The sequence below is a fragment of the Pseudomonas sp. FW507-12TSA genome, assembly GCF_058781435.1.
On sequence record NZ_JBYSWT010000002.1, the window covers coordinates 164,659 to 275,914 of the forward strand.

Sequence of the window (111,256 nt, forward strand, 5' to 3'; positions counted from 1 at the left end):
CTTGCGCTCCATGGCGATGTCCGAGGGCTCGAAGCCCATCGAGCGGAAGAACTGCGCCGCTCCAGGACGACCGGCGCGCAGGACCCAGGTGATCTGCGGGTTGTCGCCCATCACCCAGTGCACCAGGGCCCGGCCTGTACCTTGCCGCCGATGTTGCTGGGCAACCACCACCATGGACAGGTAGCCGTTGGAGAGCCCATCGCTGAGGCCGCGGGCAAAACCGATGATGCTGTTGTCGTGCAGGGCCACTGCCGTGCGCTGGGAGTTGGCCAGCAACTGGCTGAAGTACTCGCGGGTGCCAATGCGATGGCCCCAGCCGTTGTCGCCGAGAAATTGCCGCAGGGCTTCGCAGTCCTCGGCCCGGGCGTCGCGGATCAGCATGGGCATGTCTCCAATGGGTAGCGATCGCGGATTGCATCCCGCCGGCGGGTTATTCGTCAAGCGCGGCTGAACGCTTCGGTCAAGCCGGGCGAGCATTGCGAACATTGTTGCCGGCTGGCGCCAGGCGTAGCGTGGTGCCTGGACTTGGATCTGCCTGGAGGGACGCAAGCATGACCGTGAAACTGGGAGCCATCGATGCCTGGGCGCAGCCGGCCAATGGCCGCGCGCGGGCGCTGTTGCCGGAAGTCGCCCGGCTGTTCGAGAAGTCCGGCTCGGCGCACCTGCTCGACCAGCCGGTGAGCATCGAGCAGACCGTGGCGCTGATGGATCAGGCCGGAGTGGAAAAGCTCATGCTCAGCGCCTGGTGCCGGCCCGAGGGCTGGGTGTTCAGCAACGATGAAGTGGCGGCCTATACCCGGGCCTTTCCCGAGCGTTTCGTCGGCGTGGCCACGGTGGACCTGAGCCGGCCCATGGCCGCCCTGGCCGAACTCGATCGGGCGGTGGGCGAGCTGGGTTGCAAGGCCCTGCGCATCGTGCCCTGGCTATGGAAGCTGCCGCCCAACCACCGCTTGTACTACCCGCTGTACGCCAAGTGCATCGAGCTGGGGATTCCCTTCTGTACCCAGGTCGGTCATACCGGCCCGCTGATGCCCTCGGAGACCGGGCGGCCGGTGCCCTACCTGGACGAGGTGGCCCTGGACTTTCCCGAGCTGGTGATCGTCGGCGGGCACATCGGCCATCCCTGGACCGACGAGATGATCGGCCTGGCCTGGAAGCACGACAATATCCACATCGATACCTCGGCCTACCTGCCGGCCTACTACCCGCCGCAGCTACTGCATTTCATCCGCACCTACGGCCAGGACAAGGTCTTGTTCGGCAGCAACTTCCCCCAGCTGTCGCTGAAAAAATGCCTGGAGCAGGTCCAGGCCCTGGAACTTCCGCCGCCAATCGCGGACAAATTCCTCCAGGGCAATGCCCGCCGGGTTTTCGGTTTGTAGTCGCCTCCCGCAGGCGCACATGGCCCTGACCCTGGGCGGCCCGGGTCCGCTGGCGAACGGTGCGCGCACCTTGGCAGCGGTTTTTCTGGCTCGAGGTTTCTTGTAATCTTGGCCTCCCCATTCACGGACGAATATCGAGACAGCCCATGGCTAACTCCACCCCGTCACGCCTCGGCAAGATCCTCCAGGGTCTGCTGTTCGCCCTGATCGGCATCGGCCTGCTGGTCATCGCCGGCAACCTTGCCCTCGACCGCCGCGAATTCCTCGCCAGCGCCCAGACCGCCGACGGCATCGTCAGCGACCTGAATGCCGGCGGCTCGCACCCCGAGATCGCCTTCACCACGGCCAGTGGGGAGAAGATCTCCTATCCCCAGGGCGGCTTCATCTTCGGCTACCAGAAAGACCAGCCGGTCCGGGTCTACTACCAGCCCGACCGCGCGGCCAACAGCGCGGTCATCGACGATCCGGCCGCTCTCTGGGCCACCCCGGGCGTGCTGGGCCTGATCGGCCTGGTGTTCGTCATTGCCGGCCTCATCGGCATCGCCAGCCAGCGCGGGCGTCGCGCCGCACAACCATTAAAAGGACTTTGAACCCATGAGCTATGACATCCCGATCCCGGTCAACGAGAGTCGCTGGCAGTACCAGACCGCCAGTGGCGGCGGCCTGACCGTGGCCCTGCTGGCTGGCAGCGGCGCTTCCCTGGTACTGCGCTCGCCCCAGGGCGAGGATGTGCACTACCACTATGGCGGCCTTGGGGTGGGGGTAGGGTTCGGCGCCCGCCTGCCGCGCTTCGGCAAGGTCAATATCCGGATCAAGGGCAAGACCGTCGGTGGCGCCGGTGCTGCCGAAGCCTTTCCCAGCACCGGCAAGGTGTTCGTTTCCGACGCCCTGGCCAGCCGCGACCTGACCAGCGACGACATCACCGGCCCTTGCCTGTACACCGAAGTCGGTGCCGGGCTGGGGGTGGGTGGTTCGGCCACGGCCTTGCTGTTCGGCCTGGACCCCAAGCTGCTGGCCCTGGCGGTAGCGGTGAATTCCACTGCGGCCTCGATTTTCGCGGCTACCACGGTCAACCGCCAACTGCTGCAGTCGGCCAAGGGTGCGGTAGTCATGGCCGGGATGAACGCCGGCCTGCAAGCCGGCGGCGGTGCGGCGATCTACATGGGCTACCTGTTCTAGCCCTTTCTGTCCGGGGCGCCTGGAGTCACAGGCGCGCCAGGCATTGCTGGAGAATATCCAGCCCCTCTTCGAAGACTTCCGCTTCCGTGGTCAGGGGCGCCAACAGGCGCACGATATGCCGTGACTTGCCGCTGGGCATCAGCAGCAGGCCGGCTTCCCGGGCGCTGGCCAGCAGATTGTTCAACGGCTCCGACGCTGGCGCGCCCTGCTCATCCAGCAGCTCGATTCCGCGCATGGCGCCGACCCCGGTCAAGCGCCCCAGGTAGCGGCACAGGCCGCTGGACTTCCAGTGCCGGTAACGCTCGACAATCGCTCGTTCCTGGACCTCGCCCCAGGCTTGCAGATGCTCGTCGGTCATTTCCTCCAGGGTCGCCAGGGCCGCGGCGCAAGCGATCGGGTTGCCCGAATAGGTGCCCCCCAGGCCGCCTCGGGGCAGGCTGTCCAGCAGCTCCTGGCGACCCACCACCGCGCCCAGGGGCAGCCCGCCGCCGATGCTCTTGCCCAAGAGGATCAGGTCCGGTTCGATACCCAGCCGGGAAAAGCCGAAACGCTGGCCGGTGCGGCCAAAGCCGGACTGGATCTCGTCGGCCACCAGGAGGATCCGCTGCTCGTCGCACAAGCGACGCAGGGCCTGGGCGAACCCCGGGTCCAGAGCCAGGAAGCCGCCTTCGCCCTGTACTGGCTCGAAGATGAAGCAGGCCACCTCGCCGACATCGATCTCCACGCTGAACAACCGTTGCATGGCCTTCAAGGCTTCTTCGGCACTCACGCCGTTGTCGGCGCTGGGGTAGGGCAGGTGGTACACGGGCCCCGGTAGCACGCCGACCTTCTGCTTGTAGGGGGCGACCTTGCCGTTGAGGTTGAGGGTGGCCAGGGTACGGCCATGGAAGCCACCATCGAAGGCGATCACGGCGCTGCGCCCGGTCGCGGCGCGGACGATCTTCAAGGCGTTTTCCGCTGCTTCGGCGCCACTGTTGGTGAGCATGCCGCTGACTGGATAGTTCACCGGGATGAAGCTGGCCAGGCGCTCCATGAACTCAAGGTAGGGCGCGTGGGCAGCGGCGTTGAAGGCGTAGTGGGTGAGGCGGCTGGCCTGGGCCTGGATGGCCGCGACGATACGCGGATGGCAGTGCCCGAGGTTGAGTACGCCAATGCCGCCGACGAAGTCGATGTAGCGCTTGCCCTGGGTGTCCCAGACTTCGGCGTTGCGCCCGTGGCTGAGCTGGATCGGATGGACGGTGGCGATCGAACGGCTGATGTTCTGGTGGCTCATGGGATGGGCTCTGGATGCCGGGAACGAGCCGTTATCTAAGCCGGCCTCGGCCGCCTGGGACAAACGAAATAAAGTCGCCGGGTCAGTATGAAATTTCCCGATCTGGTCTTTGCCTCCTGCTCAGGACCTTTGCGCCTTGTGGCGGTTGCGCAGGTGGCGCACCAGGGCGGCGAGCGCCAGCAGGGCCACCACGCCGAGGAAGATCGGCAGGCGATAGGGCTTCAGGTCGCCGAAAAAATGCTGCAAGGCCTCGCCGGCCCAATAGCCAGCCCCGACGAACAACATGGCCCAGACCGCGGCCCCGAGCACATTGAGCAAAGCAAAGCGCCAGGGTGCCAGGCCGCTGGCGCCGATGACCATCGGTCCTACCAGGCGCATGCCATAAAGAAAGCGCACGGCGAACACCGAGGTCAGGGGATAGCGCTCGATCAGGCCCTTGACCCGCTCGATGGCGGCCTGGTGGCGCTTGAGCCTGGGCAGTATCCGGGCACCGGAGTAGCGACCGGTCCAGAACAGCAGTTGGTCGCCGAGGATGCCGCCGAGGGTGGCCAGGCCGAGCACCTGGGGCCACTCCAGGTTGCCCTGGTGCGCCGCCATGCCACCGAGGATCAACACAGTCTCGCCCTCCAGCAGGCAACCGACGAAGATCACCCAGTAGCCGTAGGTGGCGATCAAGGCGTTGAGGTCCAGGTGTTCGAGCATGGCTATCCCTTGTGTACGTTCGAGGTGGGTCATGGCTTCGATCCGCCATCCTGCTTCGAGTGCTACCGGATTGAAGCGTTCGGTCGGCGATGGCTGAGCGTAAGGGATATACCTTTGACATATCCCTTTGCTTCACTAGACTTGAGGGCACCTTTGGCTCATGCAGCAGGTGATTCGATGGAAACCGGTTCCGTATTCAAAAGCAATCGCAGCCAGGCTATTCGCATGCCCAAGGCCGTGGCGTTGCCGGACGATGTCACACGGGTGGACATCGTCGCGATCGGCCGCACCCGCATCATCACTCCGGCGGGCGAGTCCTGGGAAAGCTGGTTTGATGAGCAGGACAGCGTGAGCGCTGACTTCATGACTGAACGGGAGCAGCCAGCCGAGCAGATACGTGAGGAGTTCTGATGTTCAAGTACATGCTCGATACCAATATCTGCATCTTTACCATCAAGAACAAACCCCAGCAGGTTCGCGAAGCGTTCAGCCGTAATCAGGGACGTTTGTGCATCAGTTCCATCACGTTGATGGAATTGATCTATGGTGCGGAAAAATCTGCCGTGCCGGAGAAAAACCTGGGGCGTGTCGAAAGCTTCGTGGCACGCCTGCAAGTGCTGGATTATGACGATAACGCTGCGATCCATAGTGGCCAGCTACAGGCCGAACTCGCCCAGAAGGGCAAACGGATAGGTCCCTACGATCAACTGATAGCGGGACATGCCAGGTCATTGGGGCTGACCCTGGTTACCAACAATCTTCGTGAGTTCGAGCGTGTGCCCGGGTTGCGCGTCGAGGATTGGGTCTAGGGTCTGTTGCCGTTTCGGCGCAAACCGCGTTGCCGCGTCAAATGGTGCCAGGCTAGGCGTAGGACGCAGGCAATGGTCGTTCCCTTGTCAAGTCCTGCAACGACGCATGGCGCCATTTGTGGACGGGCCGGTTTTAGCGCGGCGCGTCGTTACTCGACGGCTCATTTGGACGGCCAAACTTCGCGTCTCGTGCCTAGCTCCGCGCTAAAACTGGCTCCGGCGCGGTCGCGGCGAAATGGCAACAGACCCTAGATAAGTCCGACACCCCTTACTGTCCCATCACCCAGGCCCAGGCCATGGCCGAACCATACAGGCCCAGGCCGAACACCGAGTGGCCGACCAGGCTGCGCAGCCGGGCCACGTTCGGCTTGGGCGTCTTGCTGGCCGCGACTCCGGCACCCATGCACGGCTGCATCAGGAAGAACGGCGCGGCCACCGTCAGCACGCCGACGATCAGCGCCGGGGCCAGGGTCGGCTGCAACGGCCATTGCGGGTCCTGGGTCAGCAGCAACAGTACCGCGAAAGCGATCCCGATCAGGTAGTGGGCCAGCCAGCCCAGCGCTTGTTCTGCGGCTATTGGCGCCGCCTGGGCGATGTTCTGGTGCACGAACCGGCCCTTGGGGAAGTGGCCGACCCAGCGCCCGACCATGGCCCAGTTGGGGCCGGGCATGTTCAGGAACCGGGCCAGGAACAGGTTCCAGAGATCCAGGACCACGGTTGCGCCGACACCGATCGCCAGTGCCGGTAAGATCAACGCCATGAGTGCATGCATAAGGACTCCTTCGGATGCGGAAGCCTGGCAGTACAGTGCCAGGTATTCCCATGATAAGATTTCATTCAATTTAATGATTGAATGATCAATAAAGCAGCAGGAACTGTCAATGACCGATTCGTTTTCCCCACAGCAGCCCCTGGCCGACATGGCCGAGCTGGCGCGCATCCTCGGGCATCACCATCGCTTGATCCTGCTGGAGCACATCGCTCGCGGCGAGCAACCGGTGGAGCGCCTGGTGGAGGCCTCGGGCCTTTCGGTAGCCAACACTTCCCAGCATCTGCAGCAGTTGCGTCGCGGCGGTTTCGTGCAGTCCCGGCGCGATGGCAAGCGCGTGCTCTACAGCCTGGCCCAGGGGCCGGTGGTGAACCTGCTCGATGCCCTGCGCCAGTACGTCGACTACAACCATGGGCAGATTCGCGACCTGCTCAGCGACAGCGTGCAACAGCCGGCGCGGCTTGAGGGCATCTCCCGGGGCGAGTTGCAGCAGCGCTTGCAGGAAGGCGGCATGACCTTGCTGGATGTGCGTTCGCCGGAGGAATTTGCCCAGGGGCACCTGCCGGGGGCGATCAACATCCCGCTGGATGAGCTGGAACTGCGCCTGGCGGAGCTACCGTCGGAGCAGGAGTTGGTGGCCTACTGCCGCGGCCCTTACTGTGTGCTTTCGCACAACGCTGCGGCGTTGTTGCGGGCCAAGGGCTTCAAGGTGCGGCGCCTGGACGAGGGGTTCACCGACTGGCAGGCCGCAGGGCTGGGTGTCGAAGCTAGCGAGTGAAAACGCCGAGAAACAGGGCGAATAAGCCATTGCCTACAGGTGCATGATCCATATCAACAGGGTTTTCAGAGAAATCCGCTACAAGGGACCCAGGCTCGGACCCACAAGGTACCGGGCCCCGGGCCTACCTCCCAAGGGCCCGAGATAACCAATAAAAACCTTTGCGGATATCGGCCGAGGGGATCACCCCAGGCGGGTTTTAAAGGAATAACCTGATGGCTTTTTCTCTGTCACGTTTGTGCCTCCTGGGCGCTGCGTTGCTCTGCGTACATTCTGCCCACGGTAGCGAGCCTGCTCCGGCAGCTACCCCCACCCCCGATGCCGAAACGATCCAGCGTGGCCAGTATGTGGCCCAGCTTGGCGACTGCATCGCCTGCCATACCGCTCGTGGCGGCGCGGTCATGGCCGGCGGCCTGGAGCTGAAGACGCCCATGGGCACCATCTACTCCAGCAACATCACCCCGGACAAGACCACCGGCATCGGCAACTACAGCTTTGAAGAGTTCGACCGCGTGATGCGCGAAGGCGTGACCCCTGATGGCAGCCATTTGTACCCGGCCATGCCGTACCCGTCCTACGCGAAGATGACCGAAGAGGACATGCGAGCGCTCTTTGCCTACCTGATCAATGGCGTGGAGCCGGTGGCCCAGGGCAACCTGGAGGCCGACATGGGCTTCCCCTTCAACCAGCGCTGGGGCCTGTGGTTCTGGAACTTCGCCTTCGTCGACAAACAGCCCTTCAAGCCCGATCCCCAGCGTGACGAACAGCTCAACCGTGGCGCCTACCTGGTCCAGGGCCTGGGCCATTGCGGTTCCTGCCACACCCCACGGGGCATCGCCTTCCAGGAGAAGGCCATGAGCGACACCGAATCCGGTGGCCAGCATTACCTGGCCGGGGAGACGGTAGAAGAGTGGCGTGCCCTGAGCCTGCGCAACCTGTGGACCGTGGAAGACACCGTGCAACTGCTCAAGACCGGGCAGAACCGCTTCGCCACGGTCTCGGGCAACATGGCCGATGTGATCCACCACAGTACCCAGCACTTCACCGATGCCGACCTGACCGCCATCGCGGCCTATCTCAAGTCGTTGCCGGCAGGCAAGGACGACCTGCCGATGCCGTCCGAGGTCCAGGCCCCGGCAGCACCGCCGAGCAACCTGTTCACCTCTCGTGGTGGCCTGGGTTATGCGCAGTTCTGCTCCGACTGCCACCGCCAGGATGGTGCCGGCGTACCGCAGATGTTCCCGTCCCTGGCGGGCAACCCCAGCGTGGCGTCGAGCAACCCTACTTCCCTGCTGCACATCACCCTGACCGGCTGGAAGACCGCCCAGACCGCGGCCCATCCACGGGTCTACACCATGCCGGGTTTCGCCCAGCTGGCCGATGAGGAAATCGCCGAGATCCTGACCTTCGTCCGCAGCAGCTGGGGCAACCAGGGCTCGGCCATCGACGCCAACCAGGTCAAGAAAATGCGTGCCCAACTGAGCCCGCAAGTGGAGAGTACGCCGTTCGAAACCCCACGCCTGGCCAACTTGCTGGCCGCGCCGAACGCCGAGCAACTGGTGCGCGGCATGCGCCTGCACCTGGAGACCAAGGCCCTGCTGCCGGACAACGTCGGCAACTCGCTGAATTGCACCAGCTGCCACCTCAACGCCGGCACCGTGGCCGATGGTTCGCCTTTTGTCGGTGTCTCGGCATTCTTCCCCGGCTACGCGCCACGGGCAGGCAAGACCATTACCCTGGAAGAGCGCATCAACGGTTGCTTCCGCCGCTCCATGCACGGCAAGCCGCTGCCGGTGGCTGGCCCGGACATGCAAGCCATGGTGGCCTACTTCGAGTGGATGAAGATGAATACCCGTCCCGAGGACAAGGTGGCCGGGCGTGGCGTGGGCAAGATCGATCCCGCCCTCAAGCCCAACGCCGAGAACGGCAAGCAGGTATACGCCAAGCAGTGCGCGGTGTGCCATGGCGCTGATGGCGAAGGCCTGAAGCGTGCCGACGGCAGCCTGATCTTCCCGCCGCTGTGGGGCGACGAGTCGTTCAACATCGGCGCCGGCATGGCCCGTACCTACACCGCCGCGGCCTTCGTCAAGCGCAACATGCCGATCGGCTTCCACGAGAAATTCCCCCTGGGCCAGGGTGGCCTCTCGGATCAGGAAGCCCTGGACGTGGCCGAGTACTTCTCCCATCAACCGCGTCCGGACTTCCCGGACAAGGTCAAGGATTGGCCCAATGGTGGCCGGCCGGCGGACGCTCGCTACTGACCCTGACCATGGCGGCTGCTTCGGTAGCCGCCATGCTCGGTTTGAGCAGCCCGTAGCCGCTGTTTTCGAGCGGCGAAAAACCTGTGGCAGGCCAATCGCGCCGAGTTAAGATCGCCATCCTTTCGCGGCCACCGTTGGCTGCTCCTGCCAAGGATGAAGCATGCGGTTTCCTTCTGTGGTGTTGCTCGGCCTGACCCTGGGCCTGGGCGGTTGCACCTTCGTCTCGACCCTCAAGGCCACTACCGTCAGTTATCGCGTTCCGGCGGATGCCGGTGACACTGCATTGATCCGCATCGTTTCCCAGGGCTCGGTCCGTGGCGTGCCATACAGCGATTGCATCGACTGGCGCAAACCGGGCTCGGGCGTGATGGTCAAGCCGCATCGGGGCATTGCCCATCCCAAGTTCCGCAGCCTGGGCATTCCCATGAGCGCCGAGACCGACCGTATGCGGCGCCAGGAAGGGTTTGGCGCCAACGAGCTCAAGCTCCCGGCCAATCGTCCCTTCGCCCTGATGTTCTACAACAGCGAACCCGGGCAGCTGGAGAATTTCCGCGCCGTCTGTGAGCAGAGCGTGAGCTTCGTGCCTGAGGCTGGCGCGACCTACCAGCTGGTGTTCCTCCAGGACCAGCAATGCACCGCGCTGCTGCGCAAGATCGATGAGCACGGGCAGATGCAAGCCGAGCCTGTGGGGCTGCACTCCAGCGACTACTGCAGCCCCGATGCTCGGATCAGAGATCGCTGACAGGGGGGTTAGCCAGGGTAGTGCTGGCAGATTTCCTTCCAGATATAGCCACCGCTGTAGCGGATCCAGCGGATATACAGGTGGTCGACAAAGGCTTGCCAGCGGCTGTTGCGGCGTCGCTGCAGGCTTTCTTCGATATCCGCCAGCAGCGAGGTGCGCTCGAAACCCGTCCAGATTTCCGGGATCACCGCCATCAGGTTGACGTAGCACACCGGCGCCACCTCGCAGTAGAGGATGCGCTCGATCTCGGCCCGCTCGTAGGCCTGGGTCTGCCGGGCGATGTAGGCATAGTCCACCTGGTTGTCGACGAAGGCATCCGACAGCACATAGCGGATCTCGTCCAACTGTTCCTGGGTGATGGGGTTGCTAGGCATGGTCGAATGAACTCAGGAGCGCTGGTAGGGCAAGCCGAACGGTACCCCGTTCAGGGTGTGGGTACAGCAGGGGCAGTCGGGGCTCATGTGCGCTGCGCGCAGTTGCGGATCGACCATTTGCAACAACCCCTGGGCATCGACGTACAAGCCGCTGAAGAAACTGAAGTGGCCGATGCGCACGTAGTCCTCGCGTTCATGCTCATGCCGGGCTACCAGCCAGAACACCGGCTCCTCACGATCCAGGCGGCTCTTGGCCTCACTGAACACCGAATCCCAGGGTTCGCCCACCCGGCTGAGCAGGAAGCGGAACAGCGGCGTGTAGTCCAGTCCCAGGCGCAGCCCGGAATGCATGCTGCCGCGCTGCTGCTCTTCGTTGGCGGCCAGGGCCTTGCTGTGGCGCTGCCGGGCATAGGCCGGATGGATCTTGTGGTGCACGCCGTGGGTCCGCGTGTTGACCTTGCGATACAGCGGTTGTTTTTCCATCGGGCGGGTCCTTCCTGGTTGCCGGCGAATGGCGATTCTATCTTGGTGCGATCATCCGCGTCGGCTCGCGGCCGTTGGCATTGTGCTGGTAGATGGCCGCTGGCTGGCCCTGGTCGTCGAAGAACACCTGGCCCAGCCCGGAAGAGTTCCACAGCCGTTCACCGGCCTTGGCATGCTCGGGCACATGGGGGATGACCTTCATGCGCCGGCGCCTGGTGAACCAGTTCAACGGCGAGCGGGGCGAGTAGAGCCAGCGGTTGAGGCGGTCGAACCAGTCCAGCAGGGTTGCGGGAAATTCATTCTTGATGCCGCTGCTGGTGACCTGCCAGATTCGCGGGCCGCCCTGGCGGTGGCGGATCAGCACTTCGTAGACGAAGGAGTAGTGCACGTCCCCGGAGAGGATCACGTAGCTGCCCGGGGTGCGTGAGTGGCGGAAGATATTGAGGATCACCTGCGCCGAACCGCGATGGGCCATCCAGTTTTCCGCGTCCACCAGCAGCGGGTAGCCACACCAGCTGAAGACCTTCTGCACGGTTTCGATCAGCTTGACGCCGAAGATCGGCGCCGGCGAGACGATGATCGCCGAAGGGTGGTCCAGCAGTTCGTGCTGCAGTTCGCTCAAGGCTTCCCAGTCCAGCAGGCCCGAAGGCTGGCCCAGGCTGAACTCGCTGCGCCAGCGCCGGGTGCGCGTGTCCAGCACCACCAGGGCCGGGGTGCTGGGCAGTACGTATTGCCACTGGGCAAAGCGCAGCAGTTGCTCGAGCAACGAGTCGTGCAGTCGTCGGTCCAGTCGCCGGTTGCCTCGCGCGCTGGCGCTCAGGGCCTGGGTCTGCTCCAGCAATGCCGGGAAGGCGTCGGGGTCGTTGCCCCAGCCCTGGCACAGCATGTAGGCCAGCAGGGCATTGCCGATGATGCGTTTGGAGAAGGGATGGCCGTAGGCGGTTTCTTCCCATTGGGCGCTGAGGTTCCAGTCGTCGGTGATGTCGTGGTCGTCGAAGATCATCAGGCACGACAGGTGGGCGAAGACCCGCGCCGCGCCGTCCAGGCCAGCGACGAAGGCCTCGATATGCCGTTGCTCCCTGGCATAGCGCGCCTGGTGCTGCGGGCTCAGTTGCGGCATCTGGGGCGCGATCAGGCTCCAGGGCACCGGCGACCAGGCCAGCAGGTACATGGCCAGCACCTCGGCGAAGGTCACCAGGTGATTGTCGGCGCTGCTGCTGGTGAAGATCGGCTTCTTCACTCCGCCGAAGAACCGCTCGCGCAGGGTCTCGTTGCTCTTGAGCGCGGGGAGCAACTCGGCTCGCTGGTAGTAGCTGGCGTGGTGGCAGTAGAGCGCCTGGCTGTCGTCCACCACGGCGCCTTCGAGCTGTTCGTCGAACAGGCCCAGGCGCTCGATCAGGGCATGGATGGCCCGCAACATGGGGCCAGCCACATCGTCGGCGTAGATCTGGTCGCCGCTCATCAGCAGCAATGCGGGGCGGTCTTGGGTCGCCGGTTTTTGCGCCAGCAGGCGGTCGGCGCATAGCAGGCCGTCGGGGGCCGGGTGATGGGGTTTGCGGCAGGAACCGTGGAGCAGGTTGTCGATGCGGCTATGCAGTACGAATTCGGCCCGCTGCGCATCGCCATAGAGCAAGTGGGGCGCCCAAGCGGCCATGCCCTGGAGGCCGTGCTGTGCATCGCTGATCAGCAGGTCATAGGCGATCGGCAGATCCTCGGGCAGGGTCGCGTCCAGGCTTACGTCGATCAGGTGGATGTAGGCATCGCGGCCCACGGCGATGACCTGGCACTGGTGTTCATCCAGGGCCAGTTCCTGCATGGCCGCACCTTCGGCCTGCAGTTGCAGGGTCAGAGACAAAGGCTGAGAGCCCACCAGCCACAACACCAGCCGGCTCGGTTCCAGGCGGCGCAACAGCGGACCGGCGAGTACGGGAGGCAGGGTGTCGTGGGCGTGGGACAAGGGCATGCGCGCGGGTGCTCGGGGCCAGAAAAGGGGCGCCATGGTAGCGTAGCCAATGTCACAGAAACGTTGCCTGGCGGCGCCGTCCCCAGGCATTTGTATCCAGTTATTTACTGGCCGTGGCCATCATCACCCCGAAGCCCAGGAAGGTGATCCCCGACAGTCTGCCGGCGATCCGTGCCCCGCGCCGGCTGGACAGCCAGCCCCGGGCACTGTTGGCCAGCCCGGCGTAGGCGCTGTGCACCGCCACCACCAGCAGGCCGTAGCTGGTCACCAGCAACAGGAACTGGCCCAGATAGCTGCCCTCGGAGTGGATGAACTGTGGGAACACCGCGAGGAAGAAGAACCCGGCCTTGGGGTTGAGCAACTGGATCGACAGAGCCTCGACGAAGCGCCGCCACGGGCGCGAGGCGCTGGCCTGGAGTTGCGCAACGAAGCGCTGGGTGCGCCACATCTTGATACCCAGGTACAGCAAGTACAGGGCGCCTAGGTACTTGAACAGGGTGAACGCGGTAGTCGAGGCAGCCAGTACCAGGCCCAGGCTGCTGGCGCAGAGCCCGGCCACCACGAAGGCGCCCAGGGCAATGCCGAGGACGCCCGGCAAGGCGCCCGTCCAGCCATGGCGCAGGGCGTTGGACAGGGTCAGCACCACCCCGGGCCCGGGGCTGAGGATGGTCAGGGTAGCTAGCAGGAGGAACAGTCCGTAGCTCGCCATGGGCACTCCGGGTTTGGATGATGGAAGAGCGCCGTGGCAATGGCCGGCGCCGTGGTGCAGGGTGAGCGCGAAGGCAAGCGCTGACAAACGCTTTAATTGCACCGCTGCTGTGCCTGAATCAGACACATGGGCGATTTGCAGGGCCGGTTCACTGGTCGCCGTGGCGCGCCGGCAGCTGCGGCAGGTTGAGCATGGCGTCTTGCTGGATCTGGGCCTGCATCCAGTCGATGAACACCTGGGCCTCGGGTGCGGCGTCGCAGGCCAAGGCGTAGTAATAGTGGGTCAGGGGCTGGCGTAATTGTGGCAGCGGGCAGACCAGCCGGCCGCTGGCCAGGTCCTTGGCCAGCAGCGAGGCGGGGCACAGGCTCAAGCCGAGGCCGTCGACGCAGGCCTGGAGCACGAAGTGCATATGGTCAAAATGCAGGGTTGGCGGGTTGCGCAGCGGCTTGAGCCGGCAGTGCTCGAGCCATTTCGACCAATCGCTGAGCCGGGTGCGGCTGACCAGCAGGGTATGGCGTGCCAGGTCCTTGGGGCTGTGCAAGGGGGTGTCGTGCAAGAGCGCGGGGGCGGCCACCACCAGGATTTCGTCGTCCAGCAGGGGTTGCGGTTGCAGCGCTGCCGCCCACCCCGAGCGCCCACGGCGGATTACCAGGTCGAAGGTTTCCCGGGCCGGGTCGGGGGGCAGGGTGCTGGTCACCACTTCCGGATGGATCTGCGGGTACTGCGCCATGAACTGCGGCAGGCGCGGAATCAGCCAACGCACGGCGAAGGACGGTCGCACGTTGATGGTCACCTTGCGCAGCGCCGCACCCTGGCGCAGGGCGGTGGCGGCCTGGGCGATCTGGGTCAGGGCCACGCTGACCTGCTCATAGAAAGCCTGTCCGGCCGGGGTGAGGACCGACTGGCGGATGCGACGCTCGAACAGCAGCACGCCCAGGTGTTCCTCCAGCAATTTGATATGCCGGCTGATGGCGCTGTGGCTCACGTGCAACTCATCCGCCGCGCGGCTGAAGCTTTCGTGGCGGGCGGCCGCGGCAAAGGCGCGGACCGCGTTCAGAGGGGGCAGGTCGCTGATCATGTGTCTAATTTAGTTACCTATACGACGCAAATAAAGCGTTTGTCAGCGCGGGCCACGGGCGGCACGCTGCATCGGGTTCACGATCTGCCGGTTTGCCTGACATGCCCGATACTTCGCTTCGCCGTACCGATCAAGACTCTGCCCGTTGCGCCAGCATCCTCGGCCTGTGCTTGCCTGGTGATGTCCTGCTGTACCTGTTGCTGCCCATGCAGCACGAAGCCTTCGGCGTGACCCTGGCCGAGGCCGGCTTGCTGCTGGCTGCCAACCGCCTGGTGCGGATCTTCGGCTACGGCCAAGTGATGCGTTTCTATGCTCGGCACGGCGACCGCCCGGTGTGCGTGCTGGCCGCTGCGACCGCCGCGTTGTGCGCTCTGGGCTACGCCACGCTGTCGGGCTTCTGGTGGTTGTTGCTGCTGCGCCTGGGCTGGGGCCTGAGTTACGCCGCCCTCAACCTCTCGACCCAGGTCATGGCCACCGCCGAGCCCACGGGCGCCGCCCGCCGCACCGGCCGCTCCCGCGCGCTGATCGCCACCGGGCCGATGCTGGCCTTGCCCATCGGTGCACTGGTCAGCGTCGAATACGGCCCGCGGGTGATCTTCGGGCTCATGGTCCTGACCTCGCTGCTCGCCATGCTGCTGGCCTTCGGCCTGCCTGGCAGGCCTCACCCACTGGCGAATTCCGGCCGGCGCTTGCAACGTCCCGACAGCGTGGCGCTGTGGTCCTTCATCGAAGGCCTGGTGCTGGACGGGCTGTTCATCATTGGCTTGTCGTTGCAGGCTGAACAACTAATGGCCGGCAACGCGCTGCTGGTGGCGGGTGCGCTGTTGGCCCTGCGCTATGTCTCGGAAATGCTCCTCAGCCCGTTGGGCGGCATCGCCGCGCAACGCTTTGGCGCGACGCGGATGCTGATCGTCTTCTCGTTGCTGACCTGCGCGGCCCTGGTGGGGTTCGGTTGCCACTGGCTGATTGTCGGCGGCGCCCTGGTATTGATACTGCGGGCTCTGCAACTGCCGCTGGTAGTAACGGTGGTGGCCCAGCGGCATCCGGGCGCGGGACGAGTGCGAGCCCTGGCGGCCAATGCGGTATGGCGGGATATCGGCGCCGGGCTCGGACCGCTGATCGCCGGCATGCTGCTGCCGGTGGCCTCCACGGTGTGGGTGTATTCGCTGGCGGCAGTGTGCCTGGCGCTGAGTGCGTTGGCGTGCCGGAAGTCCGATGCAAACCTCTGAATCTAAGCCGCAAGCTGCAAGCTGCAAGCGACAAGCTTTAATCTTGAAGCTTGTCGCTTGCAGCTGTCTTTACGCCTGTTTGTCGTCGCCGCGTTCGACGCTCTGGGGCTGGCCCTGTTCGATGACCCAGCGCAGCAGGTCGGTGACCGAGACTCGATGCTTGCGCTCCACCCATTCCATGCCTTGTGGGCTGTAGTGTTCGCTGTAGCGGGTCAGTACCAGGTGGTTCTGATCCTCGGACAGGCGCAGGCTGACCTCGCGACAATGCAAGCTGGCGTCGTCGAGCTTGGTCACCCGCTGCAGCAACGTCAGGGCCGGTTGGGTGAGGCAGGGTTCGGGGAGTTCTTCGCGGATGGCTGGGGCGGGCGCCGAGGTGTTCTTGATCAGGTGCATGGTCGGCTGTTCTCCAGTAGGGGGAGGCCGATGCTGGCAGCCGAACCTTGCGCAAAGATGTCTGCTTTATTGCAGCGTTGCAGGTTTGTTACCGGGTTGAAATATATGACGCGATGCGGCGAATGGTTTTAGATAACGCTCCTTTCCACTTGAAGTGATCCCCGCCGGTGAGCCGTCTCTTGATCGTGGACGACGACGTCGAAGTCCTCGCCCTGCTGAAGAAATTCTTTGTCCAACAGGGCTACGAGGTCGGCGTGGCCACCGATGGCGCCGGGTTGTGGGCGGCCATGGAGCGGGACGTGCCGGATTTGATCATCCTCGACCTGATGCTCCCCGGCGACAACGGCCTGACCCTGTGCCAGCGCCTGCGGCTGCAACATGCCACGCCGGTGATCATGCTCACGGCCATGGGCGAGCTGAGCGACCGGGTAGTGGGCCTGGAGATGGGCGCCGACGATTACCTGGGCAAACCCTTCGATGCCCGCGAGCTGCTGGCGCGGGTGCGCGCGGTGTTGCGCCGCTCCGGCGAGAGCCGGCCGCTGGCCGGTGAGGTGCCACGGCCGTTGATCCGCTTCGCCGACTGGCAACTGGACCTGACCCGGCGCGAACTGCGTTCGCCGGACCAGGTGATGATCCCGCTGTCGGCGGGGGAGTTCGACTTGCTGCTGGTGTTCGTCGAGCATCCGCAGCGCATCCTCACCCGTGAGCAGTTGCTCGACCTGGCCCGGGGTCACGCCCATGATGCCTTCGACCGCAGCATCGATGTCCAGGTCAGCCGCCTGCGGCGCAAGCTGGAGTTCGATACCAAGCGCCCGGCGATGATCCGCACGGTGCGCAACGGCGGCTACCTGTTCACCCCCAGCGTGACCCGCCAGTGAAGGCGCTCAAGCCGCTATGGCGCTATCGGCTGCGCGATACGGTGGCGCGCTGGATCGCCCTGACCATCATCATGGCCATGCTCACGGCCCTGGCCTTCAATGCGTTGTTCGTGCAGTTGGCCGGCGTCTGGGCCTATCCGTCCCTGGAAGAGTCGGGAATCCTGGAGAGCTCTGCGTCTATCGTGCGCATGATCGAGGCCTCGGAACCGGGCCAGCGTGCGCGGCTGGCGGCAGCGGTCAGCCATGAGTATTCCAGCGTGGTCTGGCAGCCGACTCGCGAGGCTTTCAATCTGCCGGTCGTCGAGGACTCTGAGTACGTTGGAGAGGGCATTCGCCAGGCGCTGGAACCGCCTACGCGGCGCATGGAGGCCTACATGCCCAGCGACTGGCCGGGGCCCAATGGCCGCTACGCGTTACTGGTACAACTGACCGATCAATCCTGGCTGATGTTCTCCTCGACATCCCGCAGTTGGGGGCTGGATGAGAGCACCCGCAACTTGATCGTCATCGCCCTGGTGTTGGTGTCCACCGGCCTGGTGGCATGGATCGCCACCCGCCGCCTGGCCAGGCCGTTGCAGCAATTCGCCCAGGGCGCACGACGCTTTGCCCTGGATTTTCACGCGCCACCCATCGAGCCGGTGGGCCCCCACGAGATCCGCCAGGCGATCCTGGCGTTCAACGCCATGCAGGCGCAGTTGCAGCACTTCATCAAGGACCGTACGCAGATGCTCGCAGCCATTTCCCACGATCTGCGCACGCCCCTGACCCGCATGCGCCTGCGCGGCGAGTTCATCGAGGATGCCGACCAGCAGCAACGGCTGTTCCGCGACGTGGACGAGATGCAGGCCATGATCAACTCGGCGCTGGAATTCTTTCGCGACGATGCACGCCTGGAGCAGGCGACCCAGTTCGACCTGGCCGAGCTGCTGCAGACCCTGGTGGACGATTATCGCGACCAGGGCCTGGAGATCACCTTCAGCGGCCCATCGCGCCTGGTGTATGGCGGCAGGCCCCTGGGGCTCAAGCGGGTGATGACCAATCTGCTGGACAACGCCCTCAAGTACGGCGTCGAGCCGGCCATCGTGCTGGAGCAGGGGGTTGAGCAGGTGCGGGTGCGAGTTTTGGATCGTGGCCCGGGCATTGCGCCCGAGGCGTTGGAGCAGGTGTTCGAACCGTTCTTCCGCCTGGAGACGTCACGCAACAAGAGCACCGGCGGCGTTGGCCTGGGCCTGTCGGCGGCCCGGGCCATCGTGCGTGAGCATGGCGGCAGCTTGCGCCTGTTCAACCGCGATGGCGGCGGGCTCGAAGCTCGGGTGGAACTGCCGCTGTAACCCTTGTACCTGGGCGGTTCTTGTAGCCGCTGCCGAACCTGCGAGGCTGCTTACGGGCGCGTAGCGGCCGTTGTGGTTGAAGGCCCTGCGGGCCTTTTCGCAATCTCGCGTCGCTCGACAGCGGCGACAGGTGTCGCCGGTCAGGACCAGTCGAAGCAGAACAGCACCAGGCCTTCAACCGGCTCGTAGAACATCACGATCAGGTCGGCGCCGCGGATGCCGTAGTTGTAGGCCGGTACCCCCAGGACGTGCTGGAAGCGGCGGCCCGCGGGGCTCAGGGGCCAGACGTCGATGTCGCCGCTGTCATCCTCGGCTTCGACCACGTCCATGGGAAACTCCACGGTTTCCACCCAGTTGCCATAACCTTCGGCCACGCCACCGACTTCCTCGATGAAGTTGAGCTTCTGCCCGTTGTCCCGCGGCCAAGTCAGGTGCCCGAGTTCCTGGTAGCGCTGGCGGGCGGCCTGGTAGGCGGCGCGTTGCTCGGTGTAGTGCTGTTCCAGGTCGGCGCGGGCGTTGCGCTCGGGATCGGCCAGGTGGGCGTTGTCCGGGTGCAGGAAGAAGTAGCGCGGATCACCGCACAGGCGATAGCGGCCGTCCTCGATCTTGAAACCGATCCAGTTGGTCTTCAGCAAGTCGCTGCCAAAGCCTTGGCCTTCGGTGAACATGCCGACCAGGCCGCCACTGGGTTCGATGGGGTTGAGCAGGTGCAGGCGAGCGGACCATTCGGGGTTGATCAGGCTGGCATCGAAGGACAGCAGCGGCAGCAGGTGTTCAGCCAGCTCTTGCTGGTCGGCGACGAACAGGTCACGGGCTTCGGGGTAGGCCACGGCGCCAGCCGGCAGCTGGTTGAATTCCGGGGTCGGGATAGTGGGCATGGAACATCCTTGGTATCGGGCGATTAACGTGCGCAAGCCACTGCGCGATTCAGGAAGAACACATGGCAAGCGCTCGAGCAGGGCTGACGCTTGCCGGGTGAGCGGGTGCGACGCAGGTTCCGGGCGCTGGTGGCCGGAAACAGTCGGGTTGTCGCGAGTAGCCTGCCGCACACAAGGTTTGCGGGGCGGGCGAAACAGCGGGCGCCAGGGAGCGCGGGTATCGGAGGGCGTTGCTGGGCATCCATGTCCAAGTCCGGTCTGTGCAATACGCGGTCATTGCCGGGGCCGGCAATTTAACACCTGGCAAGGGCCCGGGCCAGGCGCACCGCGACACGGGTCCCGAGGCCCGTGTGCAGCGCGCGAGGATGACCTTAGAACGACAGTGCGGGGCCGGTGGTGTCGATGTCCGCCGCCAGCTGGCCGGGGCGCTCATCTTCTTCCAGCCCCCGCGAGGCGCGACCCACCAGCAGCGGATCGGGAGCGTGGGCGACCTTGGGGTCCTTGCCCGGGTAGTCCAGCTCGTGCAGGAAGTGGCGGATGCAGTTGATCCGGGCGCGTTTCTTGTCGTCGGACTTGATCACCGTCCACGGTGCGTCGGCGGTGTCGGTGTGGAAGAACATCGCCTGCTTGGCGCCGGTGTATTCGTCCCATTTGTCCAGGGACTTGATATCGATGGGCGAGAGTTTCCAGTGCTTGAGCGGGTCGTCGCGGCGCGAGATGAAGCGTCGCAGTTGCTCTTCGCGATTGACCGAGAACCAGAACTTGAACAGCAGGATGCCGCTGTTGCACAGCATGCGTTCCAGTTCTGGAGTCTGGCGCATGAACTCCAGGTATTGCAGGGGCGAGCAGAATTCCATGACCCGCTCGACGCCGGCGCGGTTGTACCAGGAGCGGTCGAAGAAGACCATTTCCCCTGCCGTCGGCAGGTGCTGGATGTAGCGCTGGAAGTACCACTGGCCCTTTTCCTGCTCGGAGGGTTTTTCCAGGGCGACGATCCGCGCGCCGCGAGGGTTCAGGTGCTCCATGAAGCGCTTGATGGTGCCGCCCTTGCCCGCGGCGTCGCGGCCTTCGAACAGCACCACGATGCGTTGCCCGGTTTCCTTGACCCAGTTTTGCACCTTGAGCAATTCGATCTGCAACTCGTGCTTGGCCTTCTCGTACTCGGCGCGGCGCATGCGGTTGCGATAGGGATAGTTGCCTGGCAGCTTGGCCGAGACGCTGTCTTCGTTGGAGCCACGAGGTGCGCTGGCGATCTGCAGGGTCATGGGGTTCTGTTCGAGATCGACCTCGATGGCCTTCACTGCCGCGGCCTTGGCGGGTGTGCTGCGCGGGCGGCGGGCGCGGGGTGTGGCGCTCTTGCGGGCCGGGGGCTTGGCGGGGCTGGTTGCGCTGGTCTTGGGCAGCACTTCAGGAAGGGGAAGTGCGCGGGAATCTTCACTCATGGCGGGGCCTGCGGATCTTGTTCAAAGGGGTAGCGACCAGTGTAGGGAGCGCAAAGCACCGCTCGTTGACTTCCATCAAGGTTGTGCTCGGGAGATGGCGCTAGGCGCTGGCGCAGCTGCGAAAGCAGTTCCTGCTGATACAGCGTTCGGGCGGGGAATCCAATGCAAGTACCGCCCCGTTCGGGGTGGTCTCTGGAATGTGCAAAAGATGCAGAATCATGGAGATCCGATCCCTTGTCTATTCATCCCGCCCCCGGCTGGCGTACCGGCTGTGGAGACTATTGCTGTTGTTGGGGCTGAGTACGGCGGCGCAATCGGCGCTGGCGTTCAACGTGGCCTTCGATGCCTGGTGTTCGACCCAGGCCGATCGCACCGCGGTGAGCAACGCGGTGGCGGTGGCCACTACCTGGTCCAATCATGCCTACAACCGGATCAACAACAACGAAGCGGTCTTTGGTCGTAACGGCGACCCGGTCTATCAGACATGGTCCGGCGTCTTCAGCCAGGATCGTTATCAGCGAGTGCGTGCGGTACTCGACGGAGTGCGCTTCAAGTTCAACAGTGGCAATACCCTGACGGCCCGTTGCCGGACCAACCCCGTCGATGCCTGCGACAGCGCAGATGTTATCGCGGCGACCTACGTCAATGCCCCGCGGGGACATCGAAGCCTGGTTCTGCACGGCGTTCTTCGCCTTGCCGCCACGGGGGGGCTTCGATACCCAGGCCGGTAGCGTGGTGCATGAGCTGACCCACTCGATCGGCCACACCGCCGATATCCCGGGTGGCTATGGACCGGTGGGCGCGCGTGATCTGGCGACCCATCACCCGGGCCGGGCAGTGGAAAACGCCGATAACTACGAATATTACGAGGAACAGATGCACGACTGACCTGGGCTGGTCGGGGAACGCGTCCACGCCTCGGGGCAAGCCCCGGGGCGTTTGGCGTTGGGAGGGGGTACAGCGAAGGTGTGCCTTGCCCGGGTGGGCAAGGCAGTTTGCAGCGTCAGACCTTGGCTGGGTTCTTCTTCTCCGGATCGATGCCGTACAGGGCGATGGCCTCGGCGACCTTTTCCCGTGGCAGGCTGCCTTCGTCGGCCAGGGCCTTGAGGGCGGCCACGGCGATGAAGTGACGGTCGACCTCGAAGAACCGACGCAGGGACTCACGGGTGTCCGACTGGCCGAAGCCGTCGGTGCCCAGGGCGACGAAACGGCGCTTGGGTACGAAGGGACGGATCTGGTCGGCGAAGATCTTCATGTAGTCGGTAGCGACCACCACCGGGCCTTCCTTGTCTTGCAGGCAGCTTTCCACATAGCTCACGCGAGGCTCTTGCTCGGGATGCAGCAGGTTCCAGCGCTCGGCTTCCTGGCCGTCGCGACGCAGCTCGGTCAGGCTGGTGACGCTCCAGACCTCGCTGCTGACGCCGAAGTCGGCTTCCAGCAGCTTCGCGGCGGCGTTGACTTCCTGCAGGATCGAGCCACAACCCATCAGCTGCACGTGCTTGCCCTTGTTCTGCTTGGCCGGGGCCGAGAAGCGGTACATGCCCTTGAGGATGCCTTGCTCGACGCCTTCGGGCATGTCCGGGTGGGCGTAGTTCTCGTTGAGCAGGGTGATGTAGTAGTAGATGTCCTCGTTCTCGACATACATGCGGCGCATGCCGTCCTGGATGATCACCGCCAGCTCGTAGGCATAGGTCGGATCATAGGATACGCAGCACGGGATGGTGGACGACATCACGTGGCTATGGCCGTCATCGTGCTGCAGGCCTTCGCCCATCAGCGTGGTGCGCCCGGAGGTGGCGCCGAGCAGGAAGCCACGGGCCCGGGCATCGCCGGCGGCCCAGGCCAGGTCGCCGACCCGCTGGAAGCCGAACATCGAGTAGAAGATGTAGAACGGGACGGTCATCACCCCGTGGTTGCTGTAGGAGGTACTGGCGGCGATCCACGACGAGATGGCCCCGGACTCGTTGAGTCCCTCCTGCATGATCTGGCCGTCCTTGCTCTCCTTGTAGTAGCTGAGCTGGCCGGCGTCCTGCGGGGTATACAACTGGCCCACGTGGGAGTGGATGCCGATCTGGCGGAACAGGCTTTCCATGCCGAAGGTACGGGACTCGTCCGGCACGATCGGTACTACCAGCTTGCCGATGTTCGGATCCTTGAGCAGGGTGCCGAGGATGCGCACGAAGGCCATGGTGGTGGAGATCGCCCGATCGCCGGTGCCCTTGAGCTGGGTCTCCAGGGCCGACAGCGGCGGGATCTGCAGGGACTGGGCATCGCTGAAGCGCGCCGGGATATGGCCGCCGAGCTTGCCGCGCACGGCCTTCAGGTAGTTGGCCTCGACGCTGTCCGGCGCCGGCTTGAGGTATGGCATGTCGCCCAGTTGCTCATCGCTGAGCTCCAGGCCGAAACGGTCGCGGAAGGCCTTGACCGCCTGGTCGCCCATCTTCTTGAGCTGGTGGTTGATGTTCTGGCCTTCGCCGGCCTCACCCATGCCGAAGCCCTTGACGGTCTTGGCCAGGATCACGGTCGGCCCGCCGGTGTGGCGCATGGCCGCGGCGTAGGCGTTGTAGACCTTCTCCGGATCGTGGCCGCCACGGGAGAGTTTCCAGATCTGCTCGTCGGTCATGTCGCTGACCAGTTCCAGCAGTTCGGGATACTTGCCGAAGAAGTGCTCGCGCACGTACGCGCCGTTCTGCGACTTGTAGTTCTGGTAGTCGCCGTCCACGCATTCCATCATGCGCCGGCGCAGCAGGCCACTCTTGTCCTTGTCCAGCAGGGCATCCCAGCCGCTGCCCCAGATCACCTTGATCACGTTCCAGCCAGCGGCGCGATACAGGCTTTCGAATTCCTGGACCACCTTGCTGTTGCCGCGTACCGGACCGTCTAGGCGCTGCAGGTTGCAGTTGACCACGAAGATGATGTTGTCGAGTTTTTCCCGACCGGCCAGGGAGATCGCCGCCAGGGATTCGGGCTGGTCCATCTCGCCATCGCCCAGGAACGCCCAGACCTTGCGGCCCTGGTGTTCCTTGAGGCCACGGTTCTCCAGGTAACGCATGAAGCGTGCCTGGTAGGCGGCGGTGATCGGACCCAGGCCCATGGAAACGGTGGGGAACTGCCAGAAGTCGGGCATCAGCCGTGGATGAGGGTAGGAGGACACGCCATCGCGGTCGGTTTCGCGGCGGAAGTTGTCCAGTTGCTCTTCGCTCAGGCGGCCCTCGAGGAAGGCGCGGCCGTAGATGCCTGGCGAGGAGTGGCCCTGGATGTAGACCATGTCACCGGCGAACTGCTCGGTGCGGCCACGGAAGAAGTGGTCGAAACCTACGTCGTAGAGCACTGCCGCCGAGGCATAGGAGGCAATGTGCCCGCCGACGTTGGAGTGCTTGCCGGCGCGTAGCACCATGGCCAGGGCGTTCCAGCGGATGTAGGCGTTGATCCGCTTCTCTACGGCGAGGTCGCCTGGGTAGGGCTGTTGGCGGCTGACCGGGATGGTGTTGACGTAGGGCGTGGTCACGCGCCCGTAGAAGTCGCCATGTTGGGCAACGTCGAAATCCAGCAGTTGGTCGATCAGGTAATGCGCCCGAGGGCGGCCTTCGACATTAAGAACCGATTCAATGGATTCGAGCCATTCACGAGTCTCTTGTGGATCCTCGTCGAGAAACACTGATTGTTGTGCCATCGTCGTCTCCTGGGCAGTACAGCGGGGAACACCGAGTCGTTCGGTGCCATAGCGAGGGGCATCGGCGGTTGCCGATATTGTTCAGAATCCAGATGATTGCAATTGCAATTATTCTCGGGAATTTATCGTGCACCGCGTTACAATTGCAACTAAATCGATTCTTGAAAAAAGGTGATGCATGTCTTCCAGCGAGCCGGATACCTGGTTCAGATTCGTCAGGGCCCACCGCTGCCTGATTCGCGAAATCGAACGCCGCCTGGCTGCCGCCGGGCTTCCGGCCTATGCCTGGTACGACGCCTTGTGGGGGCTGGAAAGCGGCCCTGGTGGTACCCGGCGAATGAACGAGCTGGCCGATGTCATGGCGATCGAACGCTACAACCTGACACGCTTGATCGACCGCCTGGAGGCCGAAGGCCTGGTCGAGCGCAGCCGGGCCAGCGAGGACGGCCGTGGTGCCTGCGCCTCGATCACCGAGGCCGGCAAGGTGTTGCGCAAAAAGATGTGGCGAATCTACGAAGATGCGGTCGCCGAGTTGTTCCTGGCGCAGTTCGATGAACAGCAACAGCGCTTTTTCAGTGATGCCCTGGAGCGTGCGGCCAGCGCCGCGCGCAGGAGTGGGCGAGAGGCCTAGGCCTTCATTGCAGCAGGTAGCGGCGCATGGCCTGCTTGACGTATTCCTGAGGAACCTTGCCGTCCTGGGCCAGTGCACGCAGGGCCAGGGTTGCGATCCAGCGTTTGTCCACGGTCTTGCTGGAGATCGGACGGGTCGGCAGTGAGCCGATGGAGTCGGCACCCAGGGCGACGAAGCGCGAATTCAGATGGGCACCGATCTGCTCGGCCACATGTTGGGCGTAACCGGTCACGGCGACCACCGGCGCATCCTCGACGTTCAGGCTGTCGCGCAGATGCGATGAACGCCGCGGCAGGTCCGGGTGCATGCGGTTCCAGCGCAGGGCGCTGTCGGCATCCCGGGCCAGTCGGGTATAGCTGGGGCAACTCCACAGTTCGCAACCCACGCCCCAATCCTCGTGCAGGATCTGCGCCGCAGCGATCACCGCGCGCAGGCTCAGGCCGGCTCCCAGCAGGCGGACCTTGGGGCGATCGGGCCCGGCCTCCAACTCGGCGATCTTGTACATGCCTTGCAGGGCCTGGCTGACGCTGTGCTTGTCCATCGGACCGACGAAGTCATTGGGCTCGTCGTGCAGGGCCATGTAGTAGAAGCCGTTGCTTCCATCCACATACAGGCTTTTCAGCGCCGCCAACGCAATGGCCCGGGCCTCGGCACCGCTGGCCGGGTCGAAGGGCAGGCAGCGAGGATTGGCCGCCAGCCACAACGGCACCCATGGATGTGCACCCTTGGGCCAGATCGAGGAAATGGTCTCGATGTCGTTGCACAGGATCCCGCGCTGGGAGGACTCGCTCGACAGGGCGCATAACTGGGCCGATGTGGAGGAACTGGTCAGGTACAGCAGCGGTTTTTCGCTGGCGCGGGCCTGGGAACTGAAGTGCAGGGGCCAGGCGCTGATACGGGTGTGCTCGGGCGCGGCACCGGGACGCGTGTTGGAACGCACCACCCAGATGTTCTTCGCCGTTCTCGGATCCCTCTCCAGACGATTGGCGATGTCGATCATGGTGTAGAGCGGTGAAGAGCATCCTTCGCTGGCCTGGACGGCCAACGTCTGGATCTTGTCGATGCAGGCTTGCGCGGCCTCGCCGGTCTCGCGCGTGGTCCTGAAACTGGAAAAACCCATCATAACTTCGAAGCTCTCCGTGCGTTCCGTCATTCTTGCACCATACTGTACGCCTCAATATGATTGCAAATGCAATAAGATTCAAACGCAGTGACATTCGCAGCAGTCAACGGAGGACTCATGAACACGCCAAAATCCCTCACTTTCTATACCGCAGACACCCCAAACGGACAGAAAATCAGCATTTTCCTCAAGGAAGCCGGCATCGATTGTGAACGGGTGAAATTCAATCTGTCCGAAGGGCGCCAGCACTCCCCGGAGTTCCTGCAGATCAACCCCAACGGCAAGATCCCGGCGATCGTCGATCATGAGGCCGGAGTCTCGGTATTCGAGTCGGCAGCGATCCTTGGCTATCTGTCGGAAAAATACGACTGCCTTCGAGCCCAGTCGCCGACCGAACAATTGGCGGTCCAGCAATGGCTGTTCTTCCAGGTCGGCGCCATCGGTCCGATGCTCGGCCAGCTCTGGTGGTTCCTCCATGGCAGCAAGACCGCCAACCAGGAAGCCATCATGCGCTACCGCAAGGAGTCGCTGCGTATCTATGGCGTAGTCGACAGCCAGCTGGCCAAGCATGCCTACCTGGCTTCGAACAACTATTCCATCGCCGACGTCGCGGCGTTTCCCTGGTTGCGCACCCATGAGGAACTGAACCTGGATATCACTCCGTTCCGCCATGTTCGCCGTTGGCTGGATGTGATCGAAGCGCGGCCGGCGGTAAAGGCTGGCTTGGCCGACTCCCGGGAAGCCTAGGCGAACCCGGGAATGTCAGCTGGTTCGAGGAACCGCTCTGGCCCTGTCGGGAAAGAGCGGTTTTCTGCATTCATAGTGGGTACGAGGTTGGATTTACTGCCGGTTCGGTCATTGAGTCACGGGCTTCGAGAAGGTCGATAACCCCTGTTGAACTCACGTTGTAGTTAATTTGTGTAGTGATTATTTGTCTTTACTACCTAAAAGCTTTTGAGTTGAGTGTCAGGGGTGGCGAAGTCAGAGCAACAAGATTCACGGACTGAACACTATAAAGAACATGGAGTTCTTATGAACACTCAATTAGTTAGTGGCAGACAAGTAACCGATGATGAAGCTGAACTGGATTATCTGCTGAAAAATTCCTTCGAGAAGCGTCTGCCGCCCCTCGATGGCTGTCAATATGCCTATTTCACCATGCATAAAGGGCGGCAAGTAAAGCCGCTGATCTTCTCCAGTTACCCAAGACGTTGGCTGGATATCTACAAGGCTTCCAATTACCACTTGATCGATCCGGTAATCAATCATGGATTGAAGTCCATTGCCCCGTTTTCCTGGCGCGAAGCGCTTGAATCCGGGAAGCCGGGGCAGGGCGATAAATTGTTCGCTCTATCCGAGAAATACCGGATATCCACTGGTTTCACCTTCAATCTCCATGACTCCAATGGCCTGTTCGCCGCGCTCAGCATTTGTAACACCGAATTGCGGGCCGACTTCGACCAGGTCATGACCCGGCATACCGCCGAGATCCAGATGGCGCTGATCCAGTTTCACAACAGCCTGATGGACAGGTTCACACCCAATGAGCTGTTTCCCGAGAAGGACGATGCCAGCTTGTCGAATCGGGAAATGGGAGTCCTCCAATGGGTGGTCAAGGGCAAGACCTATGGGGAAATCGCCGCGATCCATGCGATTTCCGTACGCACGGTGAAATTCCACATGTCCAACATCGTGCACAAGCTGCAGGTCTGCAATGCCAAGCAGGCGGTCTACAAGGCTGTGAGCATGGGCATGGTCTGAGGCGCTCGCCTGGCGCTGGCGGAGTGTTGGCGTGGGCCTGCAGTGTGTAGTTCGTACAGGTGGTTGCCGCCCTTGGTGGCGATCATCGCCTGCAGGCGCAGGGCATTGTCTGGCGATATCGGCATCTTGAGCAGCAATACCCGCTCTCCGGGTGAGGCCTGTCCGCTGTCGAGGATCTCGTAGTGCCATCCGGCCCGGTGCACGATGCGTGACATGGCTTGGCTCACCACGGTGACGATCGCCTCCAGGCCTGTGTGGGCTCCATGGCTGTGCATGGCCAGCAGGAGCATTTCGGTCAGTGGCAGGCGCTCCAGGCCGAGGGCGCGAGAACGGGTCTTGTCGACGAAGAAGCGACTGGATTCGGCGATCAGGCGGTGCTTGGGCGCGGGCTGGCTGAAAAAACTGCGGAATGGCCCTTCCACCATGTAGGGGTGCAGCGTGTTGATCAGGCGCAGGCTGGCCAGGGGGATTCCGGTGTGGACTCCAACCAGGTAAGTGGCGTGGGGATTGTCATATTCATCGACTTCCTGGTCACCGCAGACATTGACCTTCCAATTGAGCCGGTCGGCGAAGACTTCCTTGCGCAGCCCATACAAGTTTCCCAACAAGTCCTGGGACGCATTTGTGTAGTCGATATTATAAAAACTGACTTTATCCATACTTATTGTTATTTCCATCCGAGGAATAAAGACAGGCCACCTTCATCCATCGCGCCGGGTCGCGGAAAGGATGAATTGCCTGTTTCGAGAAAGCAACTGTACCTAAGGTCAGTCTTCGCGGAAAGAATTAAACGCTCGTTTTTATAAGTGTCGATCTGCACTTAGGTACAGTTGTCGGCCTGTCGCGGAGCGATAAACATGGAGAGGATTTACCCGTGGTTTGATAACTACACCTATCCCGCAGGCGATTATTTAGCTCTTACAGGAATAATAATATGAGTGTCGTAATTACGCGTCAGGAAGTTAAGCAGGATATCACTCAGCATGAAATCTCTGCCCTGAAGACCCGTTTCAATCTTGCAGATGCCCATACTCACCAGGATCAGAGCGTAACCCAGCGCCAGATCGTCGAACGACTTCCGGAGCTGTGGTACCGCGCCCAGGGCCAGACCCAGTACCAGAGCGAACAGGAGTTCATCAAGGCGTTCTTCACCTTCCACGGCCAGGAGCACGCCCTCAAGCGCCACGACGAGATCTACCTGGTCTACGCCGCGTCGATTGCCATGCATATCACCGCGACCTACCTGCGCAAGCGTGACATGAGCGTTGGTTTGATCGAGCCGTGCTTCGACAACCTGCATGACCTGCTCAAGCACATGGAAGTACCGCTGTCGCCGCTCAACGAGTCGCTGTTCCATTCCCCGGAGCATGTCTACGCCAACCTCGAGACCGCGGCGGCCAAGGTCGACGCGATCTTCCTGGTGGACCCGAACAACCCTACCGGTTCGAGCCTGTTCGCCGAGGGCCCGGAAACCTTCATCGAGGTCGCGCGCTACTGCAAGGATCACGGCAAGCTGCTGATCCTCGACTTCTGCTTCGCCGCATTCATCAAGGCCTCCGGCGGTAGCCGCTATGACGCCTACGCGATCCTCGACGAGATCGGCACCCAGTACATCATCATGGAAGACACTGGCAAGACCTGGCCGCTGCAGGACGCCAAGTGCGCCACCATCATGTCGAGCAAGGGTATCAATGCCGATATCTACAGCATCGTCACCAGCGTGCTGCTGAACGTCTCGCCGTTCATCCTCAACGTGGTCACCCAGTACATCCTCGACAGCAGCGAAGATGGCTTCGAGTCGGTGCGCTCGGTGCTGGACATCAACCGCCAAGTGGCGCGCAAGCGTCTGGACGGAAGCTTCCTCAACTATCTGACGCCGATGGTCGACACCAGCGTGGCCTGGTTCGAAATCACTCGTGAGGGGGTGAGCGCCGATGACCTGCAGGCCTACCTGATGGACTACGACGTCTACGTGCTGCCGGGCAAGTACTTCTACTGGAGCCAGCCTGAAGCCGGGCAGAAGTACATCCGCCTGGCGCTGGCGCGCAAGCCGGAAGAGTTCCAGCAGGCGGTCGAGACCATCGCCCGGGCACTGGAGAAGTACAATGGCTGAGGCACTCTTGCCGGTGATCGATGCCACCGTCTTCATGGGCATGCATCACGCCGATCCGCAGTTGCGGGCCAAGTCGCTGGGGTTCTTCAGCCACTTCTATCAGCAGCAGGTGCAGATGAACTACGGCCAGATCGGCATCTGCGATGCCATCATCTGGAAGAAGAGCCGGCACCTGCAGGATGTCTACTACCCGTTCATGGACGTGCTGCACACCGACATGGACATCCAGCGCCAGGGCTACTGCAACGCTGTGTTGCAACGCGCCACCCGGGAGCCGGCATGGTCGCACCTGAGCGTCGAGAAGAAGTTGCTCGCCGCCCAGGTGGTGGAGTACGGCCAGCCGCTGTACACCCACGACCCGGAGCTGCGTGACCTGGCAGCCTTGCAACCCTATCTGCAGCCATTCCCCCAGCCGGCCTCCGGGCCGGCTTTTCCGGAATTCCTGCAAGGGTTGTTCGAACAGTCGAAGGAAATGCTGATCGAGCAGGAGGATTTCCATGATGTCGGCTAAGAGCATTTTCGTGCCCCTGATCTCGCCACTGGACGAGCGGTCGCAGATCTGTGAAACCAGCGTGCGCCAGTTGCTGCATGGCTCGCAGCCCTATGTCGATGGCTACATCCCTTGCCTGACTTCAGGCGAGGGCTGGCGCCTGGGCCGGCGGGACTGGCAGCGCATGCTGGAACTGACCCTGGCCTACGCCCAGGACCGTACGGTGATCGCCGGCATCGAGCGTGGCACCACCGCCGAAGTCCTGGAATATGCCCGGCTGGCCCAGGAACTGGGGGCACACGGGGTGATGTTCACCTCGCCGTTCGCCAAGGGCACTACCCAGGAGGAGATCATCGAGCATTATCGTGCCGTCCATGACGCCACGTCGCTGGATATCTTCATCTACAACGAGTCCGCGCTGTCGGGGAACGAGAAGAGCTTCGAGACCCTGATGACCATCGCTCGCCTGCCGCGGGTGATCGGCATCAAGGATTCGCCGTCGCAGCCGCGAACCCAGCAGCAGATCCAGCAGTTGCGGGCCGAAGGCCTGGACTACTTCATCGGCTGGGAGATGTCCCTGGCGCGCGACCTGGAGTCCGATGGCAACGTGGTGTCCCTGGCCAACCTGGAACCGGCGTTGTGCCGCCTGGCCATAGGCGCGCGCCAGCAAGTAGTGGCGCAGTGGGTGGAGACACTCAATGGCTACTTCGATCTGGGTGCCGACGATTGGTACGCCCAGGTGAAAAAGGAACTCAAGGCCCGGGGTGTCATCACCACTGACCGGGTGCTGGCAGAAGAGGGAGCAGCGTGATGAACGATCTTCAGAAGGAACTGTTTCTGGCCAATCGTTCCTGCATCAAGCATCTCAAGCCGCTTGACCGCCGGATCGCCGAATTCGAGCACGATTGGATTTTCTCCACCATCGACAAGACCCTCACCGCCGAGGTGCCGCGCGACCTGGCCAGCCTGCGCCAGAAGCTGGCTGACCTGGTGGAGCAGGATCGCAGCGAAGTACCGCCCAGCGCGGTGTATGTTGCCGAGCAGATGACCCTCGATGAGTTCCGGATCCTGGTCCAGGAGTTCGCCCTCGATGGCCTGACCGAGGCCCAGGTGTTCTACCACCTGATGCCGCGATTGAGCCTGGAGGCGCAGATGCCGATGCTGCGGATGATGATCGACGAGTTCGGCTCGGGGAACATCAAGCGCTCCCATACCACCTTGTACATGGATTTGCTCAAGGAACTGGAGATGCCCACCGACCTGCCGTTCTACATCGAGGCCAACTCCTCGGCAGGTTACTCATTCCCCAACATGTTCTGCTGGCTGACCATGCGCGCCGACGATCCTTCGTATTTCGCCGGGGTGATCACCTACTTCGAGACCGTGGTGCCGTTTTTCTTCGAGTGCTACACCGCGATCTGCGATCGCCTGAAGATCAAGGCCCACACCTATTACTCGGAGCATGTGCACATCGACGTGTACCACGCCATCGAAGGCCAGCGCCTGCTCAAGGCCATGGACGTGGCGGGGGACCTGGATCCGGTCAAGGCCTGGCAGGGCATCTGCATGGGCCGCGACATCACCAACGCGGCGTTCGACGCCGCCGTGGAAAAGGCCCAGCGTCTCAAGCATTTCAATCGGGAGAAGGCCGTTGAGCGAGCTATCTGAGTTCCATCGCCCCGGCACCTTCACCGTTGAGATCGACAACCAGCAGTACGAGGTGCCCCATACCTGTCCACACCGCCAGGGTTGGCTGGTTCATGGCAACATCAATGAGCAGCGCAAAAGCATCACCTGCCCCTTGCACTTCTCGGTGTTCAGCCTGGAAACCGGTGAACAGCTCAGCGGTCCACCCTGCGGACGCCTGGAGGTCAAGCGCGTGACTTCCTGACGGAAGGCCGTTTCGCATCCGCTCATCCTGCCGCACGACTTTTGGGTCGTGCGGCATTTGCGTTTGTGGAGCCCGCAGTGGCGAGGACTTTTTTACAGGCGAAAAAAAAGACCTTGGAATCCAAGGTCTTTTTTGATTTTGGTGCCCCGAGGGAGACTCGAACTCCCACTCCTTTCGAAAACGGATTTTGAATCCGCCGCGTCTACCAATTCCGCCATCAGGGCTCAATGGCGGCGAAGTATAGAGAGGCGGATACCGTTGGTCAATCGGCTTTCATGGTCAATTTTTGCTGATTCCGCTAAACTTTCCGGCCCTGCTAGACGAACCCCATCATGCGCGTTGCTGACTTTACTTTCGAGCTTCCCGATTCGCTGATCGCCCGCCACCCATTGGCCGAGCGTCGCGGTAGTCGCCTGTTGACCCTGGATGGGCCAACCGGCGCCCTGGCCCACCGTCAATTCACCGATTTGCTCGAGCATCTGCGCCCGGGCGATCTGATGGTGTTCAACAATACCCGGGTGATCCCGGCACGCCTGTTTGGCCAGAAGGCTTCCGGCGGCAAGCTGGAGATCCTCGTCGAGCGGGTGCTGGACAGCCACCGTGTGCTGGCCCATGTGCGCTCCAGCAAGTCGCCCAAGCCGGGATCGACGATCCTGGTCGATGGTGGTGGCGAGGCGCGTATGCTGGCTCGCCACGACACTTTGTTCGAGCTGGAATTCACCGAGGAGGTGTTGCCGCTGCTGGACCGGGTCGGACATATGCCGCTGCCTCCTTATATAGACCGTCCGGATGAAGGCGCAGACCGCGAGCGTTATCAGACGGTCTATGCCCAGCGCCTGGGCGCGGTGGCGGCGCCGACCGCGGGGCTGCACTTCGACCAGCCGCTGCTGCAAGCCATTGCCGCCAAGGGCGTGGAGACCGCCTTCGTGACCCTGCATGTGGGGGCTGGGACCTTCCAGCCGGTGCGGGTGGAGCGCATCGAAGATCACCATATGCATCACGAATGGCTGGAAGTCGGCCAGGACGTGGTGGATGCCGTGGCCGCATGCCGGGCCCGTGGCGGTCGGGTGGTCGCGGTAGGCACCACCAGCGTGCGTTCCCTGGAAAGCGCTGCCCGTGATGGCGTGCTCAAGCCGTTCAGCGGCGACACCGATATCTTCATCTACCCGGGCCGGCCGTTCCATGTGGTCGATGCCCTGGTGACCAATTTCCACCTGCCGGAATCCACGCTGTTGATGCTGGTTTCGGCCTTCGCCGGTTATCCCGAGACCATGGCTGCCTATCGTGCGGCGGTCGAGCATGGATACCGCTTCTTCAGCTACGGTGATGCGATGTTCATCACCCGTAATCCTGCGCCAACCGCTCCCAAGGACCTGGCCCCCGAGGAAACTGTATGAGTCGCACCTGTCGTATGTCCTTCGAGCTCCTGGCCACTGATGGCAAGGCGCGTCGCGGTCGCCTGACCTTCCCCCGCGGTACGGTGGAAACCCCGGCCTTCATGCCGGTGGGCACCTATGGCACGGTCAAGGGCATGCTGCCGCGGGATATCGAGGCCATCGGCGCCGAGATCATCCTGGGCAACACCTTCCACCTGTGGCTGCGTCCGGGCACCGAAGTGATCAAGGCCCACGGCGACCTGCATGACTTCATGCAGTGGAAAGGGCCGATCCTTACCGACTCCGGTGGCTTCCAGGTGTTCAGCCTGGGTGCCATGCGCAAGATCAAGGAAGAGGGCGTGACCTTCGCCTCGCCGGTGGACGGCGCCAAGGTGTTCATGGGGCCGGAAGAGTCGATGCAGGTGCAGCGTGACCTGGGTTCGGACATCGTGATGATCTTCGACGAATGCACGCCGTACCCGGCTGACGAGGACGTGGCGCGGATCTCCATGGAGCTGTCCCTGCGTTGGGCGCAGCGCTCAAAGAACGCCCACGGCGACAACACTGCGGCGCTGTTCGGCATCGTCCAGGGCGGCATGCACCAGGACCTGCGCATGCGCTCCCTGGAAGGCCTGGACAAGATCGGCTTCGACGGCCTGGCCATCGGCGGCCTGTCGGTGGGCGAGCCCAAGCATGAAATGATCAAGGTTCTGGACTACCTGCCAGGCCAGATGCCAGCCGACAAACCTCGTTACCTTATGGGAGTTGGCAAGCCGGAAGATCTGGTTGAGGGTGTGCGCCGCGGTGTGGACATGTTCGATTGCGTGATGCCAACCCGCAATGCCCGCAATGGGCATCTGTTCATCGACACCGGCGTGCTGAAGATCCGTAACGCGTTCCATCGCCATGATGATTCGCCCCTGGATCCAACCTGTGATTGCTATACCTGCCAGAACTTCTCCCGTGCCTATCTGCACCACTTGGACAAGTGCGGGGAAATGCTCGGAAGTATGCTCAATACCATCCATAATTTGCGCCATTACCAGCGCCTTATGGCTGGTTTGCGCGAGGCTATTCAACAAGGTACATTGGCCGCCTTTGTCGATTCCTTCTATGCCAAGCGCGGATTGTCCGTGCCGCCTTTGGATTGATTTCCAGAAGCGTCAGATACTAATTTTGCAACTATCGGAGTGCTAAATGAGCTTTTTGATCCCTGCCGCGTATGCGGATGCCGCCGCACCTGCTGCTGCCGGCCCTGCTGGCACTGGTTTCGAGTGGATTTTTCTGGTGGGTTTCCTGGTCATCTTCTATCTGATGATCTGGCGTCCACAGGCCAAGCGCGCCAAAGAGCAGAAGAACCTGCTGGGCAGCTTGCAGAAAGGCGATGAAGTTGTGACCACCGGTGGTATCGCCGGCAAGATCAACAAAGTGACCGACGATTTCGTGGTTCTGGAAGTGTCGGACTCGGTTGAGCTGAAGTTCCAGAAGGGCGCGATCGCGGCCACGCTGCCAAAAGGCACGCTGAAAGCGATCTAAGTTTCATCTTTTACCAATCGACGGGGCGCGCAAGGCGCCCCGCGTCATAACGGGCGGCGTGATGCTGAACAAATATCCTCTATGGAAGTACCTACTGATCCTGGCGGTGCTGGCGATCGGTTTTATTTATTCCGCTCCCAATCTATACCCTGATGACCCGGCCATTCAGGTCAGCGGTGCGAGCACTGCGCTGCAGGTCACTCAGGCGGATCTGGATCGTGCGAGCAAGGCGCTCACCGACGCCGGCATCAACGTCAAGGCTTCTTCCGTTGCCGCCAACGGCAAGGGCGGCCTGCTGCGCTTGATCAACAAGGAAGACCAGCTCCCGGCCAAGGATGTAGTGCGCAAGGCGCTGGGCGATGATTTCGTGGTGGCGTTGAACCTGGCGCAAACCACTCCGCAGTGGCTGCGCAATCTGGGCGCGCACCCGATGAAACTGGGTCTGGACCTTTCTGGTGGTGTGCACTTCCTGTTGGAAGTGGATATGGAGAAAGCCCTCGACGCGCGCCTGAAAGTCTATGAAGGCGACGTCAAGAGCCTGCTGCGCAAAGAGCGCCTGCGCTATCGCAGCCTGCCGCAGCTCAATGGCGCCATCCAGCTGGGCTTCAGCGACGAAGACAGCCGTGAACAGGCTCGTGCGCTGATCCGCAAGAATTTCAATGATTTCGACATCGTGCCAGCCGACCTCAACGGTCAGGCGGTGCTGCGTCTGGCGATGACCCCGGCCAAGCTGGCGGAAATCCGCGAATACTCCATCAAGCAGAACTTGACCACTGTACGTAACCGGGTCAACGAACTGGGCGTGGCCGAGCCTCTGGTCCAGCGCCAGGGCGCGAACCGGATCGTGGTCGAGCTTCCAGGCGTGCAAGACACCGCCGAAGCCAAGCGGATCCTGGGCAAGACGGCCAACCTCGAGTTCCGCCTGGCCGCCGAGCCGGGTGCCACCAAGGCTACCTCCGAGTCCTTCGAGTTCCGTGAGGGCAACCGTCCTCCTGCACTGATCGAGCGGGGCCTGATCATCACTGGTGACCAGGTGACCGATGCCCAGGCCAGCTACGACGAACACGGTCGTCCGCAGGTGAACATCAAGCTCGATGGCCATGGCGGCGAGCTGATGAACCGTTCGACCCGCAACAACGTCGGTCGTGGCATGGCGGTGATCTTCATCGAGCAGAAGCCGATCACCACCTACACCAAGCAAGTGGTGGATGGCATCGAGAAAGACGTGCCGGTGCAGTCGTTCAAGGAAGAGAAGAAGATCATCAGCCTGGCGACCATCCAGTCGCCACTGGGCAGCCAGTTCCGCATCACTGGCCTGAACGGCCAGGGCGAGTCCTCGGAACTGGCGCTGTTGCTGCGTGCCGGTGGTCTGGCTGCGCCGATGTACTTCGCCGAAGAGCGCACAATCGGTCCTAGCCTGGGTGCCGACAACATCACCAAGGGTATCGATGCCTCGTTGTGGGGCATGCTGTTCGTGTCGCTGTTCATCATCGCCATCTATCGCTTCTTCGGCTTGATCGCCACTGTGGCGCTGGCGTTGAACATGGTGCTGCTGCTGGCCCTGATGTCCCTGCTGGGGGCGACGCTGACCCTGCCGGGTATCGCCGGTATCGTACTGACCATGGGTATGGCGGTGGACGCCAACGTGCTGATCTTCTCGCGGATACGTGAGGAAATCGCTGCTGGCATGACCGTGCAACGGGCGATCAACGAAGGCTTCGGCCGGGCATTCACGGCGATCCTGGACTCCAACCTGACCACATTGCTGGTGGGTGGCATCCTTTTCGCCATGGGTACCGGTCCGGTCAAGGGCTTTGCGGTGACCATGTCCCTCGGGATCTTTACCTCGATGTTCACGGCCATCTGGCTGACCCGTGCGATGGTCAACCTGATCTTCGGCGGTCGTGACTTCAAGAAGTTGTGGATTTAAGGGGCTGCCATGTTACGTACTATCAACTTCATGGGCGTGCGCAACGTTGCGTTCGGCCTGACCGTGCTCCTGACCGTTCTGGCGTTGTTCAGCTGGTTCCACAAGGGCTTGAACTATGGCCTGGACTTCACCGGCGGTACGCTCATCGAGCTGACCTACGAGCGTCCGGCAGATGTGATGAAGGTGCGTTCGCAGTTGAACGACGCCGGCTATCACGAGGCGATCGTGCAGAGCTTCGGTGCGACCACCGACCTGCTGGTGCGGATGCCGGGCGAAGACCCGCAACTGGGCCACCAGGTGGCAGCTGCGCTGCAGAAGGTTGGCGGTGATAACCCGGCGCAGGTCAAGCGCGTCGAGTTCGTCGGTCCCCAGGTGGGTGAAGAGCTGCGTGACCAGGGCGGCCTCGGCATGCTCATGGCTCTGGGTGGCATCCTCATCTACCTGGCTTTCCGCTTCCAGTGGAAGTTCGCGGTCGGTGCGATTGTCTCGCTGATCCACGATGTAGTGGTGACCGTGGGTATCCTGTCGTTCTTCCAGATCACCTTCGACCTGACGGTGCTGGCGGCGGTACTGGCGATCATCGGCTACTCGCTCAATGACACCATCGTGGTATTCGACCGGGTGCGCGAGAACTTCCGTGTGCTGCGCAAGGCCAGCCTGATCGAGAACATCAACATCTCGACCACCCAGACCCTGTTGCGGACCATGGCGACCTCGATCTCCACCTTGCTGGCGATCATTGCCCTGTTGTTCTTCGGCGGCGATAACCTGCACGGCTTCTCCATTGCCCTGTTCGTCGGCGTATTGGCGGGTACCTACTCCTCGATCTACATCGCCAACGTGGTGCTGATCTGGCTGAAACTGAGCAGCGAGGACCTGATTCCCGCAGCCAATACCGACAAGGAAGTGGACGACCGTCCGTGAGGGCCTGACCCCTTCCAATCGTCAGCTAAAAAGGCGCGAGTGTTGAACTCGCGCCTTTTTTTTTGCTCCAAGGCTGGGAGAAGCGCGGGTTATGACCCGTATGTATGGTCAGGAGGTTCACGTGAACAAGTCGTTGCTGGTTGGTGCGGTATTGGGTGCTGTCGGTGTCACTGCCGGGGGTGCTGTGGCCACCTACAGCTTGGTTAAAAGCGGCCCTGAGTATGCGCAAGTATTGGCGGTGCAGCCGGTCAAGCAACAGATCAAGACCCCTCGTGAAGTCTGCAAGGACGTTGCCGTGACCCGGCAGCGTCCGGTCAAGGACGAGCATCAGATCCTGGGTACCGTGGCCGGTGCGGTGGGTGGCGGCTTGCTGGGCAGCATGATTGGCGGCGGTAATGGTCGCAAGATCGCCACTGTAGCTGGTGCCGTGGGCGGTGGTTATGCGGGTAACAAGGTGCAGGAGGGCATGCAGGAGCGTGACACCTACACCACGACGCAAACTCGCTGCAATACGGTCAATGACATCAGCGAGAAGGTCGTGGGTTATGACGTAAAGTACGATCTGGGTGGCAAGCAGGGCCAGGTACGGATGGATCGCGATCCGGGCAACCAGATCCCTGTGGATAAAGACGGTCGGCTGATCCTGGGGCAGAATCAGCCCGGCCAATAATGCTTTGCGCATGAGTCGGCGGCTGCCGATGGCGCGAATCGCAGGTATAAAAAAGCACCCCGCGGGGTGCTTTTTCATGCCTGTTGCTTAGCGTTTCAACGAAGCTGGCAGGTGTGGTTGGATAGCGGTCAGCACGGCCTTGAAGCACTTGGTGTTACCAGCTACCACGTGGCCTTTTTCCAGGAAGTCATGGCCGCCGGTGAAGTCGCTCACCAAGCCACCGGCTTCCTGGATCAGCAGGGCGCCTGCCGCCATGTCCCATTCGGACAGGCCCGACTCCCAGAAGGCGTCGAAGCGACCGGCGGCAACATAGGCCAGGTCCAGGCTGGCGGAGCCGGCGCGGCGAATGCCGGCGGTTTGGCCGACCAGTGCGCGGAACATGCCCAGATAGTTGTCCAGGTTGTCCATCTGGTCGTCGCGAAATGGGAAGCCGGTGCCCAGCAGTGCGCCGTCGAGGCTGGTGCGGCCGCTGACCCGCAGGCGCCGACCGTTGAGCTGGGCGCCACGACCGCGGCTGGCGGTGAATTCTTCCTGGCGAACCGGATCCAGGACCACGGCATGTTCCAGGCGACCACGGTATTTGCAGGCGATGCTTACAGCGAAGTGGGGGATGCCACGCAGGAAGTTGGTGGTGCCATCCAGTGGATCGATGATCCACAGGTACTCTTCACCTTCGATCCCGGTGCCGGCATGCAGGCCGGTTTCTTCGCCCATGATCGAGTGATTCGGATAGGCCTTGCGCAGCGCGTCGATGATCTTCTGTTCAGCGGCGCGATCGACCTCGGACACGTAGTCCTTGGCGTCTTTTTCATCGACCTTGATGGTATCCAGGCGCTCGATGGAGCGGAAAATCAGTTCACTGGCGCTGCGGGCGGCGCGCAGCGCGATATTCAGCATTGGCTGCATGGATAGGTCACCTAAGGTTGTTAAAGAAAGCCGAGCATTCTAGCAGAAAACTTTTGCAGATGAAGTTCGGAGTTCGCTTTGATTGCATCTGCCCGCCGTATGGCGCTTATGGGGGGGGCTGGATTGCCGGTGAGTTGCCGGGAGTGACGGATGGTTATTTTTAAGGCAACAGCGCGGCCCGTTCTGTAAGATTTGTTCCCCTTTCCCGTCCGAGGGCGCTTCCCTTGCTGCAGAACATTCGTGTCGTCCTGGTCAATACCAGTCATCCCGGCAATATCGGTGGGGCTGCGCGCGCCATGAAGAACATGGGGTTGTCGCGCCTGGTGCTGGTGGAGCCCCGGGTATTTCCTTCTCCTGAGGCGGATGCGCGGGCATCCGGCGCCACCGACATCCTGGAGGGTGCCCAGGTGGTCGCCACGCTCGAAGAGGCCCTGATCGGTTGTACCCTGGTGTTCGGTACCAGCGCCCGTGAGCGGAGCATTCCCTGGCCATTGCTCGATCCTCGCGAGTCGGGGGTAAAAGTCGTGGAGCAGGCGGGGCAGGGGGCACAGATCGCCCTGGTGTTCGGTCGTGAAGATTCCGGCCTGACCAACGACGAGCTGCAGCGATGTCATTTTCACGTGCATATCCCGTCGGATCCGGCGTTCAGTTCGCTGAACCTGGCAACGGCGGTGCAGGTGCTGGCCTATGAAGTGCGCGTGTCCTGGTTGGCGGTGCAAGGACAGTCGGGCGCGGCGCGCAAGGATGAAGCGGTGTCGTCCAGTGATGAGCTGGCGACCATGGATGAGCTGGAGCGATTCTACGAGCACCTGCAGCAGGCGTTGGTGGAAATCGACTTCCTCGATCCGCAAAAGCCCCGGCACTTGATGGCGCGCCTGCGCCGGCTATACGGTCGTAGCTCGGTCACTCGAGCGGAAATGAACATATTGCGCGGCATCCTCACGGAAACCCAGAAAGCGGCCCGTGGGGAGCTGCAAAAGCGGAAGGATCAGTGATGTTCGAGCGTCTGCGTGAAGATATCCAGAGCGTATTCCATCGTGACCCGGCGGCGCGCAACGCCTTCGAGGTGCTGACCTGCTATCCGGGCATGCATGCGATCTGGATCCATCGTTTGTCCGGTGCCTTGTGGGGTATGGGCTGGAAGTGGTTGGCGCGCCTGGTGTCGAACTTCGGGCGTTGGCTGACCGGGATCGAGATTCATCCTGGGGCCAAGGTGGGTCGTCGTTTCTTCATCGATCACGGCATGGGTATCGTCATCGGCGAAACGGCCGAGATTGGCGATGATGTGACGCTCTATCAGGGGGTGACCCTGGGTGGCACTAGCTGGAACAAGGGCAAGCGCCATCCGACCCTGGAAGATGGCGTGGTGGTAGGGGCGGGCGCCAAGGTGCTCGGGCCGTTCACGGTCGGTGCGGGCGCCAAGGTCGGCTCCAATGCGGTGGTGACCAAGGAAGTGCCGGCAGGGGCGACGGTGGTGGGAATCCCGGGGCGGATCATCATGAAGTCCAGCGACGAGCAGCAAGCCAAGCGCAAGGCCATGGCGGAAAAGCTCGGGTTCGATGCTTATGGCGTCAGTGAGGACATGCCCGACCCGGTGGCGCGTGCCATTGGCCAGTTGCTCGATCACCTGCAGGCGGTCGATGGTCGTCTGGAAGGGATTTGCGGTGCGCTGAAGGACCTGGGTAGCGACTATTGCGCCAAGGACTTGCCTGCGCTGCGCGAGGAAGACTTCGCCGGCGTCAAGGACAAGAGCGACAGCCGGGTCGGCTGAATGCCGGCGTCTCGGTTCCTCAGGGGCCGAGGCGCTCGCAAATAAAGGGCGAGTTGGCCGGAAACGGACCCGTAGGTCGGTTGTTGCCATCCGCTGTGCCATTACGTCGCAGACTTTGCTATGATTCGCGCGCTCTTTTGCGGGTAAACCCGACTAAAGTAGTTGGTCTTATAGTTGACTCGATTACTCGGGTATTGCATACTCGCCTCCATTCCGAAACTCCGTGGTACTTGTCCATGCGACTGACTACTAAAGGCCGATATGCGGTGACCGCCATGCTTGACCTGGCGTTGCACGCGCAACATGGCCCGGTCTCCCTGGCCGATATCTCTGAGCGCCAAGGCATCTCCCTGTCCTATCTCGAACAGCTTTTCGCCAAGCTGCGCCGTAGCAACCTGGTATCCAGCGTCCGGGGTCCCGGTGGCGGCTATCAGCTGTCGCGCGATATGCAGGGGATCCAGGTAGCCCAGGTGATCGATGCGGTGAACGAATCGGTCGATGCGACCAAATGCCAGGGATTGGGTGATTGCCATGCCGGTGACACCTGTTTGACCCATCACCTGTGGTGCGATCTGAGCCTGCAGATTCACGAATTTCTGAGCGGTATCAGCTTGGCCGACCTTGTAACCCGCCGTGAGGTGCAAGAAGTGGCCCAGCGTCAGGATCAGCGCCGTTGTAATGGCAAGGCGCCGCGCCTGGACAAGATTGAAGCGTCCGCCGTCGAATGACAGCCGAAGAGCTAGCGGCACGCCAGCCAGCCTGATTTAGGAGAGAGTCCATGAAATTGCCGATTTACCTTGATTACTCAGCGACCACGCCGGTCGATCCGCGCGTCGCGCAAAAGATGAGTGAATGCCTGCTGGTCGACGGGAACTTCGGTAACCCGGCGTCCCGCTCCCACGTGTTCGGCTGGAAAGCCGAGGAATCGGTGGAAAACGCCCGTCGCCAAGTGGCTGACCTGGTCAACGCCGACCCGCGTGAAATCGTCTGGACTTCCGGTGCCACCGAGTCCGACAACCTGGCTATCAAGGGTGTCGCGCATTTCTACCACACCAAGGGCAAGCACCTGATCACCTCGAAGATCGAGCACAAGGCTGTCCTGGACACCATGCGCCAACTCGAGCGCGAAGGTTTCGAAGTGACCTACATCGAGCCGGGTGAAGACGGCCTGATCACTCCGGCCATGGTGGAAGCAGCTCTGCGTGACGACACCATCCTGGTTTCGATCATGCATGTGAACAACGAGATCGGCACCATCAATGACATCGCCGCCATCGGCGAGCTGACCCGTTCCAAGGGCATTCTGTTCCACGTCGACGGTGCCCAGTCCACCGGCAAGGTCGAGATCGACCTGCAGGCACTGAAGGTCGACCTGATGTCGTTCTCTGCCCACAAGACCTACGGCCCCAAGGGGATCGGCGCGCTGTACGTGAGCCGCAAGCCGCGTGTTCGCCTGGAAGCCACCATGCACGGTGGCGGTCATGAGCGCGGCATGCGTTCCGGGACCCTGGCTACCCACCAGATCGTCGGCATGGGTGAAGCCTTCCGCGTCGCGAAGGAAGACATGGCGGCCGAGAACGCTCGCATCCAGGCCCTGAGCGACCGTTTCTACAAGCAGGTCGAGCACCTGGAAGAGCTTTACGTCAACGGCAGCATGACTGCCCGTGTGCCGCACAACCTGAACCTGAGCTTCAACTACGTCGAAGGCGAGTCGCTGATCATGGCGCTCAAGGACCTGGCGGTGTCGTCCGGTTCGGCCTGTACTTCGGCTTCCCTGGAGCCTTCGTACGTGCTGCGTGCCCTGGGCCGTAACGACGAGCTGGCGCACAGCTCGATCCGCTTCACCTTCGGCCGCTTCACCACCGAAGAAGAGATCGACTACGCCGCACAGAAAGTCTGCGAGGCCGTTACCAAGCTGCGCGCCCTGTCGCCGCTGTGGGACATGTACAAAGATGGCGTCGATATCTCGAAGATCGAGTGGGCGGCACACTGAATTTAAGTCGCCGCACAGGGTTCTGCAGGACGTATCGACAAGGCGGTTTGTGGAACCCCAGAGCGACTCTCTGATGAGTGAGGATTAAGAATCATGGCTTACAGCGAAAAGGTCATCGACCACTACGAGAACCCGCGTAACGTCGGCAAGATGAACGCGGAAGATCCGGATGTCGGCACCGGCATGGTCGGTGCTCCTGCCTGTGGCGACGTGATGCGCCTGCAGATCAAGGTCAATGAGCAGGGCATCATCGAAGATGCCAAGTTCAAGACCTACGGCTGCGGTTCGGCTATCGCTTCCAGCTCCCTGGCCACTGAGTGGATGAAGGGCAAGACCCTGGACGAAGCCGAGACCATCAAGAACACCCAGCTGGCTGAAGAGCTGGCCCTGCCTCCAGTGAAGATCCACTGCTCGGTACTCGCCGAGGACGCCATCAAGGCTGCCGTTCGCGACTACAAGCAGAAGAAAGGCCTGATCTGACCGATCGGCTTTCACAGATTTGGCGACAAGTAAGGAGTCACGATGGCTATCAGCATGACAGAAGCGGCTGCTCAACACGTGCGACGCTCCCTCAATGGGCGCGGCAAGGGTGATGGGATTCGCCTGGGTGTTCGCACCACGGGCTGTTCCGGCCTTGCCTATGTGCTGGAGTTCGTCGACGAGATCGGCGAGGACGACCAGGTGTTCGAAAGTCACGGCGAGAAAGTGATCATTGACCCCAAGAGCCTGTCCTACCTGGATGGCACCGAACTTGATTTCGTCAAGGAAGGGTTGAACGAAGGCTTCAAGTTCAACAACCCCAACGTGCGCGGTGAGTGTGGCTGCGGCGAAAGCTTCAACGTCTGAGGCTGCTTGTGGGTACTCCTTGTCATTTCGCCTTATTTGAGTTGCAGCCGAGTTTTCGCCTGGATCTCGATCAGTTGGCCGCGCGCTATCGTGAGTTGGCGCGCGGAGTCCATCCCGATCGCTTTGCCGACGCCCCCGAGCGTGAGCAGCGCCTGGCCCTGGAACGATCCGCCAGCCTCAACGAGGCCTACCAGACCCTCAAGAGCCCTCCCAAGCGTGCCCGTTATCTCCTGGCTCTCAAGGGCGGCGAGCTGCCGCTTGAGGTTACGGTGCACGATCCCGAGTTTCTTCTACAGCAGATGCAGTGGCGTGAAGAGCTCGAGGACTTGCAGGACAGTGCCGATCTATCGGGGGTGGCGGCGTTCAAGCGCCGGCTCAAGACCGCCCAGGAACAGCTGAACGAAAGCTTCGCAGCTTGTTGGGACGATGCCGCGCAGCGCGAGCAGGCCGAACGCCTGATGCGGCGCATGCAGTTCCTCGACAAGCTCACCTACGAAGTGCGCCAGTTAGAAGAGCGCCTCGACGATTAACCTAGTGCCGCTCCGGTCGCACGCCTGATATACAGATAAGTCCAGATAGACATGGCCCTACTGCAGATCGCTGAACCCGGCCAAAGTCCTCAACCGCACCAGCGTCGCCTGGCTGTGGGGATCGACTTGGGTACTACCAATTCGCTGGTCGCTGCGTTGCGCAGCGGCCTTTCCGAGCCGCTGGCCGATGCGCAGGGCCAGGTCATCCTGCCCTCCGCCGTGCGCTACCACGCCGATCGCGTCGAGGTGGGTGAGTCCGCCCGGTTGGCGGCTCCCGCCGATCCCCTGAACACCGTGCTGTCGGTCAAGCGCCTGATGGGGCGTGGCCTGGCTGACGTCAAGCAACTGGGTGAGCAGCTTCCGTATCGTTTTGTCGGTGGTGAATCGCACATGCCGTTCATCGAGACGGTGCAGGGGCCGAAGAGCCCGGTGGAAGTCTCCGCCGAGGTGCTCAAGGTGCTGCGCCAGCGGGCCGAGGCGACTCTGGGCGGCGAGCTGGTCGGCGCGGTGATCACCGTTCCTGCCTATTTTGACGATGCCCAGCGGCAAGCGACCAAGGATGCGGCCAAGCTGGCCGGCCTGAATGTGCTGCGCCTGCTCAACGAACCAACGGCCGCCGCCGTGGCCTATGGCCTGGACCAGCAGGCCGAAGGGGTCGTGGCTATCTACGACCTGGGTGGCGGGACCTTCGATATCTCCATCCTGCGCCTGACCGGCGGTGTCTTCGAGGTGCTGGCCACGGGTGGTGATACCGCCCTGGGTGGCGACGATTTCGATCATGCCATCGCCAGCTGGATCATCCGGGGCGCCGGTTTGTCCTCCGACTTGGATCCGGGCGCGCAGCGTAACCTGTTGCAGATTGCCCGTGGGGCCAAGGAAGCCTTGACCGACGCCGCTTCTGTGGACGTCGAGTATGGCGCCTGGCGCGCCGCGCTCACCCGCGAGGCATTCGATGAATTGATCGAGCCGATGGTCGCTCGCAGCCTCAAGGCTTGTCGTCGCGCGGTGCGGGACTCCGGTGTCGAGCTCGACGAAGTGCGGGCCGTGGTCATGGTCGGCGGTTCGACCCGTGTTCCGCGGGTGCGTGAGGCGGTTGCCGAGATGTTCGGTCGCCAGCCGCTGACCGAGATCGATCCGGACCAGGTGGTGGCCATAGGTGCCGCGATCCAGGCCGATACCCTGGCGGGTAACAAGCGTGACGGCGGCGAATTGCTGCTGCTGGACGTGATTCCGCTGTCCCTGGGGCTGGAAACCATGGGGGGGCTGATGGAGAAGGTGATTCCGCGCAACACCACCATCCCGGTCGCACGAGCCCAGGATTTCACTACCTACAAGGATGGCCAGACGGCCATGATGATCCATGTGCTGCAGGGTGAGCGCGAGCTGATCAGCGACTGCCGCTCCCTGGCACGTTTCGAACTGCGCGGCATCCCGCCGATGGTGGCTGGCGCGGCGAAGATCCGGGTGACCTTCCAGGTGGACGCCGATGGCCTGCTCGGCGTTGCCGCGCGGGAGCTGGGGTCGGGAGTCGAAGCCAGTATCCAGGTCAAGCCGTCCTACGGGCTGACCGACGGCGAGATCGCCCGGATGCTCAAGGATTCCTTCCAGTACGCCGGCGATGACAAGGTCGCCCGCGTGCTGCGTGAGCAGCAGGTAGATGCCCAGCGGTTGATCGAGGCGGTGCAGGGGGCCCTGGAGGCCGACGGCGACCGCTTGCTGGACGCCGAGGAGCGCATGGTCATCGAGCTGCAGATGCAGGAACTGAGTGAATTGATGCGTGGCACCGATGGCTATGCCATCGAGCAGCAGACCAAGCGTCTGTCGCAAGTGACCGACGCCTTTGCTGCCCGTCGCCTGGATTCGACGGTGAAAGCCGCCCTGGCGGGGCGCAACCTGAATGAGATCGAGGAATAACTGATGCCGCAGATCATTTTTCTGCCCCACGCCGTGTTCTGCCCGGATGGCCTGGTCGTCGAAGTCGAGCCCGGCGTTTCGCTGCTCGAGGTTGCCCATGACAACCACATCGAGATCGAGAGCGCCTGCGGCGGTGTCTGCGCCTGCACTACCTGCCATTGCATCGTGCGCGAGGGTTTCGACTCGCTGAACGAGGCCGACGAGCTGGAAGAAGACTTGCTGGACAAGGCCTGGGGCCTGGAAGCCCAGTCGCGCTTGTCGTGCCAGGCTATTGTTGGCGATGAAGACCTGACTGTCGAAATTCCCAAGTACTCGCTCAACCACGCGGCCGAAGCGCCGCACTGATTCAAGGGGTCATCATGAGTCTGAAGTGGGTTGATGTACTGGAAATCGCGATCCAGCTGGCTGATTCCAAGCCGGATGTGGACCCGCGTTATGTGAACTTTGTCGATCTGCACAAGTGGGTTCTGGCATTGCCGGAGTTCAGTGACGATCCGGCTCGCGGAGGCGAGAAGGTTCTTGAAGCAATTCAGGCCGCCTGGATCGACGAAACTGACTGAATCCGCGGGCTACGCAGTTAGGCAATCCCTTTAAACCCGCGTATAATTCGCGGGTTTAATTTTTCGCTTTAATCACCGTTTCTGGAGTTACACCATGGCTGTTCAACGTACTTTCTCCATCATCAAGCCTGACGCTGTTGCAAAAAACGTCATCGGCAAGATCGTTTCCCGTTTTGAAGAAGCCGGTCTGCGCGTTGTAGCTTCGAAAATGAAGCAACTGTCCAAGGCCGAAGCCGAAGGTTTCTACGCTGAGCACAGCGAGCGTGGCTTCTTCGGCGAACTGGTTGCCTTCATGACTTCCGGTCCGGTTGTGGTTCAGGTTCTGGAAGGCGAGAACGCCATCGCTCGCAACCGTGAGCTGATGGGCGCTACCAACCCTAAAGAAGCTGCTGCCGGCACCATCCGCGCTGACTTCGCCGAGTCCATCGACGCCAACGCCGTTCACGGTTCGGACTCCGAAGCCGCCGCTGCTCGCGAAATCGCTTACTTCTTCGCAGCTACCGAGGTGACCACTCGCTAAGCCGCCAGGCCTGTGAGTGAAGGGTGAAACCATGACTACATCGATCGGCAAAACTAACCTGTTGGGGCTTACTCAACCGGAAATGGAGAAATTCTTCGACTCGATCGGGGAGAAGCGTTTCCGTGCCGGTCAGGTAATGAAATGGATTCACCACTTTGGCGTCGATGATTTCGACGCCATGACGAATGTCGGCAAGGCCTTGCGTGAAAAGCTCAAGGCCGTTGCCGAGATTCGCGGTCCGGAAGTGGTCAGCGAGGACATCTCCAGCGACGGCACCCGCAAGTGGGTGGTGCGCGTGGCGTCCGGCAGCTGCGTCGAGACCGTATACATTCCCCAGGGCAAGCGCGGCACCTTGTGCGTTTCGTCCCAGGCCGGCTGTGCCCTGGACTGCAGTTTCTGCTCCACCGGCAAGCAAGGCTTCAATAGCAACCTCACCGCCGCTGAAGTCATCGGCCAGGTGTGGATTGCCAACAAATCCTTCGGCAGCGTCCCGGCAACCATCGACCGAGCCATCACCAACGTGGTGATGATGGGCATGGGCGAGCCGCTGCTGAACTTCGACAACGTCATCGCGGCCATGCACCTGATGATGGACGACCTGGGCTACGGCATCTCCAAGCGCCGGGTGACCCTGTCGACCTCCGGCGTGGTACCGATGATCGATGAGCTGGCCAAGCACATCGACGTCTCACTGGCGTTGTCCCTGCACGCTCCCAACGATGCGCTGCGCAACCAGCTGGTACCGATCAACAAGAAGTACCCGCTGAAGATGCTGCTCGACTCGTGCCAGCGCTACATGTCGGCCCTGGGCGAGAAGCGTGTGCTGACCATCGAGTACACCCTGCTCAAGGACGTCAACGACCAGCCTGAGCACGCGGTGCAGATGATCGAGTTGCTCAAGGACATTCCTTGCAAGATCAACCTGATCCCGTTCAACCCGTTCCCCCACTCCGGCTACGAGCGTCCGAGCAACAACGCCATCCGGCGTTTCCAGGACCAGTTGCACCATGCCGGCTTCAACGTCACCGTACGCACCACCCGCGGGGAAGACATCGATGCCGCTTGCGGCCAGTTGGTAGGCCAGGTGCTGGACCGCACCCGGCGCAGTGAACGCTATATCGCCGTGCGTGAATTGAGCGCCGATGCCGATATGCCGCAAAGCGTCGCGGCCCGTACCTGAGAGAGGATCTCCATGGTCTTGCGCCTAGCGCTGCTCCTGCTTGTTGCCAGTCTTTGCGCTGGCTGTGTCATGTCGGGCAATTCCAGCCCGCTGGACACTGGCAAGGGGCGTGACGAGGCGCGCCAGGCCTATGTGCAGCTGGGGCTGGGCTATTTGCAGCAGGGCTTGGGTGAACAAGCCAAGGCCCCGCTGAAAAAGGCCCTGGAGCTGGCTCCCGACGATGCCGACGCCAATGCCGCCCTGGCGCTGGTGTTCCAGGCCGAGATGGAGCCGGCGCTGGCTGAAGCGCAGTTTCGCAAGGCCCTGGCGGCACGCCCGGACGATTCCCGGATTCTCAATAACTACGGCAGTTTCCTGTTCCAGGAAAAGCGCTACGACGACGCATACTCGCGTTTCGAGCAGGCCGCAGCTGATACCCTGTATCCCGGCCGTTCCCGGGTTCTCGAGAACCTTGGGATGACCGCCTCGAAGCTCGGCCAGCGCAAGCTGGCCCAGTCGCATCTGGAGAAGGCCCTGCGGCTGAATCACCAACAGCCTCGCGCATTGCTGGAAATGGCTGAGTTGTCTTACGAAGACAGGCATTATGTGCCCGCGCGTGATTATTACGATCGTTTTAACCTGCTTGGCGAGCAAAATGCACGTAGTCTATTGCTCGGCGTGCGCCTGGCAACGGTGTTCGAAGATCACGAGAAGGCCTCCAGTTACGGTCTGCAACTAAAACGACTCTATCCCGGTACGCCGGAATATCAGCAATACCTGTCGGAGCAATGATGAAAGTGGCGCAACCCGAAGTTCAAGCAGCGACTAGCGTCAATCCCGGTGAGACCTTGCGCCAGGCTCGCGAAAGCAATGGTTGGGCGCTGGCGGACGTGGCCCACAAGCTCAACCTCACTGTGAGCTCCCTGAGCAACCTGGAAGCCGGCGCATTCGACAAGCTCCCGGGGCATACCTTCGCCCGTGGCTATATCCGTGCCTACGCCAAGTTGCTGGATATGGACCAGGCGACCCTGGTCCAGGCTTTCGACCAATACACCGGCACCGACTCCCAAGGCAGCAGCGTGCATGCCTTGGGCCGTATCGAAGAGCCGGTGCGGGTCTCCCATACCATCCTGAGGATCGTCAGCCTGTTGTTGCTGGTGGCCGTGGTCGGCGGTGGTTTCATCTGGTGGCAAGACCAGACCTCGCAGCGCAGCAAGGAACTGGTGGGCCTGAGCCCGGAACATGTGGAAGTCGAGGGCGCCGACGGCAAGACCCAGATCCACCCGATCGACGAGCCGGAAGACCAGGCCGTTGCCGAAGGCCAGAGCGAAGCCGAGGCCAATGCTGCGCAATTGGCCGGCGAGGCACCTGCCGAGACCCCAGCCCCGGTTGTGGCTCCGGCTGCCCCTGCGCAGGCGCCGGCAGTTGCTCCAGCCGCTGTGTCCCATCCTGTGACCGCCCCGGCTACGGCCCCGGTGATCGCGGCCCCGGCCGCTCCGGTGCCAGCCCCGGCAACCACGGCGACCGCTCAGGCCAACGTGCCAGCCACGGTTGTCGCAGCCGCCGGCTCCGCGCAGGTGCAGATCCAGTTCAGCGCCGACTGCTGGACCCAGGTCACCGACGGCAATGGCAAGATCCTGCTCAGCGCCTTGAAGCGCAAGGGCGAGAGCGTCGATGTCAGCGGCAAGCCGCCTTTTGCCGTACGGCTGGGCTACGCCCGTGGAGCACAAATCAGCTACAACGGTCAGGCGGTGGATATCGCCCCGTTCACCACCGGCGAGACTGCTCGCCTGAAGTTAGGTCAATAAGTCATGCACGGCGAATCTCCAATCAAACGTCGCGAGTCCCGCAAGATCTGGGTCGGCTCGGTACCGGTGGGCGGCGATGCCCCGATCGCGGTACAGAGCATGACCAACAGCGACACCAACGATGTGGCCGCAACCGTGGCCCAGATCAACCGCCTGGAAGCCGCCGGTGTCGATATCGTGCGGGTTTCGGTGCCCGATATGGACGCCGCCGAAGCGTTCGGCCGGATCAAGCAGCAGGTCAAGGTACCGCTGGTGGCCGACATCCACTTCGACTACCGGATCGCCCTGCGGGTGGCCGAGCTGGGCGTCGATTGCCTGCGGATCAACCCGGGTAACATCGGTCGCGAGGATCGGGTGCGCGCGGTAGTGGACGCGGCCCGTGACCGCGGCATCCCGATCCGCATCGGGGTCAATGCCGGCTCGCTGGAAAAGGACCTGCAGAAGAAGTATGGCGAACCGACCCCGGCAGCGCTGGTGGAGTCGGCATTACGCCATGTGGAACACCTGGAACGGCTGAACTTCAAGGATTTCAAGGTCAGCGTCAAAGCCTCCGATGTGTTCATGGCCGTCGAGGCCTACCGTCTGCTGGCCAAGGAAATCATCCAGCCCCTGCACCTGGGGATCACTGAAGCCGGCGGTTTGCGTTCAGGCACGGTGAAATCCGCCGTCGGCCTCGGTATGCTGCTGGCCGAAGGGATTGGCGATACCATTCGCATCTCGTTGGCGGCCGATCCGGTCGAGGAAGTGAAGGTCGGCTACGACATCCTCAAGTCCCTGCACCTGCGTTCCCGTGGCATCAACTTCATCGCCTGCCCGAGCTGCTCGCGGCAGAATTTCGATGTGGTGAAAACCATGAACGAGCTGGAAGGGCGTCTGGAGGACCTGCTGGTACCCATGGATGTCGCGGTGATCGGTTGTGTGGTCAACGGTCCGGGCGAAGCCAAGGAAGCCCATGTGGGGTTGACCGGCGGTACACCGAACCTGATCTACATCGATGGCAAGCCGTCGCAGAAACTGACCAATGACAATCTGGTGGACGAGCTGGAAAAGCTGATCCGGCAGAAGGCGGCCGAAAAGGTCGAGGCCGACGCAGCGCTGATCGCTCGTGGCTAACCGAACGTATTAAGGATTCTTTGTGAGCAAGTCCCTGCAAGCCATTCGTGGCATGAACGACATCCTGCCCGAGCAGACGCCGCTGTGGCGCTACTTCGAAGGCACCGTGGCACGGCTGCTGGATAACTACGGTTACAAGCAGATCCGCATGCCGATCGTCGAGTTCACCGAGCTGTTCAAGCGCTCCATCGGTGAAGTGACCGACATCGTCGAAAAAGAGATGTACACCTTCGAGGACCGCAACGGCGATTCCCTGACCCTGCGTCCGGAAGGCACCGCCGCCTGTGTGCGCGCAGCCCTGGAACATGGCCTGACTGGTGCCGGCCAGGTGCAGAAGCTCTGGTACATCGGCCCGATGTTCCGCCATGAGCGTCCACAGAAAGGCCGTTATCGCCAGTTTCACCAGATCGGCCTGGAAGTGTTCAACCTGGACGGTCCGGACATCGATGCCGAACTGATCGTGCTGACCTGGCGCCTGTGGGGCGAGCTGGGGATCCGCGATGCGGTGAAGCTTGAGCTCAACAGCCTGGGGACCGCCGAGGCCCGTGCGCGTTACCGCGATGCCCTGGTGGAGTTCCTCTCGGCCCGCCACGAACAGTTGGACGAAGACAGCCAGCGTCGCCTCAAGACCAACCCACTGCGGGTGCTGGACACCAAGGACCCAGGCACCCAGGCGGTGCTGGTGGACGCGCCGAAGCTGGCCGACTACCTGGACGAAGAGTCCCGGGTGCATTTCGAAGGCCTCAAGGCCCGCCTGGAAGCCGCTGGCATCCCCTATGTGATCAATCCGAAGCTGGTGCGTGGCCTGGACTACTACAGCAAGACCGTCTTCGAGTGGGTGACCGACAAGCTCGGTGCCCAGGGCACTGTCTGCGCCGGCGGCCGCTACGACGGCCTGGTGGAGCAGATGGGCGGCAAGCCGACCCCGGGCGTGGGTTTCGCCATGGGTATCGAGCGCCTGGTGCTGATGCTGGAGACCCTGGAGCGGGTGCCGGAAGAGATCTCCCGCCAGGTGGATGTCTACCTGTGCGCCTTTGGCGAGGCCGCCGAACTGGCAGGCCTGGCCCTGATCGAGCGGGTACGCGATCAACTGCCGAACCTGCGCCTGCAGGTCAACGCCGGTGGTGGCAGCTTCAAGAGCCAATTCAAGAAGGCCGACAAGAGCGGTGCGCTGTATGCGCTAATCCTCGGTGACGACGAAATGGCCCAGCAAGTGGTAGGTTTCAAGCCCCTGCGTGGCCAGGGCGAACAACAAAGCATTGCCTGGGATGCACTCGCTGCGCACCTGGCCACCTGCGTCGTGCAGGGTTGAAGCTGTCAAACAGCCGATTTAGCGAATAAGGAGTATTGGGGTGTCGAGTACCGAAGATGAACAGCTGGCGGAATTGAAAGACTGGTGGCAGCGTAACGGCAAACCCCTGGTGAACGGCGGCCTGCTGGCCCTGGTCATCGTGTTCGGCTGGCAGGCCTGGCACAAATATCAGAACAACCAGTCGCAAGGCGCTTCGGTGCTCTATCAGCAACTGCTTGAAACCACCCTGACGCCTGATGGCAAGCCGGATGCAGCCCGTGTCACCGACCTGGCCGGCAAGCTCAACAGCGAGTTCGGCGGCAGCGCCTATGCGCAGTACGGCAGCCTGTTCGTCGCCAAGGTAGCAGTGGACAGCGGCAAGCTGGATGACGCTGTAGCCCAGCTCAAGGCCGTGGCCGACAAGCCGGCGAACGCGACCCTGGGCGAAGTGGCGCGTCAGCGCCTGGCCCAGGTGCTGGCCGCGCAGAACAAGGCCGACGAGGCCCTGAAGCTGCTCGACGGCGATGCCGACAAGGCCTTCCTGGCCACCCGTGAAGAACTCAAGGGCGATCTGCTGGTCCAGTTGGGCCGCATTGACGAAGCCCATGCTGCATATCAGAAAGCCAAGGCGGCGCTGTCGGATGAAGCAGCGGTCGGTGGCCTACAAATCAAGCTCGACGACCTGGCCAAAGGGGATGCGTGACGTGATCCGTTGGAAACATGCAGCATTGCTGGCCCTGGCCTTGTTGGCCGCGGGTTGCAGCAGCAACAGCAAGAAAGAACTGCCACCGGCCGAACTGGTCGACTTCAAGGAAGAGGTGGTCCTGCAGAAACAGTGGAGCCGCTCCATCGGTGATGGCCAGGGCGAAACCTACAACATGCTGGTTCCAGCTATCGACGGCAGCACCATCTACGCCGCCGATGTCACCGGTGTAGTGGTGGCCATGGACCGCATGAACGGCGACGTCAAGTGGAAGCAGGACCTGGAACTGCCGGTTTCCGGCGCCGTGGGCGTGGGTTACGGCCTGGTGATGATCGGCACCCTCAAGGGTGAAGTCATTGCCCTGGACACTTCCAACGGTGAAGAGAAATGGCGTGCCCGTGTCACCAGTGAAGTGCTGGCTCCGCCGGCTACCAACGGTGATGTAGTGGTGGTCCAGACCCAGGATGACCGGGTGATCGGCCTCGATGCCAGCACCGGCAACCAGCTCTGGCTCTACGACAGCACCCCGGCGGTCCTGACCCTGCGTGGCACCAGTGCTCCGCTGGCGACCAACCGCCTGGCCCTGGCCGGCCTTTCCACCGGCAAGGTAGTGGCGCTGGATATCCGCAACGGCGTGCCGGTGTGGGAGCAGCGTGTCGCCATCCCGCAAGGTCGTTCCGAGCTGGATCGCGTGGTGGACATCGACGGCGGCCTGCTGCTGTCCGGTGGCACCCTGTACGTGGCCAGCTACCAGGGGCGTGTCACGGCCCTGGATCTGGAGAGCGGTCGCCCGCTGTGGCAGCGTGATGCTTCCAGCTACGCAGGTGTCGCCCAGGGCTTCGGCAGCGTCTACGTGAGCCTGTCCTCGGGTACCGTGGAAGGCATCGACGAGCGTTCGACCTCCGCCCTGTGGAGCAACGATTCCCTGGCTCGCCGCCAGCTGTCGGCACCGGAAGTGTTCTCCAGCTATGTGGCCGTGGGTGACCTGGAAGGCTACCTGCACCTGCTGAGCCAGGTGGATGGTCGTTTCGTCGCTCGTGAGCGCATCGACAGTGACGGCCTGCGCGCTCGTCCGCTGGTGGTGGGCGACATGATCTACGTGTTTGGCAACAGCGGCAAACTGGAAGCCCTGACCATCAAGTAATGGTTTGACTATGCTTGGGGTTGATTCCCCAAGCGGCCTTGTCTGGACAAGGCTTGCAGCACTTTAAGGTGCTGCCCCGAGCACCAGCCGCTGCCTCGCAGCGGCTTTTGTATTTTCTGAAATAATGCAGTGGAGAGCCGCATGGTTCCCGTAATCGCCCTGGTGGGCCGACCCAACGTCGGCAAGTCCACCTTGTTCAACCGCCTGACTCGGACTCGCGACGCCATCGTCGGCGACCTGTCCGGTCTGACCCGTGATCGCCAATACGGTGAGGCCAAGTGGCAAGGGCGTACCTATATTCTCATCGACACCGGTGGTATCTCCGGTGACGAACATGGCATGGATGAAAAGATGGCCGAGCAGTCGCTGCTGGCCATCGAAGAAGCCGATGTGGTGCTGTTCCTGGTGGACGCCAAGGCCGGGTTCACCGCGGCCGACCAGATGATCGGCGAGCACCTGCGCAAACGTAACAAGACCTCCTACGTGATCGCCAACAAGGTCGACAACATCGACCCGGACATGGCTCGCGCCGAGTTTGCCCCGCTGGGCATGGGGGACGCGATCCCGATCGCCGGCGCCCACGGCCGTGGCATCAGCCAGATGCTGGAAATCACCCTGCGCGAATTCCCCAAGGATGACGCCGACGAGCTCGAAGAGGGCGAGGAAGAGATCGTTGCCGAAGGCGAGGAAGCCAAGCGTATTCCTGGTCCGAGCGAGAAGGATGGGATCAAGATCGCCATCATCGGTCGTCCCAACGTAGGCAAGTCGACCCTGGTCAACCGCATGCTCGGTGAAGACCGGGTCATCGTCTACGATCAGCCCGGCACCACCCGCGACAGTATCTACATCCCGTTCGAGCGCAACGAGGAGAAGTACACGCTGATCGACACCGCGGGTGTGCGCAAGCGCGGCAAGATCCACGAGGAAGTCGAGAAGTTCTCGGTGGTCAAGACGCTGCAGGCGATCAAGGATGCCAACGTGGTGATCTTCGTCATGGACGCCCGCGAAGGTGTGGTGGACCACGACCTGAACCTGCTGGGCTTCGCCCTGGAAGCCGGTCGGGCATTGGTGATCGCCCTGAACAAGTGGGACGGCATGCAGCCTAGCGAGCGCGACTACGTGAAGACCGAGCTGGAGCGCCGGCTGTTCTTCGTCGACTTCGCCGATATCCACTTCATCTCGGCATTGCACGGCACTGGCGTGGGCAACCTGTACCAATCGGTGCAGAACTCCTTCAAGTCGGCGGTGACCCGCTGGCCTACCAGCCGCCTGACCCAGATCCTGGAAGACGCCGTGAGCGAGCATGCCCCGCCCATGGTCAACAGCCGCCGGATCAAACTGCGCTACGCCCACCTGGGTGGTGCCAACCCGCCGTTGATCGTGATCCACGGCAACCAGGTGGAGAAGGTGCCCAAGTCCTATGTGCGCTACCTGGAGAACACCTACCGGCGCGTGCTGAAGCTGGTGGGTACGCCGATTCGTATCGAGTTCAAGGGCAGCGACAACCCGTACGAGGGCAACAAGAACACGCTCACCGACCGTCAGGTCAACAAGAAGCGCCGCTTGATGTCGCACCACAAGAAAGCCGACAAGAAGCGCCGCGACAAGCGTTGAGACAGCGCTTGGAGTTGCAAGCTACAAGCCAGTAAAAAGCGGCAAGGGCTTGCAGCTTATGGCTTGCAGCTTGTAGCGGCGATTAAAAAGGGTCCTTGAGGGACCCTTTTTTAATCGCCGTCCTTTGGGCTATCCTCGGGACCTCCCGCGCCGTCGTAGAGCCGGGTGTTCAGCAGGGAACCCGCATGATCACCAGCAAACTGCCGAATGTCGGCACCACCATCTTTACGCAAATGTCCCAGCTCGCGGCCCAGACCGGAGCGCTCAACCTGTCCCAGGGATTCCCGGATTTCGACGGCCCGCAAGCACTGCGCGATGCAGTCGGCCGGCATGTCGCCAGTGGTCATAACCAGTACGCACCGATGACCGGCCTGCCGGCGCTACGCCAGCAGGTGGCGGCCAAGATCGCTCGCAGCTATGGCGCCAAGGTCGACCCTGACGCTGAAGTGACCATCACGCCGGGGGCGACCCAGGCGATCTTCTGCGCAATCCATGCAGTGATCCGCCCGGGAGATGAAGTCATCGTCTTCGACCCCAGCTACGACAGCTACGAGCCATCGGTAGAACTGGCCGGCGGTCGCTGCGTGCACGTACAACTGGGCCAGGGCGACTTCGCCATCGACTGGCAGCAGCTCGAGGCAGCGCTGGGGCCGCGTACGCGGATGATCATCATCAATACCCCGCACAACCCCAGTGGCGCCCTGCTCAGTCGCGCCGAGCTGGACCGGTTGGCCGAGCTGATCCGCGCTCGCGACATCTACCTGGTCAGCGACGAGGTGTATGAGCATCTGGTGTTCGATGGCGTGCCCCATGCCAGCGTCCTGGCCCATGAGGAGTTGTACCAGCGGGCATTCGTGGTCAGCTCCTTCGGCAAGACCTACCACGTCACCGGCTGGAAGACTGGCTACGTGGTGGCGCCACCGGCCTTGAGCGCCGAGCTGCGCAAGGTGCATCAATATGTCAGCTTCTGCGGGGTGACCCCTTTGCAGTACGCTCTCGCCGATTTCATGGCCGAGCATCCGGAACACGTCGAGCAGTTGCCTGCTTTCTACCAGGCCAAGCGTGATCTGTTCTGTGATCTGTTGAGCGCTTCACGCTTCAGTTTCACCCGGGTGACCGGCACCTACTTTCAACTGGTGGATTATTCGCAGATTCGTCCAGACCTGAACGATGTCGAGATGGCGACCTGGATGACCCGTGAACATGGGGTCGCGGCCATTCCGGTGTCGGTGTTCTATCAGCAGCCGCCCCAGGGGCAGCGTCTGGTGCGTCTGTGTTTTGCCAAGCGCGAGGAGACGCTGCGTCAGGCAGCGGAGAAACTATGCGTGATCTGAGTGCACTACCCGATCTGGACCTGGCTTTGGTCCAGACGACCCTGGCCTGGCACGATCGCCAGGCCAACCTGGAACATTTCGAACCGTTGCTGGAGCAGGCCCGTGGCGCCGACCTGGTGATTCTTCCGGAGATGTTCACTACCGGCTTCTCCATGGAGTCCCAGACCCTGGCGGAAGCGGAGAATGGTCCGACCAGCAAGTGGTTGCGTTGCCAGGCGAAGAAGCTCGATGCGGTGATCACTGGCAGCGTGATCATCCAGGCGGCCGATGGCAGCCACCGCAATCGCCTGCTGTGGGCGCGCCCCGACGGTGAAGTCTGGCACTACGACAAGCGTCACCTGTTCCGCATGGCTGGCGAGCACGAGCATTTCACTCCTGGCGAGCGCCAAGTGCAGTTCGAGCTCAAGGGTTGGCGCATTCGCCCGTTGATCTGCTACGACCTGCGTTTCCCGGTGTGGAGCCGAGATTCCCAGGACACCGATCTACTGCTGTACACCGCCAACTGGCCGGGAGCGCGGCGCTTGCACTGGAACCGGCTGCTGCCGGCGCGCGCCATCGAGAACCTGTGTTATGTCGCCGCGGTAAACCGGGTGGGCACCGATGGCAAGGGCTTCGCCTACACCGGTGACAGCCAGGTGCTGGACTTCCAGGGCGAGAGCCTGCTCAGTGCCGGAGAGGCGGACGGGGTATTCCAGGTCTGCCTCAAGGCTGCGGACCTGGCCGCCTACCGCGCCCGTTTTCCGGCCAACCTCGATGCCGACGGCTTCAGGTTCACCTAGGGCTCATCAAGCTTCGTGCCCGAAGGCCGATAGGACATGATTCGAGGAGGAATCATTCATGACCGCCATCGATGCCCATGCTGGCATTCCTTACCCTTCGTCCGCGGCGAGCGTTCGGGCAGTGTCGACGTGAATGCTTGATTGACCGAGGCAAGTCCCGGGATTGCCGGTGAGATGCAAAAAGGCCCCGGGGAGTCCGACTCCCCGGGGCCTTTGCGTAAAGGCTAGGTTTAAGCAGCCTTGGCCTGCTGTTCGCTCAGGGAGCGGTTCAGGGCGCTGAACAAGGCCTTGAAGCTTGCAGTGGTGATGTTTTCATCGATACCCACACCGTGCACCGCACGCTCACCATTGACCCGCAACTCGATGTAGGCCGCCGCCTTGGCGTTGGTGCCCGCGCCGATAGCGTGTTCGTTGTAGTCCATGATTTCCACCGGGACCGGCAGCCCAGCCACCAGTGCCTCCAGGGCGCCGTTGCCCTTGCCGCGCCAGTGCAGGTTGGTTTCGCCCTGGCCCTTGCTCGCGACTTCCACCTCCACGGAGCTGTGGCCGTTCTCTTCCTGCAGGCGATGGCTGACCAGCGCGTACGGGGTGTTGGCCTGCAAGTACTCGCTGTGCAGCAACGCGTGGATCTGCTGGGCGGTCATCTCCAGGCCGAGGCGGTCGGTTTCCCGCTGTACCACCTGGCTGAACTCGATCTGCATGCGGCGCGGCAAGCTGATGCCGTATTCCTGTTCCAGCAGGTAGGCAATGCCGCCCTTGCCCGACTGGCTGTTGACGCGGATCACGGCTTCATAGCTGCGGCCGATGTCGGCCGGGTCGATCGGCAGGTACGGTACTTCCCAGACGCCATCGGCTTGCTGCTGGGCGAAGCCCTTGCGGATTGCATCCTGGTGGGAGCCGGAGAAGGCGGTGTGGACCAGGTCGCCCACATAGGGGTGGCGCGGATGCACGGGAATCTGGTTGCACTCTTCCACCACCTTGCGCACGCCGTCGATGTCGGAGAAGTCCAGCTCGGGGTCGATGCCCTGGGTGTAGAGGTTCAGGGCCACGGTCACCAGGTCGACGTTGCCGGTACGCTCGCCGTTGCCGAACAGGCAGCCTTCGACGCGGTCGGCACCGGCCATCAGGCCCAGTTCGGTAGCTGCTACGCCGGTGCCACGGTCGTTGTGGGTGTGCAGGCTGATGATCACGCTGTCACGGCGGTTGATGTTGCGGCAGAACCACTCGATCTGGTCGGCGTAGATATTCGGCGTTGCCACTTCGACGGTAGCTGGCAGGTTGAGGATCACCTTATGAGTTGGAGTTGCGTTCCACACTTCCACCACGGCGTCGCAGACTTCCTTGGCGAATTCCAGCTCGGTGGCGCTGAAGGTTTCCGGCGAGTATTCGAACTGCCACTGGGTTTCCGGTTGCTGGGCCGCGTACTTGACGAACAGCTTGGCCGCATTCACCGCGATTTCCTTCACCCCGGCCTTGTCCTGGTTGAAGACGATGCGGCGGAAAGAAGGGCTGGTGGCGTTGTAGAGGTGGACGATCGCCTTTTTCGCCCCGCGCAAGGATTCGAAGGTGCGGGCGATCAAGTCTTCACGAGCCTGGGTCAGCACCTGGATGGTGGTGTCGTCCGGAATATGCTTGTCTTCGATCAGGGTCCGTACGAAGTCGAAGTCGGTTTGCGAAGCGGCAGGGAACGAAGCTTCGATTTCCTTCACACCGACCGCCACCAGGGTCTTCCAGAAACGCAGTTTCTTGACCGCGTCCATCGGTTCGATCAGCGACTGGTTGCCATCGCGCAAGTCCGAGCTGCACCAGATCGGCGCGCTGGTGATGGTCTTCGACGGCCAGGTGCGGTCCGGCAAGTTGATGGTCGGGAACGCGCGGTACTTGGAGGACGGATCTTTGAGCATGGTCATGGCGAAATCCTTATGGTCCGGGCCGAAAAGGGGCGGCCTGCCGGTGAGTCAAGAATGAATTGTTGACGCAGGGGGATGAGGCACCGCGGTTCAGCCTGGCAGTCGTGCGCTGACGAGGCAGAGGCTCCGGTGTTGACGACGCTGAATGAGGGTGTGAGAGGTTTTCATGTGCTCAACCCTAACTATTGGGGTCAGAGATGGCAAGCAACGAAAAAAAATTGAGAGGAATACTCGAATTTCAAAAATTGACGAGATTTTATTCTGCTTGATGGTTTTTTGTTTTATGTGGATTGCGCAGTCCTCGCGAGCTGCGCAATCCCCAGGGCAAGCGCCATTGGCCGGAAAGGGCCGGCGGTAGTCCGCTTATGGCGAGGCAGATCAGGGTTGGAAGGCGCCGATGAAGATCGCCGGATCGACCCGTGCGTCGTTCAGGCTGACGTTCCAGTGCATGTGCGGACCGGTGGCCCGGCCGGTGGAGCCGACCTTGCCGACCACTGCGCCGCGGGCCAGGGATTGGCCGACCTTCACGTCGATCTTCGACATGTGGCAGAACATGCTGATGAAACCCTGGCCATGGTCGACGAACACCGTGTTGCCATTGAAGAAGTAGTTGCCGGTGAGAATCACCTTGCCCGCCGCCGGCGTCTTGATCGGCGTGCCCGCCGGCACCGCGAAGTCCAGGCCCGAATGCGGGTTGCGTTCCTCACCGTTGAAGAAACGGCGCACGCCGAACTTGCTCGACAGCGGCCCGTTCACCGGCTTGTCCAGCAACAGGTTGCTCGGGGTATTGGCGCTGAAGCTGCGGTAGGCGCGCAGTTGCTCGGCCAGTTCGGCATCGATGCGTTTCAGGTCGGCCGGGTTGGGATTCACCTGGCGCTGGTTCTTCAGGGTGATGTGCTGCTCGGGATACTTCTTGTTCCCGACCACGAAACCCAGGTTGCCGCTGGCGCTAGTCAGTTGCTGGGCCCCGGGCTTGACCGTCAGCGGAATGCCGACGATCGCCAGCCAGTTGGCCTGCTCCTTGACCACCAGCACCGGCTTGCCCTGGTAGCTGGCCTTGGGCGCCTGGGTGGCTTGGCCGAGGTCGATCACCGCCACGCCGCCGGGCACGGGTTTGTTCAACAGGCGGGTGATATAGCTATCGGCCTGGGCATTGCAGGCCAGGCACAGCAACAGCAGGGAGCAGAGAAAACGTGGCATGGATCAGTCCAGTAGGGAAAGGGTGACAGGCGTCAGGTGGTTGTCCTCGACCCGCACCTGCAACTCGCCTTCGCCCAGGCGCGCGGTGAGGCGCTGGCCATTGCGGGTTTGCGCGGCGCTGCGGATGGCCTGGCCACGCTCGTCGAGGAGAATGCTGTAGCCCCGGCCCAGGGTCGCCAGGGGGCTGACCACGTGCAAGGTCTGCATCTGGCTGTGCAGTTGCAAGCGCCGGGCCTTCAGGCCTTCGCGCATGGCCCGGGGCAGGCGTTCGGCGAGGCTGTCCAGGCGCTGGCGCAACAGCGCCAGGTTGCGTCCCGGATGCTGGGCGCCGAGGCGGGTCTCCAGGCGGATCAGGCGTTCGCGGCGGGTATTCAGGCTGCGCTCGAAAGCCCGGCGCAGGCGCATGTCCAGGTCGTCCAGGCGCTGTGCCTGCTGGCGCAACCGCTCGCCTGGATGGCGCAGACGCCGGGCCAGGCCATCCAGGCGCAGGCGCTCGCGCAGCAAGCGGTCGCGCATGCGCATTACCAAGCGGCGGTGCAGGCTGTCGACCCGCCGTTGCAGGTCGCTGGAGTCCGGGGCCAGCAACTCGGCGGCGGCCGAGGGCGTGGGCGCGCGGACGTCGGCCACGAAATCGCTGATGGACACGTCGGTTTCATGGCCGACGGCGCTGACGATCGGTGTCACGCAGTTGGCTACAGCCCGAGCCACCGGCTCCTCGTTGAAGCACCAGAGATCTTCCAGGGAGCCGCCACCACGGGCCAGGATCAAGGCGTCGAAGCCCCGGGCATCGGCCAGTTGCAGGGCCCGGACGATCTGCGCCGTGGCTTCGCGGCCCTGCACTGCGGTAGGGATCAAGGTCAGCGAGACTTGAGGCGCGCGGCGCCGGAAGACACTGATGATGTCGCGAATCACCGCCCCCGTGGGTGAACTGATGATGCCGATGCGTTGGGGGTGGGCCGGTAGCGGCCGCTTGCGCTCGGCGCTGAACAGGCCTTCGGCGCTGAGCTTGTCCTTCAAGGCCTCGAAGGCCAGGCGCAGGGCACCGTCGCCGGCTGGTTCCACGGTGTCGAGAATCAGTTGATAGTCGCCGCGTCCCTCGAACAGCGAGACCTTGCCCCGTACCTTGACCGCCAGGCCGTCCTTGAGCGCCTGGCGCACCCGCGCGGCGTTCTGCCGGAACAGCGCGCAGCGCACCTGGGCGCCACTGTCCTTGAGGGTGAAGTACACATGGCCGGAAGCCGGACGGGCGAGGTTGGAGATCTCGCCCTCGACCCAGATATTGCTGAACACGTCCTCGAGCAGCACCCGGGCGCGGCCGTTGAGCTGGGTGATGGTGAGGACTTCGCGGTCCAGTCCGAGTCGTGCAAAGGGATCTTTAATCATGGGGCGCAGTTTAAAGGGCTGTTTCCCAATGGGCCAAGGCAAATCGCTTATAGACAGTCGCGAAAATGTTCGACGAACTGTGCCACCAGCGGCGTGGGTTCCTGGCGGCAGGCGAGGGCGATGACACTCTGGCAATCGCTATCGGCCAAGGGCAGGAAATGGATGCTGGCCGGGGCTATATCCTGCATCGACTCGGGCAGCAGGGCGATGCCGAAACCGGCCTGGATCAACTGCAACTGGGTGGTCTTGCGCGACATCACCCGCGCCGCCTTGGGAAAGAAGCCCTGGCGCATGCACAACTCGGCCGAGAGGTAGCTCAAGCCGCCACGCTGGGGATGGGGAATGGAGATAAAGGCTTCGTCGCGCAGTTGCGCCAAGTCGACCTCCTTGGCCGCCGGGTCGAGCGCCAGCGGATGTGTCGGTGGCAGCGCCACCAGCAAGGGTTCGCTGAACAGCGGGATGATTTGCACCCCTTCGCGCTGGCGCAGCACTGGCAGGCGCAACAGGCCGACGTCCAGGCGGCCCTCGGCCAGTTCCTCCAACTGTGCTTCGGAAGACAGCTTGACGATGTCCAGCGAGGCCCCGGGGCATTGCTGTAGATAGTGGCTGATCCCCCGTAGCAGGCGCCCGCTCATGGGCACGGTGCTGGAGTGGCTCAGGCGCAGGGTTCCCAGCTGGCCCTGGCCGACCTGGGTCGCCAGCTCGCCGGCCTTGTGCAGTTCGGTCAGCAGGTTGCGAGCCTTGGGGAAGAACGCCTCGCCGGCGGCGGTCAAGCGTGGCAGGCGAGCGGTACGCTCGAACAACGGGGTTTGCAGCAGGCCTTCGAGCTCCTTGATCTGCCGGCTCAGGGCCGACTGGGCGACGAACAGGCGTTCAGCCGCAGCACTGAAGCTGCCGCATTCGGCGATTTCCACGAAGTAGCGCAGTTGACGGGTTGAAATCACAAGTCATGCCTTTTTGCGATGAGTGGGCGGCTGCGACGATATTAGTCGCAAGGCTCGTCTCTGGCTAAAGTCGTGGGACATAAGGTCGAGGAAGTGGCGGTAATGAGTCTGTTCGTTGAAGGATTGAACCAGTGGGCGTTCGGGCCGGGTGCCTGGCTGGCGATCGGCTTGGGCATTGCCCTGGCCTACATAGTGTTCGGCATCGCCGGTTTCGGTACGGCGTTGGTGGCCGGGCCGATCCTGATCCTGTTCATGCCCTTGTCGAAGATCGTGCCGTTGCTGGTGCTGCTGGATTTCATCGCCGCCTTCGGCAGCTTCCTGTCATCACGCAAGGACGTGGCCAAGCCCGAGTTGCTGCGCCTGTTGCCGTGCATGGCAGTGGGCTGCACCCTGGGGGTGATCTTCCTGCTCAGCCTCAAGTCCGATGTGTTGCTGCTGCTGATGGGGATATTCATTTGTGCCTATGCCATCTACAGCCTCTGGGTGAAGGCCCGCCCGGCGCAGATGGCGGCCGGTTGGTCGGTGCCCATGGGCATCGTGGGTGGTTTGTTCGGTGCCTTGTTCGGCAGCGGTGGCTTTCTGTATGCGATCTACCTGAACAGTCGGTTGCCCAAGGACTCGGCCCGGGCGACCCAGAGCGCGCTGATCAGCAGCAGTACCGTGGTACGCCTGAGCCTGTTCGCCCTGGCCGGGGTCTACGCCGAGGTATCGCTGCTGTTGCTGGCGCTGTGCTTGTTGCCGGCCATGGTGTTGGGGTCGTGGATTGGCCGGCGCTTGGCGATGAAACTGTCCCGGGAAACCTTCGTGCGCCTGGTGACCTGGCTGGTACTGGCCAGTGGCATTGCCCTGATCGGCCGTTACCTGAGCGCTTGACCTGTAAGGAGCAGGGATTAAGCTGCCGGCCCTCGGCGCTGCTCGTCGCCGAACCGGCTTCTACACTTGGGTGATGGGGTCGGCTCGCCGGCGCTGCGTTTTCCCTGTCCCTCGACGCTCCAGGCTGGACCATGAATTCCCAAAGCATCCTCGTCCCGAAAATCTCCACGTTGCCGGTGCATGAGCCCCGGGCCCGCGCCATAGTGCGCTGGCTGGTACGCAAGAATATCGTCGAGGAAGCCCTGACCACTTGCGGGCGCACCGGCAACCGCATGGGGCATGCCATCGCGCCAGGCGCCCGGGACGTGGTGCTGCATCCTGAGGCGCTGCCGTTCGGTGAGCCAGTCAATGGCCTGGAGATCATCACCAAGCGCTGCATCTATACCCCGACCAAGGGCTTCCTCGAAGAAGCCGGTTGCGCCGAGTGCCGCCAGGAAATCGGCGAGGCCTTGTTCGAAAGCCTGGAAGACTGGATGCCCGGGCGCACCGACAACTTCACCTGTCCCGAATGCGGCCATGAAGACGACATCAACGGCTTCCTGTTCCTCCAGCCGTGCGGGTTTTCCAACCTGGGCTTCATCTTCAACAACTGGGCCGAAGCGGGGTTCAAGCAGAGCTTCATCGATGAGTTCGCCGACTGGCTGGACCAGCCGATGAGCTGGATCAAGGTCCAGTTGTAGTTTCTTGGCGGGGGCGCCCGGTTGGCCGGGTTGGTTCCGGCTAGCATGGCAGGCGCTCTCCATCCATCACTCCAACGATATTAGATCGAGTTTTACATTGAGCCCGGCAGGCGGTCTGAGTATAATGGCGCGCTTCCATTTTCCCGCCCGGGAGCCCCCGCGATGCTGCGTATCAGCCAAGAAGCCCTCACCTTCGACGACATCCTCTTAGTGCCCGGTTATTCCGAAGTACTGCCTAACGAAGTCAGTCTAAAGACCCGTTTGACCCGTGGCATCGAGCTGAATATCCCACTGGTTTCCGCCGCCATGGACACCGTCACTGAAGCCCGTCTGGCGATCGCCATGGCTCAGGAAGGCGGCATCGGCATCATCCACAAGAACATGACCATCGAGCAGCAAGCTGCCGAAGTGCGCAAGGTCAAGCGTTTCGAGGCCGGTGTGGTCAAGGACCCCATCACCATCGAAGCCGACGCCACTGTGCGCGACCTGCTCGACCTGACCAAGACCCACAACATCTCCGGCGTGCCGGTGCTGCACAACGGTGACCTGGTGGGCATCGTGACTTCCCGTGACGTGCGTTTCGAAAGCCGCCTGGAAGTCAGCGTCCGCGAAGTGATGACGCCTAAAGAGCGCCTGGTCACTGTCAAGGATGGGGCCGTCGCCGACAAGTCCGCCGTTCGCGAGCTGCTGCACAAGCACCGCATCGAGCGCGTGCTGATCGTCGATGATGCCTTCGTCCTCAAGGGCATGATGACCGTCAACGACATCGAGAAGGCCAAGGCCTACCCGCTGGCCAGCAAGGACGACCAGGGCCGCCTGCGCGTCGGTGCTGCCGTCGGTACCGGCAAGGACACCGGCGAGCGCGTTGCCGCCCTGGTGGCTGCCGGTGTCGACGTGGTGGTAGTGGATACCGCCCACGGCCATTCCAAGGGCGTGATCGATCGCGTTCGCTGGGTGAAAGAGAACTACCCGCAAGTGCAGGTGATCGGTGGCAACATCGCCACCGGTGCCGCCGCCAAGGCCCTGGCCGACGCTGGCGCCGACGCGGTCAAGGTTGGTATCGGCCCAGGCTCGATCTGCACCACCCGTATCGTTGCCGGTGTCGGCGTGCCGCAGATCAGCGCCATCGCCAACGTCGCAGCGGCACTGGAAGGCACGGGTGTGCCACTGATCGCCGACGGCGGTATCCGCTTCTCCGGCGACCTATCCAAGGCCATCGTCGCCGGCGCTTCCTGCGTGATGATGGGTTCGATGTTCGCCGGTACCGAAGAGGCTCCAGGTGAGGTCGAACTGTTCCAGGGCCGCTCCTACAAGGCTTACCGCGGCATGGGCTCGCTGGGTGCCATGGCACAGGCGCAAGGCTCTTCGGACCGCTACTTCCAGGACTCCTCGGCCGGTGCCGAGAAGCTGGTTCCGGAAGGTATCGAAGGTCGCGTTCCCTACAAGGGCGCACTGGCCGCGATCATCCACCAGCTGATGGGTGGCCTGCGGTCCTCCATGGGCTACACCGGCAGCGCGACCATCGACGAGATGCGCACCAAGCCGGAGTTCGTACGCATCACCGGTGCCGGCATGGCTGAATCCCACGTCCATGACGTGCAGATCACCAAGGAAGCACCCAACTATCGCGTAGGTTGATAGTGGTCGCCTTCAGGTCCAGGCCTGCAGGCGATCGACGAATCTAGTAACCGGGGCTGTGTTTTTCAGCCCCGTGTCGTTTCTGAAATTAGACGAGACTGACCATGGCCCTCGACATTCATGCTCACCGCATCCTGATCCTCGACTTCGGTTCCCAGTACACCCAGCTGATCGCCCGCCGCGTGCGCGAAATCGGCGTGTACTGCGAACTGCACCCGTTCGACATGGACGATGAAGCGATCCGCGAATTCAATCCGCGCGGCATCATCCTGGCCGGTGGCCCGGAGTCGGTCCACGAAGCCAACAGCCCGCGTGCACCGCAAGCGGTATTCGACCTGAAGGTCCCGCTGCTGGGCATCTGCTACGGCATGCAGACCATGGCCGAGCAAATGGGCGGCAAGGTCGAAGGTTCCGAGCTGCGCGAATTCGGTTATGCCCGCGTTGATGTAGTCGGCAAGAGCCGCCTGCTGGACGGTATCGAAGACCACGTCGACGACGACGGCGTACTGGGCCTGGACGTGTGGATGAGCCACGGCGACAAGGTCACCCAGATGCCGGGCAACTTCAACATCCTGGCCAGCACCCCGAGCTGCCCGATCGCCGGCATGTTCGACGACGCCCTGGGCTACTACGGCGTGCAGTTCCACCCGGAAGTGACCCACACCAAGCAAGGCGGTCGTATCCTGTCGCGATTCGTCCAGGACATCTGCGGCTGCGAGGCCCTGTGGACTGCATCGAACATCGTCGAGGACGCCATCGCCCAGGTCCGTGCACAAGTGGGCTCGGCCAACGTCCTGCTCGGCCTGTCCGGCGGTGTCGACTCCTCGGTGGTTGCCGCGCTGTTGCACCGCGCCATCGGCGACCAGCTGACCTGCGTATTCGTCGACAACGGCCTGCTGCGCCTGCACGAAGGCGACCAGGTGATGGCCATGTTCAAGGAGAACATGGGCGTCAAGGTGATCCGTGCCGACGCCGAGAAGCAGTTCCTCGACAACCTGGCCGGTGAAGCCGACCCGGAGAAGAAGCGCAAGATCATCGGTCGCACCTTCATCGACGTGTTCGATGCCGAAGCCAGCAAGCTGGAAAACATCCAGTTCCTCGCCCAGGGCACCATCTACCCCGACGTGATCGAATCGGCTGGCGCCAAGAGCGGCAAGGCCCACGTGATCAAGTCGCACCACAACGTCGGTGGCCTGCCGGAGGAAATGAACCTCAAGCTGGTCGAGCCGCTGCGCGAACTGTTCAAGGACGAAGTGCGCAAGATCGGCCTGGAGCTGGGCCTGCCGTACGACATGGTCTATCGCCACCCGTTCCCGGGCCCGGGCCTGGGCGTGCGTATCCTCGGCGAAGTGAAGAAGGAGTACGCCGACATCCTGCGTCGCGCCGACCACATCTTCATCGAAGAACTGCGCAAGGCCGACTGGTACCACAAGACCAGCCAGGCATTCGTGGTGTTCCAGCCGGTGAAATCGGTGGGCGTCGTGGGTGACGGTCGGCGCTACGCCTGGGTCGTGGCCCTGCGCGCGGTAGAGACCGTGGACTTCATGACCGCTCGTTGGGCGCACCTGCCATACGAGCTGCTGGAGACCGTCAGCGGCCGGATCATCAACGAGATCGAAGGCATCTCCCGCGTCACCTACGACGTGTCGAGCAAGCCGCCAGCCACCATCGAGTGGGAATGATCGGCGCCAAGTGATCGGCACTTGATCCATTCGCGGTAAACAATGGCGATCGGAACCTTTGGGGGCCGATCGCCATTGTCGTTCAAGGGCGCGTGCATTTGGCGCTATCGGCATTTGTGTTGCTGAACCTTTGTAAACCACGGTTTTCAAGCGTCCGGCAATATCACGTAAGACATGTTCAGCACTGTGCCCCGGGCGTCTCTCTACTCTTGAGGTTTCCCCCGCTGTTTCTTTCGCGGTTTATCCGTTGAGCGGGTTTGTTCGAAGTCTTCATGGTTGTCAGTTGACAACCATGGTTTGCTGGCGATACTGGAGGCTATGGATGGCTCGGGCAACTCATCCCAAGAAGGACATTGAAATGGCCCTGCGCTACGCCGAATGGCAGGGCTGGCGGATCGAAGTTGGCAGTGGTCATGCCTGGGGCAGAATTTACTGCCCGTACAACAATGAGGTGTGTCGTTGTGGTGAGTTCTGCATCACCAGCGTGTGGCGCACCCCTAAGAATCCGACCCTGCACGCCCGGGCCCTTTGCCGGGTGATCGACAACTGCACCTTGAACCAGCTGCGTGGGGGCAAGGCCCCCGCACCTCGACAGGAGTAAGGATCATGGAGTACCTGTTTACCCTCAACTATCTGCTGCCGGCCGAGGATTGCGACCTCCTGCAACTGGTGGAGCGCCTTGGCGCAGCGGATTGCACCGACGTCCTGGTGGGCACCGGCCTGGCCGGGCGCCTGGCCCTGGAGTTCACTCGCGAGGCCGAGAGTGCCGAGGTCGCGTTGCTCAGCGCCCTGGGCGATATCAAGCGAATCATTCCCGAGGCGCGGCTGGTGGAGGCCAGCCCGGATTTCGTCGGTCTCAGCGAAATCGCCGAAATCATCGGGGTGTCCCGGCAGAACATGCGCAAGTTAATGTTGGGCCATGCCGAGAGTTTTCCCTTGGCGATTCATGAGGGCAGCTCCTCGCTGTGGCACCTGGCGGAAGTCTTGAGCTGGCTGGACAGCAGAGGCGGTTATTCTCTCGAGCATCCGGTGATCGAAGTGGCGCGGGTGGCCCAGCAAGTGAACGTCGCCAAGGAGTCGCTGCGTATCGGGCCATCGAGTGGTGAACTGATCGCCTTGCTGGGCTGAATGGCTTCGATAGAGGCCTTGGTCAGTTTTTCGCCAGATGCGGGCGGGGGCTTTGCAGCCGCTGCGTCACGCATCGATCTGGAACAGGCTGCCTGTATCGACATAGCGTGGACTCTTGAGGATCTTGAGTTTTATCAGGTGTACTTCATTTTGCCCGGGAGCGTATTCGCTCGCTTCTTCCGGGCTCAAGACTCGTGGTTTGGACGTTATCTGGAATGTTGTTCCGCAGCCCAGGAGATATTCGCTTTCACTGATTCCAGGGAAAAAGTCGAGGGGAGCGAGCGCAGTGCCCGGTGGGCACTCGATCTCCAGAACCAGCGGAGCAGCAGATGGCGGGATAAACCTGCGCAACACCTGTTTATCGCTCGTAGTCGACATAAAGGCCTGGTACGTGAAATGACCTTCGAGTGCCTGGAGTAATGGCACTGAAAACTCGAAGCCGGATGTCATTCGAAACAAGGTGAGCGTGCTGGTGGGGGTAGCGCAGATGAGTTTCTGCAGGTGCGGCAGGTCATCGATGAACTTATCGATTGGCAGGCCTGCCTTCAGACGGCCATTGAGTTCAAAGGCATAACAGTTGTCGGCGGTTTTGTAGCTTCTGCATACCCGTAGAAGTTCAGCGCAGTCCGGGAGACTGCCCAGGTGTGCCTTGAACGCTTCGTGATGGTTCATGAATATCCTTGATGGATGCCCGCAAATGCTTGAGCACAAGATTCATGGGCGCTGATTACCTGCCCTTGCAGGAGCGGTACCGCGAGTTCGACTGCATTGCCAAACGAATACCGAGCCCACGGTGCTGCTACCTATTGCCGCTTGGCTAAGAGCGACAAGTTCGGTTTTCAGTTTGCCATTGAATCCATTGAAGGTTGTGGAGGGCACTCGATCGCCCGCGTCAGGAAACGCTACGGACCAGTCGTCAAATGTGAGGTGGCCATCAGGCTGGCTCAAGTCTCGCGAGAACAGGTCAGTAAAGGCCTGCCGACGAGTTTCCCGGTTGCTTGCATTCGGATGAGGTGTGTCGAACAGCTTGGTGATATCGCCGGCCCCACCCCCTAATACAAGAAACTTGGCTCCTATTCCCTGGGTGGTGATGAACGCCAGGCGCATTGCATCCTGGACAATGTTCTGGCGGATTTGATGCGTATCGGTGGTGGAGCGTGGCCATTTGACTTCGATTGCGCCGTACCAGACAACGGCTCCGGACGAGCGCCCCAACAGGGCAATATCTACCCGTTTCTTCGTTGCTCCCCAATTGGCCGGTAACTGGCTGGTAGCCGGAAGAAACTGCCCCTGTGCGTTGATAATCTGGGCAACGACGGACCGGGCGGTGTCTTCTCCGGAAAGGTCGTTGAGGTTCTGGGCGGTTTGAAGCTGGTGCCACCCGGCCAGGCCTGAGGTGATCTTTGCAGCCAGAGACGGTCGTTTCATCGCTGTTCCTTGCAATGTTTGCTGAGTTGAGTCTACGGCGCCGGCACCATTGTGCCGTGTTGGCTCGATTGGCCTTTGGCTGGGCTCCTGGCGCTACGCTCGCTGGCTCAGCGCCGCGCCACGTCGGAGAAGTAGAACTTGTCCAGGGTGTGGCGTGATTCGGTGTACTCGAACTGACGGCCATCCTGGAGAAAGGTCTGGTTGCTGACCACGATCACATGGCTCTGGCCGTCCAGGTCGAGCAACTGCTGGTCGTCCTTGCTGCGCGGGCTGGCCTCGATGGTGCGCTGGGCATAGCTGATGTTCAGTTGCAGGGTCTGTTCGATATAGGCGTAGATCGAGTGCTCGGCGATTTGCCGGTCCAGCCCCGGAATCAGCTCAGCGACGAAGTGGTTGATGTCGAGGATCACCCGCTTGCCATCGATCCGCCGTACCCGCTTGATCCGGGTGACCAGGCTGCCTTCTTCTGCCTGCAGGTGCGCCCGCAGTGACCCTTCGAGAGGAAACTGGCTGAACTCCACCACCTCGGTGCTGACGTCATCCCCCAGCCGTGGATAGGTTTCCTGGAAGCTGACGATGCCACCCAACTGGAACTCGATGGGAGCGGACGAGAGCACGAAGGTGCCCTTGCCATGGACTTTCTGCGCGAAACCGCGTTCCTGCAGCAGTTCGATGGCCTTGCGCACAGTGCCGCGGCTGGCCTGGTAGCTGTCCATCAGTTCGGTTTCCGAGGGCAGGCGGGCGCCGCGTTCCAGGCGTTCGGTGGTGATGCTGGCAAGCAGATCGCTGTAGATCCGGTTGTATTTGCTCATGGGATGGCTCTGTGCCGGACGGTGCTCAAGGCAGGCACCTTAAGGGCTGGACGGGGCATTTGTCCATGCGCCTGGAGGAGGCTGTAGCGAGCCGGGAAAGCGGATCTGGTGGGGTGACTCGAAGAAAAAACAGACTCGTCTGTACGAGTTGTTGATTTAACTCGTACAGACGAGTAGTTTTCCTCCCCGGCGTGCTGCCAATAACAAGAATCTCAGGTGGAAGAACGAGCATGAGCCACGACTATTCAACGATCGCCAGCGAGTTGCTGCACAGCCTCGGTGGCGCCGACAACCTCGAGCAGGCGGCCCATTGCGTGACGCGCCTGCGCCTGGCCCTGAAGGACCCGAGCCGGGTCGACAGCGCCACGCTCAACCAGATCGACCTGGTCAAGGGCTCGTTCTTCACCGGTGGCCTGTTCCAGGTCGTGATCGGCCCCGGCGAGGTGGAAAAGGTCTACGCGGCACTGCGCGAGCAGACCGGCCTTGCCGTCTCGACCATTGCCGATGTGAAGCACAAGGGCGCGCAGAAGGCCCACGCCATGCAGCGCCTGGTGCGGGTCTTCTCCGACGTGTTCATGCCGATCCTGCCGGCCCTGATCATCGCCGGGCTGTTGATGGGGGTGAACAACCTGCTGGCCGCCAAGGGCATGTTCATCGAGGGCAAGACCTTGCTTGAGGCCCATCCGGACCTGGACGGGTTGTGGAGCCTGGTCAACCTGATGGCCAACACCTCCTTCGTGTTCCTGCCGGCCCTGGTGGGCTGGTCGGCGGCCAAGCGCTTTGGCGGCAGCGAGATCCTCGGCATCGTCCTGGGCCTGATGCTGGTCCACCCGGACCTGCTCAACGCCTGGAACTACGGCAAGGCCGTGGCCGGCCTGGATGGCCAGAGCCTGCCGTACTTCGACATCCTTGGCCTGTTCCAGATCGAGAAGGTCGGCTACCAGGGGCAGATCCTGCCGATCCTGCTGGCCGCCTACGTGATGAGCGTGATCGAGAAGTGGCTGCGGGCGAGGGTGCCCAATGCCATTACCCTGCTGGTGGTGCCCATCACCACCATCGTGGTCACCGGGGTGCTGGCCCTGGCGATCATTGGCCCGGTGACCCGCCACCTGGGGATCCTGATCACCGAGGGCGTGGTCATGCTGTTCGAGCTGGCGCCGATGGTGGGCGGGGCGATCTTCGGCCTGCTCTATGCGCCACTGGTGATCACCGGCATGCACCACATGTTCCTGGCGGTCGACCTGCAACTGATCTCTACCCAGGGCGGCACCTTCATCTGGCCGATGATCGTCATGTCCAACCTGGCCCAGGGCAGTGCCGCCCTGGCGGTATTCACCATGAGCCGTAACGCCCGGGACCGCAGCATGGCCTCGACCTCGGCGGTCTCGGCGTATTTCGGCATCACCGAGCCGGCGATGTTCGGGGTCAACCTGCGCTACAAGTTTCCGTTCTACGCCGCGCTGATCGGCTCGGCCCTGGGCAGCGTCGTTCTCTCGCTGAACAAGGTCCAGGCCTCGGCCATCGGTGTCGGCGGGCTGCCGGGATTCATCTCGATCATTCCCCAATACATCCCGATGTTCGTCATTGGCATGGTCGTGGCCCTGGTGGTGCCCTTCGTCCTCACTTGCGGCCTGAGCCTGAAGATCATCCGTCCCGGTTACCGAGTGGCCTGACCGGCCTGGCAGGAGGCGGTGAATGCCTGTGCACTTTCCAAAGGAATCCCCCATGCAAGACTGGCAGCGCTCGGTGATCTACCAGATCTACCCGAAAAGTTTTCACAGCCACTCAGGACAGGCCACAGGCGACCTGCTGGGCGTGGTAGACAAGCTCGACTACCTGCACTGGCTGGGGGTCGACTGCCTGTGGCTGACTCCGTTCCTGCGCTCGCCGCAGCGCGACAACGGCTATGACATCAGCGACTACTACGCCATCGATCCCAGCTACGGCAGCATGGCCGACTGCGAACTGTTGATCGCGGAGGCCGGCAAGCGCGGCATCAAGCTGATGCTCGACATCGTGGTCAACCACACCTCCATCGAGCACAGCTGGTTCCAGCAGGCCCGCAGCAGCCTGGACAACCCCTACCGGGACTTCTACATCTGGCGTGACGAGCCCAACAACTGGGAGTCCAAGTTCGGCGGCTCGGCCTGGGAGTACGAGGCGCAGACCGGCCAGTACTACCTGCACCTGTTCGATCACACCCAGGCCGATCTGAACTGGGACAACCCCCAGGTGCGCGCCGAAGTCTTCAAGATGATGCGCTTCTGGCGGGACAAGGGGGTCGGCGGCTTTCGCCTGGATGTGATCAACCTGATCTCCAAGCCAGCGGATTTTCCCGAAGACCAGAGCGACGGCCGACGTTTCTATACCGACGGCCCGAACGTCCATGAGTACCTGCAGGAGATGCATCGGGAGGTGTTCGTCGGCCACGACCTGGTGAATGTCGGCGAGATGTCTTCCACTCGCCTGGAGCACTGCATCCGCTACTCGAACCCGGAGTCGAAGGAGCTGTCGATGACCTTCAACTTCCATCACCTGAAGGTGGATTACCCCAACCAGCAGAAGTGGTTGCGGGCCGATTTCGACTTCCTCGAACTCAAGCGCATTCTTTCCGATTGGCAATGCGGCATGCAGGCCGGCGGCGGCTGGAACGCGTTGTTCTGGTGCAATCACGACCAGCCTCGGGTGGTATCGCGGTTCGGCGATGACGGCGAGCATCGGGTGGTGTCGGCGAAGATGCTGGCCACCGCCTTGCACCTGCTGCAGGGCACGCCCTTCGTCTACCAGGGCGAAGAGCTGGGCATGACCAATCCGCATTTCCAGCGCATCGAGCAATACCGCGACGTCGAGACCCTGAACATCTACCGCCTCAAGCGCGAGGCTGGTGAAGACCCGCAACAGATCATGGCGGCGATCCAGCAGAAGTCCCGGGACAACGGGCGTACACCCATGCAGTGGAATGCCGGGGCCAACGCCGGCTTCAGCAGCGCCGAGCCCTGGATCGAGGTCGCGGCCAATGCCGACCGGATCAATGTCGAGTCGCAGCAAGAGGACCCGCAATCGGTGTTGCACCACTATCGTCGGTTGATCGCCTTGCGTCGGGAACAGGCGTTGATCCAGCACGGCATCTACCGCCAATTGCTGCCCGACCACCCACAGCTCTGGATCTACGTGCGCGAAGGGCAGGGCGAGCGCCTGCTGGTGGTGAACAACTTCTATGGCACGCCGTGCGAGGTCCAATTGCCGCAACAGATTATCGCGCCGGGTATGCAACAGCGGCAGCTGATCAGCAACTACCTGGACGATGTCGTGCGCAGCCGGCAGTTGCTGCTGCGGCCCTATGAGTCCTTCGTCCTGCACCTGGCCGACGCCTACTAGTAGCCAGGTGGCTTTTGCCGTTTGCCAGGCCTGCGCTGTACCGGAGCCCGCGCAGGGCCTCGCGCCGGCCTGCCGGCGCCTGCGGATCCGGATATCACAATAAAAATAATGGGGGGCTTATGAAAATAACGATCAATCGCGGTTTGGCGACGTCCTGCCTGTGCCTGGCCTTGCCTTATCCGGCCCAGGCCCTGGAGTTTGCCGGCTACCTGCGCAGTGGCCTCGGCACTTCGGTCAACAGTGGCGGGCAATCGTGCTTCCAGCTTCCCGGCGCGCCATCCAAATATCGCCTGGGCAACGAGTGCGAGCAGTACGCCGAGCTGGAGCTGCGCCAGGATCTGTACACCCTCGAGGACGGTTCGGTGCTCAGCATCGATGGCATGGCCTCGCTCAACAACCGCTACGACCGCAACCTGACCTTCCAGGGGGAGAACGGTTCGGCGCGCATGCCGCAGATGTATGCCCAGTGGTCGAAGCTGCCCAGCCTCAATGGCGGTTCGCTGTGGGCCGGGCGTCGTTACTACAAGCGTAACGACATCCATATCTCCGACTTCTACTACTGGAACCAGAGCGCCACCGGCGGCGGGGTCGAGGACGTGCGCATCGGCGATCTGAAATACAGCTATGCCTTTTCCCGCAAGGACAACCTCTACCAGAAGCAGGCCGTGACCCGTCATGACTTCAACGTCGCCGGCTTCCAGAGCAACCCCGGCGGCGAATTGGAGCTGGGCCTGAGCTACCTGGAAAAGCCCGATCGCCGTGGCGCCCACAACGGTTGGGCGATCACCACCCAGCATGTGCAACAGGGCTTCCTGGGCGGCAAGAACAAGCTCGCCCTGCAATACGGCGAGGGCCCGGGCACCGGCCTGGGCTATACCGGCAACTCCTACCTGGATGACAGCAACAAGAGCTATCGCCTGGTGGAGTTTTTCGACTGGCAACTGACCCCGCGCTTTGGCGGTCAGTTTGAGGCGGTCTATCAGAAGGACATTCGCCCCGACGGCCAGGACCAGAGCTGGATCTCCCTTGGCGTGCGCCCGGCCTATGCCATCACCGAGCAGTTCAAGCTGGTGGCCGAGTTCGGCCACGATCAGGTGGAGGCCCCCGGGGGCACGCGCAAGCTCAGCAAGTTCACCTTCGCCCCGACCTGGTCGCCCAAGGGGCCAGAGTTCTGGGCCCGTCCCGAGGTGCGCCTGTATTACACCTATGCCAGCTGGAACGAGGCGGCCCAGCGTGCGGCCAACCAACTGGCGGCCGGCTCCGCGCTGTCCGCCAGCGGTGCGTTCGGCAGCGCCCGACATGGGGCGAATGTCGGTTTGCAGGTCGAGTACTGGTGGAAATAAGCGATGCTGGCGGGGCTCGCGCTCCATCGGCACTTCAAGGAATCAACAGCAGGTGACGTCATGGCCATAACCCAACCCTTGCAATTGCTCGCGCCCCTGTCCGGTGTGCTGCTGCCCCTGGAGCAGGTGCCGGACCCGGTGTTCTCCAGCCGGGTGATCGGCGACGGCGTGTGCATCGACCCAACCTCCCAGGCCCTCTGCGCGCCCCTGTCCGGGGTAGTCAGCAACCTGCAGCACAGTGGCCATGCGGTGAGCATTACCGGCGAGCAGGGCCAGCAGGTATTGATGCACATCGGGCTGGACACGGTGAACCTGGCGGGCAAGGGGTTCACCTGCCTGGTCCACGAAGGCCAGCAGGTGGCGGCGGGACAGGCGCTGATCGAGTTCGACGCCGACTACCTGGCCCTGCATGCCCGCAGCCTGCTGACCCTGATGCTGGTGGTCAGCGGCGAGCCGGTGACCGCACTGGTGGACGATCGCCGGCTGGTGGAGCAGGGCCAGCCGCTGCTGCAGCTCGCGCCGGCAGCCCTGAGCGCTGCCGAGGACGCTGAGACCGAGGGCGAGGCGCTGTTTTCCAAGCCGCTGATCCTGGGCAACCCCCAGGGCCTGCATGCGCGCCCGGCGGCCTTGCTGGCCCAGGCTGCCAAGGGTTTTGCCGCAAACATCTGCCTGCACCGGCGCACCGACTCGGCCAACGCCAAGTCCCTGGTGTCGATCATGGCGTTGCAGACAGTCCAGGGCGATGCCTTGCAGGTCAGTGCCGTGGGCGCGGATGCCGAACAGGCGATCCAGGCCCTGGTGGCGCTGCTGGCCTCCGGCTGTGGGGAGCAGGTCGCTGCGCTGCCCAAAGCCGTATCCCCAGCTGTATCGGATGCTGCCCCCGGGGCCATCCTGCGTGGGGTCTGTGCTTCACCGGGCTCGGCCTTCGGCCAGGTGCTGCAGGTGGTGCCGCAGCATTTGCAGATCATTGAACAGGCAGCCAACCCGCAGCAGGAGCGCCAAGCCCTGGCGCGGGCCCTGCGCCAGGCCGCCAGTGCCCTGCAACAGCTGCGGGACGATGCCCCGGGTGAAGCGCAACAGAACATCTTCCGCGCGCACCAGGAGCTGCTGGACGACCCGAGCCTGCTGGAGCAGGCCGAGTCGCTGCTCGCCAGCGGCAAGAGCGCCGCCTTTGCCTGGAACAGCGCCATCGAGGTCACCGCCGAGCTGTTCCAAAGCCTGGGCAGTAGCCTCTTGGCCGAGCGTGCGGTGGATCTGGCGGATGTTGGCCAGCGGGTACTGGAGCTGATTCTTGGCGTGCAGGAACAGGCCCTGGTCCTGCCGGAGCAGGCCATCCTGGTGGCCGAGCAATTGACCCCTTCGCAAACCGCGAACCTGGATACCACCAGGGTGCTGGGTTTTGTCACCGTGGGCGGCGGCGCCACCAGCCATGTGGCGATCCTGGCCCGAGCCCTGGGGCTGCCGGCGCTCTGTGGCCTGTCGCCCCAGGTGCTGTCCCTGGCCGACGGTACGCCGGTACTGCTGGATGCCGACCGTGGCGAACTGCACCGGGACCCGGATCCGCAGTTGCTGCGGCAACTGGATACCCAGCGCGAACAACAACGCCAGCGCCAGCACCGGGACCTGGCCCAGGCGGCGCTGCCGGCGGTGACCATCGATGGTCATCACCTTGAGGTCACGGCCAACATTGCCTGCCTGGCGGAGGCCGAGCAGGCCGTCAGCCTGGGGGGCGATGGTGTCGGCCTGCTGCGTTCGGAGTTCCTCTACCAGGACCGTACCCAGGCGCCAAGCCCGCAGGAACAGGCAGCCACCTATCAGGCCATCGCCCAGGCCCTGGGACCCGAACGCAACCTGGTGGTGCGGACCCTGGATGTGGGCGGCGACAAACCCCTGGCCTATGTACCGATGGACAGCGAGGCCAACCCCTTTCTCGGCCTGCGCGGCATTCGCCTGTGCCTGGCGCGTCCGGAACTGCTGCGGGAGCAATTCCGGGCGATCCTGGCCAGTGCCGGGCAGGCCCGCTTGCACATCATGTTGCCGATGGTCAGCCAGCTCGCGGAGCTGCGCCAGGCGCGCCAGTTGCTGGAGCAAGAGGTCCAGGCCCTGGGGCTCGCGCAATCGCCCAAGCTGGGGATCATGATCGAGGTGCCGTCAGCGGCGCTGCTGGCGGATCGCTTTGCCCCGGAGGTGGATTTCTTCTCCATCGGCACCAACGACCTGACCCAGTACACCCTGGCCATGGACCGCGATCACCCGCGCCTGGCCAGCCAGGCCGACAGCTTCCACCCGGCGGTGCTGCGCCTGATCGCCACCACGGTCCGGGCTGCCCATGCCCACGGCAAGTGGGTCGGTGTGTGCGGTGCGCTGGCTTCTGAAACCCTGGCGGTGCCGCTGTTGCTGGGCCTGGGGGTGGATGAGTTGTCGGTGAGCGTGCCGCTGATCCCGGCCATCAAGGCCCGGGTGCGGGAGCTGGACCTGGTCCAGTGCCAGGCGCTGGCCGCGCACATCGTTAATCTGGAGGATGCTGCCCAGGTACGTGAATGCCTGCATCGCCAACCGTTTGCCGTTCACTCACCGGTCCTGGAGAACTGAAGATGTTCGAGAAACTACAGCGGGCGTTCTGGAAAGCCCTGACCCCGGACCTGGTGCCCGACCAGCCGAAAGCGCCCAAGGCTGGCGGTCATGCCCTGGATGAACCGACGCTGGCGGCATTGGGCGGACATGCCAATATCAAGAACCAGCAATGGCTGGCCCTGACCCGGTTGCGCCTGGAGCTGCATGACCCGCAATTGCTCGACAGCACTGCCCTGCAAAGGGCAGGGATGCCGGCGGTGATGCCCCTGGCGGGCGGCGTGGTGCACTTGTTGTTGGGGTTGCGCGACTGAGCGCAGCCACGGCCCTGCATCTGCGTCCCGTCGCCGCGCCGGCCTTACTGTTTCTCAACTGCGGGTGTATCGTATTCGCCTTTTTGCGGGCCCGGGCCCGCGGCAGATACGTGAGGTAGTTGAGTCCATGTCCTTTACCCGTCGACAAATACTCGGTGGTCTGGCCGGTCTGGTGGTGGTTGGCGTGGGCGCCGGCGGTGCGTCGCGATACTGGCTGGGCAAGGTCGCGGACGACAATGCCGGGCACGACTACGAGCTGATCGCCGCTCCGCTGGATGTCGAACTGGTAGCGGGTTTCAAGACCCAGGCCTGGGCTTTCGGGCCGTCGGCGCCGGGCACAGAATTGCGGGTCCGCCAGGGCACCTGGTTGCGGGTGCGTTTCATCAACCACCTGCCGGTGGAAACCACCATCCATTGGCACGGCATCCGCCTGCCGCTGGAAATGGACGGCGTGCCCTACGTCTCGCAACTGCCGGTCAAGCCGGGCGAGTTCTTCGACTACAAGTTCCGCGTGCCGGATGCCGGCAGCTACTGGTACCACCCCCATGTCAGCAGCTCCGAGGAGCTGGGGCGGGGCCTGGTGGGCCCGCTGATCGTCGAGGAGCGCGAGCCGACCGGCTTCAAGCATGAGCGCACCCTGAGCCTGAAGACCTGGCATGTGGACGAGCAGGGCGCCTGGATGCCCTTCAGCGTGCCGCGCGAGGCCGCGCGCAACGGTACCGCGGGGCGCCTGATCACCATCAACGGCCAGGCCGAGGCGGTGACCGAGCTGCCGGCCGGGCAGGTGGTGCGAGTGCGCCTGCTGAACCTGGACAACACCTGGACCTATCGCCTGAACCTCAAGGGCAACTGCGAGGCGATGATCTACGCCCTCGACGGCAACCCGATCACCCCGCGCCCGCTGGACGACGATTACTGGCTGGGACCGGGCATGCGTATCTGCCTGGCCATCCGCATTCCCGAGGCGGGCGAGGAGATTTCCCTGCGCGATGGTTTCGTGCGCCTGGGCACCCTGCGCTCGGTAGCCAGCAGCGAAGCCCCGGGTGACTGGCCCAAGGCGCTGCCGGCCAACCCCATCGCCGAACCGGACCTGGAAAAGGCCGAGAAGCTCAACTTCAATTTCGAGTGGGCCGGCAAGGTCTCGGTGAATACCGAGAACGGCAAGCCGCCGAGCCTGTGGCAGATCAACGGCCAGGCCTGGGACATCACCGACAAGACCTGCGCCGATCGCCCGATCGCCACCTTGAAGAAGGGCAAGAGCTACATCTTCGAGCTCAAGAACATGACCCAGTACCAGCATCCGATCCACCTGCACGGCATGAGCTTCAAGGTGATCGCTTCCAATCGCCGCAAGATCGTCGAGCCCTGGTTCACCGACACCTATCTACTGGGCAAGAACGAACGCGCCCAGGTGGCGCTGGTGGCCGATAACCCGGGCACCTGGATGTTCCATTGCCATGTGATCGACCACATGGAAACTGGCCTGATGGCCGCGATCGAGGTGGTGTGATGCGCCAGATTCGCCCGGCGTCGATCATCGATCGCAGCCGCGACCAGGAGTTCATGCGCGAGGCCCTGGCCCTGGCCGCCCAAGGGGCTGCCCTGGGCGAGGTGCCGGTGGGCGCGGTGCTGGTGCTCGATGGGCAGGTCATCGGCCGCGGCTACAACTGCCCGATCAGCGGCAGCGACCCCAGCGCCCATGCCGAGATGGTGGCCATCCGCGCCGCAGCCCAGGCGGTGAGCAATTACCGCCTGCCAGGCAGCACCCTGTACGTCACCCTGGAACCTTGCAGCATGTGCGCCGGGCTGATCGTCCATTCGCGCATCGCGCGGGTGGTCTACGGCGCTTTGGAGCCCAAGGCGGGCATCGTGCAGAGCCAGGGGCAGTTCTTCACCCAGGGGTTTCTCAACCACCGGGTGCTGTACGAGGGCGGGGTACTGGCCGAGGAATGTGGCACGGTGCTCAGCGAGTTCTTCAAGGCGCGGCGCGCCAGCCGCGACTGAACGCCAACACTGGAGCGAAGCTTGCCCGCGATGACGCCAGCCCGGGCATGCTCACCTTGAATCGGGCTTGATGTTCGATATCGCTATCGCGGACCAGCCTTGCATCCTACGGATGCGGGGGATTCATTTCCTGGCGACGATCACGGCGCGCATCGGCGCCGGGAGGCCTTCGATGGTCTTGCTGTGGTCGTCGGGATCGAGGAAGTCGCTCAGGGACTGGTACTTCATCCACTCGGTAGCCCGCTGTTCCTGCACGCTGGTCAGGCTGACATCCACACAGCGCACGTCGCTGAACCCGGCGCGGCGCAGCCACAGCTCCAGGGCCGGTACCGACGGCAGGAACCACACGTTGCGCATCTGCGCGTAGCGGTCTTCCGGCACCAGTACCTGCTGCTGGTCGCCTTCGACCACCAGGGTCTCCAGCACCAGTTCCCCCCCCTTGACCAGGCAGTCCTTGAGCGCCAGCAGGTGCTCGATGGGCGAGCGGCGGTGGTAGAACACCCCCATGGAGAACACGGTGTCGAAACCCTCGAGGTTCGGCGGCAGGTCCTCGAACGGGAACGGCAGGTGCCAGGCCTTGGGTTGTTCCAGGTAGCGTTGTACGGCCTGGAACTGGCAGAAGAACAGCCAGTTCGGATCGACGCCGATCACGCTGTCGGCGCCAGCGCCGAGCATGCGCCACATGTAGTAGCCGTTGCCGCAGCCGACATCGAGGATGCGCTTGCCCTGCAGGTCCAGGTGCGGCGCGACCCGCGACCATTTCCAGTCCGAGCGCCACTCGGTATCCACATGCACGCCGAACAGGTCGAACGGGCCCTTGCGCCAGGGGCTCAGGCCCATCAGGGCAGTGCGCATCCGCTCGCGGGTCGCGGCGTCGCAGTCGGTGTCCAGGAGCAGGCCGTTGAGCAAGTCGATTTCACTGGGGCGCACGTCCGGCAGGGCGTCCAGCGCACTCTGCCAGCGGGCCAGGTCGCCATGGCCCTTTTCCATCTTGGCATCGAGTTGCGCTTGCAGGCCCTGGGCCCAGACGGCCAGGGGAGTGCCCACCAGATGGCGGGCCAGGGGGGACAGATCGATCATGGCAGGGCAATCAACGAAGCGAAGTTAAGGCATTGGAACCAGGGCACGACTTTCGAGAAGCCGGCGGCCAGCAGGCGCTCGCGGTGTTCTTCGAGGCTGTCGGGCTTCATGACGTTCTCGATGGCGCTGCGCTTCTGGGCGATCTCCAGTTCGCTGTAGCCATTGGCGCGCTTGAAGGCGACGTGCAGGTCGGTGAGCAGCTCATGTTCCTGGACGTCGTTGAAGCGCAGCTTTTCCGAGAGGATCAGTGCGCCGCCGGGCAGCAGTGCCTGGCGGATGCGCGTCAACAAGGCCTGGCGCTGTTCAGGGGCGATGAACTGCAAGGTGAAGTTCATCGCCACCACCGAGGCCGGCTGGAATTCCAGGGCCAGGATATCGCCCTCCACCACTTGCACCGGCAGCAGCTCCTGGAACATCGAGTCCTGGCCGTTGAGGTACTCCCGGCAGCGCTCGACCATGGCCGCCGAGTTGTCCACCGCGATCACCCGGCAGCCATCGCTGCGCACATGCCGACGCAAGGCCTGGGTCACCGCCCCGAGGGATGCCCCGAGGTCGTAGAGCACGCTGCGGGGCTGGGCGAACTGTGCAGCCAGGACCCCGAGGTTCTCGACGATGGTCGGGTAGCCGGGTACCGAGCGCTTGATCATGTCCGGGAAGACCCGCACCACGTCCTCGTTGAAGGCGAAGTCGGGCACCTGGGCCAGGGGCTGGGCGAATAGGCGGTCGGGTTCTTTGCTCACGGCGGTTCCGGCGATGGCGATAAAAAGAGGGGCGGCATTGTAGCCGCTGCGGCCGGCTGCGATAAGGCCTGGAGCAGCGAGGGCGACAACGGGTGTCGCCCATCCCGGGGCTAGCGCGGCTTCTGGCTGAAGGCCGAAGCGGCGATGCCCCACTGGCCCAGCCAGTAGAAAACGATGATCAGGTAGGGCGCGGCATCGAAGGTCCCGACGAAGCGGCTCAGGCCGATCAGGCTGTCGGAGAAGGCGAAGCTCAAGGCACCGAGCGCGGCCAGGGCCGCCGAGCGCTTGGGCACCGCCGTGCCCAGCCGCGCCAGGGCCCGCCAGAGCATGGCGCTGATGGTCAGGGCATAGACGATCACCGGTACCAGCAACGGCCCCAGGCCATGGGCGATCAGCACGCTCAGCAGCGCCCCGCCGATGGCCAGGGCCAGCAGCAGTGGCAGCGGCGCCAGGCGCCGGCAGTCGCTCAGATAAGCCTTGAGGTAGGCCAGGTGGGCCACCAGGAAGGCGCCCAGGCCGAACACGAACAGGTCCATGGGCCAGGCCAGCAGGATGTCCCCCAGCACCGAGAACAGCAGGCCGATGATGATCCAGCGCCGGTAGTCCCCCGGTGGCGCATCGTGCAGCCAGCCCAGCAGGGCCAGCACCGGCAGGGGCTTGACCAGCAGGCAGAGCAGGGTGGCATGTATGGCAGTGCCGTAGATGAAGGTCGCGGCGCCCATCAGCGCAAGGATTAGCCAGCCCATGTCAATTGACCGTGATCGAGCAGTCGAAGGCCTTGACCGGCGCTTCCTCCGGCGCCCAGGGCTGCTGGTAGGTCAGCAGCAGGCGGCCCGTGCCGTTGGCGAAGGCCTGGAAGCGCCAGGTGGAAAAGCCGCCGCTGCCGACCAGGCCGGTGTCATCCGGATTGCTGTAGACCTCCGGGCTGACCTTGCGCAGGATGCCGCCAGCCGAATCCTGGATCGCCCAGCGATAGCCCGTGGTGGGGTTGCTCGGCAGGGTGACGATCAAGTTCTGCCCCTCGTGCAGTTGCAGCGGGCACTCACTCTGGTTTTCCACGGTGACGTTTTGCTTGGGTTGGCTGGCGCAGGCGGCCAGCAGGGCAAAGCTGAGCAGGATAAGCAGGCGGTTGGCGGGCATGGGTCAGGAAGCTCCGATCATTCACGACGAACGGCGAGCATAACTGAAGATGGAGAAATGTGTGGCGGGGCTGGGCGGTTGCAGGAGCGAAGCGTGTTCGCGATGAACGATGACGCGGTACGTGAGGTACCACGCGTCGTTTTCGTCGCGGGCAAGCCCCGCTCCTGCAGGGCCCGGGTTAGAACAGCACCTTGGCGACGTCAGAGAAGCGCTTGGCGAAATGCACGGTGAGGCCCTCCTTGAGGTAGTCCGGCAACTCTTCGAAGTGCCCGCGGTTAGGCTCCGGCAGGATCAGTTCGTGGATTTTCTGCCGGCGTGCAGCGATTACCTTCTCGCGTACCCCGCCAATGGGCAGCACGTGGCCGGTGAGGGTCAGCTCGCCGGTCATGGCCACGCCTTTCTTCGGCGGCTGGCTGCGTGCCAGGGACAGCAGGGCGCTGGCCATGGTCACCCCGGCGCTGGGGCCGTCCTTGGGCGTGGCGCCCTCGGGTACGTGCAGGTGGACGAAGGCTTCGTCGAAGAACTTGCTGTCGCCACCGAACTGCTTGAGGTGCGAGCTGACGTAGCTGTAGGCGATCTCCGCCGACTCCTTCATCACATCGCCCAGCTGGCCGGTGAGCTTGAAGCCGCGGTTGTGGGTGTGGATGCGCGTGGCCTCGATGGGCAAGGTGGCGCCGCCCATGCTGGTCCAGGCCAGCCCGGTGATGACCCCGACCCCGCTCAGCACCTGCTCGTTGCGGAACACCGGCATGCCCAGGGACGCTTCCAGGTCCTTGGGGCCGATCTTGATACGGGCGTCGGGTTCGTCCAGCAGCCGTACCACGGCCTTGCGCACCAGCTTGCCCAGTTGTTTTTCCAATTGGCGCACCCCGGCTTCCCGGGCGTAGCCGTCGATCACCGTGCGCAGGGCGCTGTCGCTGATGCCCAGGCTGGTCTTGGCCACGCCGGCCTTATCCAGCTGCTTGGGCCACAGGTGGCGCTTGGCGATGGCGAGTTTTTCCTCGGTGATGTAGCCCGATAGGCGAATCACTTCCATGCGGTCCAGCAGCGGCCCGGGGATGGCGTCCAGGGTGTTGGCGGTGCACACGAACAGGACCTTGGACAGGTCCATGCGCAGGTCCAGGTAATGGTCGAGGAAGTCGACGTTCTGCTCTGGGTCGAGGGTCTCCAGCAGCGCCGAGGCCGGATCGCCCTGGTAGCTCTGGCCCATCTTGTCGATCTCGTCGAGCATGATCACCGGGTTCATCACCTCCACTTCCTTCAGGGCCTGCACCAGCTTGCCCGGCTGGGCGCCGATATAGGTGCGGCGGTGGCCCTTGATCTCGGCCTCGTCACGCATGCCGCCGACGCTGAAGCGGTAGAACGGTCGGCCCAGGGACTCGGCGATGGACTTGCCGACGCTGGTCTTGCCGACGCCGGGCGGGCCCACCAACAGCACGATGGAACCGCTGATCTCGCCCTTGTAGGCACCCACGGCGAGGAACTCGAGGATGCGGTTCTTGATGTCGTCCAGACCAGCGTGATGCTGGTCCAGCACCTTGCGCGCGTGCTTGAGGTCGAGCTTGTCCTGGCCATAGATGCCCCAAGGCACCGCGGTGGCCCATTCCAGGTAGTTGCGGGTGACCGCATATTCCGGCGAGCCGGTCTCGAGGATCGACAGCTTGCTCATTTCCTCGGTGATGCGTTTCTGCGCCTGGGGCGGCAGGACCTTGCCCTGCAGGCGCTGCTCGAACTGTTCCAGGTCGGCGCTGCGATCGTCCTTGGTCAGCCCCAGTTCCTGCTGGATCACCTTGAGCTGTTCCTTGAGGAAGAACTCGCGCTGATGCTCGCCGATCTTGCGGTTGACCTCGGCGGAAATTTCTTTCTGCAGGCGCGCGACTTCCACTTCCTTGCGCAGCATCGGCAGGACTTTCTCCATGCGCTTGAGCATGGGCACGCAGTCGAGCACTTCCTGCAACTCGTTGCCGGTGGCCGAGGTCAGGGCGGCGGCGAAATCGGTCAGGGGCGACGGGTCGTTGGGGCTGAAGCGATTGAGGTAGTTCTTCAGCTCTTCGCTGTACAGCGGGTTGAGCGGCAGCAGTTCCTTGATCGCGTTGATCAGCGCCATGCCGTAGGCCTTGACCTCGTCGGTGGGCTCGGCGGGCTGGCGCGGGTACTCGACCTCCACCAGGTAGGGCGGGCGATGGTGCTTGAGCCAGGTGCGCACGCGTACCCGGGTCAGGCCCTGGGCGACGAATTGCAGCTTGCCGTTCTCGCGGCTGGCGTGGTGGACCTTGACCAGGGTGCCGTACTCCGGCAGCGCCGAAGTGTCGAAATGCCGTGGGTCTTCCTGGGGCGTATCCATGAAGAACAGGGCCAGGGAGTGATGTTCGGATTTGCTCACCAGTTCCAGGGTCTCGGCCCAGGGCTCTTCGTTGACGATGACCGGCAACACCTGGGCCGGGAAGAACGGCCGGTTGTGGATCGGGATGATGTAGACCTTGTCCGGAAGGCTTTGCCCCGGCAGTGCCAGGTCGGTGCCATGGGCGACCGGATGTTCGGTTTCCGGATCGACGTAGTCACGCGGATCTTCGGGGAATTCTTGCTGATCGCTCATGGAGGCTCCTGCACGCTGGGCTATGCAGGGTTAGATGGGGCGGGTCATGGCGGGTTTCAATGGGGCAAGGGTTACAGCTTTTTTCCGAGCTGTGCCAGCCCGCGTTGGCGGTGCAGGTTGTCAGGTCATGGAATGTTCCAGGCCCGAATTGTCTTGGCTCATGGCGTAATTTCCTAGCCTTGTGGTGGAATCGGTGAGATAGCTTGAAGTAATTTTCTGATATCGCTTGTCAATAAAATGACTTCAAACTCACCAGTTTCATTGCGCGATCTTCTATGATTTGCGCATTGACTTGAGTGTCCGGATTATCGGAACAAAGACGCCATTTATTTGACATCCATATTCAGCTTCTCAGAGGGATGGGTATGAAGAACGGATTTTTCAGCGCCCGGCGGCACCTAGCTGCGTTGTCGTTTCCTGGATCCTGCTGCCAACCGGAGTTGCCGAGAGCGCCCTCATGAGGTGGCGCCGAACCTTCCAGGCAAGGATCGTCGGGGTGCTTGCCCTGCTGCTGTTGGTGCTGATCGCCGCGGTGTATTTCGCGGTCAAGACCGCCACCACCCAGGCGGTGGAGCGCCAGGCGCAGTTGCAGTTGAAGACCGGCACCCGGGTCTTCGAGCGCTTGCTGGATTCCCGCGGGCGCAACCTGCAATACGGCATCGACTGGCTGGTGGGGGATTCCGAGTTTCGCCGCGCGGTGATCAGCGGCAGGCCAGTGGATATCCTCGCGGCCCTGGCCCAGCACCGAGGTGGCATTCGCTCCAGCGAGATGTTCGTCCTGTCCCCGGAAGGCCGGGTCATCGCCAGTACCCTGCCAGCCATCGGTCGCGACCAGCCCTTCCCCTATGACCAGGCGTTGCGCCGGGCCCTGCGCCACGACATCCACATGCTGCTGGTGGCGATCCAGGACCGGCCCTACCTGCTGGTCCAGGGTGAAGTGCTCGAGCCCTTGCCGATCGCCCGGGTGGTCATGGGCTTTCCCATGGACGAGTCCTTCGCTCAGGAACTGCGCTCGATGAGCAATCTCGAGGTCTCGTTCCTGGCAGTGGACGGACAGCGCTCCGGCGAGTTGTTCAGCACCCAGCCGGAGGTGCTCTGGTCGGCCATCATCAACATCCTGCGCGACTCGCTTTGGCAGCCGTTGCCGCAGTTGAGCGAACTCCATGGCCAGCGCTTTCTCAACCAGGCGCTGCAATTGGCCAATACCGGCGGCGAAGGCGACCCGCGGGTCATGGCCCTCTTGCAGAGCCCCATGGAACAGGCCCTGGAAGCCTTCGCTCCGCTGGACCGGGAGTTCTTGTGGATCGCCAGCGTGGCGCTGGTGGCATCGTTGCTTTGTGCCTTGCTGATGGCGCGTTGGGTGGCCCGGCCCCTGGAAGACCTGGCCCAGGCGGCCCGACGCATAGGTTCCGGCAATTACCAGGCGCCGGTAGCGATCAAGCGCAGCGATGAGTTCGGGGTGCTGACCGATGCCTTCAACGCCATGCAGAGCGCCATCGCCACCCGCGAGCGACAACTGGCCCACAACGCCCTGCACGACCCGCTGACCGGGCTGCCCAACCGGGCCCTGGCCATCGAGCGCCTGAGCAAGGCCATTGCCGAGCGGCGCAACGTGGTGCTGCTGTACCTGGGGATCGACAATTATCGGGCGATCAACGAAGGCTTCGGGGCCGAAGGCCTGGAGCAGATGATGGGCGAGCTCAGCTGGCGCCTGCGGGAAGTCCTGTCCCAGGGCGACACGGCGGCACGCATCACCACCAGCGAGTTCCTGCTGTTGCTGGAGAACACCGAGCTTACGGGCGCCATCGCCATGGCCGACCGGCTCCATGGCCTGCTCAGCCGACCGCAGTTGATCCAGGGCGATGAAGTACGCTTGCAGATCTGCGTGGGCGTGGCGGTGTACCCGGCCGATGGCCAGTCCGCCGAAGAGCTGATCAGCCGTGCGGCCATCGCCCGCCACGACGCTGCGCTCAAGCCGGGTTACCTGCAGGTCTACCAGCAGGACCGCGACCTGGCCCATCAGCGGCAGATCAGCCTGATCCGTGACCTGCGCCGCGCCGCTGCCGAGGGCGAGCTGGTCTTGCTGTTCCAGCCCAAGCTCGACCTGCGCCGGGATTACCTGCACCAGGCCGAAGCCCTGCTGCGCTGGCAACATCCGGTGTTCGGCGTGGTGTCGCCGGCGGAGTTCATTCCCCTGGCCGAACGTACCGGCAGCATGCACAGCCTGACCACCTGGGTCATCGAGGCCTGCATGCGCCAGTTGGCCGAATGGAACCGCCGCGCCCTGCCGGTGCGCCTGTCATTGAACATCTCCGCCCGGGACCTGGAGGACAGCGACTTGGTGGAGCGGGTCAGCCAAGGCCTGGATCGCTATCAGGTGGCGGCCGAGCAATTGGTCTTCGAGATCACCGAAAGCGCCATCATGCGCCACCCGGAACAATCCCTGGCGGTGCTCCAGCGCTTGCGTGGCTGTGGCATCAGCCTGTCGGTGGACGATTTCGGCACCGGCTACTCGTCCCTGGCGCAACTGCAACGCCTGCCAGTGCAGGAGCTGAAGATCGACCAGTCGTTCATCCGCAACCTGGATGAGACCAGCGGCGATGCGGTGATCGTGCGCTCGACCATCGAGATGAGCCACAAGCTGGGGCTCAAGGTGGTGGCCGAGGGGGTGGAGTTCGAGCACTGCCTGAAGCTGCTGGAAGGCTGGGGCTGCGATACGGTGCAGGGCTACCTGATCAGCCGGCCGTTGCCCACCGAGTCCTTCGAGCGCTGGTTGCTCAAGGCCCGGGTCTCGAGTTGAAGGCCATGGCGGCGCTTCCCGCCGGTTCCCGGCCGATCAGCAGCTAGCGGCCTCGGCCTTGGCCAGCAGGCTGTGCAGCTCGGGTTCCACCTGGTCTTCGGGAAGCCGGGCCATGACCTCGCGAACCGGCAGTGCATAGCGCCGTTCGATGGCCACTTCCGCCCAGTCCAGTTCATAGATCGCCATGATCCGCACATCCAGGTAAGGCGATTGCACCAGCAGGCGCTTGAGCAGTGCAATGGCCTGCGGGCCGCGCAGTTCACCAAGGGAGACAGCGCAACGTTGCTGCCAATACTCGGGCTGGTCCAGGAGCAGCGCGTCAAGGCGCTGCCATTGCGCTGCAGTAAAGGCCTGGAGCACGCCCTTGGCCACGTGCTCGGTGATGTATTCGTTCCAGTTGGCGGCTTCGCTGTCGCCGATCCAGTGTTGCAGTTGTTCGAGCGTGTCTTGTGGTACTGCGGTGTGCATGTCTTCTCCAGCTCAGCCGCCTGGGCTGGGCGCATCGGGTCAGTAGGACAGTTGGCGGTTCAGCCGTTCCCGGCGAACTTCACTGCCGCCGCGGCTCGGGAGGGCACCTTCAGTGCGTGCAGCAGCGACGAGACGTGGATGCGCACGGTGAACGGCGAGATGTCCAGTTCACGGGCAATTTCCTTGTTGGTCTTGCCCTGGGCGATCAGGCGCAGCACTTCTTGCTGGCGGGTGGTGAGGGCGCTGAGTTCGGTGCAGGCATCCAGAGGCAGCAGCAGGCCGGAGGGTGCGTACTTGACCACCACCTCGCCCTGGCGGATGTCGAGGATCGCCTGGGCGATTTCCTCTGGGCAGATGTTCTTGCCGATGAATCCGTCGGCGCCGGCGGCCATGACTTCGCTGATCAGGTCCTGGTTGTCGACCATCGACACTACGATGATCGAGGTCCTGGGCAGTTGCCGACGCAGGTCGGCGATCATGCTCACCGAGGTCAATCCGGGAAAGCGCAGGTCGAGGATCAGCGAGTCGGGCTCCTCGCCACTGCCGGCCAGGGCCTGCACGGCCGCCAGGTCGCCGGCTTCTTCGAGGACCGCCTCGGGCAGCAGGCGCTGGACGGTGCGCAACATGCCCTCGCGAAACAGGGGATGGTCGTCGGCGACGATGATCCTGCATGTCATGTCTTGAAGCTCCTTGAAACAATCGGTCCTGGGGCCATGCTACCTTGGCAGGCCGGCACTGTACCTGCCCGCTGGTCGTATCCGATACCGCGTATTGCCAGCAAGGCAGCGTGCCGGTGTCCCGAACAAGGAGTTGTTTGCATGAAAGTCGAAAAGGACAGTGAGCTCGACCAGGCCACGTTGCGCATCATCGTCGCCAGTTGCGCGCTGGTCTACGTGATCATCACCAGTTGCCTGCCGGGGCAGGATTTCGACACCTATTTGCCGGTGATCATCTACATCATCGTCTTCACCCTGGTTTCCATCGGGCTGCGCCTGGCCATCGCCCGCTGGCCAGGCCACTACCCGGCCCGGCGGATACTGGGGATCATCTACGACTACACCGGCACCTGCTTCGGCCTGGTGATGGGCGGCGAGGGCGCGCTGCCCATCTATGCGGTGATGGTCTGGGTCAACCTGGGCAACGGCATGCGCTTCGGCTCGCGCTACCTGGCCATCGCCACCGTCCTGGCGTTGTTCGCGTTGTTCATGGTCTACCTGCTGACCCCGTACTGGCAGAGCCAGCCCTACATGGTGCTGATGCTGATGGTCACCAGCACGGTGATCCCGATCTATGCCCATATCCTGCTCAAGCGCACCCGGCTGGCCTCCGAGCAAGCCATCGCCGCCAACCTGGAGAAATCGCGCTTTTTGGCCCAGGCCAGCCATGACCTGCGCCAGCCGATCCACTCCATAGGCCTGTTCACCGCCTGCCTGCGCGAGGCCGACCTGGGCCAGGAGGAGCGGCGGCTGGTGGACAACATCGACCGTTCGCTGCTCAACGTGTCGCAGTTGTTCCGCTCGATCCTCGACCTCTACACCCTGGACAACGGGCGCGTGCAACCCAAGTACGAAACCGTGCACCTGGGACAGTTGCTGCGCGAGCTGATCCGGCAGAACGCCGAGGCAGCGCGCTGGGCCGGGGTCGAGCTGCGGCTGCGGCCCTGCAACCAGTGGGTGCGCATCGACCCAGGGCTGTTGGCGACCATGGTGCAGAACGTCTTGTCCAATTGCTTCAAGTACGCACCGCAGGGGCCCGTGCTGATTGGCGTGCGCCGCCGTGGCCAGGGCCTGGCCATCGAGATCCATGACCGTGGGCGCGGTATCGCCGAAGAGCACCTGCCGCGGATCTTCGAAGAGTTCTACCGGGTCCGCCAATTGCGCGACAAGGATGTCGAGGGCGTGGGCCTGGGGTTGTCCATCGTCAAGCGCCTGGGGCAGCTGGTGGACCTGGAAGTGCGCTTGCGCTCGCGGGTCGACCACGGCACCAGCGTGACCCTGGCGGGCCTGCAACCGGCCGCGCCGCAGCAGCTGCGGCGCCACGACGAGGCGTTGCAGAACGGCCTGCTGAGCGGTTTGCGGGTATGCCTGGTGGAGGATGACCGCAACGTACTGCTGGCCACCTCGGCGCTACTGGAGCGTTGGGGCTGCGTGGTCCAGGCCGAGGCGTCGGCGGAGGATCTGGTCACCGACTGCGACATCATCGTCGCCGACTATGACCTGGGCACCCGAGTCTCGGGCATCGAGTGCATCGACCACATACGCCAGCAGCGGGGCTGGGAAGTACCGGCGCTGATCATCACCGGCCACGACATCGAGAAGATCCATGCCGCGCTGCACGATCGCAACATCGCCATCTTGTCCAAGCCGGTGCGGCCGGTGGAGTTGCGGGCTACCTTGCGTGCCTTGCGCGAGACGCCAGTAGCGCTGGTTCACCAAGTTGGGGCGTAGCGGACGCTACCAGGTCCGGCACGGGATGAGCAGGGGGTAGTTGGTCATGGTCAGCTTCTTGTTGTCGCCGCTGGCGAGCTCGACGAAGTCATCCAGCATGCCCGAGTACGAAGAGATCGAGCTGCGCTCTGTGTAGTAGTGGGTGGTCACCGGCCCGTAGTTGGTGTTGCTCTGGCCGGTGCCCACGTACTCGTTCCAGCGGCTGGTGCCGTACACCATGTCCTGACCCTGGACGAAGTATCGGCCCGGTTGCAGGCCGGTGAACTGGAAGATGCCGTCGTCGTTGGTCCGGGTCACCCGGTGCACGGCCACGGCCTCGGGGAGCATGCTCACCGGTGCGCCTTCGGGCTGGGATGAGCGCAACTTGTGCCACGCCTGCAAGTGCGGGGTGACCGGATAGAGATAGATCTCGACGTTGCGACTGCTCTCGATGCCATCGTTGCCGACGATGCAGAACTTGCCGGTGAGGGTTGCCGTGCCCGGTTGCAGGGCCGCACGTGCGGCCTGGGTGTCGAAGGGGACGTCGGGGTATTGCACGCTGGGAACCTTCACCAGCGGGTATTCGTCCAGGGTTCGTCCCTGGCGCGGGGCGCAGGCGCTCAGGGCGCAGGCGAGCAGCACCGTACCGGAGACCAGGAGTAGGCGGGATGTCATGACGTCGGGACCTTTGCATGCAGGGAAGTAGCGTGTTCGCGCGGCACCGCCCTGCGTCGGGCAGGCGCGGTGGCTCGTCGCGAGTTTTCGGGATGGCCGCTTTATTCCTTGTTGCACTCGGCGGGCATCGAGACCAGGCCACCCATGCTGGCAAAGGCAATCATGCCGCCGGAGGGCAGCACGCAGCTGTAGCCACCGGCGCTGGTGTTGGCGGTGAAGTAGGTCTGGGTATTGTCGTTACGCACGTTCGAGACGCTGGTTACGTTCTTGCCGATGGTGAGCTGGGCGCGGTTCTTCAGGTCGTCGTTGCTGGGGCTGGCGACGGCGCAGCCGGCGAGCGCGACCACCAGGCCGCTGAGCAGGGTGAAGGAACGGACGTTGGGATGGAGTTTCATGATGACGCTTCCTTGGTGTTGTAGTTTCTTTCCACGGCGCAGCCGTCCCCCGCACCGCAGGACTGCGGTGTTGGTGGGAACGAGTTGGTTGGCCAAAACTATAGCGTCGGCGGACGGGGAGGGTCGATTAGCACAGATGGGCTAATGTCCCTTTGCAATTACGCAGTTTGGCAGGGTCAATCGGCCAGTTGTTCCAGCAGGCGGCGGCCCAATACATCCAGCAAGTCGCAGCCATCACGCAAGGGGATGACGCACAGTTGGGCGAAGTCCTGGAGTAATTGCGGATTGCCACCGAGGTGGTCCTGGCTGGCGATGCTTTCCAGCAGCTGGGTCGCGGCGCGGATACGGTGGATGGCCGCTTCGTGCAGCGCATCCAGCGGGGCCTGGGTGTCCACCAGCAGGGCGGGGATATCGTAATCGTTGCTGGTGAGGGGCATGAAGCGCCTTGGGGGAAGTTCGGTGTCGTCGTCCATTGCCTGGGGCCTGCCCGGTGATCTTGCGGACCTTAAAGGCACACGGTCGCAGGGAACAAGGTGATGTTGTTCTCTGTGAGCTGTAGGACTTTTCTAAACCCATGGCCGCTGCCGAGCCTGGGAGGCTGCGCCAAGGCCCGTAGGGCCTTCCTGGGGCTGCATCCGCTGTGCGGCCGTACGCAGCCTGCGGCAGCGGCTATACGAAGCGGCCCTGGCTCTGCGGCAACCGTTACACGAAGGTGTGTGAGGGCGAGCACAAAAAAGGCGGCTACCCGCAGGTAGCCGCCTTTTTCAGTCGCTATCGGGGTTTATTCCGACAGTTTGTAGGCAATGATGTAGTCGCCCATCTTGGTGCCCAGGGAGCCGTGGCCGCCCACGACCACCAGCACGTACTGCTTGCCATCCTTGCCGGTGTAGCTCATCGGCGTGGCCTGGCCGCCGGCTGGCAGGCGGGATTTCCACAGCTCCTTGCCGTTCTTCACGTCATAGCCGCGGATGTACTGGTCCAGGGTTCCGCTGAGGAAGCCCACGCCGCCGGCGGTGACCATGGAACCACCCATGCTCGGTACGCCCATCGGCAGGCCGATCGGGATCGGCGAGCTGTCACGGCTGGTGCCGTTCTTGTGCTTCCACACCACCTTGTTGGTGGTCAGGTCGATACCGGCCACGTAGCCCCAGGCCGGAGCCTGGCAAGGCACGCCGAGCGGCGACATGAACGGATGCATGATCACCGCATAAGGAGCACCGGTGTTGGGTTGCACGCCCGAGGTCTCGCTTTCGCGCTTGCTGCCGGCGGCCACTTCGGCGCGCGGTACCAGCTTGGAAACGAAGGCCATGTAGTTCGGGCTGGTGAACAGCAGCTGGCGTACCGGATCCAGCGATACGCTGCCCCAGTTGAACACGCCGACGTTACCCGGATAGACCAGGCTGCCCTGCACCGATGGCGGGGTGTACTGGCCGTCGTAGCGCAGCTCCTTGAACTGGATGCGGCACAGCATCTGGTCGAACGGAGTGGCGCCCCACATGGCTTTTTCGTCCAGTGGCGGGTTCAGCAGGTTCAGGTCCGAACGGGCCTGGGTCGGTGCGGTGTGGTCGCCTTCCACGGCTCCGGTCGGGGCCGGGATCTCGCGGATCGGCACGATCGGGGTGCCGTCGCGGCGGTCCAGCACATACAGGCTGCCTTGCTTGGTCGGCTGGATCAGCGCCGGCTTGACGCCGTCCGCGGTCTTCATGTCCAGCAGGGTTGGCTGGCTGCCCACGTCCATGTCCCACAGGTCGTGGTGGGTGAACTGGTAGTTCCAGCGCAGCTTGCCGGTATCGATATCCAGAGCCACGGTGCCGGCGCTGAATTTCTCGGCGCCCGCGGTGCGGTTGCCGCCCCATTGGTCGGGCATCTGGTTGCCCAGTGGCAGGTAGACCAGGCCCAGTTTCTCGTCGACGCTGGCCAGGGACCACATGTTCGGCGAGTTGCGGGTGTAGGTCTTGCCTTCAGGCAGCGGCGTGGTTTCGTCGGGGTTGCCCGAATCCCAGTTCCAGACCAGGTGGCCGTCGTGCACGTCGAAGGCACGGATCACCCCGGACGGCTCGTTGGTCGACTCGTTATCGGTCACATGACCGCCGATGATCACCAGGTTGCGGGTGATGGCCGCCGGCGAGGTGGAGTAGTAGCCACCTGGAGTGAACGAGCCGATGCCGGCCTTGAGGTCCACGGCGCCCTTGTTGCCGAAGTCTTCGCAGACCTTGCCGGTGTCGGCGTTGATGGCGATCAGGCGCGCATCGGCGGTCGGCAGGAACAGGCGGCGCGGGCAGCTGGCGGTGATGGCCTGGCCAGCTGGGGACAGCGACGCGGGATGGCTGATGGCATCGGAGTTCTGGTAGTTGGCTTCGTCGTAGTACGACACGCCACGGCAGGTCATGTGGGCCCAGCCACGGAAGTCGTCACCGTTGGGGCCTTGGATCTGCGGGTCGAAACGCCAGATTTCCTTGCCGGTATCCGGGTCCAGCGCCAGTACCTTGCTGTGGGCGGTGCAGGCATAGAGCATGCCGTTGGCCTTGAGCGGGGTGTTCTGGTTGGTGATTTCCACCGGGTCCTTGGCGGTCGGCATGTCGCCGGTACGGATACGCCAGGCTTCCTGCAGCTTGCCCAGGTTGGCCGGAGTGATTTGCTTGAGTGGCGAGTAGCGGTCACCGAATTCGGTGCGGCCATAGGCCTGCCAGTCGCCTTCGGGCATGGTCGGGGCGGTGCTGGTCATGTCCGCGCTGTCACGGCCCAGGTCGCCGGAAATTTCCCCGGGGTTGGTGAACTGGCTGCCGATGGCGGCGCCACCAGCCAGGACCACGGCCACGCTCAGGGCGGCGGTGCCCATGGGGGCCGGGCCATCACGCAGCAGTGGGCGACGGAACCAGGGCAGCAGCAAGACCACGCCCAGGGCGAACCACAGCGACAGGCGCGGTACCAGTTGCCACCAGTCCAGGCCGATTTCCCACAGCGACCAGATGGTGCTGGCAAACAGCACCAGCGCATACAGGCCCAGTGCCGCGCGTTTGCCGGCCAGCAACAGCAGGCCGGTCAGCGTCAGGCCGATACCGGCCAGGACGTAGTACAGCGAGCCGCCGAGCATGCTCAGCTTGATCCCCCCGGCCAGCAAGGCCAGGCCCATTAGCAGCAGCAAGATCCCGAGCAGGCTTGGTAGCAAGCGGCTCGGGCTCGAAGCGCCCTCTGTGGTCATAGTGTGGTTCTCCGTGACGTTAAGAATGTACCCGCGCATGTTCACTGTAGATGACGTTCAGGCGCGGGCTTGGTTCAGCAGGAAAGTGGATGGCGCCGGCATTTTTTTGCCGGCGGGCCTCAGAACGAACTCTGCAGCTTGATGCCGCCGATCAGCGCGTCGTCCACCTGGTTCACGCCGCCGGGATGGCGGATGTATTGCAGGTTGGGGCGCACGGTCAGCCAGTTGGCCAGGTGCACGCCGTAGTACAGCTCGGCGCTGTACTCGGTGTCCTGGGGCGGCAAGTAGCCCGGGTTGTCGTAGTCGTACAGCGCGCGGGCCAGGTTGCTGGCCTGGGCGTTCTTGCGGTAGGCCGGGTTGACGTGGACACGGGCCAGGGCGAAGCCGATGTCGTCCTTGGCCCGGGCGTCGAACGGACCCTTGTAGACCAGGCCTGCCTGGACGTAGTTGTCGATGGCGTTGGTCTTCTTGTCATGGGCGGTGACGTTGGCGAACAGGCTCAGGCCCCGGGACTGGTCGCTGGCCAGGCTGGTGACCTGCTGTTGCACGCCCAGCCACAGGCCGTGCTTGCTCGAACTGCTGCGGTAGGCCTCACCGGTCAGCGCGGCGGGCTGGCCATTGCGGTCTTTATAGGTGTCGGTGGCCTTGGCGCTGCTGTAGTAGTAGCCGGCGCGGTATTCCCCGGGCAGGCCATTGAGGCGTGGAGTCCAGACCAGCTCCACCGGCAGCAAGGTGCCCTGGGTGCCGCTGCCACTGAGCTTGAAGCCGTTGTCGCGGTCCAGGTTCGAAGGGTTCTGCTCGTAGGCGCCGACCTGGGCATAGAGCTCTGGGGTCAGGTGGTACTTGATGCGCAGGGCCCATTGGCTGACCGGCCAGTTGTACCAGACGCTGCCGGCCCAGTTGCCCACTTGCGAGCCGCAGAACGCCAGGTTCTGGAAGTCGCAGGGGAAGCTGTTGAAGTCTTCGCCCTGGCCGAAGCGACCGGCCTTGATGTCCAGCTTCTGGTCGAAGAACTTCTGCTGGTACCACATCTGGGTCAGGCGCCAGGTCTGGCCGCGACCCCAGACTTCCTGGGCCGAGGTGAACCCGCCGACCCGTGGGTCGTTGATCCGGTCGTTGCTGATGTTGTCGCCATTGCGCTTGGTCACTGTCAGCTGGAACTCGGCATCGTCCCAGCCGAGGATCTTCTGCAGGTCCAGGTGGCTGCCGAAGGCGAACTGGTCGCTGTAGCGTGCGGTGCGGTCATGGTCGTAGCCGCCGCGCAGGTTGGCGCCCATCTCGCCGACGTAGTCGATCTTGAAGTCGTAGCCCTGCCTGGCCAGTTCCGTGCGGGTGCCGTTCCAGTCGCCGAGCATCCAGGGTGAGTCGCTGTCGAAGGCCGGCGTGGCTTGGGCGCAAGCGGCAAAACCCAGGGCGCCGAGGAAGGCGGCTGGCGTCAGGACAGCGCTATCTTTTGCGCGCTGAGAAAGAGGCATAGGCATTCGAATAAGGTCTTTTTCTAGGAATAGGCAAAACAAGGGCAGGGCATGCGACCTTGACCGCTGTCGGTCGAGGGCGCCAGGCCGCTGTTTTCAAAAGGAAAGTGAAGCGTTTCAGCTTCGGGTGCGAAGAATAAAGCGCCCTCTCGGCAAGAGAAAGCGCTTTTATCGACATGAACCGTTTCGGATTCGGTAACAGTTCGGGTTTTGCCGCTCAGCGTGATGGGGACGGTTGCGCCACGGCAGCCTTGTGCCGGGTATGGCCGAGGACGAAGTACGCCACCAGGCCGAAGATCAAGCCCCAGAATGCCGCGGCCAGGCCCAGGAAGCTCATGCCCGAGGCGGTGACCAGGAAGGTGATCAGCGCCGCTTCACGTTGCTGGTCGTCGGCCATGGCGCCGCTCAGGCCGGTGCTGATGGCGCCGAATAGGGCGAGGCCGGCCAGGGCGGCGATCAGCTCCTTGGGCAGGGCACCGAAGACCGAGGCCAGGGTGGCGCCGAACACTCCCATGAGCAGGTAGAACAAGCCGCAGGCGATTCCGGCGATGTAGCGCTTATTGGGCTCTTCATGGGCTTCGCGGCCGGTGCAGATCGCCGCGGTGATAGCGGCCAGGTTGATGCCGTGGGCGCCGAAGGGGGCCAGCAGCGCTGAGGTGATGGCGGTCCAGGACACGATCGAGCGGGCCGGGGTGGTATAGCCGGAGCTGCGCATGACTGCCATGCCCGGCACGTATTGCCCGGTGAGGGTCACCAGGGCCAGGGGCAGGCCGATATTGACGATGGCCTGCCAATTCCACTGTGGGGCAATGAAGATCGGCTCGGCCACGGCCAGGGTGATGGCCCCCAGGTTGAATTCGCCCAGGGCCGCGGCTACGCAGCAGCCCACCAGCAACACGGCGGGGATCGCGTAGCGCGGCGACCAGCGCTTGCCCAGCAGATAGGTGGCGAGCATCGCCAGCACCAGCACCGGTTGCAGGCTGAGCGAGGTGAACAGGCCGGCGCCGAAGCGGAACAGGATGCCCGCCAGCATCGCGGCCGCGATGGCCTTGGGCAGGCGGGCCATGAGCTTGTCGAAGGCGCCGCTGAGGCCGAGCACGGCGATGATCAGCGCGGCGACGATGTACGCGCCAATGGCCTGGGGCAGCGATACCGTCGGCAGCATCGAGACCAGCAGCGCGGCACCGGGGGTCGACCAGGCGGTGATCACCGGCACCTTCAAGCGCCAGCTGAGCAGCAGGCCGGTCAGGCCGCTGCCGATGGATATGGCCCAGATCCAGGAGGACACCTGGTCGTCGGGCATATGGGCTTCGCGGGCGGCCTGGAACACGATGATCAGGGGGCCGGCGTAGGAAATGATCACGGCGATCAAGCCGGCGACCACGGCGGAGAGGGACAGGTCCTTGCTGAGGTTGTGCATGGCATCTCGACTGGCGGGTGGTGGATGATTGAGTCGATCGGTATAAGCGTGTTTCAGTGTATTCCAGAAAATTGAATCGATTCAATTTGATTGATGCAATCAACGGCTTGGCGAGGAACATTGAATGCTGATTATTTATTTTAAGTAGCTGTTTATTAATGATTTTATTTATATAAGTACGTCTGGTGAAAAATCATCCGGGCGAAATCTGGCCTGGTGATTGAATCAATTTGCCGATTGATTCCATAGGCGAGTGGGCGGCCGCCCTGTGCTATGCTGCGCCGCATTTCAATGCAGCCGATGGTCACCAGCCTCCATGTGGGTTCCCCAGTTAAGCGACTTCAACCAGCCGGTCTACCTGTCCATCGCCGATGCCCTGCAGCGGGATATCGGCAGTGGCCTGCTCAAGGAGGGTGAGCGCCTGCCGACCCTGCGCGAGCTGGCGGTGACCCTGAACGTTACCCCCGGCACCATCAATCGGGCCTACGGCGAAGCCCAGCGCCGCGGCCTGGTGCAGGGCGAGGTGGGGCGTGGCACCTATGTGCTGGGGCGTGCGCCGTTGGCGTTGGTGGAAGGTGCAGCCGGGCCGTCGTTGTCCCTGGGCCAGTCCGAGGCCCTGGACCTGTCGCTGATCAAGCCCTACAGCGAAACCCTGGAGTACTGGCTGCGCGGCGCCCTGGTGGGCATGGCCCGCAGCAGCGATTTCGGTCGGGCCCTGGACTATGCCCCCGATGGCGGCCATCCGGCCCACCGCGAGGCGGGGGCGCAGTGGTTGCGGCATTCGCTGCCCGAGGCCCAGTGGCAACAAGTGGTGATCACCTCCGGCGCGCAGCACGGGATGATGGTCGCCATCAGCGCCTTGAGCAATGCCGGTGAGCTGGTGCTCTGCGAGTCCCTGGCTTACCCGGGCATCATCTCGGTGGCCCATGGCCTGGAGCGGCGCTTGCGGGGCGTGGCCATGGACGAGGAGGGGATACTGCCCGAAGCCCTGCGCGAGCAGTGCCTGCGGGAGAAACCGGCGTTGCTGGTATGTGTCGCCAGTTGCCAGAACCCCACCACGGCGATCATGTCGCCGGGGCGTCGGGCACAGATTGCGGCATTGGCCGAAGAGTTCGACTTCCTGCTGGTCGACGACGATATCTACGGTTTTCTCGCCACCGATCCGCAGATCAAGCCGCTATCGGCCTATGCGCCGGAGCGTTCGGTGTACCTCACCAGCCTGTCCAAGGCGATCATGCCGGCCCTGCGGGTCGGCTACCTGTACAGCCCGCCCAAGCTGCTGTCGCGCTTGAGCGCGATGGTCCGCAGCAGTGTGTGGATGCCCTCGCCGCTGACCGCGCAACTGGCCAGCAATGTGCTGGTCGAGGGGCTGGACCGCAAGCTGGTAGAGACCCAGCGCAGCGAGGCGGCGGCGCGCCAGGCGATTGCCCGGGAAGTGTTCGCCGGTTTCGAGTTCCGGACCCAGCCCCACAGCTACCACCTGTGGTTGACCTTGCCGCAGCCCTGGACCGCCGATGAGTTCGCCACCCTGGCCCGGGCCAATGGCGTGCTGGTGATGAGCGGTACGCAGTTCCAGGTGGAGCGCGATGCCAGCTGCCGCCAGGTGCGAGTGGTGCTGATGTCGCCCACCACCCGCGACGAGTTGCGCTTTGCCCTGACCCAACTGGCCAGCTTGATCGACACCGACCCGCGGCGTTATCGCTGAGCCGCGGGCAGGTCGCTGGCTGGCCTGGCCTTAGAAGGTCGTGCGCAGGCCCACTTCCACACTGCGCCCGGCCGCTGGGGCGATATCCCGCAGGATCGAACTGGCGTAGCGCACGGTCTGGTTGGTCAGGTTCTCGCCCTTGACGAAGGCCAGCCACTGGCTGCTGCCGATGTCGAAGCGATATCCGGCGCTGGCTCCCAGGGTGGTGTAGCCATCGGTGCCGCTTTCGTTGTCCGGTACCCGGCCTTGGCTGGCGGCGTGTTGCACATCCAGCCGGGCCTGCCAGCGGTCCAGTTCCCAGAGCAGGCCGCTGTTCAGGCGCAAGGGGGCGATGCGCGGCAGGTCCTGGCCGTTGTCCAGGTTCTTGGCCCGGGTGTAGTCGCCGGACAGCTCCAGGGCGAACTTGCCGTAGGCGTTCTCTCCCAGGGTCCAGCGATCCTGGGCTTCGATTCCGGTGAAGCGCGCCCGCACTCCGCTGTAGATGTATTCCGGATGCCCTGCCAGATCTTCTTCGCCTTCATCGTCGAGTGTGCGCCCCGTCCCCAGCAGGCCGATGTAGTTGGAGAAGTGGCTGTAGAACACCCCGACGCTGCCTTTATGCACGCCGTTGTCGAAGCGCAGGGCCAGGTCGCTGGAGACGGCTTTTTCCTTGGACAGCTTGGCGTTGCCCACTTCGTAGGTGCCGGTGGCGACGTGGGCGCCGTTGGCATACAGCTCGTAGAAGGTCGGCGCGCGTTCGGTGTAGCCCAGGGTGGCGGCCAGGGACCAGATCGGAGTCAGGGTGTAGACCGCGCCCGAGGATAGGCTGCCGGCGGTGAAACTGCTGGATTTGTCGGCCTGGGCGAAGCGTTCGTTGCCCTTGCCATCCGGGTCCACGACGGTGTGTTCCAGGCGCCCGCCAAGGCTGAGTTTCAGGCGGTCCGTGGCTTGCAGTTCCTCGAGGATGAACAGCGCGCCGCTGTTGGTATCGGTTTTCGGGACGAAGGCTTCCTCGCCCAGGGCCGAGAACTCGTTGCGGTTGAACTGGGCCCCGACCACCCCTTCGAGCGGGCCGATGGGCAAGTGCCGAGCCTCGACCCGGGCTTCATAACCCTTGTTCTTGAAGGTGGTGCCGGTTTCGCCGCCTTCGATCTCGCGGTGTTCGTAGTCGGTATAGCCGGCATTGAACTTCAGCGAACTGAAAGGGCCTTGCAGGTTGCGCAACTCGGAAGCGAAGGCGTAGTGGTCCTGCTTCATGCGGATGCGTACGTCCTGCTCGGCGGGGGAGCCGTAGTTGGAGTCGTAGTTGCTGTAGGACAAGCCGGCGTAGCCGTCGTCCCAGGTGTAGGAACCGCCGATGGCGCCACCGTCCTGGCGGCCGTCGCTGTTGCCCAGTCGGCCTTTCTTGCCATCCCCGTCTTCGCTTGCCGGAGCATGGCGGCTGCGGGCGTAACCGGGGATCTTCAGGTCGTTGAACTGCCGTGAGTTGGCATCCAGGTGCAGGGCGAAGGTGCCGTTGCCGGCTTCCAGCTTGCCGGCGCTGCTGCGGGTGGTATCGGCACCGCCGTAGCGCAGTTCGCCGGCACCGTGGATGCCCTCGATGGCCTCGGTGGGGATGCGATTGTCGAAGCTGTTGATCACCCCGCCGATGGCGTTGCCGCCGTAGAGCAGGGCTGCCGGGCCACGGACGATCTCGATGCGCTCGACGTTGACCGGATCCAGGGGCACGGCATGGTCATAGGACAGCGACGAAGCATCCAGGGCGCCGACGCCGTTGCGCAGGATACGGATGCGATCGCCGTCCAGGCCGCGGATCACCGGGCGGCTGGCACCGGGGCCGAAGTACGACGAAGACACCCCCGGCTGCTTGTTCAGGGTCTCGCCGAGGCTGCCCTTCTGCGCCAGGGTCAGCGCATCCCCTTCCACCACGGTGGTAGGGGCGGCCAGTTCGGTGTTGCCCAGGGGGTTGGCGGTGATGACCTGTTGCGGCAGTTCCACGGCGTGGGCCTGGGAGGCGATCAGCACGGCGGCGGACAGCGGCGACAGGCGCCACAGTAGCGAGCGAGAAGGGCGGTGAGCTGAGAGGGACATCGGTCGTTCCTTGGCAAGCATTGCGCGACGCGCATATGAGTCGAAAAACAGGCGGGACACGGGGCACCCGAAGCGCGGGTGAGTTGTTTTGTTTTGATACAATATAACATCTCAAATGTATGAAAAAGCCAGGAACTTTTTCATCGACTCGCATCGGGGCGCCTTCGCGGCTTGGCGCAACGGCAGCCAAGCCGCCCGCGCATCGCCGCTGCCGCAGGCTGTGAACGGGCGCGCAGCGGCCGGCAGGTAGGGGCTGGTGACGAATTTGGCCAGTCGATCATTGAAGGCCTGCGCAGCCTTGCGGGCTGCCTAGCGGCTACAGTTAATCCAGCGCACTGGCGCGGGCGCAGGCCGTCGGCTAAGGTGCGCGGCTTGTTTTCCTCATCTGCGTTCGAAGGCCTGGCATGACCGTTACCCACACCGACCCGCTGCATGGCGTGACCCTGGAACAGATCCTCAAGGCCTTGGTGGAGCACTACGAATGGTCGGGACTGGCGGAACGCATCGACATCCGCTGCTTCAAGAGCGATCCGAGCATCAAGTCGAGCCTGACGTTCTTGCGCAAGACGCCCTGGGCCCGGGAGAAGGTCGAGCGGCTCTACGTGAAATTGCAGCGCACCAAGCGTCCGCTCTGAGGCCCCGCATGGAGGACGGATCGCTGGCCCAGTGGTCCGCTCGGCGCGGCCTGATCGCGATCGCGGCATTCCTTGGCTGGTTCGGCCTGGCGGTGCAGCTGTACCTGATCCTGTTGCTGCGCTGGGATGTCGGCGCCAGCTTGCTGGGCGGCCTGGTGAACTTCTTCAGTTTCTTCACCGTGCTCAGCAATACCCTGGTGGCCAGCGTGCTGACCTGCGCCCTGAACCTGCGGGTTTCCCGCGGGCAGGCGTTCATGCTCCAACCCTGGGTCAGTGGCGCGGTGGCGGCCAGCATCGTGCTGGTGGGCCTGGCCTACAACCTGCTGCTGCGCCACTTGTGGCATCCCCAAGGCTGGCAGTGGCTGGCCGATGAGCTGCTGCACGATGTGATGCCGCTGCTGTTCCTGGCCTACTGGTGCTGCTGCGTACCCAAGGGCCGCCTGCGCTTGCGCCATGTCGGGCTATGGACGCTGTACCCGACCTTGTACTTCGCTTACCTGCTCCTGCGCGGTCACTTGCTCGGGCTCTATCCCTATCCCTTCATCGCCGTTGACCGGCTGGGGTATCCCCGGGCCGTGCTCAACGCCTTGGGACTGCTGGCAGGGTTCGTCCTGGTGTCGCTGCTATTGCTGGGGTTGGACCACTGGCTGGGGCGCCGGCATTGCGCGGGCCAGAAATGATTCGCCGGCGAGGTACTGGGCACCTGCGCCGGCGAGGGCTTGGCGGGTGAGCGATCAGTCTTCTTCGCTGGTATCCAGGCGCCAGTAGCCGACGGCCTTGACGAACTCGTCGTCGAGCCGGTGTTCATCGAGCAGAATCCGGCGCAGTTGCCGCGAGACCTTGCTCTCGGTGGCGATCCAGGCATACAGCCGGCCTGGGGGCACTTGCAGCCCGCGCACGCAAGCATGCAGATCCTGCTGGCCGCCATCGCGTTCGACCCAGATCACCTCCACCTCTGCGGCACTGTGCAGCGCTTGGCGTTCGGCACGATCCTGGATTTCGATCACCGCCAGGACCCGGCGGCCGGCAGGCAGTTCCTCCAGGCGCCGGGCGATGGCCGGCAGGGCGGTTTCATCGCCGATCAGCAGGTAGCTGTCGAAGATATCCGGAACCACCATCGAGCCTCGTGGCCCGGCGATATGCAGCTCCTGTCCGGGCTGGACCTGTTCGGCCCAGGTCGATGCGGGGCCGTCGCCGTGCAAGACGAAGTCGATGTCCAGCTCGCCCAACTGCGGGTCGTAGCGGCGCGGGGTGTAGTCGCGCATGGCGGGCATCGGTCCGCTGTCCTTGCCCGGGCCCATGACCAGGGTTTGCAGGGCGGCTTGCTGTTCGGCGTTCTGCGGGAACAGCAACTTCACATGGTCGTCGCTGCCCAGGCTGAGGAACCCGGCCAGTTCCGGGCCGCCCAGGGTGACCCGGCGCATGCGCGGGGTGACGTCGACCACACGCAGGACCTGCAGGCGCCGGCGCTTGATCTCGTGCATGACCCGGTGAATGGACAGTTCGGGGGTGGCAGTCATTCGGCTTTCTCCTGGCTGGAAGGGGTTGCAGGACCATCGACAATGGCCTTGGCGGTGTTGTTCAGCAGATCGCGGACCCGCAGGATTTCCTCGGGGCTCCAGCGACCGTTATGCATTTGCAGGGCATGGCGCAGGTTGTGCACCGCCTCGTGGATTTCTGCCGGGCGGTCATGCCCGCGCAGCGAGCGCTTGCTGACTTCGATGCGCATGCGCACGCCATCCAGGGCAACGGCCTGCTCCTTGAGGAACAGACGACCGGTGTCGGTGGCGCTGTAGCGTTTTTTTCCGCCTTCGGCATCGCCCTGGATCATTTCGCTTTCTTCCAGGAAGGTCAGGGTCGGGTAGATCACGCCCGGGCTTGGGCTGTAGACGCCATCGAACATGGTTTCGATCTGGCGGATCAGGTCGTAGCCATGGCAAGGCTCGTCGGCGATCAACGCCAGCAACAGCAGCTTCAGGTCGCCGGGGGCGAATACCCGTGGGCCACGGCCGCCGCGCTCACGGCCGCCGCGGCGCTCGAAGCCTTCGGGGCCGTCGCCATGTCCGCGGTGATGGTGGGGGTGGTGGTGCTCTCTCATTTTCGTGCTCTCCGTTTTGGTTAAGACATAACTTAAGATATATCTTAAGACTGACGCAAGCGGTTCCGCACGACCCGGGGCCACCGTTCGTCGCGAGCGCCAGTTGGCAAAGAGAGCACGAAATACCGTGCAGCCAGCCCCGGGGTTGGCCGGCGTGGAGGGTGTCAGCGTTGCGCCAGGTTGCCCTGGCACTGGGTGCCGCTACCCGGTTGCAGGTAGGGCATGAGGATCGGCGCCATGCCCTTGAGCACCTGCACCGGCAAGGCCGAGGTGAACTTGAAGGCTTGGGCGGAGGCGCCGGGAACATAGGCGGTGAGGGTGCCGAAGTGGTGATCGCCGATGTAGAACACGAAGGTCGCGGTGCGGTTGATGGATTTGGAGCTCAGCACCCGGCCTCCGGCGCCGATGGCTTCGATGCGGTTGTCGCCAGTGCCGGTCTTGCCGCCCATGGCCGGGGGCGTGCCGTCGGCCAGCTTGAAGCTGCCGGATACCCGCTTTGCCGTGCCTGCATCCACCACCTGGGACAGGGCCCCGCGCAGCGCTGTGGCCACCTGCGAAGGCATTACCCGCTGGCCCTTGTCCGGGTCGTTGAGCAAGCGGGTTTCATAGGGTGTGCCGGCGGCGAAGTGCAGGCTGTCGATGCGCAGGGTCGGCAGACGCACACCGTCGTTGAGAATGGTCCCCACCAGCTCGGCCAGGGCCGCTGGCCGGTCGCCGGAACTACCGATGGCGGTGGCCAGGGACGGCACCAGGTGGTCGAACGGATAGCCCACGGCCTGCCAGCGCTGGTGGATGTCGAGGAACGCCTCGATCTCCAGCATGGTGCGGATGCGGCTGTCCCGGGCGCTGCGGTGACGGCTCTTGAACAACCAGCTGTAGACCTCCTGGCGTTCGAACTCGCTGGCCTTGACCACCTGGCTGAAGCTGGCTTCGGGGTTGTTCATCAGGTAGCCGAGCAGCCACAGGTCCAGCGGGTGGACCTTGGCGATGTAGCCCTGGTCCGGCAGGTCGTAGGCTCCAGGGCCGTAGCTGGCGTAGAGCTTGTCCAGGCGCTCGTCGGTGAGCTTCTCGCCGACCTTGGCGTTTTTCATATGGGCCCGCACGAAGCGGTTGAAGCTGTCCTGGCTGGCATCCGGTAGCAGGTAGCGATGCACCGCGGCCAGGCGGATCGCCGTGGGATGCATACCGTCGAGGAAGGTTTCCAGGCGCGACTGGGTGTCCTTGTTGCGGTACTTCTTCCAGAACCGCAGGAGGAACGAGGTGCCTTCGCGGTCGGCGAAGCGCGCCAGGTATTCCTGGCGCCGTGGGTTGTCATCGTCCTTGAGCAGCTCGGCGCTGGTGCTGTCGCCACCGTAGGTGCTGTAGCGCACCAGGTCGCGCATCAGGCGGATGAACGGCAGGTTGATGGATTCGCGCAGGGCATCGCGCAGGGTCGGGCTGCGCCCGTTGTCCTCGTTGCGAAAGTTGTGGAAGTGGTGCATGCCGCCGCCAGTGAAGAACGCCTCGCCGGGGCTGGCGGAGTAGGTGCGATCCAGGGCGGCGTCGAGCATCTTGGGCAGGCTCTGGTCGCTGTTCTGCGCCAGGTAGTCCAGGGCCCAGCGGCTCAGGCGGTCCTGGTCGTCCACCGGGACTTTCTTCAACTGCGCCGGGGTCTGCCCGGCGTACTTGTCATGCAGCTCGGCGATGATCTGCAGGTAGGTGGTCAGCACCCGCAGCTTGGCGGTGGAGCCCAGTTCCAGCTTGCTGCCTTCGTTGATGTCGAAGGGCTGGTCGGTGCTGTCGGTCTGCACCCGCACCCGGGAGCCGTCGCCGGTGAGTTCGAACAGGGTGAAGCTGTAGCGGACCTGGGTGGTACTGGTGGGGGTGAGCAGGCGTTCGCCGAGCACTCCGACCTGGGCGGCGAACGCCGGGTCGGCCAGGTGCTTGAGGTACTCGGTGGCCTGGCGCTGCAGGTCGCTCTGCAGGGTGCTGGTGGCCGAGAGGTCGAGGCGATCCAGGTCGTACAGCGGGCGGTTGAGCAGGGCCGCCAGGCGGCTGCGGGCCACGCTGATGCCCTTGTTGGTCTCGATCGGCTGGATCGTCGGCTGTTGCTGCCAGTCGCGATAGGCCACCTTGCTGGCCAGGGCGGCGGCGCTCAGCGCCGGGTCTATGACATTGTTCTGCGCCAGCAGGCGGATATGGCTGTCGGTCAGGTCCGCCAGTTCCGTACGGCCCTTGGCCAGGTAATGGGAGGGGCGGCGCTGGGCGATCATCAACGACAGCACCTGGCGTAGGGCCAAGCCGCGCTGGGCCAGGCTGTGGCCATCGGTGCCGGTGCCGGCCAGGGCCTGGTTGACCTGGCTGAAGTCGGCGCCGTACCAGACCCGCAATCCTTCGGCCATGCCGTGCACCTCGCCATGGCCGGGAACGGCTGACAGCGGCACGCTGTTGAGGTAGTCGCGGACGATGCGCTTGCGGGCCTCCAGGGTCTGCGGGCCGTCTTGATAGGCGCGCACGCTGGCGGAAATCATCTGGCGGATCTTCTCCCCGCCCGACACCGTCAGGCCATCTGGGGAATGGCGGTATTTTTCCAGCTGGGTGGCCAGGGTACTGCCCCCGGCGCTCTGGCCGGGCAGGTGCAGCAGCCGGGCCACCTGGGACCAGGCGGCCTTGGCGAAGCGCGGCCAGTCCACCGCCGGATTGGCCTGGGCCAGCTGTGGATCCAGCAGGTCGCGGTTCTCGATGAACAGCAGGCTATGCACCACCAGGGGTGGGATGCTGGCGAAGCTGGCATAGAACTGCTGCGGATACTTGAACCGGTACAGCGGCGCGGCGCGGCAATCGGTGATGGATAGCCCGGCCTGGATCTTCTCGGCATAGGGCACGAAGAGGCCGTTTTCGCTGTAGTCCATCAATGCCGGGGAGAACCGTACCTGGGACTCGATCAGGTAGCCCCGCTTGAGCAGGCGCGGCAGGAACTCGCCCAGGGCGCTGTAACCCAAGCGTCGATCGAAGGGGCCGGCGCCGGGATAGACGATCGCGTCGCTGGGGCCAGGTTGCAGGGAATAGCTCAGGTCACGGGCCAGGCTGCTGAATTCCCGGGCCTGGAACCTGGAAGTACGCATTTCGCGGCTGGCGGCAACGCCCAGGGCGACCAGGGCGATCAACAACAACAGCCAGAACAGCCGCCAGAAATAACGGCGGGGCCGGGGGCGTTCGGGCAAAGGCGCTTCGTCGTCGCTGTGGCTTGGCACTGCGGTACTGCGTGGATCGGTGTGCCCCAAAGCGCCCATAGTCGATTGATCCCTCCACAGAGATTGATCGGACTTGTCTGAAGCTTAGCCGGTGGCGGCCGGTGGTGAAGAAATTGTCAAAACGACCGTTTGGCGGGTCATCGGGGAATCAGGTCTGCGTCCTGGCTGGTTACCCGCTCACTACCAGGGCGAGTCGTACGTTGTACCCAATAGCCAGTCGAGCCCGGATCCAGGGCTGTCGTGGGCTTGTACGCAGGGCTGCCTGCCTCCCTTTGCAAACCCCTGTTATAGAGCCTTTTCCCAGGTAAATACGCCCTAGGTAGGGGCATGACGGGGCACCGGGGCTGTGCAATACTCACGCCCCTTTCCGAGTGGGGTTTGGTGGAAAAAAGCAGGGAATGCTTCTCCGTGAAAGCGGTTTTTGCCGAGATTTCTCTCTGAATTTTGCTGTTTATAGAGTGAAAAGCCCTGTGACGAGCTTTTTATACTGCGCACCCCGCTGATCTGGCAGGTTTTGTCCTACAGACGCACCGTCCCACAAGGCCGGTCCGGTCGAGCAGGCCGCGGTTATCCGCCGCGACCTGGAAGACTCGGTGGTTCATATCCAATAACAAAATGAGGTTGTATCTCTATGCCAGTTGGCAACCAACTGCCCCACGGCGAAACCGCTCAGGGCGGCCCGCTGAAACGCGAACTCGGCGAACGGCATATTCGCTTGATGGCCCTGGGCGCCTGTATCGGCGTCGGCCTGTTCCTCGGCTCGGCCAAGGCCATCGAAATGGCCGGTCCGGCGATCATGCTGTCCTACATCATCGGCGGCCTGGCGATCCTGGTGATCATGCGCGCCCTCGGCGAGATGGCGGTGCACAACCCGGTCGCGGGTTCCTTCAGCCGCTATGCACAAGATTACCTGGGCCCGCTGGCGGGCTTCCTCACTGGCTGGAACTACTGGTTCCTGTGGCTGGTGACCTGTGTCGCGGAGATCACCGCCGTGGCGGTGTACATGGGCATCTGGTTCCCCGATGTACCGCGCTGGATCTGGGCCCTGGCGGCC

The 111,256-nt window shown here is 63.2% G+C and carries 107 protein-coding genes and 1 tRNA gene (2 of these 108 running past the window's edge); 67 read left to right on the top strand and 41 right to left on the bottom strand.

Going from position 1 to position 111,256, the window contains the following annotated elements; genetic code table 11:
* Positions 1 to 381 carry the 5' portion of a GNAT family N-acetyltransferase gene (locus tag AC3WK8_RS02870; protein WP_103324024.1) on the bottom strand. The gene continues 15 nt to the left of window position 1, outside the view, so only the first 381 of its 396 coding nucleotides appear in the window; it begins with the start codon at positions 379 to 381; the stop codon falls past the left edge of the window.
* Positions 382 to 551: 170 nt separating this feature from the next.
* On the opposite strand from AC3WK8_RS02870, the gene AC3WK8_RS02875 reads away from it, so the two are divergent.
* The 3 genes from AC3WK8_RS02875 (at position 552) to AC3WK8_RS02885 (ending at position 2,561) form a co-directional block, all read left to right on the top strand.
* On the top strand, positions 552 to 1,382 hold the full coding sequence (locus AC3WK8_RS02875; protein WP_022640742.1) for an amidohydrolase family protein: 831 nt from the start codon (positions 552 to 554) through the stop codon (positions 1,380 to 1,382).
* A 146-nt stretch (positions 1,383 to 1,528) separates the two neighbouring features.
* Positions 1,529 to 1,972 (top strand): DUF3592 domain-containing protein, encoded by a 444-nt coding sequence (locus AC3WK8_RS02880; RefSeq protein ID WP_022640741.1) that lies wholly within the window; start codon positions 1,529 to 1,531, stop codon positions 1,970 to 1,972.
* Positions 1,973 to 1,976: 4 nt separating this feature from the next.
* Positions 1,977 to 2,561 carry a hypothetical protein gene (locus AC3WK8_RS02885; protein WP_022640740.1) on the top strand — a complete coding sequence of 195 codons (585 nt, stop codon included), beginning with the start codon at positions 1,977 to 1,979 and terminating at the stop codon, positions 2,559 to 2,561.
* Positions 2,562 to 2,586: 25 nt separating this feature from the next.
* Here AC3WK8_RS02885 and AC3WK8_RS02890 read toward each other — a convergent pair whose 3' ends face one another.
* Positions 2,587 to 3,834, bottom strand: coding sequence for a 2-aminoadipate transaminase (locus AC3WK8_RS02890; RefSeq protein ID WP_085594941.1), 1,248 nt, complete (start codon positions 3,832 to 3,834; stop codon positions 2,587 to 2,589).
* Between the two features lie 120 nt (positions 3,835 to 3,954).
* Entirely contained in the window at positions 3,955 to 4,536 is a 582-nt protein-coding gene (locus tag AC3WK8_RS02895) for a DedA family protein (RefSeq protein WP_085594943.1), read from the bottom strand.
* Between the two features lie 177 nt (positions 4,537 to 4,713).
* Here AC3WK8_RS02895 and vapB point away from each other — a divergent pair, with 177 nt between their 5' ends.
* Together vapB and vapC are read left to right on the top strand one after the other, a co-directional pair.
* The gene (gene vapB, locus AC3WK8_RS02900) at positions 4,714 to 4,947 is read left to right on the top strand and encodes a type II toxin-antitoxin system VapB family antitoxin (RefSeq protein ID WP_103324023.1); all 234 of its coding nucleotides are present in this window, start codon (positions 4,714 to 4,716) and stop codon (positions 4,945 to 4,947) included.
* The gene (vapC, locus tag AC3WK8_RS02905; protein ID WP_085594947.1) at positions 4,947 to 5,345 is read left to right on the top strand and encodes a type II toxin-antitoxin system tRNA(fMet)-specific endonuclease VapC; all 399 of its coding nucleotides are present in this window, start codon (positions 4,947 to 4,949) and stop codon (positions 5,343 to 5,345) included. The genes vapB and vapC overlap by 1 nt, the downstream gene beginning before the upstream one ends.
* A gap of 268 nt (positions 5,346 to 5,613) precedes the next feature.
* On the opposite strand, the gene AC3WK8_RS02910 is transcribed toward vapC, so the two are convergent.
* Positions 5,614 to 6,117, bottom strand: a complete 504-nt coding sequence (locus tag AC3WK8_RS02910) for a DUF2938 domain-containing protein (RefSeq protein ID WP_103324022.1) — start codon at positions 6,115 to 6,117, stop codon at positions 5,614 to 5,616.
* Positions 6,118 to 6,226: 109 nt separating this feature from the next.
* Here AC3WK8_RS02910 and AC3WK8_RS02915 point away from each other — a divergent pair, with 109 nt between their 5' ends.
* The 3 genes from AC3WK8_RS02915 to AC3WK8_RS02925 all read left to right on the top strand — a co-directional run bounded on the left by AC3WK8_RS02915 (position 6,227) and on the right by AC3WK8_RS02925 (position 9,895).
* Entirely contained in the window at positions 6,227 to 6,892 is a 666-nt protein-coding gene (locus tag AC3WK8_RS02915) for an ArsR/SmtB family transcription factor (RefSeq protein ID WP_085594951.1), read from the top strand.
* Positions 6,893 to 7,107: 215 nt separating this feature from the next.
* Positions 7,108 to 9,153, top strand: a complete 2,046-nt coding sequence (locus AC3WK8_RS02920; RefSeq protein WP_085594953.1) for a c-type cytochrome — start codon at positions 7,108 to 7,110, stop codon at positions 9,151 to 9,153.
* A gap of 160 nt (positions 9,154 to 9,313) precedes the next feature.
* On the top strand, positions 9,314 to 9,895 hold the full coding sequence (locus tag AC3WK8_RS02925; RefSeq protein WP_085594955.1) for a hypothetical protein: 582 nt from the start codon (positions 9,314 to 9,316) through the stop codon (positions 9,893 to 9,895).
* Between the two features lie 8 nt (positions 9,896 to 9,903).
* Here the strand turns inward: AC3WK8_RS02925 and AC3WK8_RS02930 are convergent, their stop codons facing one another.
* The 5 genes from AC3WK8_RS02930 to gcvA form a co-directional block, all read right to left on the bottom strand.
* Entirely contained in the window at positions 9,904 to 10,269 is a 366-nt protein-coding gene (locus AC3WK8_RS02930; RefSeq protein ID WP_103324021.1) for a DUF7079 family protein, read from the bottom strand.
* A gap of 12 nt (positions 10,270 to 10,281) precedes the next feature.
* Positions 10,282 to 10,752 (bottom strand): hypothetical protein, encoded by a 471-nt coding sequence (locus AC3WK8_RS02935; protein ID WP_085594959.1) that lies wholly within the window; start codon positions 10,750 to 10,752, stop codon positions 10,282 to 10,284.
* A gap of 37 nt (positions 10,753 to 10,789) precedes the next feature.
* Positions 10,790 to 12,715, bottom strand: a complete 1,926-nt coding sequence (locus AC3WK8_RS02940) for an alkaline phosphatase D family protein (protein ID WP_103324020.1) — start codon at positions 12,713 to 12,715, stop codon at positions 10,790 to 10,792.
* A gap of 100 nt (positions 12,716 to 12,815) precedes the next feature.
* Positions 12,816 to 13,424: a LysE family translocator gene (locus tag AC3WK8_RS02945; protein ID WP_103324019.1), complete on the bottom strand. Its 609-nt coding sequence runs from the start codon at positions 13,422 to 13,424 to the stop codon at positions 12,816 to 12,818.
* Between the two features lie 148 nt (positions 13,425 to 13,572).
* Positions 13,573 to 14,502, bottom strand: coding sequence for a transcriptional regulator GcvA (gene gcvA, locus AC3WK8_RS02950; protein ID WP_103324018.1), 930 nt, complete (start codon positions 14,500 to 14,502; stop codon positions 13,573 to 13,575).
* Positions 14,503 to 14,603: 101 nt separating this feature from the next.
* On the opposite strand from gcvA, the gene AC3WK8_RS02955 reads away from it, so the two are divergent.
* Entirely contained in the window at positions 14,604 to 15,731 is a 1,128-nt protein-coding gene (locus AC3WK8_RS02955; protein ID WP_103324017.1) for an MFS transporter, read from the top strand.
* A 69-nt stretch (positions 15,732 to 15,800) separates the two neighbouring features.
* On the opposite strand, the gene AC3WK8_RS02960 is transcribed toward AC3WK8_RS02955, so the two are convergent.
* Positions 15,801 to 16,124, bottom strand: coding sequence for a hypothetical protein (locus tag AC3WK8_RS02960; RefSeq protein ID WP_103324016.1), 324 nt, complete (start codon positions 16,122 to 16,124; stop codon positions 15,801 to 15,803).
* A gap of 167 nt (positions 16,125 to 16,291) precedes the next feature.
* Between AC3WK8_RS02960 and AC3WK8_RS02965 the strand changes: the two genes are divergently transcribed.
* Positions 16,292 to 17,002, top strand: a complete 711-nt coding sequence (locus tag AC3WK8_RS02965) for a response regulator (protein ID WP_103324015.1) — start codon at positions 16,292 to 16,294, stop codon at positions 17,000 to 17,002.
* Positions 16,999 to 18,333 (top strand): ATP-binding protein, encoded by a 1,335-nt coding sequence (locus AC3WK8_RS02970; RefSeq protein WP_085594975.1) that lies wholly within the window; start codon positions 16,999 to 17,001, stop codon positions 18,331 to 18,333. Before AC3WK8_RS02965 ends, AC3WK8_RS02970 begins: the two co-directional genes overlap by 4 nt.
* 140 nt (positions 18,334 to 18,473) lie before the next feature.
* Here the strand turns inward: AC3WK8_RS02970 and AC3WK8_RS02975 are convergent, their stop codons facing one another.
* Together AC3WK8_RS02975 and ppk2 are read right to left on the bottom strand one after the other, a co-directional pair.
* Entirely contained in the window at positions 18,474 to 19,211 is a 738-nt protein-coding gene (locus AC3WK8_RS02975) for a hypothetical protein (RefSeq protein ID WP_085594977.1), read from the bottom strand.
* A 371-nt stretch (positions 19,212 to 19,582) separates the two neighbouring features.
* Positions 19,583 to 20,476 carry a polyphosphate kinase 2 gene (gene ppk2, locus AC3WK8_RS02980; protein ID WP_178087988.1) on the bottom strand — a complete coding sequence of 298 codons (894 nt, stop codon included), beginning with the start codon at positions 20,474 to 20,476 and terminating at the stop codon, positions 19,583 to 19,585.
* 395 nt (positions 20,477 to 20,871) lie between these two features.
* On the opposite strand from ppk2, the gene AC3WK8_RS02985 reads away from it, so the two are divergent.
* Positions 20,872 to 21,384 carry a M35 family metalloendopeptidase gene (locus tag AC3WK8_RS02985; RefSeq protein ID WP_256592210.1) on the top strand — a complete coding sequence of 171 codons (513 nt, stop codon included), beginning with the start codon at positions 20,872 to 20,874 and terminating at the stop codon, positions 21,382 to 21,384.
* Entirely contained in the window at positions 21,347 to 21,541 is a 195-nt protein-coding gene (locus AC3WK8_RS02990; protein ID WP_256578539.1) for a M35 family metallo-endopeptidase, read from the top strand. Before AC3WK8_RS02985 ends, AC3WK8_RS02990 begins: the two co-directional genes overlap by 38 nt.
* Before the next feature lie 115 nt (positions 21,542 to 21,656).
* Here AC3WK8_RS02990 and aceE read toward each other — a convergent pair whose 3' ends face one another.
* Positions 21,657 to 24,326, bottom strand: a complete 2,670-nt coding sequence (gene aceE, locus AC3WK8_RS02995; RefSeq protein ID WP_022639709.1) for a pyruvate dehydrogenase (acetyl-transferring), homodimeric type — start codon at positions 24,324 to 24,326, stop codon at positions 21,657 to 21,659.
* A 178-nt stretch (positions 24,327 to 24,504) separates the two neighbouring features.
* Here aceE and AC3WK8_RS03000 point away from each other — a divergent pair, with 178 nt between their 5' ends.
* On the top strand, positions 24,505 to 24,957 hold the full coding sequence (locus AC3WK8_RS03000) for a MarR family winged helix-turn-helix transcriptional regulator (RefSeq protein WP_022639708.1): 453 nt from the start codon (positions 24,505 to 24,507) through the stop codon (positions 24,955 to 24,957).
* Positions 24,958 to 24,961: 4 nt separating this feature from the next.
* Here AC3WK8_RS03000 and AC3WK8_RS03005 read toward each other — a convergent pair whose 3' ends face one another.
* Positions 24,962 to 26,080: a transketolase-like TK C-terminal-containing protein gene (locus AC3WK8_RS03005; protein WP_103324013.1), complete on the bottom strand. Its 1,119-nt coding sequence runs from the start codon at positions 26,078 to 26,080 to the stop codon at positions 24,962 to 24,964.
* 117 nt (positions 26,081 to 26,197) lie between these two features.
* On the opposite strand from AC3WK8_RS03005, the gene AC3WK8_RS03010 reads away from it, so the two are divergent.
* Entirely contained in the window at positions 26,198 to 26,827 is a 630-nt protein-coding gene (locus tag AC3WK8_RS03010; protein WP_085594981.1) for a glutathione S-transferase family protein, read from the top strand.
* A gap of 285 nt (positions 26,828 to 27,112) precedes the next feature.
* Entirely contained in the window at positions 27,113 to 27,841 is a 729-nt protein-coding gene (locus tag AC3WK8_RS03015) for a helix-turn-helix transcriptional regulator (RefSeq protein ID WP_085594983.1), read from the top strand.
* On the opposite strand, the gene AC3WK8_RS03020 is transcribed toward AC3WK8_RS03015, so the two are convergent.
* Complete coding sequence (locus AC3WK8_RS03020) at positions 27,811 to 28,446, bottom strand: acyl-homoserine-lactone synthase (RefSeq protein ID WP_256592209.1); 636 nt, start codon at positions 28,444 to 28,446, stop codon at positions 27,811 to 27,813. The two genes, AC3WK8_RS03015 and AC3WK8_RS03020, sit on opposite strands and share 31 nt — an antisense overlap.
* Before the next feature lie 329 nt (positions 28,447 to 28,775).
* Here AC3WK8_RS03020 and AC3WK8_RS03025 point away from each other — a divergent pair, with 329 nt between their 5' ends.
* From AC3WK8_RS03025 to AC3WK8_RS03045, 5 genes are read left to right on the top strand one after another with little or no spacing between them, the layout of a single operon-like run.
* On the top strand, positions 28,776 to 29,954 hold the full coding sequence (locus AC3WK8_RS03025) for a pyridoxal phosphate-dependent aminotransferase (RefSeq protein ID WP_053131807.1): 1,179 nt from the start codon (positions 28,776 to 28,778) through the stop codon (positions 29,952 to 29,954).
* Positions 29,947 to 30,465, top strand: coding sequence for a DUF6190 family protein (locus AC3WK8_RS03030; RefSeq protein WP_053131805.1), 519 nt, complete (start codon positions 29,947 to 29,949; stop codon positions 30,463 to 30,465). The genes AC3WK8_RS03025 and AC3WK8_RS03030 overlap by 8 nt, the downstream gene beginning before the upstream one ends.
* Positions 30,455 to 31,255: a dihydrodipicolinate synthase family protein gene (locus AC3WK8_RS03035; protein ID WP_103324089.1), complete on the top strand. Its 801-nt coding sequence runs from the start codon at positions 30,455 to 30,457 to the stop codon at positions 31,253 to 31,255. The genes AC3WK8_RS03030 and AC3WK8_RS03035 overlap by 11 nt, the downstream gene beginning before the upstream one ends.
* A complete protein-coding gene (locus tag AC3WK8_RS03040) occupies positions 31,255 to 32,112 on the top strand; it encodes an iron-containing redox enzyme family protein (protein ID WP_085594989.1) in 858 nt (285 codons plus the stop codon). The genes AC3WK8_RS03035 and AC3WK8_RS03040 overlap by 1 nt, the downstream gene beginning before the upstream one ends.
* Positions 32,096 to 32,335 (top strand): Rieske (2Fe-2S) protein, encoded by a 240-nt coding sequence (locus AC3WK8_RS03045; RefSeq protein WP_085594991.1) that lies wholly within the window; start codon positions 32,096 to 32,098, stop codon positions 32,333 to 32,335. The genes AC3WK8_RS03040 and AC3WK8_RS03045 overlap by 17 nt, the downstream gene beginning before the upstream one ends.
* A 139-nt stretch (positions 32,336 to 32,474) precedes the next feature.
* Here the strand turns inward: AC3WK8_RS03045 and AC3WK8_RS03050 are convergent.
* A tRNA-Leu gene (locus tag AC3WK8_RS03050) sits at positions 32,475 to 32,559 on the bottom strand.
* 108 nt (positions 32,560 to 32,667) lie between these two features.
* Between AC3WK8_RS03050 and queA the strand changes: the two genes are divergently transcribed.
* The 6 genes from queA to AC3WK8_RS03080 all read left to right on the top strand — a co-directional run bounded on the left by queA (position 32,668) and on the right by AC3WK8_RS03080 (position 38,771).
* Positions 32,668 to 33,732 carry a tRNA preQ1(34) S-adenosylmethionine ribosyltransferase-isomerase QueA gene (gene queA / locus AC3WK8_RS03055; protein WP_085594997.1) on the top strand — a complete coding sequence of 355 codons (1,065 nt, stop codon included), beginning with the start codon at positions 32,668 to 32,670 and terminating at the stop codon, positions 33,730 to 33,732.
* A 14-nt stretch (positions 33,733 to 33,746) separates the two neighbouring features.
* A complete protein-coding gene (gene tgt, locus AC3WK8_RS03060; RefSeq protein ID WP_178087987.1) occupies positions 33,747 to 34,862 on the top strand; it encodes a tRNA guanosine(34) transglycosylase Tgt in 1,116 nt (371 codons plus the stop codon).
* A gap of 46 nt (positions 34,863 to 34,908) precedes the next feature.
* Complete coding sequence (yajC, locus tag AC3WK8_RS03065) at positions 34,909 to 35,247, top strand: preprotein translocase subunit YajC (protein ID WP_011063224.1); 339 nt, start codon at positions 34,909 to 34,911, stop codon at positions 35,245 to 35,247.
* Positions 35,248 to 35,308: 61 nt separating this feature from the next.
* Positions 35,309 to 37,177 carry a protein translocase subunit SecD gene (gene secD / locus AC3WK8_RS03070; protein ID WP_085594999.1) on the top strand — a complete coding sequence of 623 codons (1,869 nt, stop codon included), beginning with the start codon at positions 35,309 to 35,311 and terminating at the stop codon, positions 37,175 to 37,177.
* Positions 37,178 to 37,186: 9 nt separating this feature from the next.
* A complete protein-coding gene (secF, locus tag AC3WK8_RS03075) occupies positions 37,187 to 38,101 on the top strand; it encodes a protein translocase subunit SecF (protein WP_022640713.1) in 915 nt (304 codons plus the stop codon).
* Between the two features lie 121 nt (positions 38,102 to 38,222).
* The gene (locus AC3WK8_RS03080) at positions 38,223 to 38,771 is read left to right on the top strand and encodes a glycine zipper 2TM domain-containing protein (protein WP_022640711.1); all 549 of its coding nucleotides are present in this window, start codon (positions 38,223 to 38,225) and stop codon (positions 38,769 to 38,771) included.
* 87 nt (positions 38,772 to 38,858) lie between these two features.
* Here AC3WK8_RS03080 and suhB read toward each other — a convergent pair whose 3' ends face one another.
* Positions 38,859 to 39,677: a type III secretion system regulator SuhB gene (gene suhB / locus AC3WK8_RS03085; RefSeq protein ID WP_007941397.1), complete on the bottom strand. Its 819-nt coding sequence runs from the start codon at positions 39,675 to 39,677 to the stop codon at positions 38,859 to 38,861.
* Positions 39,678 to 39,901: 224 nt separating this feature from the next.
* Here suhB and trmJ point away from each other — a divergent pair, with 224 nt between their 5' ends.
* The 21 genes from trmJ (at position 39,902) to AC3WK8_RS03190 (ending at position 58,756) form a co-directional block, all read left to right on the top strand.
* On the top strand, positions 39,902 to 40,672 hold the full coding sequence (trmJ, locus tag AC3WK8_RS03090) for a tRNA (cytosine(32)/uridine(32)-2'-O)-methyltransferase TrmJ (RefSeq protein ID WP_103324009.1): 771 nt from the start codon (positions 39,902 to 39,904) through the stop codon (positions 40,670 to 40,672).
* Complete coding sequence (cysE, locus tag AC3WK8_RS03095) at positions 40,672 to 41,448, top strand: serine O-acetyltransferase (RefSeq protein ID WP_022640708.1); 777 nt, start codon at positions 40,672 to 40,674, stop codon at positions 41,446 to 41,448. Before trmJ ends, cysE begins: the two co-directional genes overlap by 1 nt.
* 236 nt (positions 41,449 to 41,684) lie before the next feature.
* Positions 41,685 to 42,176, top strand: a complete 492-nt coding sequence (gene iscR, locus AC3WK8_RS03100) for a Fe-S cluster assembly transcriptional regulator IscR (protein WP_011063217.1) — start codon at positions 41,685 to 41,687, stop codon at positions 42,174 to 42,176.
* A gap of 50 nt (positions 42,177 to 42,226) precedes the next feature.
* Entirely contained in the window at positions 42,227 to 43,441 is a 1,215-nt protein-coding gene (locus AC3WK8_RS03105) for an IscS subfamily cysteine desulfurase (RefSeq protein ID WP_022640706.1), read from the top strand.
* Between the two features lie 93 nt (positions 43,442 to 43,534).
* Positions 43,535 to 43,921 carry a Fe-S cluster assembly scaffold IscU gene (gene iscU, locus AC3WK8_RS03110; RefSeq protein WP_007929523.1) on the top strand — a complete coding sequence of 129 codons (387 nt, stop codon included), beginning with the start codon at positions 43,535 to 43,537 and terminating at the stop codon, positions 43,919 to 43,921.
* A gap of 42 nt (positions 43,922 to 43,963) precedes the next feature.
* Positions 43,964 to 44,287, top strand: a complete 324-nt coding sequence (gene iscA, locus AC3WK8_RS03115) for an iron-sulfur cluster assembly protein IscA (RefSeq protein WP_053131791.1) — start codon at positions 43,964 to 43,966, stop codon at positions 44,285 to 44,287.
* Between the two features lie 8 nt (positions 44,288 to 44,295).
* The gene (gene hscB, locus AC3WK8_RS03120; RefSeq protein WP_103324008.1) at positions 44,296 to 44,817 is read left to right on the top strand and encodes a co-chaperone HscB; all 522 of its coding nucleotides are present in this window, start codon (positions 44,296 to 44,298) and stop codon (positions 44,815 to 44,817) included.
* Positions 44,818 to 44,868: 51 nt separating this feature from the next.
* Positions 44,869 to 46,731, top strand: a complete 1,863-nt coding sequence (gene hscA / locus AC3WK8_RS03125) for a Fe-S protein assembly chaperone HscA (protein ID WP_103324007.1) — start codon at positions 44,869 to 44,871, stop codon at positions 46,729 to 46,731.
* Positions 46,732 to 46,734: 3 nt separating this feature from the next.
* Complete coding sequence (gene fdx / locus AC3WK8_RS03130) at positions 46,735 to 47,076, top strand: ISC system 2Fe-2S type ferredoxin (RefSeq protein WP_022640702.1); 342 nt, start codon at positions 46,735 to 46,737, stop codon at positions 47,074 to 47,076.
* Between the two features lie 14 nt (positions 47,077 to 47,090).
* Entirely contained in the window at positions 47,091 to 47,291 is a 201-nt protein-coding gene (gene iscX, locus AC3WK8_RS03135; RefSeq protein ID WP_022640701.1) for a Fe-S cluster assembly protein IscX, read from the top strand.
* 94 nt (positions 47,292 to 47,385) lie between these two features.
* On the top strand, positions 47,386 to 47,811 hold the full coding sequence (ndk, locus tag AC3WK8_RS03140; RefSeq protein ID WP_022640700.1) for a nucleoside-diphosphate kinase: 426 nt from the start codon (positions 47,386 to 47,388) through the stop codon (positions 47,809 to 47,811).
* A gap of 31 nt (positions 47,812 to 47,842) precedes the next feature.
* Positions 47,843 to 48,991, top strand: a complete 1,149-nt coding sequence (gene rlmN / locus AC3WK8_RS03145) for a dual-specificity RNA methyltransferase RlmN (protein WP_031320437.1) — start codon at positions 47,843 to 47,845, stop codon at positions 48,989 to 48,991.
* 12 nt (positions 48,992 to 49,003) lie between these two features.
* Entirely contained in the window at positions 49,004 to 49,762 is a 759-nt protein-coding gene (gene pilW / locus AC3WK8_RS03150) for a type IV pilus biogenesis/stability protein PilW (protein ID WP_103324006.1), read from the top strand.
* On the top strand, positions 49,762 to 50,778 hold the full coding sequence (locus tag AC3WK8_RS03155; RefSeq protein ID WP_103324005.1) for a RodZ domain-containing protein: 1,017 nt from the start codon (positions 49,762 to 49,764) through the stop codon (positions 50,776 to 50,778). The genes pilW and AC3WK8_RS03155 overlap by 1 nt, the downstream gene beginning before the upstream one ends.
* A gap of 3 nt (positions 50,779 to 50,781) precedes the next feature.
* Positions 50,782 to 51,891, top strand: coding sequence for a flavodoxin-dependent (E)-4-hydroxy-3-methylbut-2-enyl-diphosphate synthase (gene ispG, locus AC3WK8_RS03160; protein WP_022640696.1), 1,110 nt, complete (start codon positions 50,782 to 50,784; stop codon positions 51,889 to 51,891).
* 22 nt (positions 51,892 to 51,913) lie between these two features.
* Positions 51,914 to 53,203, top strand: a complete 1,290-nt coding sequence (gene hisS, locus AC3WK8_RS03165) for a histidine--tRNA ligase (RefSeq protein ID WP_103324004.1) — start codon at positions 51,914 to 51,916, stop codon at positions 53,201 to 53,203.
* 40 nt (positions 53,204 to 53,243) lie between these two features.
* Positions 53,244 to 53,885, top strand: coding sequence for a tetratricopeptide repeat protein (locus tag AC3WK8_RS03170; protein ID WP_022640694.1), 642 nt, complete (start codon positions 53,244 to 53,246; stop codon positions 53,883 to 53,885).
* Positions 53,878 to 55,029: an outer membrane protein assembly factor BamB gene (gene bamB / locus AC3WK8_RS03175; RefSeq protein WP_022640693.1), complete on the top strand. Its 1,152-nt coding sequence runs from the start codon at positions 53,878 to 53,880 to the stop codon at positions 55,027 to 55,029. The genes AC3WK8_RS03170 and bamB overlap by 8 nt, the downstream gene beginning before the upstream one ends.
* Before the next feature lie 141 nt (positions 55,030 to 55,170).
* Positions 55,171 to 56,643 carry a ribosome biogenesis GTPase Der gene (gene der / locus AC3WK8_RS03180; RefSeq protein ID WP_022640692.1) on the top strand — a complete coding sequence of 491 codons (1,473 nt, stop codon included), beginning with the start codon at positions 55,171 to 55,173 and terminating at the stop codon, positions 56,641 to 56,643.
* 185 nt (positions 56,644 to 56,828) lie between these two features.
* Positions 56,829 to 57,977: a pyridoxal phosphate-dependent aminotransferase gene (locus AC3WK8_RS03185; protein WP_103324003.1), complete on the top strand. Its 1,149-nt coding sequence runs from the start codon at positions 56,829 to 56,831 to the stop codon at positions 57,975 to 57,977.
* Entirely contained in the window at positions 57,965 to 58,756 is a 792-nt protein-coding gene (locus AC3WK8_RS03190) for an amidohydrolase (RefSeq protein WP_103324002.1), read from the top strand. The genes AC3WK8_RS03185 and AC3WK8_RS03190 overlap by 13 nt, the downstream gene beginning before the upstream one ends.
* A gap of 230 nt (positions 58,757 to 58,986) precedes the next feature.
* Here the strand turns inward: AC3WK8_RS03190 and leuA are convergent, their stop codons facing one another.
* The 4 genes from leuA to AC3WK8_RS03210 form a co-directional block, all read right to left on the bottom strand.
* Positions 58,987 to 60,666: a 2-isopropylmalate synthase gene (gene leuA, locus AC3WK8_RS03195; RefSeq protein ID WP_085595015.1), complete on the bottom strand. Its 1,680-nt coding sequence runs from the start codon at positions 60,664 to 60,666 to the stop codon at positions 58,987 to 58,989.
* Positions 60,667 to 61,044: 378 nt separating this feature from the next.
* Positions 61,045 to 61,866 (bottom strand): M23 family metallopeptidase, encoded by an 822-nt coding sequence (locus AC3WK8_RS03200; RefSeq protein WP_022640687.1) that lies wholly within the window; start codon positions 61,864 to 61,866, stop codon positions 61,045 to 61,047.
* A 3-nt stretch (positions 61,867 to 61,869) separates the two neighbouring features.
* Complete coding sequence (gene xseA, locus AC3WK8_RS03205; RefSeq protein ID WP_103324001.1) at positions 61,870 to 63,249, bottom strand: exodeoxyribonuclease VII large subunit; 1,380 nt, start codon at positions 63,247 to 63,249, stop codon at positions 61,870 to 61,872.
* Positions 63,250 to 63,296: 47 nt separating this feature from the next.
* A complete protein-coding gene (locus AC3WK8_RS03210; RefSeq protein ID WP_085595019.1) occupies positions 63,297 to 64,193 on the bottom strand; it encodes a LysR family transcriptional regulator in 897 nt (298 codons plus the stop codon).
* A 102-nt stretch (positions 64,194 to 64,295) separates the two neighbouring features.
* Between AC3WK8_RS03210 and AC3WK8_RS03215 the strand changes: the two genes are divergently transcribed.
* The 6 genes from AC3WK8_RS03215 to AC3WK8_RS03240 all read left to right on the top strand — a co-directional run bounded on the left by AC3WK8_RS03215 (position 64,296) and on the right by AC3WK8_RS03240 (position 70,194).
* Positions 64,296 to 65,066, top strand: coding sequence for a sulfite exporter TauE/SafE family protein (locus tag AC3WK8_RS03215; protein ID WP_103324000.1), 771 nt, complete (start codon positions 64,296 to 64,298; stop codon positions 65,064 to 65,066).
* Between the two features lie 131 nt (positions 65,067 to 65,197).
* The gene (locus AC3WK8_RS03220) at positions 65,198 to 65,746 is read left to right on the top strand and encodes a sugar ABC transporter ATPase (RefSeq protein WP_103323999.1); all 549 of its coding nucleotides are present in this window, start codon (positions 65,198 to 65,200) and stop codon (positions 65,744 to 65,746) included.
* 162 nt (positions 65,747 to 65,908) lie between these two features.
* On the top strand, positions 65,909 to 67,384 hold the full coding sequence (guaB, locus tag AC3WK8_RS03225) for an IMP dehydrogenase (protein ID WP_022640682.1): 1,476 nt from the start codon (positions 65,909 to 65,911) through the stop codon (positions 67,382 to 67,384).
* A gap of 104 nt (positions 67,385 to 67,488) precedes the next feature.
* Positions 67,489 to 69,066: a glutamine-hydrolyzing GMP synthase gene (guaA, locus tag AC3WK8_RS03230; RefSeq protein ID WP_022640681.1), complete on the top strand. Its 1,578-nt coding sequence runs from the start codon at positions 67,489 to 67,491 to the stop codon at positions 69,064 to 69,066.
* Between the two features lie 322 nt (positions 69,067 to 69,388).
* Positions 69,389 to 69,667: a hypothetical protein gene (locus tag AC3WK8_RS03235; RefSeq protein ID WP_103323998.1), complete on the top strand. Its 279-nt coding sequence runs from the start codon at positions 69,389 to 69,391 to the stop codon at positions 69,665 to 69,667.
* Positions 69,668 to 69,672: 5 nt separating this feature from the next.
* Positions 69,673 to 70,194 carry a helix-turn-helix transcriptional regulator gene (locus AC3WK8_RS03240; protein ID WP_103323997.1) on the top strand — a complete coding sequence of 174 codons (522 nt, stop codon included), beginning with the start codon at positions 69,673 to 69,675 and terminating at the stop codon, positions 70,192 to 70,194.
* A 66-nt stretch (positions 70,195 to 70,260) separates the two neighbouring features.
* Here AC3WK8_RS03240 and AC3WK8_RS03245 read toward each other — a convergent pair whose 3' ends face one another.
* From AC3WK8_RS03245 to treR, 3 genes are all read right to left on the bottom strand, one after another.
* The gene (locus AC3WK8_RS03245) at positions 70,261 to 70,866 is read right to left on the bottom strand and encodes an ADP-ribosyltransferase family protein (protein ID WP_068584785.1); all 606 of its coding nucleotides are present in this window, start codon (positions 70,864 to 70,866) and stop codon (positions 70,261 to 70,263) included.
* Between the two features lie 42 nt (positions 70,867 to 70,908).
* Complete coding sequence (locus AC3WK8_RS03250; protein WP_103323996.1) at positions 70,909 to 71,622, bottom strand: hypothetical protein; 714 nt, start codon at positions 71,620 to 71,622, stop codon at positions 70,909 to 70,911.
* Between the two features lie 107 nt (positions 71,623 to 71,729).
* Positions 71,730 to 72,434: a trehalose operon repressor gene (gene treR, locus AC3WK8_RS03255; RefSeq protein WP_103323995.1), complete on the bottom strand. Its 705-nt coding sequence runs from the start codon at positions 72,432 to 72,434 to the stop codon at positions 71,730 to 71,732.
* 230 nt (positions 72,435 to 72,664) lie between these two features.
* Between treR and treP the strand changes: the two genes are divergently transcribed.
* From treP to tadA, 7 genes are all read left to right on the top strand, one after another.
* Positions 72,665 to 74,107, top strand: coding sequence for a PTS system trehalose-specific EIIBC component (gene treP / locus AC3WK8_RS03260; RefSeq protein ID WP_103323994.1), 1,443 nt, complete (start codon positions 72,665 to 72,667; stop codon positions 74,105 to 74,107).
* Positions 74,108 to 74,159: 52 nt separating this feature from the next.
* Complete coding sequence (gene treC / locus AC3WK8_RS03265; RefSeq protein ID WP_103323993.1) at positions 74,160 to 75,812, top strand: alpha,alpha-phosphotrehalase; 1,653 nt, start codon at positions 74,160 to 74,162, stop codon at positions 75,810 to 75,812.
* A gap of 119 nt (positions 75,813 to 75,931) precedes the next feature.
* On the top strand, positions 75,932 to 77,155 hold the full coding sequence (locus tag AC3WK8_RS03270; RefSeq protein ID WP_103323992.1) for a maltoporin: 1,224 nt from the start codon (positions 75,932 to 75,934) through the stop codon (positions 77,153 to 77,155).
* Positions 77,156 to 77,215: 60 nt separating this feature from the next.
* Positions 77,216 to 79,747, top strand: coding sequence for a phosphoenolpyruvate--protein phosphotransferase (gene ptsP / locus AC3WK8_RS03275; protein ID WP_103323991.1), 2,532 nt, complete (start codon positions 77,216 to 77,218; stop codon positions 79,745 to 79,747).
* 2 nt (positions 79,748 to 79,749) lie between these two features.
* Positions 79,750 to 80,040 carry a PTS sugar transporter subunit IIB gene (locus AC3WK8_RS03280; RefSeq protein ID WP_103323990.1) on the top strand — a complete coding sequence of 97 codons (291 nt, stop codon included), beginning with the start codon at positions 79,750 to 79,752 and terminating at the stop codon, positions 80,038 to 80,040.
* A 127-nt stretch (positions 80,041 to 80,167) separates the two neighbouring features.
* Entirely contained in the window at positions 80,168 to 81,550 is a 1,383-nt protein-coding gene (locus AC3WK8_RS03285; protein ID WP_068584812.1) for a multicopper oxidase family protein, read from the top strand.
* The gene (gene tadA / locus AC3WK8_RS03290; protein ID WP_085595044.1) at positions 81,550 to 82,044 is read left to right on the top strand and encodes a tRNA adenosine(34) deaminase TadA; all 495 of its coding nucleotides are present in this window, start codon (positions 81,550 to 81,552) and stop codon (positions 82,042 to 82,044) included. The genes AC3WK8_RS03285 and tadA overlap by 1 nt, the downstream gene beginning before the upstream one ends.
* Before the next feature lie 123 nt (positions 82,045 to 82,167).
* Here tadA and cmoB read toward each other — a convergent pair whose 3' ends face one another.
* The 5 genes from cmoB to lon form a co-directional block, all read right to left on the bottom strand.
* Positions 82,168 to 83,124 (bottom strand): tRNA 5-methoxyuridine(34)/uridine 5-oxyacetic acid(34) synthase CmoB, encoded by a 957-nt coding sequence (gene cmoB / locus AC3WK8_RS03295; protein WP_022640668.1) that lies wholly within the window; start codon positions 83,122 to 83,124, stop codon positions 82,168 to 82,170.
* The gene (cmoA, locus tag AC3WK8_RS03300) at positions 83,121 to 83,864 is read right to left on the bottom strand and encodes a carboxy-S-adenosyl-L-methionine synthase CmoA (RefSeq protein ID WP_103323989.1); all 744 of its coding nucleotides are present in this window, start codon (positions 83,862 to 83,864) and stop codon (positions 83,121 to 83,123) included. Before cmoA ends, cmoB begins: the two co-directional genes overlap by 4 nt.
* Positions 83,865 to 83,974: 110 nt before the next feature.
* Positions 83,975 to 84,610, bottom strand: a complete 636-nt coding sequence (locus AC3WK8_RS03305; RefSeq protein ID WP_103323988.1) for a lysoplasmalogenase — start codon at positions 84,608 to 84,610, stop codon at positions 83,975 to 83,977.
* A 1-nt stretch (position 84,611) separates the two neighbouring features.
* Complete coding sequence (locus AC3WK8_RS03310) at positions 84,612 to 85,004, bottom strand: protease inhibitor I42 family protein (protein WP_085595046.1); 393 nt, start codon at positions 85,002 to 85,004, stop codon at positions 84,612 to 84,614.
* Positions 85,005 to 85,182: 178 nt separating this feature from the next.
* Positions 85,183 to 87,600: an endopeptidase La gene (gene lon, locus AC3WK8_RS03315; protein ID WP_103323987.1), complete on the bottom strand. Its 2,418-nt coding sequence runs from the start codon at positions 87,598 to 87,600 to the stop codon at positions 85,183 to 85,185.
* 457 nt (positions 87,601 to 88,057) lie between these two features.
* Here lon and AC3WK8_RS03320 point away from each other — a divergent pair, with 457 nt between their 5' ends.
* Positions 88,058 to 90,400, top strand: coding sequence for a putative bifunctional diguanylate cyclase/phosphodiesterase (locus tag AC3WK8_RS03320; protein ID WP_103323986.1), 2,343 nt, complete (start codon positions 88,058 to 88,060; stop codon positions 90,398 to 90,400).
* Positions 90,401 to 90,436: 36 nt separating this feature from the next.
* Here the strand turns inward: AC3WK8_RS03320 and AC3WK8_RS03325 are convergent, their stop codons facing one another.
* Both AC3WK8_RS03325 and AC3WK8_RS03330 read right to left on the bottom strand, forming a co-directional pair.
* Positions 90,437 to 90,868, bottom strand: a complete 432-nt coding sequence (locus AC3WK8_RS03325; protein WP_085595052.1) for a hypothetical protein — start codon at positions 90,866 to 90,868, stop codon at positions 90,437 to 90,439.
* Positions 90,869 to 90,927: 59 nt separating this feature from the next.
* On the bottom strand, positions 90,928 to 91,545 hold the full coding sequence (locus AC3WK8_RS03330) for a LuxR C-terminal-related transcriptional regulator (protein WP_085595054.1): 618 nt from the start codon (positions 91,543 to 91,545) through the stop codon (positions 90,928 to 90,930).
* 141 nt (positions 91,546 to 91,686) lie between these two features.
* Here AC3WK8_RS03330 and AC3WK8_RS03335 point away from each other — a divergent pair, with 141 nt between their 5' ends.
* Positions 91,687 to 93,315, top strand: a complete 1,629-nt coding sequence (locus tag AC3WK8_RS03335) for an ATP-binding response regulator (protein ID WP_085595056.1) — start codon at positions 91,687 to 91,689, stop codon at positions 93,313 to 93,315.
* Positions 93,316 to 93,321: 6 nt separating this feature from the next.
* Here the strand turns inward: AC3WK8_RS03335 and AC3WK8_RS03340 are convergent, their stop codons facing one another.
* The 6 genes from AC3WK8_RS03340 to AC3WK8_RS03365 form a co-directional block, all read right to left on the bottom strand.
* The gene (locus AC3WK8_RS03340) at positions 93,322 to 93,969 is read right to left on the bottom strand and encodes a carboxypeptidase-like regulatory domain-containing protein (RefSeq protein WP_085595059.1); all 648 of its coding nucleotides are present in this window, start codon (positions 93,967 to 93,969) and stop codon (positions 93,322 to 93,324) included.
* 101 nt (positions 93,970 to 94,070) lie between these two features.
* Positions 94,071 to 94,364: a hypothetical protein gene (locus tag AC3WK8_RS03345; RefSeq protein ID WP_085595061.1), complete on the bottom strand. Its 294-nt coding sequence runs from the start codon at positions 94,362 to 94,364 to the stop codon at positions 94,071 to 94,073.
* 176 nt (positions 94,365 to 94,540) lie between these two features.
* Positions 94,541 to 94,801 (bottom strand): hypothetical protein, encoded by a 261-nt coding sequence (locus tag AC3WK8_RS03350; protein ID WP_256578543.1) that lies wholly within the window; start codon positions 94,799 to 94,801, stop codon positions 94,541 to 94,543.
* Positions 94,802 to 95,145: 344 nt separating this feature from the next.
* Positions 95,146 to 97,566, bottom strand: a complete 2,421-nt coding sequence (locus tag AC3WK8_RS03355) for a glucose/quinate/shikimate family membrane-bound PQQ-dependent dehydrogenase (RefSeq protein WP_085595065.1) — start codon at positions 97,564 to 97,566, stop codon at positions 95,146 to 95,148.
* A gap of 119 nt (positions 97,567 to 97,685) precedes the next feature.
* Positions 97,686 to 99,041, bottom strand: coding sequence for a carbohydrate porin (locus AC3WK8_RS03360; protein WP_103323985.1), 1,356 nt, complete (start codon positions 99,039 to 99,041; stop codon positions 97,686 to 97,688).
* Positions 99,042 to 99,258: 217 nt separating this feature from the next.
* On the bottom strand, positions 99,259 to 100,461 hold the full coding sequence (locus AC3WK8_RS03365; protein WP_085595069.1) for a benzoate/H(+) symporter BenE family transporter: 1,203 nt from the start codon (positions 100,459 to 100,461) through the stop codon (positions 99,259 to 99,261).
* Between the two features lie 316 nt (positions 100,462 to 100,777).
* On the opposite strand from AC3WK8_RS03365, the gene AC3WK8_RS03370 reads away from it, so the two are divergent.
* Entirely contained in the window at positions 100,778 to 102,166 is a 1,389-nt protein-coding gene (locus AC3WK8_RS03370) for an aminotransferase-like domain-containing protein (RefSeq protein ID WP_103323984.1), read from the top strand.
* 30 nt (positions 102,167 to 102,196) lie between these two features.
* Here AC3WK8_RS03370 and AC3WK8_RS03375 read toward each other — a convergent pair whose 3' ends face one another.
* On the bottom strand, positions 102,197 to 104,236 hold the full coding sequence (locus tag AC3WK8_RS03375) for a TonB-dependent receptor (RefSeq protein ID WP_103323983.1): 2,040 nt from the start codon (positions 104,234 to 104,236) through the stop codon (positions 102,197 to 102,199).
* A gap of 404 nt (positions 104,237 to 104,640) precedes the next feature.
* Between AC3WK8_RS03375 and AC3WK8_RS03380 the strand changes: the two genes are divergently transcribed.
* A complete protein-coding gene (locus AC3WK8_RS03380) occupies positions 104,641 to 104,871 on the top strand; it encodes a VF530 family protein (RefSeq protein WP_022640650.1) in 231 nt (76 codons plus the stop codon).
* Positions 104,872 to 104,879: 8 nt separating this feature from the next.
* Positions 104,880 to 105,551: a Pr6Pr family membrane protein gene (locus tag AC3WK8_RS03385; RefSeq protein ID WP_022640649.1), complete on the top strand. Its 672-nt coding sequence runs from the start codon at positions 104,880 to 104,882 to the stop codon at positions 105,549 to 105,551.
* A 54-nt stretch (positions 105,552 to 105,605) separates the two neighbouring features.
* On the opposite strand, the gene AC3WK8_RS03390 is transcribed toward AC3WK8_RS03385, so the two are convergent.
* The 3 genes from AC3WK8_RS03390 to AC3WK8_RS03400 all read right to left on the bottom strand — a co-directional run bounded on the left by AC3WK8_RS03390 (position 105,606) and on the right by AC3WK8_RS03400 (position 110,241).
* On the bottom strand, positions 105,606 to 106,391 hold the full coding sequence (locus AC3WK8_RS03390; RefSeq protein ID WP_103323982.1) for a siderophore-interacting protein: 786 nt from the start codon (positions 106,389 to 106,391) through the stop codon (positions 105,606 to 105,608).
* Positions 106,388 to 106,969, bottom strand: coding sequence for a PadR family transcriptional regulator (locus AC3WK8_RS03395; protein WP_022640647.1), 582 nt, complete (start codon positions 106,967 to 106,969; stop codon positions 106,388 to 106,390). The genes AC3WK8_RS03390 and AC3WK8_RS03395 overlap by 4 nt, the downstream gene beginning before the upstream one ends.
* A 164-nt stretch (positions 106,970 to 107,133) precedes the next feature.
* On the bottom strand, positions 107,134 to 110,241 hold the full coding sequence (locus AC3WK8_RS03400) for a transglycosylase domain-containing protein (RefSeq protein ID WP_103323981.1): 3,108 nt from the start codon (positions 110,239 to 110,241) through the stop codon (positions 107,134 to 107,136).
* Between the two features lie 592 nt (positions 110,242 to 110,833).
* Between AC3WK8_RS03400 and AC3WK8_RS03405 the strand changes: the two genes are divergently transcribed.
* Positions 110,834 to 111,256, top strand: partial view of an amino acid permease gene (locus AC3WK8_RS03405; RefSeq protein WP_103323980.1) — the 5' end (the start) only. The gene runs 996 nt beyond the window's last position; the window shows 423 of its 1,419 coding nt (coding positions 1–423); the start codon lies at positions 110,834 to 110,836; the stop codon falls past the right edge of the window.

Excerpts from the sequence above, each read along its gene's own strand:
- AC3WK8_RS02875 (WP_022640742.1), top strand. The coding sequence starts at position 552 with ATGACCGTGAAACTGGGAGCCATCGATGCCTGGGCGCAGCCGGCCAAT.
- AC3WK8_RS02880 (WP_022640741.1), top strand. The coding sequence starts at position 1,529 with ATGGCTAACTCCACCCCGTCACGCCTCGGCAAGATCCTCCAGGGTCTG.
- AC3WK8_RS02885 (WP_022640740.1), top strand. The coding sequence starts at position 1,977 with ATGAGCTATGACATCCCGATCCCGGTCAACGAGAGTCGCTGGCAGTAC.
- AC3WK8_RS02890 (WP_085594941.1), bottom strand. The coding sequence starts at position 3,834 with ATGAGCCACCAGAACATCAGCCGTTCGATCGCCACCGTCCATCCGATC.
- AC3WK8_RS02895 (WP_085594943.1), bottom strand. The coding sequence starts at position 4,536 with ATGCTCGAACACCTGGACCTCAACGCCTTGATCGCCACCTACGGCTAC.
- vapB (WP_103324023.1), top strand. The coding sequence starts at position 4,714 with ATGGAAACCGGTTCCGTATTCAAAAGCAATCGCAGCCAGGCTATTCGC.
- vapC (WP_085594947.1), top strand. The coding sequence starts at position 4,947 with ATGTTCAAGTACATGCTCGATACCAATATCTGCATCTTTACCATCAAG.
- AC3WK8_RS02910 (WP_103324022.1), bottom strand. The coding sequence starts at position 6,117 with ATGCATGCACTCATGGCGTTGATCTTACCGGCACTGGCGATCGGTGTC.
- AC3WK8_RS02915 (WP_085594951.1), top strand. The coding sequence starts at position 6,227 with ATGACCGATTCGTTTTCCCCACAGCAGCCCCTGGCCGACATGGCCGAG.
- AC3WK8_RS02920 (WP_085594953.1), top strand. The coding sequence starts at position 7,108 with ATGGCTTTTTCTCTGTCACGTTTGTGCCTCCTGGGCGCTGCGTTGCTC.
- AC3WK8_RS02925 (WP_085594955.1), top strand. The coding sequence starts at position 9,314 with ATGCGGTTTCCTTCTGTGGTGTTGCTCGGCCTGACCCTGGGCCTGGGC.
- AC3WK8_RS02930 (WP_103324021.1), bottom strand. The coding sequence starts at position 10,269 with ATGCCTAGCAACCCCATCACCCAGGAACAGTTGGACGAGATCCGCTAT.
- AC3WK8_RS02935 (WP_085594959.1), bottom strand. The coding sequence starts at position 10,752 with ATGGAAAAACAACCGCTGTATCGCAAGGTCAACACGCGGACCCACGGC.
- AC3WK8_RS02940 (WP_103324020.1), bottom strand. The coding sequence starts at position 12,715 with ATGCCCTTGTCCCACGCCCACGACACCCTGCCTCCCGTACTCGCCGGT.
- AC3WK8_RS02945 (WP_103324019.1), bottom strand. The coding sequence starts at position 13,424 with ATGGCGAGCTACGGACTGTTCCTCCTGCTAGCTACCCTGACCATCCTC.
- gcvA (WP_103324018.1), bottom strand. The coding sequence starts at position 14,502 with ATGATCAGCGACCTGCCCCCTCTGAACGCGGTCCGCGCCTTTGCCGCG.
- AC3WK8_RS02955 (WP_103324017.1), top strand. The coding sequence starts at position 14,604 with ATGCCCGATACTTCGCTTCGCCGTACCGATCAAGACTCTGCCCGTTGC.
- AC3WK8_RS02960 (WP_103324016.1), bottom strand. The coding sequence starts at position 16,124 with ATGCACCTGATCAAGAACACCTCGGCGCCCGCCCCAGCCATCCGCGAA.
- AC3WK8_RS02975 (WP_085594977.1), bottom strand. The coding sequence starts at position 19,211 with ATGCCCACTATCCCGACCCCGGAATTCAACCAGCTGCCGGCTGGCGCC.
- ppk2 (WP_178087988.1), bottom strand. The coding sequence starts at position 20,476 with ATGACCCTGCAGATCGCCAGCGCACCTCGTGGCTCCAACGAAGACAGC.
- AC3WK8_RS02985 (WP_256592210.1), top strand. The coding sequence starts at position 20,872 with ATGGAGATCCGATCCCTTGTCTATTCATCCCGCCCCCGGCTGGCGTAC.
- aceE (WP_022639709.1), bottom strand. The coding sequence starts at position 24,326 with ATGGCACAACAATCAGTGTTTCTCGACGAGGATCCACAAGAGACTCGT.
- AC3WK8_RS03000 (WP_022639708.1), top strand. The coding sequence starts at position 24,505 with ATGTCTTCCAGCGAGCCGGATACCTGGTTCAGATTCGTCAGGGCCCAC.
- AC3WK8_RS03005 (WP_103324013.1), bottom strand. The coding sequence starts at position 26,080 with ATGATGGGTTTTTCCAGTTTCAGGACCACGCGCGAGACCGGCGAGGCC.
- AC3WK8_RS03010 (WP_085594981.1), top strand. The coding sequence starts at position 26,198 with ATGAACACGCCAAAATCCCTCACTTTCTATACCGCAGACACCCCAAAC.
- AC3WK8_RS03015 (WP_085594983.1), top strand. The coding sequence starts at position 27,113 with ATGAACACTCAATTAGTTAGTGGCAGACAAGTAACCGATGATGAAGCT.
- AC3WK8_RS03025 (WP_053131807.1), top strand. The coding sequence starts at position 28,776 with ATGAGTGTCGTAATTACGCGTCAGGAAGTTAAGCAGGATATCACTCAG.
- AC3WK8_RS03030 (WP_053131805.1), top strand. The coding sequence starts at position 29,947 with ATGGCTGAGGCACTCTTGCCGGTGATCGATGCCACCGTCTTCATGGGC.
- AC3WK8_RS03035 (WP_103324089.1), top strand. The coding sequence starts at position 30,455 with ATGTCGGCTAAGAGCATTTTCGTGCCCCTGATCTCGCCACTGGACGAG.
- AC3WK8_RS03040 (WP_085594989.1), top strand. The coding sequence starts at position 31,255 with ATGAACGATCTTCAGAAGGAACTGTTTCTGGCCAATCGTTCCTGCATC.
- queA (WP_085594997.1), top strand. The coding sequence starts at position 32,668 with ATGCGCGTTGCTGACTTTACTTTCGAGCTTCCCGATTCGCTGATCGCC.
- tgt (WP_178087987.1), top strand. The coding sequence starts at position 33,747 with ATGTCCTTCGAGCTCCTGGCCACTGATGGCAAGGCGCGTCGCGGTCGC.
- yajC (WP_011063224.1), top strand. The coding sequence starts at position 34,909 with ATGAGCTTTTTGATCCCTGCCGCGTATGCGGATGCCGCCGCACCTGCT.
- secD (WP_085594999.1), top strand. The coding sequence starts at position 35,309 with ATGCTGAACAAATATCCTCTATGGAAGTACCTACTGATCCTGGCGGTG.
- secF (WP_022640713.1), top strand. The coding sequence starts at position 37,187 with ATGTTACGTACTATCAACTTCATGGGCGTGCGCAACGTTGCGTTCGGC.
- suhB (WP_007941397.1), bottom strand. The coding sequence starts at position 39,677 with ATGCAGCCAATGCTGAATATCGCGCTGCGCGCCGCCCGCAGCGCCAGT.
- cysE (WP_022640708.1), top strand. The coding sequence starts at position 40,672 with ATGTTCGAGCGTCTGCGTGAAGATATCCAGAGCGTATTCCATCGTGAC.
- iscR (WP_011063217.1), top strand. The coding sequence starts at position 41,685 with ATGCGACTGACTACTAAAGGCCGATATGCGGTGACCGCCATGCTTGAC.
- AC3WK8_RS03105 (WP_022640706.1), top strand. The coding sequence starts at position 42,227 with ATGAAATTGCCGATTTACCTTGATTACTCAGCGACCACGCCGGTCGAT.
- iscU (WP_007929523.1), top strand. The coding sequence starts at position 43,535 with ATGGCTTACAGCGAAAAGGTCATCGACCACTACGAGAACCCGCGTAAC.
- iscA (WP_053131791.1), top strand. The coding sequence starts at position 43,964 with ATGGCTATCAGCATGACAGAAGCGGCTGCTCAACACGTGCGACGCTCC.
- hscA (WP_103324007.1), top strand. The coding sequence starts at position 44,869 with ATGGCCCTACTGCAGATCGCTGAACCCGGCCAAAGTCCTCAACCGCAC.
- fdx (WP_022640702.1), top strand. The coding sequence starts at position 46,735 with ATGCCGCAGATCATTTTTCTGCCCCACGCCGTGTTCTGCCCGGATGGC.
- iscX (WP_022640701.1), top strand. The coding sequence starts at position 47,091 with ATGAGTCTGAAGTGGGTTGATGTACTGGAAATCGCGATCCAGCTGGCT.
- ndk (WP_022640700.1), top strand. The coding sequence starts at position 47,386 with ATGGCTGTTCAACGTACTTTCTCCATCATCAAGCCTGACGCTGTTGCA.
- rlmN (WP_031320437.1), top strand. The coding sequence starts at position 47,843 with ATGACTACATCGATCGGCAAAACTAACCTGTTGGGGCTTACTCAACCG.
- pilW (WP_103324006.1), top strand. The coding sequence starts at position 49,004 with ATGGTCTTGCGCCTAGCGCTGCTCCTGCTTGTTGCCAGTCTTTGCGCT.
- AC3WK8_RS03155 (WP_103324005.1), top strand. The coding sequence starts at position 49,762 with ATGAAAGTGGCGCAACCCGAAGTTCAAGCAGCGACTAGCGTCAATCCC.
- ispG (WP_022640696.1), top strand. The coding sequence starts at position 50,782 with ATGCACGGCGAATCTCCAATCAAACGTCGCGAGTCCCGCAAGATCTGG.
- bamB (WP_022640693.1), top strand. The coding sequence starts at position 53,878 with ATGCGTGACGTGATCCGTTGGAAACATGCAGCATTGCTGGCCCTGGCC.
- der (WP_022640692.1), top strand. The coding sequence starts at position 55,171 with ATGGTTCCCGTAATCGCCCTGGTGGGCCGACCCAACGTCGGCAAGTCC.
- AC3WK8_RS03185 (WP_103324003.1), top strand. The coding sequence starts at position 56,829 with ATGATCACCAGCAAACTGCCGAATGTCGGCACCACCATCTTTACGCAA.
- AC3WK8_RS03190 (WP_103324002.1), top strand. The coding sequence starts at position 57,965 with ATGCGTGATCTGAGTGCACTACCCGATCTGGACCTGGCTTTGGTCCAG.
- leuA (WP_085595015.1), bottom strand. The coding sequence starts at position 60,666 with ATGACCATGCTCAAAGATCCGTCCTCCAAGTACCGCGCGTTCCCGACC.
- AC3WK8_RS03200 (WP_022640687.1), bottom strand. The coding sequence starts at position 61,866 with ATGCCACGTTTTCTCTGCTCCCTGCTGTTGCTGTGCCTGGCCTGCAAT.
- xseA (WP_103324001.1), bottom strand. The coding sequence starts at position 63,249 with ATGATTAAAGATCCCTTTGCACGACTCGGACTGGACCGCGAAGTCCTC.
- AC3WK8_RS03215 (WP_103324000.1), top strand. The coding sequence starts at position 64,296 with ATGAGTCTGTTCGTTGAAGGATTGAACCAGTGGGCGTTCGGGCCGGGT.
- AC3WK8_RS03220 (WP_103323999.1), top strand. The coding sequence starts at position 65,198 with ATGAATTCCCAAAGCATCCTCGTCCCGAAAATCTCCACGTTGCCGGTG.
- guaB (WP_022640682.1), top strand. The coding sequence starts at position 65,909 with ATGCTGCGTATCAGCCAAGAAGCCCTCACCTTCGACGACATCCTCTTA.
- guaA (WP_022640681.1), top strand. The coding sequence starts at position 67,489 with ATGGCCCTCGACATTCATGCTCACCGCATCCTGATCCTCGACTTCGGT.
- AC3WK8_RS03235 (WP_103323998.1), top strand. The coding sequence starts at position 69,389 with ATGGCTCGGGCAACTCATCCCAAGAAGGACATTGAAATGGCCCTGCGC.
- AC3WK8_RS03240 (WP_103323997.1), top strand. The coding sequence starts at position 69,673 with ATGGAGTACCTGTTTACCCTCAACTATCTGCTGCCGGCCGAGGATTGC.
- AC3WK8_RS03245 (WP_068584785.1), bottom strand. The coding sequence starts at position 70,866 with ATGAACCATCACGAAGCGTTCAAGGCACACCTGGGCAGTCTCCCGGAC.
- AC3WK8_RS03250 (WP_103323996.1), bottom strand. The coding sequence starts at position 71,622 with ATGAAACGACCGTCTCTGGCTGCAAAGATCACCTCAGGCCTGGCCGGG.
- treR (WP_103323995.1), bottom strand. The coding sequence starts at position 72,434 with ATGAGCAAATACAACCGGATCTACAGCGATCTGCTTGCCAGCATCACC.
- treP (WP_103323994.1), top strand. The coding sequence starts at position 72,665 with ATGAGCCACGACTATTCAACGATCGCCAGCGAGTTGCTGCACAGCCTC.
- treC (WP_103323993.1), top strand. The coding sequence starts at position 74,160 with ATGCAAGACTGGCAGCGCTCGGTGATCTACCAGATCTACCCGAAAAGT.
- AC3WK8_RS03270 (WP_103323992.1), top strand. The coding sequence starts at position 75,932 with ATGAAAATAACGATCAATCGCGGTTTGGCGACGTCCTGCCTGTGCCTG.
- ptsP (WP_103323991.1), top strand. The coding sequence starts at position 77,216 with ATGGCCATAACCCAACCCTTGCAATTGCTCGCGCCCCTGTCCGGTGTG.
- AC3WK8_RS03280 (WP_103323990.1), top strand. The coding sequence starts at position 79,750 with ATGTTCGAGAAACTACAGCGGGCGTTCTGGAAAGCCCTGACCCCGGAC.
- AC3WK8_RS03285 (WP_068584812.1), top strand. The coding sequence starts at position 80,168 with ATGTCCTTTACCCGTCGACAAATACTCGGTGGTCTGGCCGGTCTGGTG.
- tadA (WP_085595044.1), top strand. The coding sequence starts at position 81,550 with ATGCGCCAGATTCGCCCGGCGTCGATCATCGATCGCAGCCGCGACCAG.
- cmoB (WP_022640668.1), bottom strand. The coding sequence starts at position 83,124 with ATGATCGATCTGTCCCCCCTGGCCCGCCATCTGGTGGGCACTCCCCTG.
- AC3WK8_RS03305 (WP_103323988.1), bottom strand. The coding sequence starts at position 84,610 with ATGGGCTGGCTAATCCTTGCGCTGATGGGCGCCGCGACCTTCATCTAC.
- AC3WK8_RS03310 (WP_085595046.1), bottom strand. The coding sequence starts at position 85,004 with ATGCCCGCCAACCGCCTGCTTATCCTGCTCAGCTTTGCCCTGCTGGCC.
- lon (WP_103323987.1), bottom strand. The coding sequence starts at position 87,600 with ATGAGCGATCAGCAAGAATTCCCCGAAGATCCGCGTGACTACGTCGAT.
- AC3WK8_RS03320 (WP_103323986.1), top strand. The coding sequence starts at position 88,058 with ATGAGGTGGCGCCGAACCTTCCAGGCAAGGATCGTCGGGGTGCTTGCC.
- AC3WK8_RS03325 (WP_085595052.1), bottom strand. The coding sequence starts at position 90,868 with ATGCACACCGCAGTACCACAAGACACGCTCGAACAACTGCAACACTGG.
- AC3WK8_RS03330 (WP_085595054.1), bottom strand. The coding sequence starts at position 91,545 with ATGACATGCAGGATCATCGTCGCCGACGACCATCCCCTGTTTCGCGAG.
- AC3WK8_RS03335 (WP_085595056.1), top strand. The coding sequence starts at position 91,687 with ATGAAAGTCGAAAAGGACAGTGAGCTCGACCAGGCCACGTTGCGCATC.
- AC3WK8_RS03340 (WP_085595059.1), bottom strand. The coding sequence starts at position 93,969 with ATGACATCCCGCCTACTCCTGGTCTCCGGTACGGTGCTGCTCGCCTGC.
- AC3WK8_RS03345 (WP_085595061.1), bottom strand. The coding sequence starts at position 94,364 with ATGAAACTCCATCCCAACGTCCGTTCCTTCACCCTGCTCAGCGGCCTG.
- AC3WK8_RS03350 (WP_256578543.1), bottom strand. The coding sequence starts at position 94,801 with ATGCCCCTCACCAGCAACGATTACGATATCCCCGCCCTGCTGGTGGAC.
- AC3WK8_RS03355 (WP_085595065.1), bottom strand. The coding sequence starts at position 97,566 with ATGACCACAGAGGGCGCTTCGAGCCCGAGCCGCTTGCTACCAAGCCTG.
- AC3WK8_RS03360 (WP_103323985.1), bottom strand. The coding sequence starts at position 99,041 with ATGCCTCTTTCTCAGCGCGCAAAAGATAGCGCTGTCCTGACGCCAGCC.
- AC3WK8_RS03365 (WP_085595069.1), bottom strand. The coding sequence starts at position 100,461 with ATGCACAACCTCAGCAAGGACCTGTCCCTCTCCGCCGTGGTCGCCGGC.
- AC3WK8_RS03370 (WP_103323984.1), top strand. The coding sequence starts at position 100,778 with ATGTGGGTTCCCCAGTTAAGCGACTTCAACCAGCCGGTCTACCTGTCC.
- AC3WK8_RS03375 (WP_103323983.1), bottom strand. The coding sequence starts at position 104,236 with ATGTCCCTCTCAGCTCACCGCCCTTCTCGCTCGCTACTGTGGCGCCTG.
- AC3WK8_RS03380 (WP_022640650.1), top strand. The coding sequence starts at position 104,641 with ATGACCGTTACCCACACCGACCCGCTGCATGGCGTGACCCTGGAACAG.
- AC3WK8_RS03385 (WP_022640649.1), top strand. The coding sequence starts at position 104,880 with ATGGAGGACGGATCGCTGGCCCAGTGGTCCGCTCGGCGCGGCCTGATC.
- AC3WK8_RS03390 (WP_103323982.1), bottom strand. The coding sequence starts at position 106,391 with ATGACTGCCACCCCCGAACTGTCCATTCACCGGGTCATGCACGAGATC.
- AC3WK8_RS03395 (WP_022640647.1), bottom strand. The coding sequence starts at position 106,969 with ATGAGAGAGCACCACCACCCCCACCATCACCGCGGACATGGCGACGGC.
- AC3WK8_RS03400 (WP_103323981.1), bottom strand. The coding sequence starts at position 110,241 with ATGGGCGCTTTGGGGCACACCGATCCACGCAGTACCGCAGTGCCAAGC.